A 113,206-nucleotide genomic window follows, 5' to 3' on the forward strand; every position below is an offset into this window, starting at 1 on the left:
GCCGTTCGAGCCGCAATCATCCAACCATGGTCGAACGGTCAGACCGAAGGTCAAATCACAAAGCTCAAACTGGTGAAGCGTCAGATGTACGGGCGTGCAAAACTCGATCTGCTTGAGGCACGCGTCATCGGCGCCGCGTAAACAACTGCACCAAAAGTGAGTCAGAGCCCAAGGTTGACCCCACCCGTGCCGCTCGATGTCCCTGACACTGTGATGGAAATCAGCCGTGGGCTGGGGTCACGGTTTGGCGCCGATAGGGGTCAAAGCTCGGAGTCGATCCACAGTTTCCGGGTCCGTCATTGATGAGAGGGGCAATTACGTCCTGATCACGGCCGAGTTTGCTGCCGCCTCCAGCCAATCCGAAAGCAGTTGAGTGCCGCCACGCGCCCAGGAAGTGCGGAGCCGCGCGCGGGTTCACGCAACGCAACCGCTCTACGGCGGCTCGAGAAGTCCTGAGCGCTCTTCACGTCCCAAGTCGAATCCCCCTTCTCCATCCCTCCCCCTATCTTGGAAAAGGCGATTGCAATCCCCGCGCGGGGATGCCTGCACTCAATTCAGACTTCAATCCATTCACCATCATTTGCCAATTCCACGTTGCTAAAAAGTTCAGGAAACCGAAGCCGTTCAAACGTATGGATGGGGATCAGGCGCTTCGCCGCCACGGCGGCGGCAAGGCGCTTCAGGTCGGATGGACCGGCGTGTCCCGAGGTATGGACCGTTTCCACCGCGACGCTGAAACGGCCATCGAGCTCCTGCAAGAGCATTTCGAGCGCACCGCGCGCACGGTCGACGAACTTCTTCGTCACAAATGGTGAGTGCCTCGACGACGAACGAAATTCCATAGCCGCGCCAAGCGGCAACTGCCCTAGGGAGTGAGCGATGAAATATCGTGCGTTTGGCCGTACCGGCCTCTATGTCTCCGAACTCTGCCTGGGTACGGCGACCTTTGGAGGCCAGGGCTGGTGGAAGGTCTGGGGCGAAGTCGATCAGCAAAGCGCAAACGTACTGGTCGAGCGCGCACTGTCCGCCGGCGTGAATTTCATCGACACTGCCGACGTCTATGCAGAAGGCCACTCAGAGCGCATTCTCGGGCAAGCGATCCGCGTCTCAAAGTGAACCGGGACGATGTCATCATCGCGACGAAAGTGCGTGGCCGCACGGGCCCCGGACCCAACCAGGTCGGCCTCACGCGTGGCCATATCATGCACGGGGTCGAAGCCAGCCTGAAACGGCTCGGCCTCGACTACATCGATCTCTACCAGGTGCATGGCGCCGATCTCGTGACACCTATCGAGGAAACGATGCGCGCGCTGGACAATCTCGTCTCGCGCGGACTCGTCCGCTACATCGGCGCTTCGAACATGTCGGCCTGGCAGATCATGAAGGCGCTCGGGATCTGCAACCAGCACAATTACGCCCGCTTCGAATCCGTTCAGAGTTACTACACGATCGCGGGACGCGATCTCGAGCGCGAAATCATCCCGATGGCGATGGATCAGCAGCTCGGCCTGATGATCTGGTCCCCGCTCGCCGGCGGCTTCCTCTCCGGTAAGTTCACGCGCGAAGGCGCGGCTGCGTCCAATAACGCAAGGCGCCTGTCGTTCGACTTTCCGCCGGTGAACAAGGAGCACGCCTACGACGTCATCGATGCGATCAAGCCGATCGCCTCCGCGCGTGGCGTTTCAGTCGCCCGGATTGCCCTCGCCTGGCTCTTGCACCAGAAGAGCGTGTCGACAGTGATCATCGGCGCAAAGTCGACCGAGCAACTCGACGACAATCTTGCTGCTGTCGATATTCAGCTCTCCGCAGATGAAACTGCCGTTCTGGACCAGGCGAGCGCCCTCTCGGCGGAATACCCACAATGGATGCTCGCGAGGCAACACGGCGATCGGCTGCCGCCCACGCTACGCTGACGTCATCTGTCGGCGATCTATGCAGCCGTGTGCGTTGAAGACAGCAGCCCATAACCCTCAGCACCTGACGCCTCCGCGCGCATTGCCGATTCAAATTCTGCCAATAAAGCGTTGTAAAGCAGCCCTCTCATCTCCGTCTGGCACTCCACCGATAAGCTTTCACTATTTTCCTTATCAGTCCGCAGACTGACTCCGCTTTGTTAGAAACCTTATCAGCGCAATAACAGGCCCGTTGCGACCATCTATTGGTCACCCACAATCTGACGTCACGGTAGTTTCTGCCTGACCTGGCTAGAAATCACTCCGCTGCTTCAGCGACATGGCTTTTGAGCTCCGCAAACTTCGCTGCCATCGTCGGATTGGAGCGAGTCAACTTCTTGATCGTCACGTCCTGCGCCTTGTCGTTCGCGAGGCGCAGGTTGCGGTCCGCGCCGATCAGCGCATCTTTGGTCTTCTGCAGATGATCAATGGACTTGTCGATCTCGGTGATTGCGGTCTGAAAATTCCTAGAAGCTAGATCGTAGTTCTTCGAGAACGCCGTCTTAAAGGTCTCCAGCTGGTTTTCAAACTGGGTGATGTCGATGTTCTGCGCCTTCACCAGCGCCAGCTCAGTCTTGTACTTCAGCGAGTTGATCGCGGCATTCCGCAAGAGCGTAATCATTGGCAGGAAGAACTGCGGCCGGATCACATACATTTTCGTATACCGGTGGAAGACGTCGACAATGCCGGCGTTGTAGAGTTCGTTGTCCGGCTCAAGCAAGGAGACCAGGATGGCATACTCGCAGCCCTTCTCCGTCCGGTCCCGGTCAAGCTCCTTGAGGAAGTCCTCGTTCTTGCTCTTCGTGGCGGTTTTGTCGCTTTCGTTCTTCATCTCGAACATGATCGAGATGATCTCGGTGCCGGCGTCGTCCGAGTCGCGGAAGATATAGTCGCCCTTGCTGCCGGTCCGCGCGTCATTGTCCTTCTCGAAGTACGCTCGCGGAAAGGCCATCGCGCGCACCCGGTTGAACTCGGTCTCACAGTGCTGTTCGAGGGTCTCGCCAACCATCTTCGTCGAGAGGCGGGCCTTCATGTCTTTCAGGCGCTCGATCGCGTCGTCGCGATCCTTGATCTGCGTTTCGTACTTGTCTTTCAGCGACTGCTCGGAGAGCTGCTTTTCAAGCTGGACCTGCTTCATGCCGTTCTTCAGCTCATCGCGCTCCTTTTCGATGGCACCGACCGCCTCGGTCACGGCGAGTTTCTTCTCAAGCTCAACAGCCTGCAACTTGGCCTTCAGCTCCTGAATTTCCTTTTCCTTGGCAGCAGAGGCCTTGTGCAGCTCGCCGGCCAACAGGGCATCGGCAAGCTCCGAGGCCGCTTTCTTGTCGCGCTCGGACTCGGCCAGCGCGTTTGCCAACCGGTCACGCTCTTTTTCTACTGTGCTGAGCGCCTCGCTGACGGCGAGTTTCCGGGCGACCTCGCTTCCCTCAAGCTTGGACTTCAACTCCAGGATCTCGGCATCCTTGGCGGCCGCAGTCTTCTGCAGATCGTTGCGGACCTGGGCCTTCGCCAATTCCACGGTGCTCTGCTTGTCACGCTCGGCCAACTCTAATCGTTTGTGGAGTTGTTGGGCGAAATCGGCGTCGCGGACCTGCTTCAAGATATCCGCGTAGCCGGACTCATCGACCTTGAAGGCCTTATCGCAATGGGGACAGATGATCTCGTGCATGGCTCCTGTCCGGATCGGGGCGGCTGCAGTTGTGTTCAATTACGGCGCGGAATCGCCCTGTCGCCATGAGAACAAAATTAGAACAAAGCATTTTGGAGGGTCAAGCCGGAAGCTGCGGTTTTGCGCAACTTGCTAGAGGAAATTCTCCACTTCTCGACGCTAATCAGCGGTTTCAGGACGGGGGTCTCGACGGCTAACGCCAACGTGCCTGCTGATCTTTGAAGCGCTGCGCCGACGTCCGGTCGTCATCTGCCTCTTCGGCCTCCTCAACCTCAAGCCAGAGCATCAACAGCGCGTAACCGTCTTGCTGAGGATACATTTGCTCAAAAAGCTCGGCGCGCTGGCCGGGCTTCAGATCTACCCATTGCTCCGGGCTGATCGCCGAAAGTTCACTTGCGACCCGTGGACGCTGATCCTTTGCACGGAAGATCGACGTTCTCGGGACCGGCTTGCCGTAGGGGACCGATATCCACGGGAAGGTAGGCCGCTTATGCGCGCGCTTAACGATGCCGTCCTCGATCACCACGACAGCGATTTCTTGGGGATGATACCTAGCGTAAGCACGCGCGGCGGCTTCTTTGCTCACATTGAAATGCTGCGCGATCATGGGCACGTGTTCGAGCGTTGGGTCTCCTTTGGGAATGAACTTCCGCAGTATGGGTGGCGGAATCAGGATGAGCCCGGAGAACTCGTTTGCTTCTGCTTCCATGCGCGCATAGCGGTTCGTCTGGTCCAGCGACCAATTGGTCATGTCGGCGCGTGAGCATAAGAATTTGCCGGTTTCGACAGGCTTGTGGGTCGCGATTAGGAAATGCCCCAGCTCATGGCCGATGGTGAACCTGCGGCGCCCCTCCGGGGCCGCTTGATTGACCAGGATGATGCCAGTCGAGCGATCTTCATCCGTCAAGAGCCCGCCTTCGAACCCGACCGTGGTCAACGGCGCGATCTTCTCGACGTCCAGTTGACGGGCCAGTTCCTCGATCGGCATCGGGATCGGAATGTCTTTTTCAACGGATAGAATCTTGGTGGCGAGGCCCATCGGCGAGCCCGTGTCAGCCAAATCTATCCGTGTGATCTTCATGACTATCCTTTCGGCTTCCTGGTTTTTAGGTGGTCCATCATCACCTGAATGGCCTGCCGGTCGGCGGGACTTAGCTCTTTCAGCTCCCGGTACATCGCGACGACCTGAGGATCGACATCCTTGGCGGCAGGGTTTTCGCCAATCATTTCCGCTACGCTGACGCCAAAGCATTTCGCCAACTTGGTGAGAAGTTCGATGGAAGGATTGCTGCTCTTTCCGGTCTCTAAATCCCAAATGTGAGCCTTGGAGGCTCCAACCTCGTCGGCGACGTCCTGGAGCGACTTTTTCTTTTTGACGCGCAGTTCTTTTATTTTTGAAGCCAGTGACATCCACATCCTCTGTCGAATCTCAACGGCGCGGACTTTTGGGGCCGCGCCGTTGATCTGACGATTTTGTACCACGGCCATTGACGACGGGCAAATCGTACAGATATAATTGTACAGAATCGTCGACATGGGTCGGGGATCGGAAAGGAGTGACTTATGTCGAAATCGTCCAAGGGCAGCGGTCCTTACCGTAGCGCAACCACCGGGCAGTACGTGACCCCCAAGTATGGTCGCAGCCACCCGAGCACAACGGTCCACGAGGCGGCCGGCAAGCACGGCTCCAGCGGGCCGCACTACCGCAGTGCGATCTCCGGCCGTTACGTCACCACCAAGCGCGGCCAGTCCCACGCCAACACCACTGTGAAGGACAAGTAACGATGAACTTTCTTCACAACGACCTGGGCTTTCTCAACAGCGGCGCAGTGGTCGAGGTCAGCCTCGATCACGCCGCCAACGTGCGGCTGATGGACGCTGGCAACTTCCAGAGCTGCCGCCAGGGCGGACAGCACCAGTTCTTCGGCGGTGAGGCGCGCCGGTCACCGATCAGGTTGCGGGTGCCGCAGTCGGGTCATTGGCATGTAGCCATCGACCTGGGCGGCCGTGCCGGCACGATCCGGGCCGGTGTCCGGGTCTTTTCTTAGAGGCATACCTTGATGAATGCGCTCGATCTCTACGGCTACACTAATCCTCAAGGTTGGCGCATGATGTCCGAACAGGACTACCTGAACGCCATTCTGCTGCGCGAGCAGGTAGCCACCGGTCTCGCCTCGCCCGCCTTCTTTGTGCCGGGCGCGATCAGGCCGGTGATCGAGCAATGGGCGGGCCGATTCCTCCAAGACGTCACGGCAAGCGGCTCCTACGCCAAGGGTACCGCCAACCACAGTGGCACCGATCTCGACCTGTTCATCGCGTTGTCCCCCGAGACCCCTGAAACCCTGTCCGATATTCACAAGACGCTGGTCGTTGCGCTCAAAGCGGCGGGTTACCAGCCGCGCCTCCAGAACGTCTCCATTGGGATCAAGGTTCACGGCTATTCGGTCGATCTGGTGCCGGGCAAGCGCCAGAACTGGCTGTTCAATGACTACAGCCTGTACAAGCGACGCGGCGACACTTGGACCAAGACCGACATCTCGCAGCACATCACGAAGGTGAAAAACTCCGGGCGGCAGGCCGAAATCCGGCTGATCAAGCTCTGGCGGACGCAGAAGGGCCTGGAGTTTCCGTCGTTCTGTCTTGAACTTGCGGTCATTAGGGCACTCGAAACTGCATGGCTGACGCCGCTCGGCGACAACATGCGCACCGTATTCGCCTATCTGCGCGACAATATCGCCACGGCAAGATTCGTCGATCCTGCCAACACCAACAACACTATCTCGGACGATCTCACTGCCGCCGAGAAGCAGGCGATCAAGAAGGCCGCCGCGGCTGCGCTCGCCGCGCCTTATTGGCGAGACATTGTCGTATGAGCGGCTGGTCGCTCGAGACCCTTCTGGCCGGGCTTCACGGCGAGATCTCGCTACGCCTTGAACGCAGCCGGGCGGCAATCGGCCATCCGGTGGCAAAGGGCGATGCCACTGAAGGCATTTGGATCGAGCTGCTCAAGAACTATCTGCCGGAACGGTATCGCGTCGACAGGGCGTTTGTGATCGACAGCACCGATACGACCAGCCAGCAGATCGACATTGTCGTCTATGATCGCCAATATACGCCGCTGATCTTCAAGCAGGACGGCACATTAGTGATCCCGGCTGAAAGCGTGTACGCCGTCTTTGAAGCCAAGCAATCCATCGATGCCGATCAGGTCGAGTATGCCGCCAAGAAGATCGCGAGCGTGCGCTCTCTGTATCGCACCAGCCTACCCATACCGTCTGCGGCCGGTGTGCAGCCTGCCAAGCCGCCCGGGCACATCATTGGCGGGCTTCTGACATTCGAAAGCGAGTGGAATCCGCCGATGGGCGCCCCGTTGCTGAAAGCGCTGGCGACAGCTGAGGCGACGGCATCGCTCGACCTTGGATGCGTGGCGGCCCACGGCATCTTCATGAGGCAGGACGACGGGAACGTCCTCGAAGCCGACAAGCGCGCCGCAACAGCCTTCCTGCTGGAATTGATCGCGAGACTGCAGACGTCCGCGACCGTCCCGATGATCGACGTGCGGGCATACGCGAGATTCCTGAAGGGCTAGCTCGTGGGAATTGGCGTGGGGTCTCGACGCCGATCGGCGTAGCACCCCGTTGACAACTTGACCTGAGCGGGGACATTGCATCGCGCCGATTCACAGTCCTATCGAAGGCGAAGGGAGCATTTTCCGATGGACGATCCACGCGATCATCACGTCGTTCCACAATTTTTCCTCCGCAACTTCGCCATTGACGAGGCTCACACCAAGGTAACCACCCTGGCTAAGGAGGGAGCCGTCGCCGTGTGGATGGAGCGTTCGATCAAGAGCATCGGGTACGAGCGTGACTTTTATGTACATATGCAGGGCAATCGCCCGATTTCGGTCGAGACGGATATCAACCGGACGGTCGAGACGCCGATCAGTCGGAGCGACACCTGGGCCAAGATTGTCGCTGGACGTTCCGCCGACCTCGACCAGACCGACCGGCCTATTCTCTATTCGCTCGTTCGGCATCTCGAGGCCCGCACACCCCACTATCTTCAAACAAGCGCAGAGCTCGCCGCGATGGCGGCCGATGCTTCTTCCGAGATGGAGTTCACCCAGGACGAGCGGGAGATGTACGCGACCCTGCGCGCCAACCCAGAAGTTGCGAAGCTCATGTTCAACGCGATGGCCCTGCGCTCGTTTGCAGACGATTATGACCGTTCGTTGATCCAGGTGGCACGGTCGCCGATCCCGCTCCGGACTTCGACCACGCCCGTACTGCCCGCACCTGCTCCTGCACATGCCGCGATGCATTTGCCCCTCCCGGGCATGGTGCCGTTCCAGCGCGTGCTGGCGGTCGACCCGCACACGCTGATCCAGGTTGTCGTCGGCGACTTCGACGGAGCCTTCGTGAACGGGGAGATGCCGATCGAGCTGGCGCACGGCTTCAACCGCAATGTCGCGGGCCAATTCGCGCATTTTCCAAAGGTCCGGCACATGATCTGCGGACGGGACCGGCTCGTCGAAGACATGACGTGGGCGCCGTTCGAACTCGCGGCAGACACTCCGGCTAAGATGATCTTTAAACGGCGATCCGCGCAGGCCACGGTTAGCGAAGGCCCCAAGGCTTGATTTCCACTCCCCGCGTCCGGCCAGCCCGAACCGAGCAAGGAATTGCGGCCTGAGCGATCGCCGTAGCAGCTGGGCGAAGGTGCTCGGGGCCAACCGTCGAGCTGTCCTGTGTCAGCCAGCATGACGGCGGTTCGCGCCCGTACTCAGTGCGAGGACGGCGTCGTTCACCTCATCCCTCAGCTTATCACCAACCTCTTGGCCGATCTATTGCTCACAAAGAGCGCGGTCCCCGGTACAAAAGTCACGATTCAATCATTGTGCTATCCAGCTGTTACTTCAGGGGCACTTAAGGATTTCCATGACGGACGGCCCGCCTTCACCGAAGATCATCCTGAGGCCGCAAAATGGCGCAGGCAGCGTCTGGCGTGGCTTGGCGAAGCAACCGCCGTTAACGACAACGTCGCGATCGCCAATATCGACGCCTATCCTTCCCGAACCTTCACTGACCATCATGTCCTGGCGGCCCTTCCCTCAAGCCGGGCGATGCTCGATTGGGCTCAGTCGACCCTTTTTCCTCAAGCGGAGCGCGACGAGAGGATGGTCGTCTGCATGAGGGCTGCGAAGGTCTGGGGCGTGAAGCCGGGCAACTGCATGGCAAGGCGTTATTCGCGCCGCAAACGACGCGCAGCGCGCCATATGAGGCAACGCAAGATGTGCGACGTCATTAAGCGAATGGCCCGGCGCTACGTCTAGGGCCGGCACCTTTGCAGCTGCGTGTCGGGTTGGCCCGGAACGTGCACCAGGAGGGTGCGTCGCAAGGCTCATTGCCGATGCTTTTCAGCGCGAGCCAACGGCCGGGCAACGCGCCGAGTATATTGGGGTTTCTTGCGCTTGCTATTTCCTAGTGTCATACGAAGAAAGAATTTTATAGGTCGAGTTCACCGGACCTACCAAATTGCGGCGCAGCCAGACCCCTTGTGTATGAACCCTATTGCGAGAGAATGAAGTAATGCAGGGCAACAGACCGAAGCTACCCCACGACGGAGAGTTTAGTTTCAAACAGGCATGGCAAGCTGTTCGCGAATGGCAACGTTCCGACACGGTGCCGTATATGAAACGGAAGGCGGTAAGATACTTTGCTCCCCGTCTAGCGTTGTGGACCAGCGTCCTCTCTGGCCGGACATTGGTATTGGGCTTCGATCACACATTCCAGCGTAAACTTCCAGAGAGGCGGCGCGATTGTCGTGTTAGCCGCCGCCGCGCTCTATGCTGTTCTTGAATGGCACGAACCGAGCACCGCCAATCTCAGCGGCGGTTCAGTCCTGCAATTCTGGTTTTACAACCCGGCCTTTCTGCTTCCGTTTTTGGGGGCCGGTGGAACTCTGGTTTGGGGCTATGGCGATCTGCTCCCGTTCTTTGGCTCGTCAACCTGCATCAGCTCGAATGGATAACTCCAACTGACTAACTTTTCTTAATTTCCTTATCAGTGGCCTGCCTCCATTTTGAGAAGTAATCTAGCGTTCTGCGACGACCTTCAGGCGTGAGATTGTACGACAGCGTTAGGTGTTGAGGACGCAACGGATGGCTCGACAGCCGCGATCTGCTCAAAGGTAAAATTTTCCTGACAGTGACTTGCAAATTGCGAAGGAGGATTGAATGACAACGGTACTGTCTTGGGTAACGTACCGAGCTGGAGATGCTCGTCGTCCGAACTCAATTTACATTGCTAGCGACAGCAGGATTACATGGCTTGGTCATAAGAGCCATTGGGACGGAGCTCGGAAAGTATTTGCGTGTCGAATAGAATCTCACATGTTTGGCTACTGCGGCGACGTTGTCTTCCCAAGCCTTGTGCTTGCACAGATTGTTTCGGCGATTGATAACGGCGTTCTGTTTCGAAGCACTGCGGATGCTCAAGAAAAGCAAGATGTCATTTGCGAGGCGTTAAAAACATCATTCACTCGAAGGAACGGAACTCCGGATCAAGACTTCTCAATCCTGCACTTAATGAGAGCCGGCGAAGAGGAATCAAGAGAATTTTACGGCTGGGAGATTTCTTATGCGGTCAAGGCTCGGAGGTGGCACAGCAAGTCGCTCGAAGTTCCAATGACTACCGGCGTAGTCTCGCTTATCGGAAGCGGAAAGCCTTTCGCACGGAAATACATTGATCGCTGGGTAAATTCCGACGTGGGGAATCGAGGCAGCGCCATCTTTTCGGGCTTCTGCGATTCGCTGTTCTCGAACGAAGATCAGTATTCTGGGGGGATGCCGCAAGTTGCTGCACTTAACAAGGGTAGTCATGCGCAGATTATTGGATTCATCGAGAAGGGGCGTCACTACTTGAACGGGCTACAAATTCTACCCGCTAGGTCCCTGCATCGGATAAAATGGACGGATCGCTATTTCCAAGATATCAATCCGACAACAATGCAACGGAAAACGGGGGCAAGACGGCGCATCCGACCAGTGGGATTATAGATTTTCCCCGCTTCCCCAAAACAAACACTGGCGACATTCAACGCTGCCGCTTTTACCAGCAGTGAGCGTGGATACTTTAGCTCTTCCTTGCTCTGACCTGCCACTGAGTATTTCCTCCAGAAGGAGTTAGAGTCCGCCCCGAAGAAGGACGGACAGATGAAGCGAGCAAGGTTCACGGAAGAGCAGATTATCGCGTTGCTGAAGGAGCATGAGGCCGGGGCGAAGACGGCCGACTTGGCTCGCAAGCACGGGATCTCAGAAGCGACGATCTACAATTGGAAGTCCAAATTCGGCGGCATGGACGTCTCTGAGGCGAAGCGATTGAAGGCCCTGGAGGAGGAGAACGCGAAGCTGAAGAAGCTTCTGGCCGAGCAGATGCTTGATGCGGCCGCGCTTCGCGAGCTCCTTTCAAAAAAATGGTAGGGCCCGCCGCCAAGCGCGCTGCTGTCGCGCATCTGCAGGCCGTCATGAGCCTGTCGGAACGGCGGGCCTGCTCGATCGTGGGCGCGGATCGGAAGATGATCCGCTATCGCTCCAGCCGTCCACCGGACGCGGCTCTACGCGGCCGGCTGCGTGACCTCGCCAACGAGCGGCGGCGTTTCGGCTACCGTCGGCTGTTCGTCCTGCTGCGGCGGGAGGGAGAGCCCTCGGGGATCAACCGGATCTACCGGCTTTATTGTGAGGAAGGGCTCATCGTCCGCAAGCGGCGGGCTCGTCGCAAGGCCGTGGGGACCCGTGCCCCGATCTTGGTGGAGGCCAAGCCCAATGCGCGTTGGTCACTGGACTTCGTGCACGACCAGTTCGCCAACGGCCGACGCTTCCGCATCCTCAACATCGTCGACGACGTGACCAAGGAATGCCTGGGCGCCATTCCGGATACGTCGATCTCGGGGCGGCGCGTGGCCCGCGAACTGACGGCGATCGTCGAGCGGCGTGGCAAGCCAGGAATGATCGTGTCCGACCATGGCACCGAGTTCACCTGCAACGTCATGCTCGCTTGGTGCAAGGACACAGCCATTGACTGGAACTTCATCGCCCCGGGAAAGCCGATGCAGAGCGGCTTTGTCGAGAGCTTCAACGGCCGGATGCGCGACGAACTGCTCAACGAGACCCTGTTCTTCGATCTCGACGATGCCCGCGCCAAGATCGCCAACTGGGTTGCCGACTACAATCTCCAGCGGCCTCACTCGTCGCTGAAATACCTGACTCCCGCGGCCTATGCCGCCCACCTCACCGCAACGGACGACCGGCTGCGCAACCCCGACCAGCTCCGCCGATCGTCCGTTGCTCCACCCGCGCCACTTGGCGTACAAAACCCCGAGGCTCTAACCACCGCTGGATGAAAGTTCAGTGGCAGCTCAGCTCATGTTGAGAGGAACATCTGCAATAGAAGCCTACCACATAGCGATCGCAGGTATTAGGCAGTATGCCAGCGTGCTTGTCTCCTGCTGGTTTCGCAGCGACCTTGAGCACGCTATGCTGCCAAACAGCCGCCGATATGCCGCTATTTGACTGGGAACACGCCTTCAACCGAACCTATAATCCAGACACGCGCAACTCTTTTCTACCCGTTGCCGACGGTCGCGAACCGAGGTGATTAGACGAGCCCGACACCTTAATGTTTTATCGTGCGAAAATCTTCTTCATACTTCCCGCAAGGAATTCTCGGTCACTCTGATGCCAGATACTAATGTGTCGGCCGGAAGACTGTGCCGCGCAAAGGAAGCGCTCGTTGTCAGAGATCTTTGATCCCGCAAGCATCGTGAAGTACATGCCCGGTATGATAAATCGATGACGGTGGATGCCCGTTTTTGTCCGCGAACTCTTTGGAAACAAGCATGCGTCGAGCGTCCCCGATAGTGCGGACACACCGATGTGCAAAACGACATTGCGTGGGAACATAGCCTCGTCCAACAGGTAACGGCGAAGTTCCTCGCGGTAGCCACCGAGCTGAATATTTATGCGTTCCGACGAGAGGCTCCATTCACACACCGCCGCACGCCAGAACACGCTCGCGCCGAAATATACGAGCTTGTCCATGTCAAGCTTGGGTATAGCTGAACCGGCGTAGATCTTGAGTGTGTCATTCGCAATGATCGGATTGGATTTGAAGAGTATCTGCTGGATGCGGAATTCGCCGACTGATCGCCAGCAGTGCGACATGACCCAAGCTTCGCCCCGCTTGCTAAACCGTTGCTCGCAATCAGAGCACAGTAGATGCTGTTGTGCCTGCTTCGATGTCTGAAGACTGCGCTCCGCGCCGTGAATGAATGGATTCGGATTCGAGAACCCATCGTTCCGCAGGAGTCTATACATAGATTTGGGAATCAGGTGGCTGCTCCGGAGTTCTCGCTCCTGCAGGCAGAGTCGGCATTGCCCCTGTGCAGCCATACACGCCCTTTCAAGCTCGTTTACGCACGGTCCTCGCTCACAGTCGAATAGTAGGACTTCGTCCTGGCGGCGATTGATTTGTCCTAGAGAGAACGGATGCGTCCGGAGTAGAAATCCAAGCGACTGCAGGAACCGACGTGATAGCGATGACTCGAAGATTCAGCTAAGTTCAGAGTGGGCATTAAGGTATCTTGCTAAGCTCGCCTAGTCCACCATTGGCAGCGTTCCAGAGCCCCCCTTGCAGGAATAGAATGTTGCTAACAAAAGGACTCATGGAATGTGTGTCCAAGGCCACGGCGTGAACCGCGAAGAGGCTTCGATGAACGGTATTCAGTTCTGCGAGTATCCTTACCCCTCGGGTGCCTGCATCTCCAATTTAGCGATTCCCGCGTTGCGCTTCCGTGTCCAAGCTGCCGCCATTGCCGACAACCCGATAGCACTGATAAGCAAACTCTCATTTCCTTGTCAGTCGGACGTGCAGCCAAGCCTGAACTGATAAGCTTTTATTCTGTTGCACTGAACGGCCGATCGCTTAGAATCTCGATAGTCGGTTTGATCGAGATGGCAGGCAAGCAAGCCAAGATTCTCTCTGCTCAAGCGGCGCGAGACTTGATGCTCTTCGCCGAAACGACGAGACACCCGGATAGAAATCGCGTGGTCGTACTGCTGTCATTGAAGGCAGGCTTGCGCGCGGCCGAAATCGCCAAACTCACCTGGGATATGATCGAGACTGCCGAAGGTCAGATCGGCACGGTGATCGAGCTGCGAGACGCCGCGGCAAAGAAGCGCCACGGCCGTCGTATCCCGCTTCAGTCGGATCTGCGCAATGCGCTAATCGCTTGGCGACTTAAGTCCCAAGGAGAAGGACCAGTTATCCGATCTGAACGCGGCGGCGCGATGACGCCATTAAGTGTCGTGGTCTGGTTCAATCGAGCTTTTCGTGCCACCGGCCTCGACGGATGCTCGTCGCACTCCGGGCGGCGAACCTTCATTACACGCGCCGCACGATTGGTTCACAAGGCTGGGGGCTCTCTCAGAGATGTTCAGCTTCTGGCTGGTCATGCATCGATCCAGACCACTCAGCGGTACATCGATGGGGACAGCGACGTCCAAAGGAGGCTGATATCGCTGATTTAGGAAATCCTCTGCAGACGTCCACCGGATCAGCGCGGCTGCCGGCAGGAGCTGTCCGGTACGCGACCGATCTCGTTACGGCCATCGTCCGGGATGGGGATCGGTCCGCGGGCCTCCGTCAGAGAGACGTCGCCAAGCCTGATCTTAGGCTCCGAGGCATCGTGCGCTCCGAGGACTCACCGGCCCTTTTTGATTGGACGGTCGAGACCTTTAACTTCCAAGGCATCTCCGACAAGGTCGCCGCGTCTTACCTCGAGACGCATGGCAGCGTAACCTGGCGCGAGCTCAAAGCTCAACTTGCGTCGGTTCCGGCTTGCCCCCTCTTGGACAGCTACTGGGCTTTCGAGGACTGCCGATACGACAAGACCCGGCGCACCTGCAGTCATCCTCGCCAGGTTCGCCGATGTCCCCTGCCCAAATATCCGCTCAGAAATGGCCGCCTCAACCAGACTGCTTTCAGCTTGTTCTTTTTTGTGAGAGACGTCGCCAAAGCTGATCTCTTCCACTGGATTGATGGTCAACTCTCAACTGCGGCGGCTGCCAACTTATCCGCCCAAGAGTCGGTAGTCGGCCCGATGCGCCACATTTTCGGCGTTTCGGACAAAGTCCTCACGATGACGCTTTCCTCCGTTCTCATGGCAGACCGGAAGCGGCGACCTGCCTGGTTCAAGGTCGGCAGCCGTATGATCGTGATCGACCGGCTCATCCATAACTTCCTTGCTCGCACTGGCATCTTGGCGAGATTTGGCGCCGATCATCCCTATGGCCCGCGCTGCTACGGCGAGAACGGCTGCGCCGATATCTTGCGATTTGTCTCGACAGAGATCGACGCGCGGCAGTTCGATTCTGGTTTTCCGGCCGATTTTCCGCGTTTTATTCAGCATGCTCTTTGGCGTTACTGCGCCGCCGGCGAGCTAGACGTCTGCAACGGCAACAATATTGATGATCGCAAGTCTTGCGAACAGAGTTCATGTATAATTTTCAATTCTTGCAGCAAAATAGCGCTGAAATCTAAGTAACGTCGGCTCTTCGACCGTCATATTTTGCCATATAAAGTATTGATTTAATTGACAAATTACGTCATTTCATCGAGTATACTTGGCGAGGCAAGTTGATTTGCCTCGTTTAGAAAGAGGAGCGGACAAATGCCAAGCTTTAGACTTTCCGGGCCACCCCGGGTTCAGAACAGATCAATCTTTTCAGCAAGGGGCCCGCATCGGGCCCCTTCTGCTTTTCAGGGAGGCCGCCATGGCTAAGCTCAAAACTTCGAAGGCCAAGACTTCTTCGATCCCAGCGGTAATCGTGTTCGGGCTCGATGCAACGGGCAAGCCAAAGGCAGGCCGATTTCCGGGGAAGGACGGGAGCGTGGCCAAGAAGGCCGCGAGAGCCCTCAAGCTGACGTTCTGCAACGTCAACCGACCCAAGCTCATCGAGATCGCCACGAGGATCCCAGTAGGCCGCCTTCACGCTCAGGGAAAGGCGTTCCTGCCGTCAATTCCTCGGAGCCTCTACGACGAGCTAGCGTCCGCAACGACACCGTCGATTGCCGCAGCGAAGGCGAGTCCACGCGTATCGATCCGGTCGGTCCCTAAAGGCCGTCCCAAGGTTTTCGTGGTCCTCGGGTTCGACGAAGATCGCAAGCCGCGCGGTGCGAGATTCCATGATCCAAATGAGGATCAGTTGATCAAGCGTGCGGCGGACCTGAAGCTATATGTGTTTGAGCTCAGATCGGCCGAGCTGATCAGCCTGGCAAAATCCCTACCGATTGGAAGCCAGGCGACGACCGGCGCCCTGGCGGTGCCAGAGATAAAACAAGATGTTTACAGCGAAGTCATTGTCGAGATCGCGGACGATGAGGACGCGGTGCCGCGCGGTGAGACCGACGGTCCGCTCCCTCGGCTGAAAGGAGCGCCCAACACTTGGGACGATATCCAGGTTGAGAACCATCATCGATGCGAGCGCTGATCCCAAGACCCCGTTGCGCAGCCGAAGCAGGTGGGGCCGGGCATTGGAGTGGGCGTTCGATCAAGAAGTCCAACCCGATGGGCTGATGTCATTTCTCAATGCCAACCACGGAATCGCCGGTTGCGCGCGGCTGGCGGCGTTGGCCGACCGTCGGGTTCGCGGCGAGTTCAAAGGGTGGCGCGACCGGTTCGGCAACACACCACGGAAGGCGGACTTTGCCTGGACGGTCCTCGCCCGAGTTCTGTCATTCGCCAAGGACCGTGGGATCATCGCGACCAACCCGTGCGAGCGCGGTGGCCGCCTTTATTCTGGCAGTCGCCGAGACAAGATTTGGTCGGAGGAGGATATCGCAGCTCTGCTGTCCATCGCGCCGAAGGAGATTCAGCTCGCCTTGATGCTGGCGATCTGGACCGGCCAGCGCCAGGGCGACCTTCTCCGCCTTCCCTGGTCGGCCTACGATGGCACCCACATCCGACTTAAGCAGTCGAAGACGGGCCGCCGGATCGTGATGCCTGCCGGCGCGCCGCTGAAGACGGTGCTGGACATAACCGAGCGCCGCGGCCCGGTGATCCTCACCAACTCCTTGGGTCGCCCGTGGACCTCTGATGGGTTTAGGTCGTCGTGGGGCAAGCTGTCGGACCGCGCCGGCATTGAGGACCTGACGTTCCACGATCTGAGAGGCACGGCCGTGGTGCGGCTTGCAATCGCCGGCGCAACGGTGCCGCAGATTGCGACCTTCACCGGTCATAGTCTGCGAGACGTCGAAGCTATTCTCGACGCGCATTACCTCGGCCGCGACATTCAGCTCGCCGAAGCGGCCGTGCTGAAGCTCGAAGGGAGAACAAAACTGTAAAATGACCTGTAAAACAGTTCCGGTCTGTGCGATCGACGTTCTACTAAGTGCTTGATTTATATGGTGGGCGCACCAGGGCTCGAACCTGGGACCCGCTGATTAAGAGTCAGCTGCTCTACCAACTGAGCTATGCGCCCGAAAGGCGGTCAATGCCTTGCGAGGCCGGTCGTTTAGCAAAGCGATCCGGGTCTGGCAAGCGATGTGACGCATGTTTTCCAAGGTTCTTCCACAGCCCCCTGAAATGCGAAAAGCCGCTGGATTCCAGCGGCTTCGCGGAGGTTGATCCCGGGGAAATCCGGGTGCGCTCAGAGCCGGCCTTCCCGGTCTCCGCCGCCGTCCCGATCGCCGCCGCGCATGTGGTCCATGCCGCGGTCCATCATGCGACCCATGCCGCGCTCCATGAAGTGGTGGGGCGGGCCGTCTTCACCGCCGCCGAACGGGCCGCGGTGGCGGGTCAGCAGGGCAAGGCGCCGCTTCTGGCCGTCATCGAGGGTCTTGTAAAGCGGATCGGCGGCATCGGCGATCTTCTTCAGGGCTGCCGAGCTCGCGCCCATGTCCTCGGCGCGCTGACGCAGGCGGGCGACCGGATCGTCCGGCTTGTCGGCGTCCCTGTTCGAGTCTCCTGGACCGGCGTTCATCCGCGCATTGGCGCGGTCGATGCGCAGCTTGGCGAAGTCGCGCACGGCGGCCTCAACCGGCGGCCACAGCTTCTCCTGATCGGCGTTGAGCTTCAGCCCGGCATGGACGGCAGCGATCCGCGCATCGACCAAGGCGGCGCGATCTTCCGGGTTCATTCGCATGTGGTGGAAGTGCTCCATCCACGGGCGATGAAATTGGGCATAGACCGCGCCGGAGCCGGCGATGCTGAGCACGGCGATGGCGGCGATGGTGAACTTCCTCATCCGAACCTCCTCTGGAAGGATACCCTGAAGATGAGCGTCGCGAAGCCAGTGTGCAACTTACAACTTGGACAGAGAGGCCACTCTTACGAAGATGTAACTCCTTGATCTGGATCAAAATCGCCAGCTGGAAATCATTTGTAACAAAGGGCTTCCGCGTCGCAGCACGGAAGCCCCTACATTCATCGAGCGCCTAGATTAATTGGTCGTGCTCTTGGCTTCCTTCTGGAATTCGTCGATCAGCGGCTGGCCGACGCGGCTTGCGGCGTCCTTGTAGACTGGCTCCATCGCCTTGCGCATCGCCTCGTCCTGCTCGGGCGTGAGCTTGATGATCTCGCTCTTGCCGCTCTTCTTGATCTCGGCCATCGCATCGTCATTTTCCTTCTGCGACTGTGCGTTGTTGAAGTCGGTGGCTTCCTTCATCGCCTTCGAGAGCTGGTCGCGGATGTCGGCCGGCAGATCGTCCCAGAACTTCTTGTTCACGATCACGACGTAGCCGATGTAGCCGTGATTGGTCTCGGTGATGTACTTCTGCACCTCGTGCATCTTCTGGGTATAGATGTTCGACCAGGTGTTCTCCTGGCCGTCGACCACGCCGGTCTGCAGCGCCTGGTAGACTTCCGAGAACGCCATCACCTGCGGCAGCGAGCCTAGCGCCTTGAACTGCGCCTGCAGCACGCGCGAGGACTGGATGCGGAACTTGACGCCCTGATAGTCCGCGGGCGTCAGCAGCTTCTTGTTGGCGCTCATCTCCTTGAAGCCGTTGTCCCAATAGGCAAGGCCGATGATGCCCTTCGGCTCGAGCAGCTTGAGCAGCCGCGCGCCGAGCGGACCTTCCGTCACCTTCCGCAGCGTCTTGAGATCAGGGAGGATATAGGGCAGATCGAACACCTCAAACTCGCGGATGCCAAGCGGGCCGAATTTGGAGTTTGACGGCGCCAGCATCTGCACGCTGCCGAGTTGCAGCGCCTCGAGCTCTTCCTTGTCCTTGTACAGCGTCGAGTTCGGATAGACCTCGACCTTCACCTTGCCGTTCGTGTACTTCTCGGCGAGCTCCTTGAACTTCTCCGACGCCTTGCCCTTCGGCGTGTCGGTCGCGACCACGTGGCTGAACTTGATGATGATCGGGTCGGCGCTGGCAGGCCCGGCAAGGCCGAGCGCCAGTGCAGCGATGAACGCCGCGATCGCGAAGGTGCGCATTTTCTCTCCCTGTTGTTTTTTGGGCTGCCCGGCATCAGGGCGGCCGATCTTGAGCCGGCAGCATCAATAGCGGCTGCGAGGCGGAGCCGCTATTGGCCGTTAGCAGGGCAGCTATTCATCGCCACAAGCACCGTCATTCCGGGGCGGTCCGCAGGACCGAACCCGGAATGACGAGCTACGTTCGTCAGCCCGCCGCAGCCGTTGTTACGTTGTCGCGCTGGCGCTTCATGACGATCTTGTTGAGCGCACCGAGATAGGCCTTGGCCGAGGCGACCAGCGTATCCGGATCCGCCGCGCGGGCCGTCATCGAACGTCCCTCTTGCGACAGTCGCACCGAGACTTCAGCTTGCGCGTCGGTGCCTTCGGTCACGGCGTGAACTTGATACAGCTCGAGCTTGGCCTCATGCGGCACCAGGCGCTTGATGCAGTTGAACACCGCGTCCACCGGACCGTTGCCCTCGGCCTCCTCGATCTTGATCTGGCCGTCGACGTCCAGCTTCATGGTCGCGCGCTGCGGGCCATGGGTGCCGGCGATCACGGTCAGCGAGGTCAGCTTGATGCGGTCGTGCGAGGCCGCCATCTCCTCATCGACCAGCGCCTCGATGTCCTCGTCGTAGATATCCTTCTTGCGGTCGGCGAGCGCCTTCATCCGCGTGAACGCGTCTTCCAGCTGGTTCGGGCCGAGCTTGTAGCCCATCTCTTCCAGCTTGTGCACGAAGGCATGACGACCCGAGTGCTTGCCCAGCACCAGCGAGGACTGCTTCAGGCCGACCATTTCGGGCCGCATGATCTCGTAGGTGGAAGCGTCCTTCAGTACGCCGTCCTGGTGGATCCCGCTCTCATGCGCGAAGGCGTTCCGGCCGACGATGGCCTTGTTGTACTGCACCGGGAACGAAGTTGCGGCCGACACCACCTTCGAGGCGCGGGTCAGCTGCGTGGTGTCGATCTTGTTCCAGTACGGGAATTTGTCGTTGCGCACGTTGATCGCCATCACGATCTCTTCGAGCGCGGCGTTGCCGGCGCGCTCGCCGATGCCGTTGATGGTGCACTCGACCTGGCGCGCGCCGCCGACGACCCCGGCCAGCGAGTTCGCCACGGCCATGCCGAGGTCGTTATGGCAATGCACCGAGAATACCGCCTTGTCGGAGTTCGGCACGCGCTCGATCAGCGTCTTCATGAAGTGGGTATATTCCTCCGGCACCGTGTAGCCGACGGTGTCGGGGATGTTCACCGTGGTGGCGCCGGCCTTGATCACGGCCTCGACGATGCGGCAGAGATAATCCATCTCGCTGCGTGTGCCGTCCTCGGCCGACCATTCGACGTCGTCGATCTGATTGCGCGCGCGCGCGACCATCGCGACCGATGTCTCGAGCACTTCTTCCGGCGTCTTGTTCAGCTTCACCCGCATGTGCAGCGGCGAGGTCGCGATCACGGTGTGGACGCGGCCGCGTTTTGCGAATTTCACCGCTTCGGCGCAGCGGTCGATATCGGCCGGATGGGCACGGGACAGACCGGCGATCACGGCGTTCTTGGAGCGGCGGGCGATCTCGCTTACCGCTTCGAAGTCACCCTGCGAGGTGATCGGGAAGCCGGCTTCGATGACGTCGACGCCCATATCGTCCAGCAACTCGGCGACCTCGAGTTTTTCCTCGAAGGTCATGGTGGCGCCGGGGCATTGCTCGCCGTCGCGCAGCGTGGTGTCGAAAATGATGACGCGGTCCTTGTCGGACTTGTTCACGGGGGCCATTGCAAAATTTCCTTTTGAGCTTTTGCGCCGTCAGTCTTAGGGGCGCTTGAGGTGTTCGGTGATCTCGACCAACCCCTGAGTGCCCAGGCGCGCAGCGCCCAGCCGGCCCTCAGGGGCAGCTAAGAAGAAGCCCGCCAAGAAGCAGGGTGGGCAGCGCGGCCGGGATCGTGGCGGCGGCCAGAGCCACCTCCCCAAAAATCCCATCGATTTGGCCGCGAATCAGCATTGCCAGACCCTTTTGAGCCCCAAATCCTCGGTCAAAACCGTTGACGGTTGGTTGCCGGAAGGCTCAGTGCGCCGTTTCTAGACGAGAAATGGCCGCAACTGCAACGCCAAAAGATGGTCAGGGGGGCTGACCTGGTTGCAGGGCACCGCGGTCCGTATCCCGGACGCGCTGCAGCGCGGAGCGTTGCTACGCGGGGCCGGGACCCAGGAGGCGACATCGTACAACGCGGATCAGGATAGGCGAAACATACGACAAATCCGAGTTTCGGAAAGGCAGAATATTTTGAACCACGCCTGTTGACCCAGCGCTTGGGTGTTTTGCCCGTCGAGCAACGCGAATTCTTGTAGCCGCCGATACGCGGCGCTCAACCTATCCCACCCGGCGCGCGCGGGCCCTGGTCTCCCAGCGATCCAGCATCAGACCAAGCTGACCAAGCTCGCCGGTGGCCGCGTGCACCATCTGATTGGCGGCCGTCACTTCGTTGGTGTTGGCGGGCGCATTGGCGTTCAGCCAATCCGGCTGCGCGTAATCGCTCCAACGGCGGGCGTCCGCACGGCGTTTGCGAGACTTCAGATCGCGCAGGAAATAGCCGGCAGCAAACGCGATCCCGAGCAGTACGATCAGTATGACGACACCCACAACCAACTCCGAGACTTGTCCCGGCGCGAGTTCTGCGCAGCAATATGGGCGAGGTCAAGGCTGACCGCTGTATCATTCTCAGGCGAACGAACAGTCGTTCATGCCGGTGGAACCGTCATGCGCACCCGCGGTGGAAAACGCACTCTACTGGCTGGTCGTGGCTGGACAAGCAGTGACATTCGCAGCTGTCGACGTGCCATCAGGATGAGTGCGCAGCCAATTGATCAGCTTGACGCCATCCGGGCTGCCCCAACCCGCAACTGGTGTCCAAGCTGGACCTGCCTTGAAGCCGGTGACACCAGACACGCCGTTGTCTCCCTCGGTGATCTCACGAAACAGCTTCGCCGGTCCGAACTCGCGATAGAACCGCGGGGTCACGTAGCCGAGGTTGTGGCCGTTGGCCTGATTGAGCAGCGCGATGAGGCCGCCCCAAAGTGGAACGACTGCTCCGGTGCCTCCCACGACCACCGCGTTGCCATGCACGAAGAGCGTATAGCCCACCGCAGGGTCAGCCGTGGCGACGACATCCGGCAGGCCGCGTCCTGTGCTCCCGTCTGCCCGAAGTGGCACCTTGACTCCATTTTGCCATTCTGGTCGTGCAAACTTCTCACTCACGCCGCCACCTGTCGCCGACTGACCGTCGCGCCAGATCTTCTCCGATTTGATTTTGCCATCCTCGATCTTGACGGTCGTGCCTCCGACCGACAGGACCCAAGGGCTCGACGCTGGATAACTGACGTGGCGGCGCCCGTCAGTCATACCGTCCGTAACACCGTTTTCGCCGGAAGGTGCGATCACCGTGATGCCTTGTTTGGCGGCTTGCTCCAATGCACCGTCAACAAGCTTGATGTCCTCATCCTTCCACCGGCTCTCGGTCAGCCCCCAGCCGATCAACAGCACCGAGACCTGATCGGCCGTGGCTTGCCGAACCGCTTGGGCGAAATCCGCCGCATTGAAACCCTCAGTCTTGGGTACCGGCGCAAAATAGACCTTTAAATGCGCGCGCGGCGCGGTACCGGCGGCGATCTCGATGTCCATCGCGGTTTGCATGTCAGTCCCGTCGTCGGTCATGGACGGATGATTGCCCCCGCCGTTGACGGGCACCGCGATGATCTCCGGCACCGGAAGCTTCAACCTCGAGAAATACTGCTCAAGGTCCTTCCTGTCGAACCCACCACCGAACTCGACAATTCCGATGGTTTGTCCCCTCCCGTCCACGCCCGGCGGGAAGTTGTAGAGTGACGCGACCAACGGCGGCGACAGCAGGTTCGCCGGGCCTGCCGGCGCGGTGCCCGATAACGACGGCAGCACGGGATTGTCGCTGTCGATTGCGTTGCGGATCCGGCAATCACCGTCCGCGAGCAGACCAGCATCGATGAAGAAGTGTATATTGCGCTTTGCAGCAGCCGCATCGTTCGTCGCCATCGCTTGCAGTACCAGATTGTACTGCGCCTTGGTCTGCTCCAACGCCTGATCGTCTTTCGCCTTGCTGTGCTCTGACAGGATGTTTCCAACCAAAGACCCGGCCGCCGCGAGGATCGCGAGCGTCAACGGGTCAGCCCTTCGCCACCATGGGGCATTCGCGGACTTGAGCGCCTTTTCCGCCTCGATCTGCCGTACGTGCAATTCGTCCGCCTTGATCTCGTCTTCGGTTTTCGACGGACCATTCTTCGGGGCAACACCAGCCATGTCGCTTTCCCCCTCGCTCCTGCTTCGAATGCTGGACCAAAATGCGGCGCGAGAAAAGTCGGCAACTTCACAATTGCGCGCTTTAGTTGTGTCTCAAATTGCATTCCCAGCCCTCGCAACCGGAAATGAATGGGACTAACCTTGCGCCTGCTCGGCCGGATCAACCGGCCAGCCAACATGACCCGGGAGGACGCGAATGACACGCCAACAGCAGCGTGAGCAGGATGTTGCGCTTTCACGACGAACGCTGGTTCAGGGACTTGCGCTTGGTGCCGCGGCCACGATGGCCGGAACGGGCACGGCGCTCGCCCAGACCGGCCCTGCCGCCCCGCCGACGACGATCACCACACCGCCGCGCGATTTCAGCCCGCGCGGCGCGCCGACCACCTATTTCTGGGACCCCGACATCATCGCGGTCGATCCGTCGTTCAACGATCTCGCGCAGCCCAACACAGCGATCAAGCGGCTCTATACCGGCGTGTTGTGGGCTGAAGGCCCGGCGTGGAGCGCGCAGGGCCGCTATCTGTTGTGGAGCGACATCCCCAACAACCGGCAGATGCGCTGGAGCGAGGACGACGGCCATGTCAGCGTTTTCCGCACGCCGTCGAACTATAGCAACGGCAACTCGTTCGACTTCCAGGGGCGCCAGCTCTCCTGCGAGCATCTGACGCGGCGGGTAACGCGCTACGAGAACGACGGCACCGCAACGTTCCTCTGCGACAACTACAATGGCAAGAAGCTGAACTCGCCGAACGATGTCGTCGCCCATCCCGACGGCAGCTACTGGTTCACCGATCCGCCCTATGGCGGTCAGCTCTACGAGGGCGAGCCCGACTCGGGCGGCAAGCTCAATCCCAGGATCGGCCAGCCGGCGGACTTCATACCGAAGAAGCGCGAGTTGCCGACCAACTGCTATCGCATCGATCCCAGTGGCCGCGTCGATCTCGTCGTCACCGAGGACCAGGTGCCCGATCCGAACGGCCTGTGCTTCTCGCCCGATTACAAGAAGCTCTATGTCGTCTCGACCGGCAAAGGCCCCGGCGACACCGGCGCCGGCGGCAAGGGCGAGGTCTTCGTGTTCGATGTCGGCAGCGACAACAAGCTATCGAACCAGCAGCGGTTCAGCGACTTCATGATCGACGGCGTGAAGTGCGGGCCGGACGGCGTGCGCTGCGACGTCAATGGCAACGTCTGGGCCTCCAGCAACGCCGGCCGCGCGGTTGGCTACAACGGCGTAACGGTGTGGTCGCCGGACGGCAAGCTGCTCGGCCGCATTCGCCTGCCCGAAGTCTGCGGTAACATCACCTTCGGCGGTCCCAAGCGCAACCGCCTCTTCATGGCCGCGAGCCAGTCGCTCTACGCGGTGTACACGGCGACGCAAGGTGCAGGGCCCGGCTGAGCGACGCAGGCCGTAAGCGACACGGCGCCGGGATCTCTCGCCGGCGCCGCGTCTCCTTGTCACTCAGCTGTTCGGTTGCAGGAACGTGCCGTACTGCTTTCCCTCCGCAACCGTGGCAGCAGCCTGGCCGACGACGCGCATCGCCGCCATCATGGGCCATGGCCCGAGACTCACCCGCTGGACGCCGAGGCGGGCGAGATCCGAAATTTCCGGAGTGCCTTGCGTCACCATGATATTGACCGGCAGCGGCGTGGCCTTAACGAGCTTCTCGATGAGGGCAAGGTCGGTCAGGCCGGGGACAAAGATGCCATCGGCCCCTGCTTCGGCATAGACCTTCGCGCGCCTTGCAGCTTCGTCGAGGCATTCATCCGGCGATCCGAATTTCAGCAAAAATGGATCCGTTCGCGCATTGACGAACAGCCGGACTCCAGACTTCCGCCCTGCGTCTCGCACCGCCCGGATCTTCGCCGCATGATAGTCCGGTCCGGCGAGCTGTCGTTTGCCCCCGAAGAGCCCGTCTTCGATGTTGATACCAACCGCGCCGGCCTTGAGAATCCTAGCCACTGAAGTCGCCGCAGCTTCCGGCGTTTCGCCATATCCTGCCTCCAGATCAATCGATACGGGAACCGACACCGCGGCAGTCATGCGCGATACCAAGCCCTCGACGAGATCAAGCGGCACGTTTTCTCCATCCGCGTAGCCGAGTGCGGCCGCAACCGCACCGCTGCTGGTGGCGATGGCCGGAGACGCCCTTGCGATCGCCTTCGCGGTCGCGACGTCCCAGGCATTGAACAGGATAAGCGGGTCTCCCCGCTTGTGAAGACCGTAAAACGTCTCGGCGTATTTCTGCTGCGTGCTGGCGTCCATGGTCCGTGCTCCCGATCAAAAGCCAGAAGGATGTCGTCGTTGAAAAGTCCTCATCGTGAGGCATTCACTCAATCGGGTGCATGCGCCTTGAACCAATCCATGATCAGGGTGGTGACTTCGTCCTCGCGCTCGAGGTGCGGGAAGTGGCCGACGTCAGGCAGGACAACGCGCTTGTGCGGCCCCTTGAACAGCGACTCTTCCTTGAGCGAATATTTTGCGGTCGGATCGTTGCTGCCGTAAATCGTCAGTGTTGGCGTATGCATGTCGTTGATCGGCAGCCGGCCGAGACGCCCGGCCTCGGTCAGCCCTCCATAATATTTGAGCGCGGCCGCCATCGTGCCGGGAGAGCCGAGCGTCTTCTTGATCGAACGAAGATGCGCTTCGTCCTTGAATGATGGTGACCACAGCTTCCAGAGATAATCGACGAAGGGAAGTCCCTCGATGTTAACCGCCGATTCCGCCCCTGGAGACTGGAAATAGTACACATGGAAGATGGAGCGAACGACGTCCGGATCCCTCCTGATGCTTGAGAACGTGATCGGGTGCGCCGTGTTCATGACCACGGCGGCCTTGATCGCCGCCGGCGCAGTGGCGAGCGCCTGAAACGTCGACGTACCGCCCCAGTCCATGCCAACGACGCACGCCCGGCCGTCGCCGCTCAGCGCTGCGATGAGCGCTTCGAGATCCTTGCCCAAGGCGACGGGATCGAAAACTCCGTCCGCGGGGATCTCGGTCGGCGCATAGCCACGCAAGAACGGCGAGACGGCACGATAGCCTGCGTCCGCGAAAACTTGCAGCTGCTTCCGATAAGACCAGGCGTTGTCGGGAAAGCCATGCATGAACATGACCAGAGGCCCGCTCCCCTGCTCGAGGTAAGCAAACCGCACACCGTTGGCTTGCACGTATTTCAAGGCAGGTTCGCTGCCCAAGGCGTTCGTCGCTACTGCGGCCGTGCTTTGCATAGTCATCGCCTTCTCCCTGTTTCTTCCTCGTCTTCACGCCCCAGCGAATCGCTCTGCACCGCCCGCTGCCGCACAGCCCTGCTCCACCAACTCAGAAGCGCGGGTGATCACATGCAGCGCCAATGACTGCAGGGATCATCATCCAGATAATATGTGCGTAGCGCACATATTTGGTCAAGTTGTTTTTTGTGCGCTCCGCACATATTCTCCCCCGCATGGACACAGGAATCGCGAATTTGCTGGGTGCACTGTCGCTCGCCGTCATGGATCGCATCGAGCAGCGCGCGCGCGACGTGGTGGGCCGGGGTGGCGAGACGCCAGCGGCGTTGATCGTCATCGGCTACGGCCGGGGCATGACGAACGACAAGCTCAGGCGGATCCTTGACTTGTCACATTCCGGTACGGTCCGGCTCGTCGACCGGCTGGTCACCGATGGGCTTGTCGAACGCCGGCCGGGCAAGGACGGTCGCGAAGTCGCCCTGCATTTGACGACGAAGGGCGCTGCAAGCAGGAAGGAGCTGTTGGCGTCAAGGATTTCAGCCGTTGCATCGCTTTTGGACGTGCTGTCGCCGGCTGAAACCAAACGCCTGGGAACGCTGATACATGACTTGCTGGCGAGGCAGGACACATCCGAGATGGATCGCTTTACGATCTGCCGGATGTGTGACGACCAGTGCTGCAGCAACTGTCCATTGCCCACAAGCAAAGGCAAAGGCGATCGCTAGCCGCGAGTCGAGTCTCGCGACGGCATACCATCTCTGGCGGTGGCGCGATCAGCGCCTACACCGCCTGTTTCTTTCGCCGAGCAGCAAGGCTCGGCACCGCTTGTCAATCGTCGCCACGCTTCGGAGGCGCGGGCACGGCGGTCCGATTGGCCGGCACGATCTGCGGTTGGAATGCGAACACTTCGCGGCTTCGGTCGTCCACGAATACCTTCAGCCAGTGCACGTCGTTGTTACCGTTCGCCTGATTGTCACCAAACGTCTCAACGCGGACGAAGTTTTCGAGCCGTCGCCCCTTGGCATCGAGAAATGGGCGATCGACCCGGAAATAGTGGGAGTCGCCATGAACGTAAGCGACGGGCCTGCCGAAGGCGACAACTTCATCGCGCAGCGCGACGAGAAAGGCCTGGAAACCGTCGGGATTGGCATCGGTTTCCGCGAGCGTCTTCGGGTCACGCAACGGAGCGCGGGTTCCGTCCGACTGGTCCCAACCCGGATCGGCCTGCGAGATGAACATGACAGCCGCGGCACGGTATGTTCTCGCAACATCGAAGGTCTGCTGCATCCAGAAAATGTTGGCGTTGTTGCGCGCGGCCCATTCGGCGTCGTCGGGTAGCGTATCGCAACGGTTGTTGCACGACCCCTGAATGTTGAGCGTCGCGTAAACCACACCCTTCATGATCCAGCGACGGTTTTCGACGCAACCGGTCAACTGGTTGTTGTGGTCGAGGCACAGCTTGTCGTGCTGGACCTGTTGCTTGATGGGCCGCTGGCCAAGTGAGAGATCGGTGCTGAAGAAGATCTTCCGCTCGTAGTCGAGCCTTTCGCGCGAGGAGAACGACCCATTCGATGCGCGATCGCAGTCGGTCCAGTCGTTGTCGCCGGTCGTGAACATCGCGGCTGAATTCAGCGCGTTGAAATAGCCGAGCGCTTGTTGGTACAGCGCATCGCTGCATGTGGTTGGCGTCACCGATCCAGGCGTCCCGTTGCCAGCCTTCAAGTCGCCGTCATGGACCGTGAAAGCCAGCCTCTGCGCGTTCATGTCGGCGATCAGGTTCGGCACGCCGACCTGCGCCTGGAGGTCGGAATACGGCAAATCGCCCCAGAGCCCGATGGCGTAAGCCCGGCTCTCGCCTCCCCTGTCGCGGTCATCATTGTCGGCGCGCGCGCTAACAATCGAACAAATCGCAAAGCAGGCTGCAAGCACAAGAAAGGCCGTCGCGCGCAGCTTGCCGCAGATGGCCCTCGACTTCCCCTCACCTCGCCTCGTCATCGTCACTCCCGAGAGTTGCTTTGGACAAAAGAGGGCTCACCGCAGAAGGCAGCGTTGAGTTGCCCCGCGCCGAGTCCGGTTTACGAAAATGAGAAGAAGCCCGCCCGTGGCTCCAAATTGCCTCGATGAACGTATCGAGGGGTTGTGACGCCCACGTGAAACATTTCCCGGCGAAGGCGGACCGGACTAGGATTCACGATGACGCGCCAGCGTGCCCCACTGGCGCCGCGGATCCGTTCGGCGATATCCTCGAATTGTCCAAAGACGAGCTGCGACGGCAGGTTGCGACGCCTGCCGCGCTCTCCGAGCAGATCCATTTTGCGCGGCCGACTCCGGCGGCGCGTGCCCCCGTTCAAGAGGCAGAAGGTTTCAATGCGTCCAATCGTGATCATTCCCACCCGGCTCGGTTCGACCAGGCTCCCGGGCAAGGCACTGACCGACATCAACGGCAAACCCATGATCGCCCACGTCTGGCGACGAGGTCTCGAGGCGGATATCGGCCCCGTTGTCGTTGCCTGTGGCGATCAAGCCATCGTCGATGTCATCGATGGCTTGGGTGGTCGTGCGGTCCTGACCGACCCAAATCTCCCGACAGGATCGGATCGTGCGCACGCGGCCCTTCAGCTGAGCGATGCGGGAGCGGCACACGATGTAGTCGTCGTGCTTCAGGGTGACCTGCCGACCATTGATCCCCTGACGATACGGGCGACCATGGAGCCGTTGTCGCGGCATGCCGATTGTTCGATCGCCACGCTCGCCACCGAGATCGAGGATCCTCTCGAACTCCAGGCACCGAGTGTAGTGAAGATCGCTCTTGCGATCCATCCCGGAGACACCATCGGCCGCGCGGTCTATTTCAGCCGGGCCGTGATTCCCGCAGGCGCAGGAACGCATTATCATCACGTCGGCATGTACACCTATCGGCGCGAGGCGTTGGCGAGATATGTCGGTCTGCCACGTGGCATTCTCGAGCAGCGTGAAAGTCTCGAGCAACTCAGGGCGATCGAGAACGGCATGCGGATGGACGCGAAGGTGATCAAGACGGAGCCGCTCGGCGTGGATACGCTGGCCGACCTCGAGCGTGCCCGAGAGATTTTGGCGACCAGGACGATCTAGCCGTGCGCAGGCAGCACGTGACTTCCGGGCAAAGCGCGTGATAATTGAGCCATGACAGACAAAATTCGCGTCGTTGTTCTCTATGGCGGCAGGTCCGGTGAACACGAGGTCTCGCTGAAATCGGCCGCCTCCGTGCTCCGGCATCTCGACCGTGCGCGCTTCGAGGTGATCCCTGTTTCCATCGACAAGACCGGCCGGTGGCAATGGAACGATCTTTCGGCGATCGACCCGGCGCAGGCCTCGCTGCCGATCCTGTCCGATGCGCCCGAGATGCGGCTCGCCAGAGGCACCGACGGACGCGGCGTTCTCATGCCTGTTGTCGAGGGCACAGGCGGCCCGATCGAGATCGACGTCGTGTTTCCGGTCATGCACGGCCCGCTGTGCGAGGACGGCACCGTGCAGGGCCTGCTGGAGTTGGCCGATATTGCCTATGTCGGATCGGGCGTTCTCGCCTCCGCCGTCAGCATGGACAAGGATGTCGCCAAGCGGCTGGCGCAATTCGCCGGCGTGCCGGTCGCGCCCTATCGCGTGCTCACCCGCAAGGCTTTCGTCGCCGATCGCGCTGCGTCTCTCGCCAGGGCGATCCAGGGCCTGACGCTCCCGGTGTTCGTCAAGCCGTGCAACATGGGCTCCAGCGTCGGCATCCACAAGGTCAAGACTGCCGATGCGCTCGGGCCCGCGCTCGATGACGCATTTCGCTACGATCTCAAGGTGCTGGTCGAACAGGGCATCGACGCCCGCGAGATCGAGGTCGCCGTGCTCGAGGGCGAGACGCCGTTTGCAAGCGTTGCCAGCGAGCTCAATCCCAACGCCCAGCACGAGTTCTATTCCTACGAAGCCAAATATCTCGATCCTGACGGCGCACGCGTCGATCTTCCGGCGAGGCTCGATGCAGCCCAGATGGCGCGCGTGCGTGCGCTGGCGGTGCAGGTGTTCGCGGCGCTCGAATGCAGCGACCTCGCGCGCGTCGATTTCTTCCTCGACCGGCAAACCGGCGAATTCTGCTTCAACGAGATCAACACCCTGCCCGGCTTCACCTCGATCAGCATGTATCCGAAAATGATGGAGGCCTCGGGCGTGCCGTATGGCGAGCTGCTGACACGCCTCGTCCATCTCGCGCTGGACCGCTATCAGCAGCGTCACGCGCTGGAACGCGGGTATTCGAGCTAGGTTGTCTTCGCAAACGTAGGCGCGGATCAGGGAACAAGCCATGCGCGTTGTGATCTGCGGCGGCGGCGTGATCGGGGCCTGTACTGCTTACTTCCTGAGCCGCCATGGCGTCGATGTCATCGTCGTCGAACGGACCGAGGTGGCGGCCGCCGCATCGGGAAAGGCCGGTGGCTTTCTGGCGCGCGACTGGTGCGCAGGCACGCCGCTCGACGCGCTGGCGCGACGCAGCTTTGTACTTCACGCGCAGTTGCCTGAGGAGATTGCCGGCGATTGGGGCCATCGCCCGATGACGGCCTATAGCGGCTTTGTTGCCGACGACAACGATCCGCGCCGAAATACGCCGTCCGCACTCGATTGGCTGAGCGATGGCGTCGTCATCGCGCAACGCATCGGGACGACCGAGACGACCGCGATCGTTCATCCGCAAAAGTTCACGTCGGCGATGATGAACGCGGCGATCGTGCAAGGTGCCGAGCTTCGCCGCACCCGCTTCACAGGCATCGTGCGCGATGGGGATGGGGCGCGCGCGAAGGGTGTCGAGGTTGACGATAGCATTATCGAGGCGGATGCCGTCGTGATCGCGATGGGACCATGGTCGCTGCTCGCCGCGAACTGGATGAGCTTGCCTGCTCTCTATGCTCAACGCAGCCCGAGCATCGTGTACGACACGGGCACGCATGTGTCGGCAGACGCCTTGTTTCTCGAGACGAAGATCTACGGCGAAACCACCTCTGTCGAGGTGTTCCCTCGACCGGATGGCAGCACCTATGTGACCGCTTGCCCCGACACAGGAGCCTTTCCCACTGACCCGATCGACGTGAGGCCGGAGCCCAACAGCATGAAATGGGTGGAAGAAATATCGGGCCGACTATCGCCGCTGTTCCGACCGGAGAAGATCATCGCGAAACAGGCGTGTTATCGTCCGGTGACGGAGGACGGCTTGCCGCTGATTGGCCGCGTACCGCAGGATGAACGGCTCTATGTTGCGACAGGACATAGTGTCTGGGGTATTCTCAACGCCCCAGCGACCGGCGAAGCGCTGGCGGAGTTGATCGTCGAAGGCGCAACGCGCAACGTCGACCTGGCGCCATTCGATCCGGCCCGCCTCAAGCCGCTCGATCTGCCGCGGCGGCGATTGCGCTGACACGCTTGCGCGCCGCGATACAGGCGCATGCCCGTCGGCGAAATCTGCATGCCTGCGTGCGGAATAACGCTCCGTCCTGCCCGATATTTACGCAGCTAGACTTTAGTCCCCATCGTACACTCCTGAATACAGTTTCACTTGCCGAGGATTCTCTCGCCGTTATAGTCCGGGCCCAATAGCTCAAAGAAGCTTGGTTCAAGGGAGAGAACAAAATGAATAAAGCACTCTCTGGTGCATTGCGAAGTGCGTTTGGTGCGGCCGCGGCGGGCGTGGTGTTAGCGGCCTCAGGTGCGGCCTTTGCAGCCGATCCGATCAAGATCGGCGTCATCGCGGAAGCGCAGGCGATTGCCGGCGCTTCGATCCCGCAGGCGGCGCAGCTCGCCGCCGACGAGATCAACGCCGCCGGCGGCGTCGACGGCCGCAAGATCGAAATCATCGGCTACGACAATCACTCCTCCTCGGCAGACTCAGTGCGTGCCTTCCAGCGCGCGGTGAACGAGGACAAGGTCAATATCGTCATCGCCAGCTACATCAGCGAAGTGGTGCTGGCGCTCGAGCCCTGGGCGTCGCGGCTGAAGACGCCGTTCGTGACGCCGGGAGCTGCCTCCAATGAGATCAGCAAAAGCGTCCACGCCGATTACGAGAAGAACAAGTACACTTTCCACGGCTATTTGACCTCCGCGGCATTGGCACTCTCGGTCTGCGACGGCGCCAAGGACCTGCTCGTCGACAAGATGCACATGAAGACCGCGGTCATCATGAGCGAGGATGCCGCCTGGACCAAGCCGCTCGATGTCGGCTACGAGGAATGCCTGCCCAAGATCGGGCTGAAGGTGCTCGACCATATCCGCTTCTCGCCTGACACCACCGACTTCACCCCGATCTTCAACAAGATCGAGGGCGCCAAGCCCGACGTGATCATCACCGGCATCTCCCATGTCGGCGTGCAGCCGACGGTGCAGTGGAAGAACCAGCAGGTGCCGATCCCGATGTTCGGCATCTCATCGCAGGCCACCAACGAGACCTTCGGCAAGGACACCAACCAGGCCGCCGAAGGCGTGCTCTATCAGGGCGTCTCCGGGCCCGGCGTCGCGGTGACGCCGAAGTCGGTGCCGTTCGCGGAAAACTTTAGGAAGAAGTTCGGCAACTACCCGTCCTATGCCGGCTACACCGCCTATGACGAGGTCTACTACATCGCCGACGCCGTGAAGCGCGCCGGCTCGACCGACGCCGACAAGCTGGTCGATGCGCTGGAGAAGACCGACTGGGAAGGCACGATCGGCCGCGTCCAGTTCTACGGCAAGGACGATCCGTTCACGCACTCGATCAAGTACGGCAAGGGCCTGATCACCGGGCTGATGTTGCAATGGCAGGACGGCAAGCAGAGCGCGGTCTGGCCCAAGGAAGTCGCCAAGATCGACATCAAGTTCCCGAGCTTCATCAAGCTCAGCAACTGATCGGAATTGCTCCCGGGACCATCTCCCGGGAGCTTCCACTTGCGGCGCTGCACCTTTCCTCAAAGCGGCAGCCTGACTGCCAGCTCATAGAGCGGATTGCCAATCATCAATGCGAGCTTTCCAGATTCTGATCGATGGCTTTGCCATCAGCGCTCTCTACGCTCTCGGCGCCACCGGCTTCACACTGATCTTCGGCGTCTCCGGCGTGCTCAACCTCTCCCACGGCGCCATCATGGTGGCCGCCGCCGTGGCGGCCTGGGCCGCCGCGAGCATTCTGGGTGTCGGCACTTATGCCGGCGCGCTGATCGGCGTCGGCGTCGCCCTCCTCACCGCCTTCCTCACTTACTTCGCCGTCGTGAAGCCGATCCAGGATTCCCGGCGCATCCCGAATGAGGAGAAGGAGATCTTCGTCCTCACGGGAACGCTGCTCTGGGGCATCATGATCCAGGAGCTGATCGCCTATTTCTTCACCAATAACGCCAAGACCGTGCTGCCGATCGTCGAAGGCGTGGTCGAGATCCTGGGCGTCCGCACGCCCAAGAACGAGATCTTCACGGCGATCGTGTGCTGCCTCGTCATCGGACTGCTGTGGCTCTTGGTGAACCGCACCCGCACCGGCAAGGCGGTGCTGGCGGCCTCGATGAACCCGCGCGGCGTGACGCTGCTCGGGCTCGAGCTCACCAACATCTACATCGTGGTCTGGGCGATCTACGGCATCCTGGCCGGCATCGCCGGCGTGCTGCTCGGCATGTTCCTCGGCGTCAGCTCCTACAGCGTTGGGCCGCTGACCGCGAGCGCGTTCTCGATCGTGGTGCTCGGTGGCCTCGGCAGCGTCTCCGGCTCGCTGATCGCAGCCTTCGTGGTCGGCTATTTGGAGACGCTGACGGCCTATCTGGTCTCGCCGGCCTACCGCACCATTCCGGCGCTCCTGCTGCTCGTGTTCGTGATGTACATCCGGCCCCAGGGCCTTCTGGGGAGGCGCTGAGATGGCCGGCTTCTTTACCTCGCGCCTGTTCTTCGTTTCGCTGGCGCTCGTGATCATCGCGGCGACGCTGCCGCTTTACGTCTCCGGCTATGTGCTCGGCCTTCTCACCGTCGCGTTCTATTTCGGTGTGTTCGCGATGGCCTGGGATCTGCTGTTCGGCTTCGCGGGCGAGGTCAATTTCGGCCCGACCTTCCTGATCGGCGTCGGCGCCTACACCGCCGGCATTTTGAATGCGCAGTTCGGCTGGTCGGTCTATCTCTGCATCGTGCTGGGCGCGCTCGCCTCCGTCGTCGCAGGGCTCGTGCTGGCGCTGCCCGCGCTGCGCGTGCGCGGGCCGTATTTCGGCCTGACCACGCTGGTCGCGGTGTTGATGCTGCAAAACTTCATCGTGGTGTTCGCGGACCTCACCGGCGGCGAGATCGGCCTCACCATCCCCGACGTCATCACAATCGATGCCGGCGCCAATTACTGGATCGCGCTCGGCTTCATGACGATCTCGGCGGCGATCCTCTACGGCCTGTCGCAATCGCCCGTGGGCCTCGTGTTGCAGGCCAGCGGCCAGGATCCGGTGCAAGCAGGCGCGCTCGGCTTCAACATCGTCAAGCACAAGCTTGCCGCCTTCATCGTCAGCGCGTTCTTCTCGGGGCTGTCAGGCGCGCTGCTGGTGTTCTATTTCGGCACCGCCTCGGTCGGCACCGTCGTCGATGTCGCGGTCGGCGTCAACGTGATCGTCTCAGCCGTGCTCGGCGGCCGCCGCACCGTGCTGGGCGCAGCGCTGGGCGCAATCTTCCTGATCGTCGCGGGCGAATTCCTGCGTCCGACCGGCGAGCTCGCGACCTTCATCGTCTCGGCGGTCGCCCTGCTCGTCGTCCTGTTCTTCCCCGGCGGCTTCTTAGGGGCGGCCCTCTCGCGCGAGGCTCGCTCGTAATGGATCAGAGGCTTTCCAACCGGCCCGTGCTCGAAGTCCGCGGCCTCACCAAACGCTTTGGCGGGTTGACCGCGGTGAAGAACCTCGGCTTCGAGGTCAACAGCGGCGAGATCTTTGGCCTGATCGGGCCGAACGGCTCGGGCAAATCCACCGCGATGAAGAGCGTGATGGGCATCGAGCGCCCGACCGCGGGCGACGTCGTGTTCGAAGGCGAGAATGTCGCGGGCCTGCCTGCGCACAAGATCGCGCGCAAAGGCTTCGGCATGGTGTTCCAGCACTCGCGGCCGCTGAACCGGCAGACGGTGCTGGAGAACATCATGGTGGCGCTGCTGCCGGACAGCCTGTTCATGCTGTTTCCGGACAAGGCGCTGGTCGAGCGCGCCAAATGGATCGCCGACCGCGTCGGCCTGGGCTCCGTGATGAACCGCCGCCCGCCGACGCTGCCCTTTGCCGATTTGCGTCGGCTCGAGCTCGCCAAGGCGATCGCGCGTGATCCCAAGGTCGTGCTGGTCGACGAACCTTTCGCGGGCCTGACCCGCGCCGAGGTCGACGTGTTCTCCGACCTGATCCGCAGCTTCCGCGACGAGGGTCGCGCGGTGATGTTGGTCGATCACAACGTCAAGAGCGTCGCGGCGCTGGTCGACCGAGTGCTGGCGATGTATCTCGGCGAGGAGATCGTCACCGGCAAGGCCGACGACGTCATGAAGAACGAGACCGTGCGGCGGGTCTATCTCGGCGGCGCCATCGAGACCCATGCGCGACCCGAAACCAGCTTCAAGGACAAGGTGCCGCTGCTCCAGGTCGAGAATGTCAGCGTGCATTACGGCAAGGCGCAGGCGCTGGAGAACGTCTCGATCCACATCCACGAAGGCGAATTCGTCTCCATCGTCGGCCTCAACGGCGCCGGCAAGACCACGCTGTTCAACACCATCTCCGGCTTCCTGCCCTACACCGGCGAGATCATTCGCAACGGCGAGAAGCTGCGCGGCACGAGCCCGGCGAAGATCGCCCGCAGCGGCCTCGTCCAGTGCCCGGAGTCGCGCGAGCTGTTCGGCGAGATGACCGTGCGAGAAAACCTCGATCTCGGCGGCCAGCATCTGACCGACGATAAGCGCGCCGCGCAGCTTGCGTGGCTGTTCGAGCTATTCCCGATCCTGAAGGAGCGCCAGGGCCAGATGGCACAGACGCTCTCGGGCGGCGAGCAGCAGATGCTGGCGATCGGTCGCGCGCTGATGATGCAGCCGCAAATCCTGATTCTGGACGAACCGACGCTGGGCTTGGCGCCCGTCATCCTCGAGCTGCTGTCCAAGGCACTGGAGAAGCTGCGGCAGACCACCTCGATCACCGTGCTGCTCGGCGAGCAGAACGTGACCTTCGCTCTGCCCCATGCCGACCGCGTCTATGTGCTGGAGCACGCCAGAATCGTCTGGGAGGGCGATCCCGGCCGCTTCGCCGCTGAGGCCGGCGCCGATTTTCTTTGAGTTCGCGTACCAACAAAAAACGAAAGGGAAACGACCATGCGATCATCGACGGTTTTGGCTTCCGCCCTCGTCAGCTCCGCGTTGGCGCTCTGCCTCGCAGCTCCCGCCTACGCGCAGTCGAACGACCCGATCAAGATCGGCGTCATCGCCGAGGTGCAGTCGATCGCAGGCGCCGCAACGCCCGGCGGCGCGCAGATCGCCGCCGACGAGATCAATGCCAAGGGCGGCATTCTCGGCCGCAAGATCGAGATCGTCACCTATGACAACAAGAGCTCCTCGGCCGATTCCGTGCGCGCATTCCAGCGCGCGGTGAGCGAGGACAAGGTCTCGGCCGTGATCGCGAGCTACATCTCCGAGGTCGTGCTGGCGCTGGAGCCCTGGGCCGCGCGGCTGAAGATGCCGCTGATCACGCCCGGCGCCGCCTCGAACGAGATCACCAAGGCGATCCACAACGACTACGAGAAGAACAAGTACACCTTCCACGGCTATCTGACCTCGGCCGCCCAGGCTCAACTCGTCTGCGACGCCGCCAAGGACCTGCTGGTCGACAAGATGCACATGAAGACCGTCGCGATCATGAGCGAGGACGCCGCCTGGACCAAGCCACTCGACGTCGGCTACGAAGCCTGCCTGCCCAAGGCAGGCCTCAAGGTCGTCGAGCATGTGCGCTTCTCGCCTGATACCACCGACTTCACGCCGATCTTCAACAACATCGAGGCCAAGAAGCCTGATGTCATCGTCACCGGCATCTCCCATGTCGGCGTGCAGCCGACGGTGCAGTGGAAGAACCAGCAGGTGCCGGTGCCGATGTTCGGCATCAGTGCGCAGGCGCTGAGTCCGACCTTCTGGAAGGACACCAACGGCGCCGCCGACGGCGTGCCATCGCTCGCTGTCGCGACGCCCGATGTCGCCGTGACCTCGAAGACAAAGCCGTTCGCGGCCGCGTTCAAGGCCAAGTTCGGCGCGCCGCCGGCCTATACCGGCTACACCGCCTATGACGAGGTCTATATGATCACCGATGCGATCAAGCGCGCGGGATCGACCGACCCGGACAAGATGGTTACTGAACTGGAGAAGACCGACTACGAAGGCACGATCGGCAAGATTCAGTTCTACGGCAAGGATGACGAGTTCACCCACGGCATCAAGTCGGGCGCCGGCTTCGTGACCGGCCTGGTCTTCCAGTGGCAGGATGAGAAGCAGGTCGTGGTCTGGCCGGAGAAGATCGCGGAAGGCAAGCTGAAGTTTCCGAACTTCGTGAAGCTGTCGCAGTAACAGGCCCAACGCCAGATCACATGCGCGATGCCCGGGCCTTCCCGGGCATTTCGTTTTTGCTCCTTGCAGCGAACCATCTTGCAAATTCGGCAAGGTCGATCAAAGTAACGACCGCACGCAGGCCCCCTCAAGAATCTGCGGCTCATCAAGGAGGACGCATGCTCCCCTATGTCACCCACGATCCTCGCTTCGATCGGCTGGTCATCGGCCATGTCAATCTCGAAAAGCTCACCAGCGGATGCCGCTGGGCCGAAGGCCCCGCCTATTTCCCGGCCGGGCGCTACCTCGTCTGGTCCGACATCCCGAACAACCGGATGATGCGCTTCGACGAAACCGATGGATCGGTGTCGGTATTCCGTTCGCCGAGCTTCAATTCCAACGGTAACACCACCGATCGCCAGGGGCGGCTGGTCAGTTGCGAGCATTTCATGCGGCGCGTCACCCGGACCGAGCATGACGGCTCGATCACCGTGCTCGCTGACAAGTTCGAGGGCCGCCGGCTGAATTCGCCCAATGACGTCGTGGTCAAGTCAGACCATTCGATCTGGTTCTCCGACCCGACCTACGGCATTGACAGCGACTATGAGGGACAGCAGAGCCCGTCCGAGATCGGCGCCTCCAACGTCTACCGGATCGACGGCAGCTCCGGTGCCATCACGCGCGTCGTATCCGACCGGGTGCAGCCGAACGGGCTGGCCTTCTCGCCGGACGAGACGCGGCTCTACGTCGCCGACACCGGCGCGACGCATGTGCGCGGACTGCCGCCGACGATCTGGTCCTATGAGGTCAAAGGACAGACTGTCGGCGACGCCTCACTGTTCGCGACATGTCCAGACGGGCTCTATGACGGTTTCCGCGTCGACATCCATGGCAACATCTGGACCTCGGCGGGCCGCAGCGTGTTCTGCTACGCACCTGACGGGGCTCATATCGGCACGGTCCCGATCGGCGAGATCGTCGCCAATGTCTGCTTCGGCGGCCCGCGCCGCAACCGGCTCTATATCTGCGGACAGACCTCGCTGTATTCGATCTATCTCAACACGCGGGCGGCTGTGTAGGGAGAGGAAGCTACACGGCTGCTCTCGCTGCATATTGCTCGCGTGGGCCTGCCTGATACGTGCCGGAATGCGATGCGCTCGATCGCTCCTCGATGTGGTCGGCAACAAACTCAGCGTCACGCCCGATGCCGACGAACCGGCCCGAGCCCCAGGTGTAGAGCCACGGCAGGCCGACCACATAGGCGCCGTCGACCGAGGTCACGCCCCGCTTGTGGGTTGGGTAGCCGGTGCCATCGAACATCGGCAGGTCGATCCAGGACCAGTCGGACCGAAAGCCGGTCGTCCAGATGATGCCAGTGACGCCGCTTGCCGCGAGATCGAGCTCTGTGGGCACCGCATCGGGGGACCACACGGGCTCGTAGTGGGGCGTCACGGGCGCCGCAATTCTATTTCTTGCAATGTGCTCGTCGATCATTCGGCAGATGCCGTTGTAGACCCGGTCGGCATTGTCGAGATTGACCTGGAGATCATCGCCAAGCTGCAGGCGCGTCCCACGACCGTCCTTGAGGCGACCGTAGAGCTTCATGCCCTCGAGTGCGAACTTGCGCAGGTCGATGTCGCGGCCGCCGTCCCGTCCGGTCAGGTAGTGGTTGGCGTTCTTGCGGACCCCCTCTTTCAGAGAATGCTTGTCCACGGGCAGGTCATACTGGCCGAGATCGTCGAGCCAGTCGACGGCGTCGCGGCCGCGATAGAAGCGCGGGCAACGTGGCGCGCTGCCGACGGCGAGATGTACCTTGCGGCCAGCCAGGTGCAGATCCTCCGCGATCTGGCAGCCCGATTGCCCGCTTCCCACCACCAGGATCTCGCCCGGCGGCAGCTGATCCGGATTGCGGTAGGCGGACGAGTGGATCTGCATGATCGACGGATCAAGCCGGTCGGCAAACGGCAGCACCTTGGGAACGTGGTATCCGCTGACGGCCAGCACGACGCTGTCAGCAGCGATCTCGCCTGCGTCGGTCTCGAGCATGAAGCCGCGACCGGATTGCCTGAGGCGTGTGACAGCGACGCCCTCGCGAACCGGCGCATCGATGTGCCTGGCGAAATCCTCGATGTAAGTGACGATCTCGTCGCGCAGCATGAAGCCGTGCGGATCACTACCGGCATAAGGAAATCCCGGCAGTTTGCATTGCCAGTTCGGCGTCACCAGGCAGAACGCGTCCCACCGCTGCGTCTTCCAGGAATGTGCGATGGTGTTTTTCTCCAGCACGACATGGGCGATGCCGCGCGCCTTGAGTTGTGCGCTCATCGCAAGGCCGGCCTGGCCGCCGCCGATCACGACGACCGGATAGTGAGTGTGAAGGTCGGGCATGATCAAGCTCCTGCTAGTCTTCAAACGAGACGATGGTGACGGAAGCGCCGGGCGTGGCCTCGAACTGTGCCGCCGTCGCCTCGATCCGGGTGAGTTGCCCGAGCGCACGCGAGCAGAGAAAGCCGTACTTCTCGCGGACGCGCTCAGCCGCGATCGTCAGCGCAATGCGGCTACGTTCGCGAAAATCGTCGAGCGCATAGGTCGTGCCGGCGACGAAGTGGTCCTTGATGACGAGTGAGGGCGAATAGCAGGCCTCGATCCGCTCATCGGGCCAGCGCACATGGAAGTGCATCTCAGGCATAATGCACCTCGCGCATCTCCTGATAGGTTGCCATGTGGGCCTTGGCGGTGCGGCCCCAGTCGTGATATCGGGCAACCTTCGCGCCATTCGCAATCAGGCGCGAGCGCAGGGGCTCGGCGAGTGCACTGAGGGTGGCATCCGCGATCGAGCCTGCGTGATGCGGATCGCACCAGGCAACGTCATCGGCGCCGAGATATTCGGTGAATGGCGCGAGATGCGAGACCACCGCCGGCAAGCCGCTGGCCATTGCCTCCAGCACAGCAAGGCCAAAGCCTTCGCGCAAGGACGGGAACATCAGCACATCGGCCAGACGAAACAGCGATGGCATCTCGGCATCCGGCAGCGGACCGGTCTCGATGACGGCATCCGCAGGCGGCCCGACGTCGCGCAGCCGCGAATTGAACTGTTGCCGATAGAGGCCATGGTCCAGCAGAGATGCACCCCCGGCGATGACGAGCTGCGCGGACCGATGCACGGCATGCACCTGCCGGAAGGCCTCGATAACGCCGAGCGTATTCTTGCGCTGCTCGACCCCGCCGATGGAGAGCAGGATCGGGCCAGCGCGAAGGCAGAGCCGGGCGCGCAATACCTGATCGCCAGGAGTCGCTGCGGGCGAATAGCGTACCGTGTCGACGCCATTGCCGACCAGCCCCGCCGAGCGGGACATCTCTGCCTTCAACCGCTCCTGCCAGAACCGGCTTACGACGAATAAGCCGTCGGCGTGGATGATCGAGTGGCGATCTAGCTCGCTGAGCCGCTCGTCGGTGAATGCATCGATGTGATGAACGGTGCGGACATAGCGCTGGATCAGGCCACGCTGTTTCAGCGTCGCGAGCGCATTGCCGGAAATGCCGTCCTGGGCGTGGAAGATGTCGAACTGGCGACGCGCAGAATCCTCAAAATACCTGACATAGTCCTTGATGCGCGTTTCGACCGTCGCGACGACGTCGCCCGAGGCGGGCGATGCAGGCACGGAACGCGTCGCGGCGATGCTGCGGCGGAAGAAGCCCTTGCCAGCGGGGTCAGGCGCATGCACGACCGGCATATGTCCGAGGTCCGCGAGCGCATCGGCAAGCGCGAGCGCATGCACCACGCCGCCCCGTGGATTGGTGGAGTGCGTGAGGATCGCAATGCGAAGCCGGGACGAACTGCCGCTCATGCCACGCTCCGCCGCTGATGGTTCTGATCTGGCGCACAGCCGATCAGGGGTTGCGCCGCGAAGTCCCAGACAGTTGCACGGGCAGAAGCAGCGCTGATATCGACGCGTGTTCCCGCACTGACGTCTCCGATCGCGGCGGCCGCGATGTCGCGTCGCTGGAAACGCGACAGGATCGCGTCGACGTCGCCGGGCTTGACCGACAGCAGATAGCCGAAGCTCGGGAACGTCAGCAGCCAGCGCTCGAGCGGCGCTCCGGCGGGAATCGGAACCGCCTCGACGTCCAGTGTGATGGCAACCTGCGAGCACTCCGCCAACATTGCCGCGGTCCCGACAATGCCGCCCTGACTGATGTCCTTGGCTGCCAGTGCGAGCCCTGCCTCAGCAATCGACGGCAGGATCTCCAGATCGCCGCGCAACCGCTCCGCGGGCGCGTCGGTCGCTGCCTCCCAATTCGCAAATGGATCGCGGTAGCGGCCACGAAGGTCGATCGCCGCGATGAGCTTGTCGCCAGGCCTGGCATCGAAGCTCGTGAGAAGCCGCTTGGCCCGACCGAGTATCGCGACGGCAAACTGGCTCTGGCTGCTGCGCACATTGGTGTGGCCGCCGATGACAGGCACACCGAATGTCTTTGCGGCGGCTTTCAATCCTTCGAGAATGGGCGCGGCCTCATCAGCGCCGTTGGACCAGATCGCATTGACGATGGCCGTCGGTCGTCCGCCCATCGCAGCGACGTCCGAGATGTTGACCATGGCGCCGCACCACCCCGCGAACCAGGGATCGGCCGCAACGAATTCGTTCATGAAGCCTTCGATGGCGAACAGGGTGTAGCCGTCGCCCTCGGGGATCGCTGCGCAATCGTCCCCCACCGCGATGGCGTCGCTGCCCGACAGATCGAGCGCGGCCGCAACAGCCGCGATATCGGCCTTGGCGGCGATGCCGCGGCTTTTGCGGAGCGTTTCGGCGAGGCCAGTGAGCGCGGCGTCCGTCAACATCATCAGGCTGCCAGCTTAGCCAATGAGAGGAAGCCGGTTTCAGGCGTGCGGAACGGCGGGTAATGGTCGAGATCGGCCTCCATGCGATGATGCGGCCGGCCATGGAGCTCGAATTCGCCGAGCGAGCGCCAATGCATGTGCTGGAACAGCAGCACGTTCTGACTTTGCACATTGGCAAGGAACCGCCGGCAGCCGCGCGCATGCGCGGAGGACACGGCAAGCCGGATCAAGCCGGCGCCGACTGCGCTGAGACGCCGATAGCTCTTCTCAACGGCAAGGCGGGAGCCCCACCACACATCCGCCTCGTGATCGTCGGCATGAATGCGCACCGTGCCGACGACCTCGTCCTCGGCGACGCCGAGCAGCGACACGGCCACGAGCGGGATGGCTGAAACGTCGACCGCGTCGCGGTCGTCGCCTGAAAACACGCCCTGCTCCTCGCAGAAGACCTTGCGGCGCAAGGCCGCAGCGGCAGCGCGCTCCCAGGCTTCGGTTGCAAACTTCACCTGGAATTCCGGCGCGACGAACGGCTTGAACGGCTCGAACATCATGCACTTGCTCCGCGCTCGTAGGTGGACAGGGCCGAGCAGGCGCCGCATTTGCCGCAACCTGCCTTGATATCGGTGGCGCGCAAGCCGCCGGCGCGCAGCATCTCGGTGAGCGGGCGCAGAATCTCATGCATGAACGCCGCAGACGGCGTCGCATGGCTCTCCAGCGGCGTGCCGGCGATCGGCACGAACGGCACGACGAAGGGATAGACGCCGAGATCGATCAGCCGGCGCGACAGCGCGAGGATTTCGGACGGCTCGTCACCGAGGCCAGCCAGGATATAAGTCGAGACCTGACCCCGGCCGAAGACCGGCACGGCCGCGGCAAACGCGTCCATGTATTGCTCGACCTGGACCTGCGCCTTGCCGGGCATGATCCTTTGCCGCACGGCTGGCCCGATCACCTCCAGATGCATCCCGAGCGCGTCGACGCCTGAGCTTTTCATGCGCTGAAACCAGGCAAAATCATCAGGCGGTTCGCATTGCGCCTGGATCGGCAGATCGACGGCGGCTTTGATGGCCTGCGCGCTCTCCGCAAGGATGCCGGCGCCGCGGTCCGACGTGTGCGGCGTGCCAGTCGTCATCACCATATGCCTGACACCGTCGAGCTCGACGGCGACCTTGGCGACTTCGGCAAGCTGTGCCGGCGTCTTGCGCTCGACCGTGCGACCCGCCGCGAGCGACTGGCCGATGGCGCAGAACTGGCAGGTTTTGGTGCGGCTCTGATAGCGGATGCAGGTCTGCAGCACCGTGGTGGCGAGAACGTCGCGCCCGTGCAGGGTCGCGATCTTCCAATAGGGAATGCCGTCCGCGGTGGTGCGGTCGTAGAACTTGGGTCGCAACGGAAACGAGACGTCGGCCAGCACCACGCCGTCGCGCGAGATGCGGCTGCGTCCTGCCTCGTCAGGGCGCTCGACGAGATAGGGGCTCTCGAAGGCCGGCGCGTTGTGCACCGGGATCATCACGGTGGCGCCATCGATCGTGAACGGCGTGTGATCCGACGGCCCGGCGCCGCCGCGGCGGCTCGTGCCCCCGGTCTTGGGATCAGCGAGCCGAACCCCGAAGGACTGCAACTCGTTGATCAGCTGCTCGGTCGGCATCGCCTGGGGTTGCGACATCTGCACTCTCATCTGATTGGTCTTTCGACATGGGCGTGAGGCGGTTTGGGTGAAAGCCGTGCATCGGACGCGCCGGTTGGTCGTTCAGCACGAGCGACAGCAACTCCGGCCGGGCGTAGTGGCCGACCGAGTCCATCATCCGCTTGCGCTTGGTGATCAAAGCGAGATCGAGATCGGCAACAAGGATGCCCTCACCGCTGGTCAGCGGTGGCGCCAGATGATTGCCTTCGGGAGAGACGATCGCGGTCATGCAGCCGCCGCGCAAACCTTTGCGCAGGCCTTCCTCCGGCGAGATTTTCGCGATCTGCTCCTCGGTCAGCCAGCCGGTGGCGTTGACGACGAAGCATCCGCTTTCAAGCGCATGATGCCGGATCGTCACCTCGATCTGGTCGGCGAACACCTGTCCGACCAGCGATCCCGGAAACTGGGCCGCGTGAATTTCTTCGTGCTGGGCCATCAGCGCGTAGCGGGCGAGCGGATTGTAATGCTCCCAGCAGGCGAGCGCGCCGACACGGCCGACCGCGGTCTCGACCACCTTCAGGCCGGCGCCATCGCCCTGCCCCCAGATCATGCGCTCGTGAAATGTCGGCGTGATCTTGCGGCGCTTCAGGAGAAGCGCGCCGTTAGCATCGAACACGAGCTGGGTATTGTAAAGCGAGCCGTGATCGCGCTCGTTGACGCCGAGCACCACGACCATGCCGTGGCGCTTGGCCGCTTGCGCGACCGCGTCCGTCACGGGACCAGGCACGACGACGGCATTGTCATAAAGCTGGATGTGCTCGGCACCGCTCAGAACCGGCGGACGGACAAAGGAGAAATACGGGTACCAGGGAACGAACGTCTCCGGAAAGACGGCGAACTGGACTCCCTTGCCCGCCGCCTCCGTGATGGCCGCCAGGATCCGGTCGACCGTTCCGGTCGGCGTGTCCAGATCTGGCGCGATCTGAACAGCGCCAGCCCTGATCGTGCGCTTCGCTGTCACTTGTGCTCTCCCTCGTCCGTCGCGCGAGCCAACCGAGGTCAGACTGTCCAGGTGTGGATCATGAACGCGTCGTCCCTGCGGTGAAGCAGGATGAGGTCGAGCACATCGAGCGGATTGATCGGCCGGATGCCCGGAATGAGCGACGGCTCGCCATGGCCGTAAAGCGCCTGCAGCGCGAACCGGCAGGCATAGACCTTGCCGCCTTCATCCATGAATTTCGCGAGCTGGTTGTTGAAGTTCTGCGCGCCGGGGAAGGCCTCGTCGCCGATCTTTGGAAAGCCGCGCTGAATGCCGAGCGTGACACCGGGACCGTAAAGCAGAACCGAGGTCTCGAAGCCCTTCCGCTTCAGGCGCAGCGCCTGGAGAATATTGACGAGGCCGATCGAGCCTTCGAACGCGACGGTATGGAAGGTGACCAGCGCCTTCTCACCCGGCTTCGCTTTGACGTCCTCGAAAACCTTCTCTTCGTAGTCGACAAGAAAGTCGCCCTTCTGACGCGCGGGCATGTTCACTGCTGGCATAGACACCTCCTGTTCACGTCCGGCCCTCCCGGATCGAGATCAGGTTTTGCAATCAATGTGCCAAGCAGCGTTCTGCACTACAAATCATCAAACCATTCAATTTCCGTTCATTTATACATTCAATGTTGAATGGAGACCTGACTGGATTTGGATGTGCTCGCGCCGTGCTCGAAAAATAGTGCCTGAAAAATACTAAGCAGCGCGCCTGATCGATGTGCAACGCGCTCAGCCGGAACCCTCTTCCAAAGCAGCAGAAATCACCGATACAATTGCGTCTGTGCTTGCAACAATATACAGTCAATTCTACTGACGTAATTGACCGGAACCGAACTATGGCCGACTGGCGACCCGATCTCTCGAGCAGCGACAAGCCGCGTTATCTCGCCATCGCAGACGCAATTGCCGACGACATCGCAGCCGGACGGCTTGTGATCGGCGACCGCCTGCCGCCACAGCGGAAGCTGGCCAAGCGCCTCGACGTCGATTTCACGACCGTCGCGCGCGGCTATGTCGAGGCGCAGAAGCGCGGACTGATTGAATCCAAGGTCGGACAGGGAACCTTCGTGCGCGACAAGCCGCGGCCGCGGCGTTCGGCAACGAGCTTTCCGCCTCGCCCCGTCGACCTCTCGATGAACCTGCCGCCCGAGCCCGACGACCCTGAATTGATCGAGCGCATGCAGGCCGGCGCCGAACATGTGCTGCGCGACATCGCATCGCTGCTGCGCTACCAGGGCTTTGGCGGCACGCAGGCCGACAAGGATGCCGCCTCGAGCTGGCTCGGCCGCCGCGCGCTGGTGCCGGCACAGAATCGCATTTTCGTCTCGCCGGGGGCCCATCCGGCGCTGCTCGGCATCCTCTCGATCCTTGCGAAAGCTGGCGACGTGGTGCTGTGCGAGGCCATCACCTATCCCGGGATCAGGTCGATCGCCGCGCAGCTTGGCATCAATCTCGTCGGCCTGCCGATGGATCAGGATGGCATCGAGCCGCAGGCGCTGACCGATGCCTGCAAGAAGCTGAAGCCCAAGGCGATCTACCTCAATCCGACGCTGCAGAATCCGACGACGCTGACGATCCCGGATTCGCGACGGCGCGAGATCGTCGCGATCGCGCGACGCTTCAAGCTGCCGATCATCGAGGACGACGCCTACGGCTTCATTCCCGAACATGGCCACGGCCACGCGCCCTTCGCGGCGATCGCGCCGGACCTGACCTGGCACGTCGCGGGACTGGCAAAGTGCATCGGAGCAGGCTTGCGCACCGCCTATGTCGTCGTGCCCGATACGCGCTCGGCCTGGCCGTTTGCCTCGGCGCTGCGGTCAGCGACCGTGATGGCATCTCCCCTCACCGTGGCGATCGCGACGCGCTGGATCGAAGACGGCACCGCGGACACGATGTTGCGGTTCATCCGCGCCGAGACGTCGGCACGGCAAAAGCTCGCCGCCGAAATCCTTCCCAAAGGGTCCTATCGCGGCGATCCCCTCAGCTTCAACCTGTGGGTCGAGCTGCCCACACCTTGGAGACGTTCGGCTTTCGTGGAGCACATGCGGCAGACCGGCATCGGCGTCGTCGCAAGCGACGCCTTTGTGGTAACTGACCCGCCCCCCGAAGCCGTCAGAGTATGCATCTGCGGTCCTTCAACGCGGGCGCAAATTAGATCCGCGCTCGAATACGCCGCTCACGCGCTGGTCGAAACGCCAGCCCTGGCGTCGCAGTTTCTCTAACGTCAGCTCGTGACGCGTTCGCCGCGGCCGTAGACCAGCAACATGAAGATGATGACGAGGCCGTAGATCACCTGGCGGCCAGCCTCGGGCATGTCCATGATCGACAGCACGCTGTTGAGCAGCACGATCAGCACGACGCCGATCAGCGTGCCGAGATAGCGGCCGCGGCCGCCGAGAATGTTGGTGCCGCCGATCACCACCGCTGCGATCGACGGCAGCAGATAGGCATCTCCCATGCCCTGATAGGCCTTGGTGGAGTAGCCGGCGAGCAGGACGCCGGCGAGCGCGGCCGCGAGGCCGCAGAGGACGAAGCAGATCACGGTGATGCGGCGGGTATCGACGCCGGCCAGATACGCGGCGGCCTCCTTGTTTCCGATGGCATAGACGTAGCGGCCGAGCGTCGTGCGCTGGAGAACGATCGCGATGAGCACCGACACGGCGATCCAGACGAACAAGGCATTGGGAATACCGAGCGTGCGGTCGCCGGCGAGCATCCGCATCAGGTCGGTGGCGCCCGTCTGCGGCGCATAGCCACCGGTATGAGCGACCATCAGGCCGCGCATCACCGCGTTGACGCCAAGCGTGAAGATCATCGAGGGGACGCGCAGGTAAGCAATCCCGATGCCGTTGATGAGACCGACAACTAGCCCGACGCCAAGCCCGACCGGAATGGCGAGCGGCCCGCCGATCGATGTCGCCATCATCGCCGCGGCGGCGAGCGTCCACGGCACCGACAGGTCGATCTGCGCGATCAGGATCACCATCATCATCCCGGCGGAGACGATGCCAAGGAAGGCGCCGATCTGGAGCTGCTGCAACAGATAGGTCGGTGACAGCAGCGGCGCGCTGCCGAACCGGGCAAAGGTGTAGACCGTGCCGGCGACGAGGATGACGAGGATGAACAACGCCGCGATCAGGATCGGACGGTCGTCGCGAGAGAGCCCGAGGGACGCAGTCGTCATCGAAACAGCTCCAGCGTATTCTTGACGCGCAGGACTCCGAGCGCACTGATGCTGACCGCCCCCAGCAGGATCAGCCCCTCGAACAGCGGCTGCAGCAGCGGCGCGATGTCGAAGATGCGGAAGAAGAACGAGATGACGCGCAGCACCATGGCGCCGAAGATCGAGCCGATCGCGCTGCCGGTGCCCCCCAACAGCGAGGTACCGCCGATGACGACGGAGGCGATGGAGTTGAGCGTGTAGGCTCCGGCCTGCGGGATGTCGGCATTGCCGGAGGAGGTCTGGATGGCGAGGAACAGGCCGCCACAGCCGGCAAAGAAGCCGGCGAGCGTGAAGGCCGCGATCTTGGCGCGCTCGATCGGAAGGCCGGACATGTAGGCGGCGCCTTCAGCGGAGCCGACAGCATAGACGGCGCGGCCAATCACGGAACGGCGGAACGGCACCCAGACCAGGAGCGCGATCAGGATCAGCAGCACGAACGGCACCGGGATCCAGGCCACCGGTGTAAACCAGCTCGCGGCGCCGTCGTCGAAAATATGGACGGTCGCGGCGAAATCGCCGAGCGAATTGGTCAGCGCCCAGTTGAGATCCTCATCGATCTTGCCGCCCGGCGTCGGCCGCAGAAACAGCGCGATGCCGATATAGACCGCGCCGGTCGCGAGCGTCGCGATGATCGGCTGGATGCGTCCGTAGACGACGACGCAGCCGTTGATGAAGCCGGCAAGTGCGCCGGTCGCAAGGCACAGCACGATGCCGAGCAGGATGCCGCTCACCCCGCCGGGGAAGGTGCCGAGGCCGAGCTGCAGGCCGAAGATGTCGAGATGCAGCGGCGTGCCGTCCGCCGCCCCCGTGAGCAGATAGCTTGCGAAACACCCCACCATGGTCATGACGGCGCCCACGGAAAGATCTAGTCCCGATGCCAGCACCGGCACTGTCTGGGCCATCGCCAGCATGGCGAGCGCAAAGATCTCGTCGCCGTTCTGCACCAGCACCGCCGACGAGAAGCCCTTGGGATGGGCAAGGTTGTAGAGCAGATAAAGGATGGCGAACAACAGGACGGCGGTGACGATGCCGATGTTCTGGCGGACCCTGATGGCGATATCGTCAAGCATGGGCGGCTCCGGCAGCATCAGGCGTCGCGGCGTCGATGTTCAGCGCGCTCGCGATGATGTTGGTCTCGGTGAGCTCGTCACCTTCGAGCTCGCGCACGATGCGCCCGTCATACATGATCGCCACCCGGTCGCAGCAGCCGATGAGCTCGTCGTAGTCGGTCGAGTAAAACAAGATCGCCGCGCCCTGATCGGCGAGCTCGCGCATCAGTCGGTAAAGCTCCTGCTTGGTCCCGACATCGATGCCGCGCGTGGGATCGTTGAGCAGGATGAGCTTGGGATCGGTCATCAGCCATTTGGCGAGAACGACCTTCTGCTGGTTGCCGCCTGACAGCGTGGAGACCGCGTCGCCAGGCGCGCCGATCTTGATCTGGAGCCGCGCGATGGCGCGCTTGATCACCTCATTCTCGCGCGCGCGATCGACCAGAGGGCCGGTCGAGATCGCATCGAGCGAGGCGATCACCAGATTGTCCGCGATCGACATCGGCAGCATCAGGCCTTCGGTCTTGCGATCCTCCGGCACCAGCGCAATGCCGACCGACTTCGCCGCCGCCGGAGACGCCGGGCGCACCTCGTGGCCCTCGACGGTCACCCGCCCGGTGACGCCGCGCAGCACGCCGAACAGCGCCAGCAGCAGGGATTTCTGGCCCTGGCCGTCGAGCCCGCCGAGGCCGACGATCTCGCCGGCGCCCACCCGGAGAGAGATGCGATCGAGGCGCCTGTCCCAGCTCAAATTCTCGATATCAAGCACCGGCTTCACCGCTTCACGCGCGGGCTTGGGCGGATATTGGGTCGCGATGTCGCGCCCGATCATGAGCTGAACGATATCGGCGGTCGAGCGCTTGCCCTTGTCGAAGGTCTCGATATGGCGGCCGTTTCGAAACACGGAGGCACGGTCGGCCAGCGCCTCGACCTCATGCATTCGGTGCGAGATGTAGAGAATGGCAACGCCTTCGGCCTTGAGGCGCGCCAGCATGGCATACACTTTCTCGACGTCGGCGCTGGTGAGCGCCGAGGTGGCTTCGTCGAGGATCAAGAGCTGCGGCTTCTTGCCGAGCGCCTTGGCGATCTCCACCACCTGACGACGCGACAGCGGCAGGTCGCGCACGCGCATCAGGGGATTGACGTCCTCGCAGCCGATCTCGGCCAGCAGCTGTTCGGCACGACGGCGCTGCGCTCGCGCGTCGATCAGGCCGAAGCGGCGCGGCGGCGCGGCGATCGAGATGTTGTCCGCGACCGAGAGGTCGGGCATCAGCGACAGCTCCTGGAAGATACAGACGACGCCGGCGGCATTGGCGGCGGAGGGCGTTGCAAAGCTGACGTCCTGTCCGGCAAGACGCATGCTGCCGGAATCGGGCTGCACCACACCCGAGATGATCTTGATCAGCGTCGACTTGCCGGCGCCGTTCTCGCCCAGCACCGCGTGGATCTTGCCGCGCTCGCAGGCGAAGTCGACGCCTTCGAGCGCACGCACGCCGGCGTAGCGCTTGGAAATTCCAGAGAGCGTGAGGAAGGCAGGTTGGGTCAGGACGGCATCGGACATGTCGGGGCTCACGCAGCGGCGGCCCGGCAAAGGCCGGGCCGCAACCGTAACGTCTCCAGTAGGCTCACTGGGTGTTCTTTTCGCTCTGCGACATGATCTCCGGAGCCGTGAAGTTGACGCCACAGGGCGTGAACTGGTTCGGCGCGAAGAAGTTGGCGTTGAGGTCCGGCCAGTAATTGGTGCCGGGCTTCAGGTCCTTGTAGGTCGCGACCGGGATCGGGATGGAGATCAGCTGCGGCATGACGTTACCTTGCAACGCGGAGATCGCCGCCTTGGTGGCGATCGCGACGAGCGCCGGAGACTGGCCATAGGACATGCCCTTGAGCCCGTCCTTGGCGTGATCGGCGATCTGCTTGCGGTACTCGTTCTCGCCCTCGCCCGACATCGGCACGAAGGGGTGCTTGGCGGCCATCAGCGCCTGCACGGTGCCGTCAGAGCCGCCTTGCGTGAACACGCCATCGAAATGGCCATGCACGGCCAGCGCGTCCGCCGTCACCTTCTGCGAAGTGCCGGTGTCCCAATTGCCGACCACTTCGGTGATCTTGAAGCTGTTGCCGGGCGCTTCCATGACCTCGCGGAAGCCGAGATGGCGATCACGGTCGACCGAGTTGCCCGGCAGGCCGCGGACCTCGAGAATGTCGCCACCCTTCTTGCCGCTCTCATCCATCAGCCACTTTGCCGACATGCGGCCCATTTCCTTCTGGTCCTCGTTGACCATCATCACCTTGTCGGTGTCGAGGACGTTGTCGAAGGGCACCACGACTACATTGTTCTTGTCGGCGAGGCGGATGATGCGGTCGAAGCCGTCAGGGGCGACGGCGATGGTGACGATGGCGTCAAAGCCCTGATTGATGAAGTCCTCCATCGCGCCGAGTTGCGCTGCAACATCGGTGCCGGTCGAGACGACCTTGAACTCCTTGATGTTCTCCTTGATGCCCGGCTGCGCGGCGAAGGCCTTTGCGGTCTTCACCATCTGGATGCGCCAGGTGTTGCCGACGAAGCCGTTGACGAGGGCGATCTTGTAGGGACCGGGCTTCTTATCCCACTGGAAGAACTTGGTTTGAGCAGACCAGGGCTTGAAGCATGCGGGATCGGCGCCCGGACCGGACACGACCTTGGGCCCTGCGAGGGCGCTGGCCGAAGACAGCAACAGGCCAACGCAAGCGAGCCCCGTAAAACGAAGCGTCCACACCATATCTCTTCTCCTGAGCTTTTGTTTCCACCCTTAACGCGGCGCAATGGCCAAGCCGGGAATTGGGCTTCCCGTGCAATTTACCGCGCTAGGATGCCACGCAACCTCCGATGCGCACAAGCCGAATGCCGGTCATGGGCCCTGCCCTGCTGCGAACGCGTGGAGCAATGCCATCACATCTGCGGGAGATGATGCCGCGTTGCGACGAAGCTGAAAATACCCGCATGACAAGCGGATGTTCAGCGCCACCCCGATGCAGCGCCGGCGAATGATTGCGAACCAAAGACGGCACTGCGCAAAAAGAATGAGACTCAGGGAAAAATGCAGACGCGATCGCGGTCGGCTGCATGCATCCGAATTGCCTAGTGCGGCGCATGTTGACTTTCGGAATCGCCCTCCAAATACTTGCCGGAAAACATAAGGCAAGTCGCAAACGACTGACCGGAGGGAGGGATAGGATGCCGACTTCACGCAGGCAGCTGCTGAAGGGTACGGCGGCTGCCGCCGCCACACTCAGCCTCGATTGGACCCGGGCCCAGGCGCAAGCCGAGAATTTGCGCATCGGCCTGATCTACGATCTCACCGGACCATTCGCCGCGGGCGGCTCGGTCGCCTCCTCGGTCGGCGCGCAGATCGCCATCGATCTCGTCAACGAGAAGGGCGGCATTGGCGGCAAGACCAAGATCGTGCCTGTCCCCGCCGACTCCCAGAGCAAGGCCGACGTTGCCATCAACGAGGCCGAGCGCCTGATCAGCCAGGAGAAGATCGACATCATCAACGGCGTCTATTCCAGCGCGCATGCCGTGCCGATGGCCGCGAAGGTCGAGCAGCAGAAGAAGATCCTCTGGATCACGACCGCGGTGTCGACCGCCGTGTTCAAGGACAAGAACCTGCAATATGTGTTTCGCGCGCAGATCCACTCCGACCAGTACGGTCAGGCCTTCGCCGGCTTCATGAGCGAGCACGCCAAGGCAAAGCTTGGAATGGATCCAAAGGACGTCAAGATCGCGCTGATCCACGAGGATGGGCCCTATGGCGTCGGGGTCGCGGCCGCGGACGAGGCCTATGCCAAGGAAGCCGGTCTCCAGATCGTGCTGAAGGAGGGTTATTCGGCATCGGCTCCCGATCTTTCGGTGCTCGTCACCAAAATCAAGCGCGCCAAGGCCGACGTGATCTCGCATGCCGGTTACAACCCCGACATCACCCTGCTTCTGCGGCAGGCGCGCGAGAGCGGGCTGCGCTTCAAGATGCTGTTTGGCAACGGCGCCGGTTACAGCCAGCTCGACAAGCTGCGGGCGACCTTCGGCACCGACATCGACAATTTCTGCAATATCGATCCAGTGCCTGCGCAGTTGCTCGATCCGTCGAAGCTCGCGCCGGGCTTGGGCGACCTGATCAAGACCATGGTCACGCGCTACCAGGCCAAGACCGGCGCGACAGACGTGCCGCCGCACTGCTCGATGGGCTTTAACCAGACCTGGGTGCTGCTCAACAACGTGCTGCCGGTGGCGAAAGAGAAATATGGCAGCTTCGAGCCGGAAGCGATCCGCAAGGCCGCGCTCGACGTCGACATCCCACCCGGCGGCACCATCCAGGGCTATGGCGTGAAGTTCTTCCCGCCGGGCACGCCGCTGTCCGGCCAGAACGAACGCTCGACGCCGGTGGTGATGCAGAATGCCGGTGAGCACATTTCCGTGGTGTGGCCGACCAACATCAGGACGCAGGATCCGGTGTTTCCATTGCCGAAGGGATCGACCTACGGGGCGTGAAACTGACGCATCACAGGGGTAAGTGAGCCGCGCCGACAACGCGCCGACAACCGCGTGCAAGCAGGAACACTTGCACCCACCGGTCATCCTGTTCGCGCTAGAGTTGGAATTTCGCCCCTCGAACAACTCGCGCTGGTTGTGAGACGAAGTCTTTTTGAAACAAAAGCCTTCTAGAGTGTGATCTGGGTTACTAGTGGCGCTCGATTTCGTACGTACAAACCGGTCAGCCGACGGCATTTTCAGCCTGGCTTGGCATCGCAGGGCAAACCGGCTCGCATTTTCGAAGCCGTCCAGCGGGATCACATATTTCAGAGCTTGAATTCCAACGATGGGGGTGACAGTGCCCGCCATATTCGAATTGCTCTACAAGGAATTTTGCCGTGCCCGCCTTGCCGAGATGCGCAGGCAGCTTCTGCTCGTCGGCAAACATCCAAAGCTCTTTCGTCCGGATGACGCTCCATCCGATCCGGATGGGATGGACGGGAAGCACGATGCCGAGTTGAAGCGCTCGAGGGAATAATCACCTCGCGACAACAGTCTTTCAGGAAGGCGGTCGATTTCAGGAGGCGACATTGAACACCCCCGAATTCTATGCTGCGTCGATCGCCTGCCTCTCGTGCCTGACCATCGTCGTGATGATGGCCGTCGGTGCCTGGTAGGCGAAGGCCGAGACATTGCCGGCGCGCTACAGCACCACCCGCCGCCCCTCCTCCGCCGCCCAATAGCCGGCGTAGTTCACTTTAATCGTCTCGTAGGCCAGCGCAAGGTCCGACAACGGCTGCCGTCCTGTTGCTGCGCATTCCATGAAATCCTGGATCTCCTGGAGATAACCGCGCGTCCATTCCTCCTCGAGGCAGACATATTGCCAGCCGGTTTTGCGGTCGACCTTCTCGTTGATGTAGACGGAGGCGAGCTTCTCCTCGGACGTCTGATAGCTCATCAGATGATTGTTCGGGGTGATGTTGGCAAACAGCGAGCCACCTGACGTATAGGTCTCGATCAAATTGCGCACGCCGCCCATGATCATGTCGCCGGAGAACACGGTGGCCTTGGTACCGTCGGAGAAGGTCGCGGTCAGCGTGCCCCAATCCTCGACGTCGACAGGGTTGGCCTTGATGTAGCTGCGCTCCTCCGGCTTGAGGATTTCAGTGACATTGCCGACATCGCCGGTGACGCTGGCGACCTTGATGATCTCGCCGCGCGCTTTCGCTTCGACCTGCTTGAGATGAAGCACGGCGGAGAGCGGATGGCAGCCCATCCGGATCAGCGAGCCGCCGCCGGTCATCGCCCATTGCGCGGCATGCGCGGCGTGCGAACCGGAATGGCTCTCCTCGCCCTTCATGAACAGGACCTTGTCCTTTGTCGCCTTGAGGATCTCCGCGGTTTTGGTCACCGCGGGCGCGTAGATCCAGTCCTCGGCATACATGAAGAGTTTTCCGGTGCGCTCGATCGCGGCACGGGTTGCGTCCATCTCCTCGAGCACGCGCTCATACATCAGCGCCTTCGGTACGCGCTTGCCGATCGGCCGCTCGTCGCCATCGCGGCCGAAATAGCCGGCAAAGGGCTTTTCGCAGATGACGTGCTTGCCGGCCTGCATGCTGGCGACGATCATCTCGGCATGGAGATTGGGCGGCGTGCAGATATCGACCACGTCAAGGTCGCGGTCCGCGATCATCTCCGCAAGGCTGCGATAGACACGCGGGATGTTATGGCGCGCGGCAAAGGCGACGACATGGTCGCCGCGCGCGGCGACCGCCGTCACCTCGACGTCGATGCCATAGACGCGCCGGAACGCATACATGTGCAGCTCCGACACGAAGCCGCAGCCGACGAGTCCGACCCTGATCCTGGCCATGGCGCCCCCTTGTTTTGGCGGGCACTATAGCGCGACGGCGGAGCTATTCCACCGAGACCCGCACCACGCCTGCGCTCATCATGCCGAGCGCACGGGCGGCGGGCACCGAGAGATCGACGATGCGGCCGCGAATGAAGGGGCCGCGATCATTGACGCGGCACTGAATGGTGCGTCCGCTGTAGGACACTTTCAGCACGCTGCCGAACGGGCGCGTCCGGTGCGCGCAGGTCAGCTCGCCGCTCCTCGCGGCTTTTCCATATCCATAATATGAGGCAAGTCCGCTTTCGGCGTGGGCGACGGAAAATGCAGAAAGCGAGAATGTGGTCAGACAAAACAATAGCGTCGGCTGCGCTCGCACGGCACCGCTCCCGGTTGGCCCTGCCCCGCGCTGCAACGTCGTCAAGTTCCAGATGGTTCCAGGAACTCCGCCGGGCCATGCCCGGCGGGTCCATCACACATTGTTACTGTTTGTGGAACACCAGCGTGCGCACCTCGATGCTCTCGCGCGGGGCCGCATCGGCAGGCGTGGTCGGGTCGACGAAAGCGGTGTGCGGCCCGAAGCGGGTGCGGCCGTCAGTTGCGGAATCATAGCATTTCAACAGCAGCGCCTCGTCGCTCGTCATCTCCGGAAAATAGAACCAGCGATGATCGGGATTGTATTTCACCGAATAGATCTCACCGCGGCGATCGGGATAGATCAGGTCCGAGGCGACGAGATCTTCCGGCGCGACCGTCGTGCCGTCGGCCATGGCGAGCGGTGAATCACGCAACGGACCGCGGATCGGGCGCCAGAGGTTGATCACCTGTACACGGCCTCTAAGCAATTCCTCCGCCTCGTCAGGCAGATGCTCGCGCACGCGATTGGCGCCGGAGATGATGGTCTGATCAACGTGGACGCGGATCGCCGGTTGGCGCGGCCCGCCGTCGCGAGTATCAGGCGCGCCCTCGACGCGCTTGCGGACGGTGTGATCGAAGATGACAACGCGGTCGGCCTTCAAGGTCGCGCGCAGGAAGGCTTCGACGGCCGGATAGTAGACGCTGCGGATTTCCTCGTCGTTGTAAAAGTCCCGCACACGGTGCGGATGGCGCACCAGCGCAAATCCTTCGCGGTCGAGTGAGAAATTCTGCGCGATCAGTCGCGCGTCGAAAATCGGGACATGATGCGGCTCCGGTAGCGAGGTGCTTTTTGGCTCGCCCGGCGGCGGATCGAAAGCATAGGTGCGCGGCTTGCCTGAAACAGGCGCAAGGTAGTTGAGCTCAGCGGTGACGAAGGGAAGCGATTCGATTTTTGTTTCTTGCAGGCCCATGGCCGGTCTCCCGATGTGGTCGTCGGGTTGATTTTTGACGACGCGGCGTGCGAGACAAGGGAGGCGGCGCAAATAGCAATGTGGGTGTCGTTGTCGGCATGAAATGCAGAAGGAAAGTGTCGGGGAAGCCGATCGAGTTGGAATAGCTCCGTGCACTTCACGGACGCTTGAGAGGCTTGTGAAGCCTCGTGCCCCGGACGCGCGCATCACCATAAGCGCGTTTACGCGCGTCTTCCCATCACCAAGGGCGCGCTTATGCGCGTCTTCGACGTTGCGCTGCTGAGCCGGGGCCTATCTGCGAGAGCGATGCGCGCAGCTGCAATCACGCGGACGAGCGATCGACGACCTCGTCCGCCTGCGCGGTCACCAATAGCGGCGGTAGTAGTGACGGTAGTACGGCCGGTAATAGCCGTAGCGATAGCCGTAATACGGACGATAGGGGCGATAATAACGAGGATAGGCCGGTCCGTAGCCGTAACCATAATAGGACGGCGCATAGCCGTAGCCCGGATAGCCGTAACCGTAATACGGCCCGCCGCCGTAATAGCCGTAGGGCGCGCCGGCGATGGCGCTGCCGATGATGGCGCCGGCCGCAAAGCCGCCGAGGCCCCAGCCCCAGCCGCCGCCACGCCAATGCACCTGCGTGACGTCATCACCGGCCGCGGCCTTCATGGTCGCCACATTGGTCGGCATCGGTGCCGCCGATACCTGCCCGATCTGGCCGGTCATGACGCCGACCGTCAACGAGCAGGCCATTGCCATTTTCCAGAGACTCATCGTCTTACTCCCTGTCCGACGTTTCGTTGAAAAGAGCATCGCAGGCCAGGATCTTTCATCCTTGCGCCAAGTCAAAGTGCTAAGTCAAAGTGCCAAGTCGAAGTGCCAAGTCAAAGCCTCGAACCTTGCGTGCAGCGCACAAGACGGCTGGGCATGCCTGATTTATGACCGCCGAGCGACGGCACCCGAGGCGCTCCCGCCGCGGCCAAAGCGTTAAGCTTCCCGTGCGTTCGCAACCAACAAGCACCTTCCCGATTACCTATTCGTACCGTTACTATCGGTTCCAATGATGCGCGGCCGGAAGGCACTTCGCGAAGGCCTTGGCTTACGCCAGAATTTGGCTTGCGCCAGACGAGTGGGAGGAAGACATGAGTGCTGCCGGAAATGAGCCGCTTGCCCGCCAGGCTTTGGCATTTGTCCTGGCCGGCGGCCGCGGCAGCCGGCTGCTGGAATTGACCGACCGGCGCGCCAAGCCCGCGGTCTATTTCGGCGGCAAATCCCGCATCATCGATTTCGCGCTGTCGAACGCGGTGAATTCCGGCATTCGCCGCATCGCGGTTGCCACGCAGTACAAGGCCCACAGCCTGATCCGGCATCTCCAGATGGGCTGGAACTTCTTCCGCCCCGAGCGTAACGAAAGCTTCGACATCCTGCCTGCGAGCCAGCGCGTCTCCGAGAGCATGTGGTATGTCGGCACGGCGGATGCGATCTACCAGAACATCGACATCATCGAGTCGCACAACGCCCGGTTCATCGTGGTGCTGGCCGGCGACCATATCTACAAGATGGACTACGAGGTGATGCTGCGCCAGCACGTCGACAGCGGCGCCGACGTCACCGTCGGCTGCCTCGAAATGCCGCGCGCGGAATCCTCGGGCTTCGGCATCATGCATGTCGACGAGAACGGCTGGATCCAGCAATTCCTCGAGAAGCCCAAGGATCCGCCGCCGATGCCGGGCAAGCCTGACGTCTCGCTCGCCAGCATGGGCATCTACGTGTTCGATACGAAATTCCTGTTCGACCAGCTCAAGCGCGACGCCGAGGACCCGAACTCCAGTCACGATTTCGGCAAGGACATCATCCCCTATATCGTCAAGAACGGCCGCGCCATCGCGCATCGGTTCTCGACCTCCTGCGTACGTTCGGGCAGCGACCCGCGCGCCTACTGGCGCGATGCCGGCACGGTGGACGCCTATTGGGCCGCCAATATCGACCTCACCGACGTGGTGCCGGAGCTCGATCTGTTCGATCGCGCCTGGCCGATCTGGTCCTATGCGGAGATTACGCCGCCCGCCAAGTTCGTCCATGACGAGGAGAGCCGGCGCGGCCAGGCGGTGAGCTCGCTGGTCTCGGGCGGCTGCATCATCTCCGGCGCCTCGCTGCGCCGCTCGCTGCTGTTCACCGGCGTGCGCATCAACTCCTATGCCAATGTCGAGAACGCCGTGATCATGCCTTACGTCAATGTCGGGCGCGGCGCGCGGCTGAAAAACGTCGTGATTGATCGTGGCGTCGAGATCCCCGAAGGCCTCGTCGTCGGCGAGGATCCGGAGCTCGACGCCAAACGCTTCCGCACCACCGAACAGGGCATCTCGCTGATCACTCAGCCGATGATCGACAGGCTCAATACATGACGCCTGTTCGCGTCCTCGCGGTCGCTTCTGAAGTCTATCCCATCGTCAAGACCGGCGGCCTCGCTGATGTCGCCGGCGCGCTGCCGCTTGCGCTGAAGGCGCATGGCGTCGAGATGCGCACCTTGATGCCGGGCTATCCCGACGTGATGCGGCGCCTTTCGGGCGCGGACGAAATCCAGCGTTGGTCGGATTATTTCGGCGGACCGGGGCGCCTGCTCGCCGGTTCGCATGAGGGGCTCGATCTGTTCGTGCTCGACGTGCCGCATCTCTATGCGCGGCCGGGCAATCCCTATGTCACCGCCGAGGGTGTCGACTGGCCGGACAACGGTGTGCGCTTCGCAGCACTGGCGCGGGTCGCGGCCGATATCGGCCGCGGTCTCGTCGCAAGCTTCGTGCCCGACGTGGTCCACGCCCATGACTGGCAGGCCGGACTGGCACCAGCCTATCTGCACTACGACGGCGGGCCGCGGCCCGGCACGGTGATGACGATTCACAACATGGCCTATCAGGGCAAGTTCGACCGCGCGCTGGCCGGCGCGATCGGCCTGCCCCACGACGCATCGTTCGACGTCCACGGCCTTGAATATTTCGGCGGCATCAGCTTCCTGAAAGCCGGGCTGCAACTGGCCGATCGCATCACCACGGTGTCGCCCACCTATGCTCATGAAATCCAGAGCGACGAAGGCGGCATGGGACTTGGCGGCCTGCTGCGCGAGCGCGCCAGCGTGCTGAGCGGCATCCTCAACGGCATCGACATCGCCGTGTGGAATCCGCAAACCGATACGCATATCGCCTATCGCTTCGGTGCGCAGGACCTCACGTTCCGGGCCGCGAACAAGGCGGTGCTGCAGCAGCAGTTCAATCTCGATTCCTCCGACGAGGCGCCGCTGCTCGGCGTCATCAGCCGGCTGTCCTGGCAGAAGGGGCTCGACCTGCTGCTCGAGGCGATCCCGACGATCCTGGATCAGGGCATGCAGCTTGCATTGCTCGGCAGCGGCGACCGCGATCTTCAGGAGCGCTATCAGGCCGCCGCGCGCGCCAATCCCGGCCGGATCGGCGTGATGATCGGCTATGACGAGATTCTCGCTCATCTGATCCAGGCCGGCTCCGACGCGCTGCTCGTGCCCTCGCGGTTCGAGCCGTGCGGCCTGACCCAGCTCTGCGCGCTGCGATATGGCGCGGTCCCGATCGTCTCCCGTGTCGGCGGTCTCGAGGACACCATCATCGACATCGGTGAAACAGGACGTGACGCCACCGGCTTCAAGTTTGGTCCGGTGACGGCTGGCGCCCTCACCGGCACGCTGCGGAAAGCCAACGCCGCCTTCCACGACAAGGCAACCTGGCGGCGGCTGCAATTGAGCGGCCTTGCCACCGACGTGTCCTGGCGCAACCGCGCGGGTGAGTATGCAGCGCTGTATCGCGGCCTGATGGCGTCACGCCGTACGTGAGGCTCTCTCTTCGCCTCTCCCCGCGTGCGGGGAGAGGCCGGAATTCGCGCGTAGCGCGGATTCCGGGTGAGGGGGAATCTCCGCGAGTCCGACTCTCACCTTCCTCGCGGAGACTCCCCCTCACCCCAACCCTCTCCCCGCAAGCGGGAGGAGGGAGCAGAGGTCATCACCCAAACACGTACGACGCCATCGCAACGCTCGCGACCTCGTCGACGAAAACGCGCTTGCCGACATCGCTGCCGGCAGCACCTGCCGCCACCATCAGCGGCAGAAGATGGTCCTCGCGCGGATGCGCCAGACGCGCGCTCGGCGCCTTCTCCCAATCGACCAGCATGGCGTTGCGGCGCGCCGCGTCCGGATTGCTGATCGCCTCGTTCAGATAGGCTTCGAAATCGTAGGAGACGGGTTTCGATTCCGCGCGCCCGAAACCGCGCATGTTGTGATAGGTGAGCCCGCTGCCGACGATCAGGATGCCCTCGTCACGCAGCGAGGCGATCGCTTCTCCGACCTTGATGTGCTCGGCTGCGTCATAGCTCGACTTGAGCGACAGCAGCACGATCGGCATGTCGGCATTCGGATACATCAGCCCGAGCGGCACGAAGGTGCCGTGATCAAAGCCCTGATTGGGATCTTCCCGGCAATCGAGGCCGGCGCGCGCAAGCAGCGCCTTCACGTCTGCTGCGAGCTTGGGCTGGCCAGGCGCCGGATATGTGATGTGATAGGTATGCTCGGGGAAACCGTAGTAATCGTACACCATCGGCGGGTGCGCCGAGGTCGACACGGTGAAGGCGTCGGCCTCCCAATGGCCAGTGATAACAAGCACCGCCTTCGGTCTTTCAGGAAGCAGCTGCGGCAGCCGGCCGAACTCCGCGGCCGTCTTGGCATATTGCACCCGCCGGTCCTCCATGAAGGGCCAGGGGCCGCCGCCATGCGACAGAAACAGGGTCGGAAATCGCGTCATGTTGTCAGGCTCGCCTCGAAGACATCTTGCGCGGATGAGACCTCCGCGCGCTTCGCGGCGAGCATAGGCAAACCGGCATGGTTAGCAAGTCGTTAACGATTTGCCGCTCACAATCCTGATGTGGCCGAAGGAATCGGCCAGAAGACAAGCGAGACGTTGAGATGAAGAAGTTTGCGCTGGGGGACGTCGTCAACAGTGACAAGGGCCGTCGCGGCGTGGTCCGTGCCGCCTACCGGTCCAAGGAAGGCCAGCAGTTCTATGCCGTCGAGAAGGACGGCACGATGGACTATCTCGAAGAAGACCGCCTGACGCCGGCGCCGCGCGTCGAGCTCGCGGCCTAAGTCCAACTCACTTCTTGCTCTCGCGCGCGAGCCGGTCCAAACGCTCCGACAACGGGTCATCGCCGCTCGCGATGCGATCGTTTGCGATCAGCAGCAGCTGGTCGCTGTCCGCGGCCGCATCCCAATGCGGTAGCTCGGGCCCGTTGGGGTCGCCGTTTTTCGCAAAATTGATCCAATAGGACCGCATCCGATTTGCGACCTCGCGATCCCGTCGCGAGAAGATGCCCGCGCCGGGCACGCCCTCGACGCCGAAGACGAACTGCAACTCGCGCCCGTGGCCCTCGTCGGGGTTGCCGCGCCGGGCTTCCGGCACGTAAGTGAAGCGATAGCGGAAGGTCGGCGCTCCGGTTGTGGCATGAAGCCGGGCGAGCATTCGCACCGGCTCGGAGAACACCTTGTCGGTGTAGAGGCTGGCGGCAATTTCAGAGGGCGTCCTGGCGTCAGGATAGAGCTTGCGCAACTCATCGAGGCTCTCGGTGGACGATGACAGCACCTCCGTGACTTCCAGTTCGCTGTCGAAGCGGGTCTCGTCGTCGTTCGAACCGATGATGAGGGGAATGCGGCTCTCGTGTCCTGACGCAAACCCCGCGCCGATGTCTTCGGTCGTGAGGTTTCCGTCCATCGCCGGCGCAAATCTGCGCGGCGATTTTTCCAGCAATTTTCTTTCAGCAGCAAGCAGCCGCGCCGGTTTGACGGCACGCAGATCCGTCGCCTGTCCGAGCGCGGCGACGAACTGCCGCCCCGCGGCCTCGGCCTCCTGCGACGAAGCCAGACGCGCACGGCCGGGTATCGATTGCAGGATTGCTTTCTGGAAGAGATCGCGTGATTGGGCGCACAGCATCAGCAGCGCGATCGATGTCGCGCCGGCGCCGTTGCCGAACAGTGTGATGTTGTTCGCATCGCCGCCGAAGGCCGCGATGTTGTCGTGCACCCAGCGTAGCGCCGTGATCTGATCCATCAGGCCGAAATTGCCGGAGCTGTTCTCCGACAATGCGGGATGCATGAACCAGCCGAGCGCGCCAAGCCGATAGTTCACCGTGACGACGATGAGGCCGGCCTGCGCGAATCTTGCACCGTCGAACATCGGATCATTGGCGGTGCCGCTGACAAAGCCGCCGCCATGGATGAACACCATCACCGGCAGCGGCCCGTCGACGCCGAAGGGCCTGAACACGTTGAGCGTGAGGCAATCCTCGCGCGCGGCCGGCAGCGACGGCTGCGGACAGGGCGAGCCATAATTGTAGGCCGTGCTCATCTCCGAGCTCTCGGGCAGGGCCTGCGGTGGACGCCAGCGCAGGCTGTCGACCGGCGGCGCCGCGTAGGCCAGCCCCTTGAAGGAGGCCACTTCGCCTTCGACCGCGCCGAGCATCTGACCTTCGCGCGTCAACGCAAATGGATACTGGCCGACCGGCTGGGCGACGGCGCGGCCGGCGCAGAGCAATGCAAGGGCTGCAATAAGCGCAAGCAGGGATCGCATCTTCAGGGGATCTCGATGCGCGGAAATGGTCCCTGGCAGGTTACGTCCGCAACGCGCGAAGAGGCAAGCGCCGAGGCGCGTCAGCTAACCGCCCTTGGCGATGATGTCCGCCAGCGCGCGTCGCGCGATGATGCCGAGCTCGCCGAGCGTGGAGTGGCCGGATTGCGCCGCCTCGATCAGGCGCTCGGCGATGAACCGGCGACTGTCGTGATCGCCGCCGTGCGGCAATTGCCGGCACGTCTCCTCCAGGACGACGTCCATGTTGGCTTTGGTTCGCTCACTCAGCTCTGTCATGGCGCCCTGGATACGCGTGGCTAGTAGCCGCAAGCATACACAGACGGATCATCCATGATTAGCCCGGGCAATCACGGCCATTGTGCATCGCGATGCGTGCATCGAAGCAACGTTCGCGCCGCCACGATGATGCCGCAAAGGGACTACCGAAGATTGCACTTGTTCTGATGACAAGCCGGGCCTGCGGGACTAGCCTGCCGGCAAAACAAAGACACGGGAGGAATAACCATGCCGGAAGCAATGGTCGCCGCACGTGAGTCCAAGGCGGGGAGCGGAACCGTCCAAAACGTCGATGTTGCCGTGGTCGGCGCCGGTTTTTCCGGCCTCTATCTTCTCCATCGCCTGCGCAAGGCCGGCCTCTCCGCCGTCGGTCTCGAAGAAGCCGGCGACGTCGGGGGCACCTGGTACTGGAACCGCTATCCCGGCGCCCGCTGCGATATCCAGACCATCGACTACAGCTACACGTTCGATCCGGAGCTCGACAAGGCGTGGACCTGGTCGGAGAAATACGCGACCCAGCCCGAGATCCTGCGCTATCTCGGCTTCGTCGCCGATCGCTACGATCTCAGGCGCGACATCCGCTTCAGGACCAAGGTCACCGAAGCCAAATGGGACGAGAAGGCCGAGCGCTGGCAACTCACCACGGACAACGGCGCTGCCGTCTCCTGCCGCTTCTACATCATGGCGACCGGCTGTCTCTCCGCGCCAAAACCGCCGGAGATCGACGGCGTCAAGGATTTCAAGGGCGAGGTCTATTTCACCGGACGCTGGCCACATGACGGCGTCAATCTCGCGGGAAAGCGCGTCGCCGTGATCGGCACCGGTTCGTCGGGCATCCAGTCGATCCCTCTGATCGCCGAACAGGCGGCCCACCTGACCGTGTTCCAGCGCACGCCGAATTTCGCGCTGCCCGCCCATAACGGCCCCTCGCCGGCCGATCGCAGGGACCTGTTCCAGAGCGACCGCGCGGCCTATCGCGAGCAGGCGCGCCAGTCGATGGCCGGCGTACCCTATCCGCAGCAGACCGTCGTCAGCTGGCAGCTCAGCGATGCCGAGCGTCGCGAGCGGTTCGAGCGCGCCTGGGCTGCCGGCGACCTCGTCCACATCCTGACGCAGCTTTGGGCCGACCAGGCGGTCGACGTCGACGGCAACAAGATCGTCCAGGACCTGATCCGCGAGAAGATCTCGGCAGCCGTGAAGGATCCGGTGACGGCGGCAGCGCTGATGCCGGACGATCATCCGTTCGGCGCCAAACGTCCCTGCCTCGAAACCAACTATTACGCGACCTACAACCGGCCGAACGTCACGCTGGTCAATCTGCGCCAGGAGCCGATCAAGGCGATCACCGCAGGCGGCATCACGACGGCCAAGCGCAATGTCGATGTCGACGTCATCGTGTTCGCCACCGGCTTCGATGCCATGACCGGCGCGATCCGCGCCGTGCATCCGATCACCGGGCGCGGCGGCAAGTCGCTCACCGATGTCTGGGCACAGGGGCCGCAGAGCTATCTGGGGCTCACGGTCGAAGGCTTCCCGAACTTCTTCATGATCACCGGGCCCGGCAGCCCGTCGGTGCTGTCGAACATGGCTGTTTCGATCGAGCAGCATGTCGATTGGGTCGTGGACCGCCTCAAAGCGTTGGGCGAAGCCGGCTTCACCACCATCGAGCCAACCGAGACGGCGCAAGCCGGCTGGAACAGGCACATGGCCGACTGCTCGATGCTGACGCTGCATCGGCTCGCCAACACCTGGTACACGGGCGCCAACGTGCCCGGCAAGGTTCAGGGCCTGATGCCCTATACCGGAGGTGTCGGTCCCTATCGCAGCCTTTGCGACGAGGTCACCAGCCGCGGCATGCTCGGCTTCAGGCTGACCGGACCCAATGTCGCCGCACAATGCAATGACGGCGAGGTGGTGCGGCTGCAGCCGGACGTGCGGCTGGTGCTGAACCTGCTGGCCTCGTTGAACCTGCCACCGATCGAGTCGATGGGGGCGGCAGGCGCGCGCGCCTTCGTCAATGAGTTCAACAAGGGCCGGCCTGCGGGACGGCTGATCGGCGAGATCGTCGACGGCACGCTCCCCGGCGCCGACGGCCCGCTGCCCTACCGCGTCTACAAGCCGGCCACGCCGGGGCCGCATCAGGTCGTGGTGTATTTCCACGGCGGCGGCTGGGTGCTCGGCGACGAGCAGTCGGACGAGCCGTTCTGCCGCGACATGGTGCGACGGACCGGCATGATGTTCGTCAGCGTCGGCTATCGCCACGCGCCGGAGCATCGTTTCCCGGCGGCCATCGAGGACGGCTACGCGGCGACGCGCTGGATCTCGGAGCATCTGGCCGAACTCGGCGGCATCCCGGGCCCGGTGCTGGTCGCCGGCTGGAGCGCCGGCGGCAACATCGCGGCCGTCACCTGCCAGCTCGCACGCGATCGCGGCGGGCCCGAGATATCAGGCCAGCTGCTGGTATGTCCGGTGACGGACAGCAGCTTCGACCGGCCCTCCTACAACGACAATGCGACCGGCTACTTCCTGACGCGCTCGCTGATGTACTGGTTCTGGGACCTGTACTGCTCACCGGCCGACCGCACCGATCCGCGCGTCTCGCCGCTGCGCGGCAAGGTCTCGGGCCTGCCGCCGGCCTTTGTGGTGACGGCCGAGTTCGATCCGCTCCGCGACGAGGGCATCGCCTACGCCGAGGCGATGGCGGCTGCCGGCGTCCAGGTCGAGCAGCTGAAGGCGCACGGCCATTTCCACTCGTCCTTTGTGATGGTGGACGTGGTGATCACAGGCGTCCAGGGCCGGGTGCAGATGGCGCAAGCCCTGCGGCGCTTTGCAGGGCTGCCCCCCGAGGTCAGCCGCGACGAGAGAGCCCACGGCCATGCGAGCCCAGGGGATAAGATCGCAGCCGCCGCGAGCTGAGCCGCCATCGGCCGGGAACCTTTTCCCGGCCGCCGCGTTCTCGGTGCGTGGCATTGAGATGCAGTGATGGGTATGGGCCCTGGCACGCAAGGTAAGCGTGTCAGGGTTCTTTTTGCGTGAGGCGGGGGACAATGGGGGACGCATCAAAGGTTGATTTCAGCGCGCTCGCCGTGCTGCAGAAATGGCCTTCCCTGGGAAATCAGCGCCGGCTGGACCGCGAGCCCTATCAGGTCAGCGAGGGTACGCTCGATGCCTGCATCTCGGCATTCATGGCAAAGCCCGCGCCCACAAGGCATCTCTATGAGATCCGCACGGCCGCGCAGCCGCCGTTGGTCACGGACATCCTCTCGCCCGAGCATGTCATCGAGCTGTCGCGCTTGAGAGAATTTCTCTGACCTGTAGGCGAGCACCTACACGCCAGCGACATTAGTCTAATCCGCATCCCGAAATCTCGGCAGGAACCTTCCTCCGGTTTTTCCCGTTAACGGAGATCGGAAAGCCGAGATGTGAGCAATCCAGATGCTTGACGCTGGCGTACCATCCCCGGTCGTGCCCTATGGCGCCGACCAGACTCTGTTCGTGGTGATCGATCGCCTCGACGAGGCCACTGAAATTCGCGTCGAGCGAAGCGATCTCGATGCAGCAATCAACGATCTCGTCGCCGGCTGCTTCAACGATCCCATCAAGGTGATCTCGTTCAACACGCTCGAGCACTGGATGAAAGACATCTCGACCGATGTTGCCGATGAAATCCAGGCGCGCTGCGACATCGACGGCGTGACGCTTCCTGATTATCTCAGCGATTTCGTCGAGAGCCACAGCTGAGCGCGCTGTCGTCGCGACAAGCTTGCAGGCAACAAAAAGCGCCGCTTCCGCGGCGCTTTTCGCATCTTATCACGCTCTCAATGATGCCAGAAGATCGCCAGCAGCAGGATGACCGGCAGCGGCACGCCAAGCAACCAAAGCAAAGCACCTCGTCCAAAGCCCATGACTTCCTCCTCCATATTCATGACTGACATGACGCCGGAGAGAAGAAGAAGTTCCGCAGATGGCAGAGAGGGCAAATGCGTTCAGAGCATGGATCTAATGGGGTTAGACTACCCGCGCCGGCGGCCGGCGATAACCTCGATCTCGCGGCGGCGCTCGCCGGCGAAAGTCAGGAGCTTTTCGATCGTGGGCGTATCCGTGATCCGTTTGGCCAGCCGCTCGGCGCGCGCCGCCTGATCTTCGAGATACTGGATCGTGTTCAAGCGCCGTCCCCCCAAAGCCCCGAATTGCCGGACGCCTATGGTGCGGGAGAGCCGCTAATAGTCGGTTAAGCGCGGCAAAAGGCGATTTATTGTTTGAGCATGATCTCCGCGCAAACGCGTTCCGCGTTTGTCGCGAGGGAAAACCGATACACACTTTTCCGGATCACGCTCTATTGCACGACGTCGAGCCTGACATTGGCGAGGCCCTTGTCGACCATGCCGAGCGCCTCGGCCGCGGACGGCGAGATGTCGACGACGCGGCCGCGCACAAAGGGCCCGCGATCGTTGACCCTGACCGTCACGAAGCGACCGGAGGAGACATCGGTGACGCGCAGCTTGGTCCCGAACGGCAGCGTGGGATGGGCCGCAGTCAGCTCGTTCTTGTCAAACCTCTCGCCGCTCGCGGTCTCCGTGTCCGAGTAGAAGCTCGCCACGCCCTGCGAGGCCGACGACTTGGCGCTTGCTGTGTCGACCGACCGATGCGGCCTGTAGATCGGACGCGGATGCAGCGCCGCCACGCGGTGCGGCCGCTCGATCGCAGCCTGCTTTGTGGTCGGAGCGAGATCGGCCCTCTGGCGGCCGACCGGTGATTGCGCGCAGGCGGCGAGCGATGCGGCCCCCATGATGACCAGCAGCAACCGTGACGAGGTTGCCGGCGAGGTCAGGGTCGTTTCGGCACGTGCAATGCGAGACATGATGCGCCCTCCGAACACCCCTGAGTTTCGGTGGGCAATGAGGGCAGAACCTTGGCTGAACAAAAGCGGCCTTGCGGCCGCCATCGTTTCGCGCCGGCTGTGATGAATCCACCACAGTCACCTGTCCTGAATCGACACAAAATGGCGAGAAATCAGCCCGATACGACGCGCCAGATGACCGGGCGCGTCTCCGGCCGCGCCTCGCCGGTCTCGACCTCACCCCTCATGAGCCGCGCGAGCTCGCGTCGATAGAGCAGCCGCCAGCCGGTTTTCAGGCTGGCAAGAAAGTCGAGCTCCCGTTGCGTCAGCATGCACATCATGAACCCGATCCGCCTGCGGGCCGTCCCTGAGGTCCCTAGCCGGCGCCCGCATCGAACATCCGCGGCAGACTGCCAAGCGTAATGTTACACAGCGTAACGGTTGCGGCAGACGGGCGCAAGCCGGGATCGGCCGCCTGCGCCCCTGATCACGACAACGCGAACGCAGCTAGAAATTGGGCCCGAGCGCGATCTTGGTGATCGTCCCATTCCTGACGCCGATGCGCCATTCCGCCGAGCCGTTGGCGAACTGGGCGAGATAGATGTCGCTGTCGAGCGCGGTGACGCCGCGGAACGAGACGGCGCGCAGCGCACCGAGCCGAGCCAGGATCGCCTGGTCGAACGGAAGCTGCGCACGCGTGATGTTGGCGACCTCGCTCGTCATATGATCGTAGTCGGGCTGCCCCTGGCCGATGCCTTCGATATAGTGCCGCAGCATCACCTCACCATTGGCGATCGGAACGGCGCGCCGCGCGGCGCGTCCCTGCCGCGCGAGAAGGTTCGAGGCCTCGACATTGTGGAAGCGCGTCTGCCGGCCCGGCACCAGGATCTCCATGCACTTGCCCGACTTGTCGGCAATGACCCACGGATTGTTCACGCTGGTCAGCGTCGCCCAGGTCATATCCGACCTGACGACGCTCTGCGCCCTGCGCTCACCATTCGCATCGAGATTGAAGACCTGAATGTCGTCCGCGGTCTCGTTGTAGAGCATGATCCTGATCGGCGACGTGCCGGCGCGGCCGCGCACGTTCGCCTCCTCCGAACAGGGGACGATGCCGCCGAGCTCGTCGTTGCCGTCGGGCCGGAAGATCACGTCGCCGGCCTTGCCGTCGGGCTCGATCAGCAGGCGGAATTCCGCGGTGCCATTCTCGAACTTGGCGCCATAGATGTCGTAGCCACCGGGCCCGACGCCGCGGAAGAAGATCGACTCGACCGCGCCGAGCGCTGCAAAGGTCGCGCGCAATTCGTCGAGGCGACGGTGGATATTGGCCGCCAGCGGCGCGCTCATGCGATCATAGCTCGGCGTGCCGCGGCGCAGATCCTCGATTCCTTTCAGGATCATCTCCTTGCTGCCGGCCGCCGGGACCTGCTCCCTGAACCTGTCAGGCACTTCCGCCAGGCGCCGGGCGAAGTCGGCCTCGATCGCCTGGGCCTGCGCCGCGTCGATCCGCGGCGCGAGGCGAGCGCCGGACGCGGCGTTCTGGACCAGCACGCGCGAGACCGAGGCTGCATCGTCGCGCAGGAAGATCAGGAGATGATCGCCATGGACGGAGAACGCGTCAGTGCCCTCGGCCAGCACCGCCGATCGGCCCTGCCCGGTCTCCTGCACCTGCAGACCATCGCCGTCGCGCCTGATGGTGAGCACGCGGCTCGGCGCAATCTTGTACCAGCCGACATATTGATCAAGCGACACCGGATCTGTCGTCGATGCCGGCATCTCGGCGACGTTGATAGCGCGCACGTCGCGGCCGTTCATATGCAGCGTCAGCTCGGACGAGCGGCGCTCCATATCAACAGCGAACGTGATCTCGCCAAATGAGGCCGCGTAGGACGCGGTGCCGTCGCCTGCAACGGTCAAGCGCAGCTTGCGCTGGCCGGTGAGCTGACCGTAGAGGTCGTCGCCCTCGCGGAAGATCGCGAACACCGAAGCCGGGCCCATGGCGTAGAAATTGACCAACGGATGGTAATGCTCGGCCGGCACCTGACCGATATCAGAACCTGATGGCACAGGATCCGGCGTGCGGTAGGCGATCATGCCGGCCGACACGATCACGACAGGCACGATCGCCGCCGCGATCCACAGCCGCTTGCGCCAGCCGACCGCCACGGGCATGGCGGCAGCGGCGATGATGCGTTCGACCCGTGCGCGCACGGTCGAGACCTGCGCCATCGCAAGCTCCATCGGCCGCGGCTTCACCGACGTCGCGACATCGAGCAGGATTTCCGCATAGGACAGCCGGTCGTCGATCATCTCGATCGCGCGGGCATCGCTGATGATCTCCGCAAGCTCGGCCAGACGCGCCAGCTGCCACCACGAGAACGGGCTGAACCAGAACACCACGCGATTGAGCGAGGCGAGCAGCAGGACGTAGAAATCCCTGTTGGCGACATGCGCGCCCTCATGCGCGAGCACCGCGAGGCGCTTCTTGGCGTCCCAGCCGAAAAACTGCGGCGGCACCAGGATGGTCGAGCCGAAAGTGACGGGGCCGCCGACGTCGCGACTGACGCGCACGTCCGCTCCGATCAGGCCTTTCACCGGCTTTGCCGCGCGCGCAAGACGCCATGTCAGGCAAAGGCCGATCGCCAGCCGCATCAGCAACAGGCCTGCGACGCAGGCATAAACGGTGGTGGCAATTGTCCACCAGTCGATCGGGATGCCATGCTTTGCCATCGGCGCGATGGCCGCACCTGATGCGGTCGGCAAGGACGGCTGCGGCCGGTCCAGCATCGCGATATCGGCCGGCCAGACGTCATCGGGCACTGGCACGGACAGGGGCAGCCGGTCGATGGTGAGCGTCGGCCAGTGCATCACGAACGGCATCGCCAGCGATGCCAGCAGCACGACCACCCACACCGTCATATGAACGTGCGGATTGCGCACACGAAAAAGGATGAGACCGATCCAGACGACGCCTCCCAGCGCGAAGGAGCGTAACGCCGCCTCAGCCAGAGCCGCGATCATTCTTTTTTCACTCCCCTCGCCTTCTTCGCCTTGGCCACCTGGTCGGCCAGCGCGCGCAATTGCTGCTGGTCGAGCATCGCATTGTCCACCATGCCGACGAGGACCTCCTCCATCGAGCCGTTGCAGAACCAGTCGACGATGCGCTGCACCGCCTTGGCCGCGACCCGGGCGCGCGCCTCGGTGGCGTGGTAGACGTAAGTGCGTCCGTCAACCGTGTGGCGAGCATAGCCTTTTTCTTCGAGGCGGCGCAGCACCGTTCGCACCGTCGATTCCTTCAGACGCCGCGATAGACGCTCGCGCACGATTTCGGCCGTGACCGGCCCATGGGCCCATACTATCTGCATGACCTCGTGCTCGAGATCGCCCAGGTCGGGCAAACGATCGTCCATGGTGGCTTACCTATTGAGATTCTTGTAACGCTACGAAGCGTCGCACATAAGGCCACGGCAGACAATTGCGATTGCGGTGATGCCGACCGGGCCGGGGAAAGGCTCTTGATGAGGCAGGCAGGGTGCCTCGCCCCTCACCCGGATCGCCCTGGACGGTGCTTCGCATCGCCGAGGCGATCCGACCTCTCCCCGCAAAGAGCGGGGAGAGGTTAGGCACATCAACTCGGCGCGCGCGGTAAGGAGCGCACGCGCTTCTCTCACCCCCTCGCCCCGTTCTCACGGGGAGAGGGTGGGATGAGGGGCTGCCTCCGCGGATTCGACCGCATTGTGAGCGTCAGTATTTCGGCTCGTACATCTGCGACTGGACCAGGCCCTTCACGTCATTGGGCGCAGGCCCATCGGCGAGCCCTCGCTGAAAAGCGACATCAGCCACGGCCGCCGCAATGCGGGCCGAGACCTCGCGGATGCGCGGCAAAGCCGGATACAGGCTGCCCTGATCGAGATCCTCCTTGCCGACGCAATTGGCGAGCGTATGAGCGGCCGCCATGAACATCTCGTCGGTCACGAGCCGCGAGCGGCTGGCGATGACGCCGAGGCCGACGCCGGGGAAGATGTAGGAGTTGTTGCCCTGGCGCGGCACGAAGGTGCGGCCATTGAGCGTCACCGGGTCGTAGGGACTGCCACAGGCGAACAGCGCGCGGCCCTCGGTGTAGCGATAGGCATCCTCCGCCGAGCATTCCGCCTTCGAGGTCGGGTTGGACAGCGCGAACACGATCGGCTGTTCGTTGAGCTCGGCCATCGTCTTGAGCACCTCGGGCGTGAAGGCGCCGCCGACCGCGGCAACGCCGATGATCGCCGTCGGCTTGAGCGTCTTGATTGCGGTGAGGAAGTCGGCGATTGGCGCCTGGTCGGTGTGGGCATAGCGGAGCTTGTGGCCGTGCAGGCCGTCGCGGCCGCTGACGACGAGGCCACGGGAATCCACCAGCCAGTTGCGACGGAGCGCCTGGGCCTCCGTTGCGCCCTCCGCCACCATGGCGGAGACGACGAGATCGGCGATGCCGGTCGCCGCCTCGCCAGCGCCGAGGAACAGGATGCGCTGGTCCCGGAGCTTGCCGCCGCTGATACGCAGCGCCGAGAACAGGCCGGCGAGCGCGACGGCCGCGGTGCCCTGGATGTCGTCGTTGAAGACGCAGGCTTCGTCCCGGTATTTGTGCAGCAACTTGAACGCGGAATGATTGGCGAAATCCTCGAACTGGATCAGCACGCCGGGGAAGGTCTTTCGCGCGGCGGTCATGAACTCGTCGACGAAGCTGTCATAGGCTTCGCCCGTCAGCCGCCGTTCGCGCAGACCGAGATAGTAGGGATCGCTCAGCAGCTCCGCGTTGTTGGTGCCGACGTCGAGCACGATGGGCAGGCACTGCTCGGGATGCACGCCGGCGCAGGCCGAATAGAGCGACAGCTTGCCGACGGGAATCCCCATGCCATTGGCACCGAGATCGCCAAGTCCCAAAATGCGTTCGCCATCGGTGACGACGATCAACTTGGCCTGATAGGGCCAGTTCTTCAGGATCTCGGCGATCTGGCCGCGATCGTGCGAGGAGATGAACATGCCGCGCGGCCGCTGGAAGATCAGGCCATATTTCTGGCAGGCGAGCCCGACCGTCGGCGTGTAGATGATCGGCTGGATCTCGTCGATATTGTCGACGACGACGCGGAAGAACAGCGCCTCGTTGCGGTCATGCAGCGCGTTCAACGCGACGTATTTTTCCAGATCCGTCGGCAGCGAACGCAGATTGATCAGCACGCGCTCGACCTGCGCTTCGATCGTCAGCACGCAGGGCGGCAACAGGCCGCGCAGGCCGCGCGCGGCGCGCTCGGCTTCCGTGAAGGCCGTGCCCTTGTTGAGCAGGGGGTCGCGCAGCAGCGTCATGCCTTGCGCGGAATCGGATGATGTCGAATGGGCGCTGACCCGAGCAGGTCTATTCACGAATTCCCCCAGGGAGTTTCTTATTGAAGGGCGAGCATTGTCGGCCAGCGGTCCATCGAGATCAAGGACGTTGCCCCCTGGGCCACGATTGTGATCTCGCACCGCAGCGAGGTTTTCGCGAACGATCCGCAGGTTGCTCTCTCCCCTCGTCATTCCGGGGCGCGACGAAGTCGCGAGCCCGGAATCCATTCATCCACTAACTCTGCCGCCCGATGGCTTCCGGGTTCGCGCTGACGCGCGCCCCGGAATGACGAGAAATCCTCAAGATGAGGACGAAATGTGCCGCAACAGCTCTACTCCGGCCTGATATCCGCAGCTTTCACGACAGGCCACCATTTCTCGATCTCGGCCTTCTGGAAGGCGCCGAGAGCTGCGGGCGATTGCTGGTCCACCGGCGGAATCTCCTGCCCAAGTTCGGCAAAGCGCTGCCTGACGGCGGGATCGGCAAGAGCTGCGACAATGGCTGTGTTGAGCTTTGTGATAGTCTCCTTCGGCGTATTCTTCGGTGCCCAGATGCCGTGCCAGTAGGAGATGTAGAGACCGGGTAGCCCGGCCTCGTCGACGGTCGGAATGTCGGGCGCGGATGCAAGCCGCGTCGGCGAGGTCACGGCGAAAGCTTTGATCGCGCCACTCTTGACATGCGGCAGCGAATTGGTGGCCTGGTCGAACATGATGTCGATCTGTCCAGCGACGAGGTCGATCATCGCCGGCCCCGCGCCACGATAGGGCACGAACTGGAAGTCGGTGCCGGTCCTTTCCTTGAAGAAAACGCCGGCGACATGCGCGCCGGTGCCGGCGCCAGCCGTGCCCGCGGTGGCCTTGCCGGGATTGGCCTTTAGCCAGGCGATCATCTCTTTCAGGCTGTTTGCCTCGAGCGACTTCCGGCCGACAATCAGCTGCGTGCCCATCGCGACCAGCGCGACGGGCTCGAAATCGGCGAGCAAATCGTAGGGCAGCTTGAAGATCGCGCCGTTGAGCACATGCGTGCCCCAATGGCCGATGGTGTGGTGGTGCCGTCGGGCGCGGCCCGCGCGACGCGGGCGCCGGCGATACTGCCGGAGGCGCCGGCGACGTTCTCAACCACGATCGTCGCATGCAGATCGGCCGCGATCCGTTCCGACAGGATCCGCGCCAGCGTATCGGTCGGCCCGCCCGCCGCGAACGGGACCACGAGGGTGATGGGCCGAGAGGGGAACGATTGCGCACCGGCCGGTGCGGTCCACGCCGCGCATCCGATCACCGCGCACACGACGATTACATGACCGCGCAATCCGGCCCACAGCCCCCGCATCACTCTCTCCCACCGTTCTTGACGTCCGCATGTCGTCAGCGGACTGGAGGGCGAGTGAACGCCGCCGGTTGAGCGGAGGCAAGGCGGAAATTTACCGCGTACCTATCCGGCTGCCCGTCTTGGCGTCAGGTTGGCGGCGAGATCGACCGGCGGTGCGACATGCATCAAGATGGTCTGGGTCGCTGATGCGACCTCGATGCCGTTCTGCTGGAAGCGCTGCTTCATGCGACGGTTGAATTCGCGCTGGACCGGCCAGCGGCCAGCCTCGGTGCAGCGGATCTGGCCGACGATCGAGACCATGGCACCATCGACCTTGTCGATGCCCCAGAGCTCGAGGTCGCCGCGGATCAGCGGGCGGAAGTCGGGCTCGCGGCGCATCTCCTCGACGATCTCCTTGAGGATCTGGCCGGCGCGATCGGTGTCCTCCTTGTAGGCGACGTTGACGCTGACGGAGGCATTGCCGGCACCACGGCTGGCATTGGTGATGGTCGTCACCGCGCTGAACGGCACGATGTGCACGGCGCCGTCACCCGCACGTAGGCGAATGGTGCGGATCGAGACGTTCTCGACCACGCCAGTAAGCCCCGACACGCTGACGGTGTCGCCGACCTGCACCGTGTTCTCCAGCAGCAGGAACAGGCCGGTGATGAGATCCTGCACCAGCTTCTGCGAGCCGAAGCCGATGGCGATGCCGACGATGCCGGCGCCGGCGAGCAGCGGCGCGACATTGACACCGATCTCGCTGAGTGCCGTGAGGCCGACCACGGTGGCGATGAGGCACAAGAGCGCTGTCCGCAGCATCGGCTGAAAGGTGCGCAGGCGCGCGGCGCGGGCATAATGTCCGTCGCGCGACAGTGTGTTGATCTGGCGATCCAGCAGCGCATTGCTGGCCTCCCAGATCGCCGCAGCGATGACGACGGCGACGCCGATCGTCGCAACGGCAGAGAGCAGCCGGCTGCCGATCTGGCCGCCATAGAACCAGACGATGGCATCGACGCCCCAGACCTCGAGAACCGCAACGAAGCCGACGAAGGCGATCGCGCCGGAGACGATCTTGCGCAGCAGCGGCAGATAGCGATTGGCGCGGATCTCCAGCCCCGGAAAGCGCTGGAGGATGTCTGGCCGGATGCGAAAGCCACGATCGATCAAGCTCAGCGTCACCATGATGGCGACCCGCGTGATCAGCACGACCGCGATGGTGCCGACGAAATATTGCAGTAGCAGCGAATAGCCGTTGTGGATGTTGAGCGCCCAGACCGCCCACAGGGCCAGATCGAGCGCGATCGCCAGATAATGCCAGCCGCCGGCGATGCGGTTGCGCAGACGCGCCGCAATCCCCTGCCGATCCGCCGGCGCGCGGATGGCGTCGGCGACCTGGCGGCGGCATTGCAGGATGATGACGACGACGAACAGATGCACGACCAGCATGACCATGCGAATGAGCGCGGCGTAGCCGGCACGATGAAGGCCGAGCAACAGCGCCACATTGGCGAACGCAATGCCGGTCACCGCGACACCGACAATGCGGCGCGCCCAGATCTCGATATAGGCCGCGGTCTCGGCCCGCGCCGGAAACAGGCCGAAGGGCCCGGCCAGGGCGCGGATGACGCAGATCAGCCCGCGCGAGAACGCGTAGGCGTTGACGACCGCAAGGATCACGAGACGGACGGTAGCGGGCTCGCCGATCTCCGTTCCGAGCAATGCGGTCGAGATGCCAAGGAAAGCAACGACCGGTAGCAGTTCGAATAGCAATCGTCCCAGCACCAAGGGCAGCCGCAGCATCAGCTGCCAGACACGCGCAAGGCTGTGCCGTCGCTTGTGCAAATCTGGCTCGGGCGTGACATCGGCGACCGATGACGGTGGATCGGCGATGGGCAGCGCCTGCACCGGCAGGCGTGCAGTCTGAGGCACGCGCCCTTCGAGGAAAGCGACCGGTCGCCGGATCAGGCGGACGCCAACCCATTCGGCCGTGAACGCGCAGCCGAACACCAGCGCCAGCTTCCAGCCGATCTCGATCAGGAGATTGTAGGCATCAGGGTCGTCAGCGGTCCGGACAATCCAGTAGTAGAACGCCCAGAAATGCGTGAGCGTGCGCGCCATATCGACGACATCGCGCGAGATCTCTCCGATCTGTTCGGACACCGTGAGCAGAAGCTGGGCGCCGAGGCCATCGGCCGCGAGCGGGATCGGCAACTTCTGCTCGGGCGCGCGCGGTGCGGCCTGCTGCGGGCCAGACGCATTGGCGATCGCCCGCAACGTATCGATCATTTGCGCGCGCTTCTTGTCGTCCTGGAGCGTGTCCAGCGCCCGCCTCGCCTCGTCAGGCGACAGTGCGACCGCGCTCCTGGGGGCAGGCGCAGGCGTATCAGCGCGGGCTCCGGAGAACGACGAGATGGCGAGGAAGAGCGCTGCGAGAAGCGCCGAGGCAAGCTTGTGCGACACGCGGATTCCCCAAAATAAATGAAGCGCGCCGGCGGAATCGGGACCGCGCGAAGCACTGCGTCATGTCGGATCGGCGCTATTCGCCCCGATCGTGTGTCGGAAATTTGCCGATCAGGCGGCCATCTCTTGGCATTTCCCGCAACGCAAACGGTGGAACCGCGTCATGGTCAATGTTGCAAAGGCGTGCAAAATTGCTGATCGGAATTCGGGGCATCAAATGGCAGATTTCGATCGGCGCGAGCTCATGCTTGCGGGAGCTGCGCTCCTGCTCGGCACGCCGTCAGCGATCGCACAGAGCGGACCCAGCTTCATCTATCGCGGCATCACACGCTGCACGACAAACAGCCGATCTACTATCAATGGATCGGTGATCTCTTCGGCCTGCAGAAGAAGGCGTAGCCACCGAGGCGGTTTACAAAACGCACAGCGCCGGGCAGGTAGGGGCTCTGCCTTGCTGATGCAGCCCACTAAACCTTGACCCGGCGTGCCGTTCGCGGTTTCTGCCGCTATGCGATAGTCCGAACGAGCTCCATCGCACTTAACGCGGCTGGATTTGCGGAGGTGGAGTCATAGACCTCCCCTTGCTCATGAGGTGGACGTTACGCGTCGCGCTGATCGCGACCACAGGCATGCTCCTCCCGTGACATAAAACTGTCAAGCGGGATCGATGTCCCCAAGGATCACATTTGCACAGCTGTTCCGCGACAGACTGTCCGGGTGAGAGCGCGGAATAAATCCCTCTCCGCAGCGTTTGTGTGAGAGACAATTCTCCCTCTTCCCCGCCATCCTTTTTTCAGAAAGCCAGAGATGAAAGCATTATCTTGCATCGCCGTTCTCGCGGCCCTCGTCACCGGTTCAGCTTTTGCGCAAGCGCCACAGACCTCGACCAAGAAGGTCGACGGCACCGACAACGTCTACATCTTCCGCTATGGCGGCCATCAGTCGATGTTCGTGGTGACGCCGAAAGGTGTGATCGCGACCGATCCGATCTCCTATTTGCGTCCGGCAAAGCCCTATATCGACGCGATCAAGGCGGTCACCGACAAGCCGATCAAGTACGTCATCTACAGCCACCATCATTACGATCACATCGCCGGCGGCCAGCCGTTCAAGGACCTCGGCGCCACCTTCATCGCGCATCGCCGCACCAAGGAGCGGCTGCTCGAATTGAAGAAGCAGAATTCGCTGCTGGCCGATATCGTCATGCCGGACCAGATCGTCGACGACCAGAAGATCATCACGCTCGGCGGCACCACGCTGGAGCTCGACTATGTCGGCCGCAACCATTCCGACAATTCGCTCGTGATGCGGCTGCCGAAGGAGAAGATCGTCTTCGTCGTCGACTTCGCGCCGATCGAGAGCGTCCAGTTCCGCAACATTCCTGATAACGCCTCGCCGCTCGAATATATCGCTTCGCTGAAGAAGCTGGCCTCGCTCGACTGGGAGCGCATGATCCCCGGCCATCCCTATGCCGGCGGCCGGCTGGGCACCAAGAAAGATGTCGAGGACGACATTGCCTACATGGAAGACCTCTCGACCGAGGTGAAGAAGGCGGCTGATGCCGGCAAGTGCTTCGACACCGCGATGAAGGAAGTGAAGCTGCCGAAGTACGAGAAGTGGGCGAATTACGAGGCGAGCCTGCCAGCCAATATCGAGCGCTTCTGCTACTGGTGGGGCCGGGGATACTAGCGGCGTGCACAGAAGTCGCAGGGTGGGCACAGGCGCGTCAGTGCCTTGCCCACCCTGCGAGACCTGCCGCGATGATGGCATCATGCACGTGTTTTGCCCGACGGGTCAATCGATTTTTCTATAAATCCGAATATCGGGTGCATTCGCCGGCAGGCCACTGATTCCATGCCCCCGGCTACTGTGCATGGGGTTGTTTTCGCAACCTTTGTCGATGGCCGGCCGAGCGGCCTAGAGAAACATGTCTGTCAGGTCGACCGTCGAGGCCCTTCCGATCCGGTCAAAGTTTTTCGTCAGCCAGCTTCGCGCGGCCTCGCGGCCCTCATCGCGCAGGCGACACAAGAGGCTCCATTCGGGATGGAACTGCGTCGCCGTTCCGAGTTGCGACATCAGCTGGTCGTTTCCGATCCAGTGCATGAACATGCGGCTATGCGTATCGCGATCGAGCTCGCCGTTGTCGATAAGCCGGGTCGCGAAGGCAATCGCGCGCATCTCGCGCATCAGTGACGAATTGAAGCTGATCTCATTGATGCGATGGAGGACGTCGGCGGCGCTTGCCGGAAGCTCGTCACGCCGGATCGCGGTCACCTGCACGATGATGACGTCGTGACTGCCCTTGCGATAGATCAGCGGAAAGATCGCGGGATTCCCGAGATAGCCGCCATCCCAATAGTGCTCGCCGTCGATCTCGACCGCCTGGAAATATGGCGGCAGGCAGGCCGACGCGAGCACCGCCTCAGCGCTGAGCAGCGGCGTCTGGAATACCTTGATCTTGCCGGTTCGCACATTGGTGGCGTTGAGAAAGAGCTGCGGTGCGTCCGGCGACGAATTGAGCCGCTCGAAATCGATCACGCGTTGCAGCAAGGACCGGAGCGGATTCAAGTGGAATGGGTTGAGCAGGTTCGGCGGCACCGTATGCGTCAGCGTGTGGATGAAGGCATGGACGGGGTGATATTCCGGCGGCAGCTTGAGGGCCTGGATCAACTGGTTGACTGGTGAGAACAGGTCATAGACCTGGTCCATCCGCGAGACCTCGTTCCAGAACGCATGCAGGTTCTGCCGCGCAGCCTCGGCTCCGCCGATAGCCATGCCCGAGGCAAGCGCCACGGCGTTCATCGCGCCCGCGCTTGTGGCGCTGATCGCCTCGATTGCGAGCCTCCCGTCCTCGAGCACCTGGTCGAGCACGCCCCAGACGAAGGCGCCGTGCGCGCCGCCGCCCTGCAGCGCGAAGTTGACGTTCTTCTGGTTCCTGGTCTCGGGAGCGGTCATTTTTCGCGCTTCCGTCCGCCCTTCCCCTCGCTCTCCAGCGCTTTTCGAACATCGGCAAACTCACGCAGCGAGGCCTTGTCGGCACGGGGGAAGCGCAGGTCCAGCTTTTCCAGCTCCGCGACGATGACGGAGCCGATCACGACGCGCGCGAACCATTTGTGGTCGGCCGGCACGACATACCAAGGCGCATGCGGCGTCGCGGTGTGGCGCACGATGTCCTGATAGACCGCCTGGTAGCGCGGCCACAGAGCACGCTCCTCGATATCGCCCATCGAGAATTTCCACTGCTTGCCCGGCTCTTCCAGCCGGTCGAGAAAGCGCTTGCGCTGCTCCTCCTTGGAAACGTTGAGGAAGAATTTCAGCACCACGGTGCCGTTGCGCATCAGGTAGCGCTCCCAGGCGGCAATGTCCTCGAACCGCTCCTTCCAGATGTTCTTGGTCACGAGCTTTTGCGGCAGCTTCTCCTTGACGAGCAGCTCCGGATGCACGCGCGTCACCAGGCATTCCTCGTAATGGGAGCGGTTGAAGATGCCGATATGGCCGCGCTCCGGAAGCGCGACCACGTGGCGCCAGAGGAAATCGTGATCGAGTTCCTTGCTGCTCGGTGCCTTGAAGGCGGAGACCTCGCAGCCCTGCGGATTGATGCCCTCGAAGATCGCCTTGATCGCGCTGTCCTTGCCGCCGGCGTCCATGGCTTGGAATACGATCAGGACCGACCAACGATCCTGCGCGTAGAGCTTTTCCTGGAATTCGACGAGACGCTTCTTGTTGGCGTCGAGAATCTCCTGCGCCGCCTCCTTGTCCAGATCGCCCCTCGCGTCGGTCTTGTAGTCTTTCAGGTGAAACTTACCGGACCCGTCATGGCGGAATGGCGTGATGTAGCGGTCAAGTTCCTGGGCGAGCGATTTGGACGGCTTTTTGCTCATGAGCGCGGGGCACCTTGCGTTGCGGCTTCAATCGATCGAGCAGGCTACCAAGGATGCCCTTCGGAAGGAATATGATGAAAAGCACCAACAGCACGCCGTAGACGAGATTGTCCCAGCCGACCGCCCTGGTGCCGAAGCCGATACGCAAGGTTTCCGCGAGCAGGATGGTGATGACGGCACCGACGGTCGGACCCAGCGAGACGAACAGACCGCCGACAATGGCCGCGAACACCATCTGCAGCGACACCGCGATGCCGGAGACGGTGTCGGGCGTGATGAACATCTGGTACTGGCAATAGATCGCGCCGGCCAGCGCCGTCATCAGGGCGCTGATCAGCGTGATCTTCAGCTTCTCCGCGGTGACATTGACGCCGGCGGCGGCAGCGGCGTCCTCGTCCTCCGATATCGCCTCCAGCGCGTAGCGGCTCATGCTGCGATCGATCAGATGCCAGACGACGATGCCGCCGAGCCAGACCGCAAGCGCGATCAGGTACCAAGTGGTCTTGTCGTCGAATTGCAGCGCCAGCAGCTTGTTGCCGGACGCGCGGTTCGGCGTGTAGCCGAGCGAGCCGCCGGTATAATCGCGCGTTGCCGTGATGACCTGAAGCACGATGCCTGACAGCGCCAGCGTCACCAGCACGAAATAGTGTCCGGTGATGCGGAAGCGGAAGCAGGGATAGCCGACGATCAGCGCCAGCGCGCCGGCCGCGACCATGCCGATGGGAATGCCGATCCATGGCGACAGGCCGAGATGGTTCCACAAGAGCGCGGTGACATAGGCGCCGATGCCCATGAAACCGCCGTGCCCAAGCGAGACTAGGCCGAACCGCCCCATCATCGACCACGATGTGTAGGCGAACGACCAGATCAGGATCAGCACCAGAATGTGCAGATGATAGGGATCGCGATATACGAAGGGCAGCGCGACCAGCGCCGCCAGCCCGATCCCCCACGCTGCAAATCGCCCCTGCCCCGTCATCGGCGCCTCGCGAGCAGGCCCGCGGGCCGGATGAACATCATGACGATGAAGAAGGCAAAGGCGAGCACGTAGCCCCATTCGAGATCGGAGAACAAGCCACCAAGCGAGATAATCTCGGCGAACACGAACGCGGCGATGAAGCCGCCGATGAAATTGCCGAGGCCGCCGAGCACGCAGATCAGGAAAGTGATCGGGCCGAAGGAGAGGCCAACGAAGGGATGCACGTCATATTGCAGCACGAGCAGGCAGGCGGCGAGCCCGGCCAGCCCGCCCCCGATCGCGGAGGTTATGAGATAGATGCGTTTGGTATCGACGCCCATCAGCGCCATGATCTGCCGGTCCTGCGAGATGGCGCGGATCGCCGTACCGGTGAAAGTGCGGGTCATGAACAGATAGACCGCGACCATGCCGACCAGCGCCGCCAGGAACGAGAGGAGGCGTGCATAGCTGAAATTCATGTCGCCGAACGCGAGCACCGGCAGCCGGATGCCGAGGTTGCGGAAGTCGATGCCGAAAGCGACGGTGGCAAAGCTCTGCAGCACGAACAGCACACCACCGGTGGCGAGCAATTGGTTGATCGGCGGCGCGGTGAGCAGCGGCGCGATCACCAGATAATGCAGGAGAGCGCCGAGGATCGCGACGAGCAGGATAGTGAACGGCGCTGCGATGAAATAGCTGATGCCGTAATACTGGACCATGAAATACATGGCGTACATGCCGATCATCACCAGCTCGGCGTAACAGATCCAGGTCACGTCGATGACGCCGAAGATCAGGTTCAGCCCGAGCGCAAGCAGCGCCAGCACGCCGCCGAGCAGGATGCCGTTGATCACGGCTTCCAGCAGATAGATGTCGAAGATATCCAGAAACGCCTGCATATGCCGCTCACACCCCGAGATAAGCTTCCTTGACCGTGTCGCTCGCCAGCATCTCCGCCGAGCTACCGGACGCCCTGATCGTGCCGGCCTCGATCAGATAGGCACGGTCGACCACCTTCAGCACCTGCTGCACGTTCTGCTCGACGATCAGCACCGTCAGCCCGCTGGCGCGGATCCGCTTGACGAGCTCGAACACCTGCTGCACCACGACCGGCGCCAGCCCGGCCGATGGCTCATCGAGCAGCAGAAGCTTTGGCTTCGACATCAGTGCGCGGCCGATGGCGCACATCTGCTGCTCGCCGCCGGACATGGTGCCGGCCATCTGGTGGCGGCGCTCCTTCAGCCGCGGAAACAGATCGAACACGACCTCGAGCCGCTCGGCATAATGGCCGCGCGCCTCCTTCATGAAGGCGCCCATCTTGAGATTGTCGTCGACCGAGAGCTGCGGAAACAGCCGCCGGTTCTCCGGCACATGCGCGATCCCGAGGCTGACAATCTTGTGCGGCGGCGTCGCGAGGACGTCGACACCCTCCATCGCGATCGATCCGCGCGAGGGGCGGATCAGGCCGGAGATGACGCGCATCAAGGTGGTCTTGCCGGCGCCGTTCGGGCCGATCACGCCCACTGCCTCGCCAGCCTTGACCTCGAGATGGACGTCGAACAGCGCCTGGAAGGTGCCATAGCCGGCGCTGACGCTACGGAGCTCCAGCATCATTGACCTCCCGCGCGACGGCGCGCTTCGGCGGCCGCGGCCTGGGTGGTCTCGGCATCGGTGCCGAGATAGACCTCGATGACGCGCGGATCGCCGGCAACCGCGCTGGGCAGCCCCTCCGAGATCTTCTCGCCGTGGTCGAGCACCATGACGCGGTCGACGACGCGCATCAAAACGCCCATGATGTGCTCGACCCAGATGATGGTGATGCCGAGCTCATCGCGGATGTTGCGCAGCATGTCCGCCGCCTGGTCCATCTCGGCCTCGTCGAGGCCGCCGAGGCTTTCGTCTGCGAGCAGCAGCTTGGGCGCGGTGGCGAGCGCCTTCGCAAGTTCGAGCTTCTTCAAACCGGCCGCGCCGAGGCCGTCGACGCTGGCATGACGATCGGCCGGCAAGCCCACCATCCTAAGCGAGCGCTCGGCCGCTTCCTCGGCCTTGACGCGGCTATGGCGACCCTGGCCATAGAAGCCGGCAAGGGCGACGTTCTCGAAAATGGAGAGGCGGCGAAACGGCCGCGGGATCTGGAAGGTGCGACCGACGCCGCTGTTGATGATCCGGTGCGGCGCGAGGCCCGCGATCTCCGAACCATCGAACAGGATCGATCCGGCGCTCGGCGAAAGCGTGCCTGAGAGCATGTTGAAGATCGTGCTCTTGCCCGAGCCGTTGGGGCCGATCAGGCCGAGGATCTCGCCCTGCTCGACCCTGAACGACACGTTATTGACGGCGGTGAAGCCACCGAACCGCTTCACGAGCCCGCTGACCTCCAGCACCGTCCCGCTCTCCTTGTCAAAAGTATTGCGCTACTGGTTGCTGTAGGTGGTGCCCTTCGGCAGCGGCAGCACGGCTTCGCGCTGTGCCTGGCTCTTCGGCCAGACCACCGAGGACTTATCGTCGATATACTGGATCACGACCGGGAATGACCGTTCGTTCTGCCCCGCCATTGGCGTGCCCTCGCCAAAGAACTTGACGCCGAAGCCGAGCATGGTGCCGCCCTCTGGGATGTCGGTGTCGAGCGCAGCCTTGCGCAACGCCTCCGGATCAATCCCGCCATACTTCTTGATGGCGCGCGGCAGCACATCATCCATGAAGACGTAGGTGTTGGACGCACCGATGCCGACATGGGCGGAGCGGATGGCGACGCCGGGCCTGATCTTGTCGAACTCCTCGCCGATCATCTTGATGACGGGCGCAAGCTTCGGATCCATGGTCTTCTGGTTGGCGAGCCAGATCGAGATCGGATCGGTGTCGAAGAGATAGTTGGCGTCGGCGCCAAGGCCCTCTTTCAGCTTCTCATAGACCCCGTAGCCCGCGCCATGGCCGACGAGAGCCGCGAATTTCAGCCCCTGTTCGCGCGCCTGCCGCAGCAACAGGGTGATGTCGGGGTTGTAGCCGGTGTGGAAAACGACATCGGGCTTGGCGCGCTTCAATTTGGTCACCAGTGCCGACAGATCAGGCGCGGTGGCGGAATAGCCTTCCTTCAGCACGACGTTGAAGCCCGCTTTCTTCGCGCCGGCCTCATTGCCCTCGGCAACGTCGACGCCATAGGCGCCGTCCTCGTGGACGATGGCGACACGCAGGTCGCTCGGCTCCTTGCCGAACTTCGCCTTGGCGTTCTGCGCGATGAAATCCATCGTCATCGTGCCGAATTGATCACCGCTCGCCTGCGGGCGGAAGACGTATTTGTAGTTCTTGTCGGCAACCACGGCGGATGAGATGCAGGTCGTGATCCACATGAACTTCTTGAGCTGCTCGACGCGGGCGGCAACCGGCACGCATTGCGCCGAGGAGAAGAAGCCGAGCACCATGTCGACCTTCTCCTGCTCGAGCAGGCGGACGGATTCGTTGATGGCGACGTCTGGCTTGCTCTGCGCGTCGGCGTAAACAGCCTCAACCTTGTAGCCCTCGACGCCGGTCTTGGTGAAATGGTCGAGGATGATCTTGGTGCCGAGATATTCGAGCTCGGAGCCGCCACCCGCAAGCGGGCCGGTCAGGTCGAAAATCACGCCGATCTTGATTTTCTTGTCTTGAGCCTGGGCCGAAACGGTCAAGCCCATCGCTGCAATCGCGATCAACAGCCCACGTACCAAGCGGGCAGCCATGCGCAGGCGCATCTAAACCTCCCTGGACGATTGTGCATTGCAGTTTCTTGTTTTGCTTTTCGCCCATCACATGGGCTGCGTCGCGCGATGTCAAGCCTTGCGCTTCAGCGCGAGGCGAACTGCTGCGCGATAAAGGCCGTGACAAACCGCGGCATGGTGGGGGTGAGATCATCGATCCCGCGCACGAGATGAATGGCCGAAAGCTCCGGCTCAGCCTGGCGAGCCAGATTGGCTTCGATCCGCGCACGAGCCGCCTCCCCCGGCATGTCCAGGTTGAGGATCTGGATCATTGCAAGCGCGGTGCCGGTAACGACACAGTGCCAGTCGGCCTCGGCCGAGTAATCGGCAGGCGAGAGACCGGTCTCTTCCTGGAGTTCGCGGACGACGCTGCCGGGAATGTCGAGGGTGCCGTCCCTGACATCGTCGAGGTCGGGGGTACCCGACGCGAAATAGATGCGTCCGGCATTGGCCGTGTGATGTGCCATCTCGCCCATCACAAAGGCGCCATCGGAGGTGCGCAGCGCCCCCATGCCGAAGCCGTTGAACACGGCAGGGTCGGGAAAGCCCCAGTCGCGCCAGGCCAGGAAGCTCGCGAAATCCGTCTCGAAATAGGTCGCCGAGAGATGACCGTCCGTGAATAAGGCATCGCGCCCGAGCAAAACCCGGCCGTTCCAGAGCTTCGGCCGCGCGCGCTGCTGCTCGGCGAAGTGCGCGGTGATCTCATCCCGCCGTTCCTCGGCAAACGGCCAGACGACGGGGTGCACGGCAAGATCAAGCGTCGTGACGCGATGAATGGAGGGTGACGTCATGACGCCTGATTACCAAGCTTTCGCGTCAGTTATTTGGCGCTGCCCGTGGTCTTCTTCGCCTGTTCGACAAATTTGTTCGTAAATGTCTTGCTGACGTCGATCTTGGCGTTCGCGACCTCGGGCGAGCCGACGCTGAACACCGCGAGCACGGCGTCTGCGCCCTTCGGGTCCATCTTGCCGGTCTCGGAGAACATCGGGATCGTGTTCTTCAGCGCGGCGAGATAGAGGTCCTTGTTCTTGCCAACCATCTCCTCCGGCATCTTCGCCATGATTTCCTCGGGCGAGTGCGAATGGATCCAGGCGAGCGTCGACAGCATCGCGTTGGTGAGCGCCTGCACCTCCTTCTCGTGGCCAGCGACCCAAGCCGCCGTCGAGTACAAGGCGCCACCCGGATATTCGCCGCCGAAGGTCTCGAGCGTGTCCTTTTGCGTCCGGGTGTCGCTGAGGATACGCAGGTCCGGATGGCTGCCCTTGAGCACGGTGACCGAGGGATCGAGCATGACTGCGGCGTCGATCTGCCCCTGCTCCATGGCAGCCACCGCGGTGGCGCCGAGGCCGACGCCGATCACGGCGGTGCCGGCGGGATCGATCCCATTCTTCTTCAGAAGATATTTCAGGAAGAAATCGGTGGAGGAGCCGGGCGCACTGACCCCGACCTTCTTGCCGGCAAGATCCTTGATCGACTTGATGTCCGCCGTGTGCGAGGGCGCAACGACCAGCACGAGGCCCGGATAGCGGTCATAGACCACGAACGCCTGCAGCTCCTGCTTCTTGGCCGCCAGGTTGACGCAATGGTCGAAATAACCCGAAACGACGTCCGCGCTGCCGCCGAGCACGGCCTTGAGCGCGTCCGAGCCGCCCTTGAGGTCCACGAGGTCGACATTGAGGCCGGCCTTCTCGTACTCGCCAAGCTGCTTGGCCAGCACCGTCGGCAGATAGCACAGGCAGGCGCCGCCGCCGACCGCAACCGTGATTTTGGTTTGCGCTGCGGCAAGCGAGGTGGTGAGCGTCAGCGCAAGCAGCGCGCCCGCGAGCCTCGCAATCGTGTTCTTCATTGGTTTCCTCCGTTCGGCTGGCGGCACCATAGAGCAGCAGGGCTGGCTTGAGAAGGACGCCCAACTGCACTGGCCATCAGCCTTTTGGCGCAATAGCATGCGCCCACAACAACAATCTCTGATGGGAGGATCATCCATGAATCGCCTTGTTGCCGGGCTGTCGATCACCGCCGCCTTCGTCGCCGGATGCAGCGCGACCTATTTGCTTGGGCCCGCGCTGGCCGCCGAAAACATCACAGCGCAGATCATCCACACCGGCGAGATGGAAGGAGATGCACTGGGCCCCGCCAACCAGGTCGGATACCGCTCCAAGACGTTCATGACCGCGGATGGCTCGACCGTGTCGATCCAGGTCGGCAATGTGCCGAAGCACCTGCATCCCAACACCAATGAGATCCAGTACATTCTTGATGGCACCGGGACGATCTGGCTCGGCGACAAGGAAGTGACGGTGAAGCCGGGCGACCTCGTCATCATCCCCAAGGGCACGCCGCATGGCGGCACCAAGCCAATCAGCGGCCAGGTCAAGGCGATCGCGATCAAGACGCCGCCGCAGGCGCCTGACGACGTCAAGCTGCTGGATTGAGGTTGCGCGATCCGGGCTCGCGCCAGCGCGCGGGCCCCTTTTTACGAAAGCTAGATCGGGCCTGCCTGCTTCCGGATTTCGTTCGCGATCGGCTTGAGGATCTCCCCCGAAAGCTGGCCGACGAGCGTATAGCCCATGCCACGGTCCGCCCACGCGAAGCCCGCGACGTCGCCGGCCACGTGCGGAAGCATCGGCGTGTCCCGACCACCGCTGCTCATTGGACGTGTCAGCACGACGAGACGGTCGCCCCGATCGTCGTCATACATGAACATCGCGGCCGGGCCGTGCGACGTTGCAACCAGGCGTCCGCCCATCAGCCGATAGCCTGACACCGAGAGGTCCGGCACCTTGATCGGCTGCTGCAGCCGGTTGGAGACCCACCGCGTGAGCTCAGCACTGTCGGAGGCCCGTATCTCGACCGGCCGGACACGGTCCGGTGCATAGACGTTGTAGGAGTAAGCGGCCTCCTGAGCCAACGACGACAGCCCATTCGATCCCTCCTGGAGCAGGCTACGCATGGACCAGCCGCCGACAGCGCCGATACCGAGGAGCAAGACCGCCGCAATCGCACCCCACCCCCGCACAGGACGCCGCGCCCGATTCTCGATGATGCGCGACAAATTCAGCTCCGCCGGCAAAGGCTCGTCGGCAATTGAGGCGAGCGCGCCCCGCAACTGTTCGCGCTGGGTAGTGAAGGCCGCGACGCGCCCGGCGACATCAGGATGATCGTCGAGATAGGATGCGACCTCCGCGCGACGCTCGGGCTCGAGCGCCTGGTCCACATAGGCGTGAAGATCATCCTCAGTGATCGGCCGCTGGCTCATTTCACGCTCCGCAATGCCACGACATTTCCTGGCGCCACGCCATCCATCTCCTGCTGCAGCCTCTCCCGCGCGCGCGACAGTCGCGACATCACGGTGCCGATGGGAACGTTGAGGACCGCTGCGGCATCCGCGTAGGAGAGATCCTCGACCGCAACGAGCAGCAAGGCGGCCCGCTGCTCTTCCGGCAGCCTCGCAAGCTTGCCCAGAACATCCTGATAGATAAGCCTTTGCTCCTGCCCGGCCGCGCTGACGAGTTCCTGCTCGCCTGCTTCGTCGATCGGCATATGTCTGCCCCGCGCTATCGCCTGGCGGAATTGCGTGACCGCCAGATTGTGGAGGATGGTGAACAGCCAGGCGCGCACGCTGCCGTCACGCCGTTGATGCCATCGGCTGACGGCGCGCTCCAGGCAATCCTGGACCAGATCATCGGCCGCCGCGCGGTCGCGCATCAGCGCGCGCGCATAGCGGCGGAGCGCGGGGATCAGCGGTTCGACCTGAACCAGCATGTCCTTCATGATGCGCTCCGCCTGCTCTCCATCGCCGTTCGGCTGGACGTCATTGCGCCTCGATCTGGACGGCATCGCCGGGCATCGCCGCGTCGGCGGAGGCAATCACGAGATAGCGCCTCGCGGGGGCAGCAGAACGGTCGACAATCTGCCGGATCGGGCCGGCCGCATTGACGATAGCCGATCCGGCCGGGTTGGTCATGAATGCCGCCAGAGGCTGCAATTTACCACTTCCGTCGCCGTGGTCCGCCAGCGCAAGCACATATTTCTGCTTGGGCTGAAGTCCTGTCACCGAGGCTTGCAACACCTGAATCAACCCCTGATCGAACAGCGACACGCTGGTCGCCGTCTTGCCATCCTTGGTGCCATCCTTCGGCATGAGCGCAAGATGAGCAACCTGGCCGGCAACGCCGAGTGCCTGTAAGTTCTCGCGGTCATCCGGATTAGGTGCGGCGTTTGGGACATAGGCGATTGCTTGCGGCGCCTGGCCGATGGGGACGTTGGCAACGACCTTGTTGGTCGTACTATCGATGACTGCAAGCGCGTCGGCGTTCTCCAATCCCACATAGACGCGAGTGCCGTCGCCGGACGGCCAGACGCCGTGCGGGAGATTGCCGACGGGAATCGTCGCGACCTGCGAGAAATCGTCGGTGCGGAACACTTTCACCTCGTTCAAACCGCCGATTGTGACGTAGGCGAACGTGCCCTGGGCGGTGTGCGCGAAGTTGACGTGATTGGTGATCGGCCCGGTGTCGATCGTCTTGATCGGGTTGAACGGCGGCTTGGCGTTGAAAACCTGGGTCCGGCCGACATCCTTCAGCGTGAACCAGACCTGGCTGCCATCCGGCGTCGCCGCGATGTTCGGGCAGAACGGGCTCTCCTGCTTCACCGTGGCGATGATCTTGTGCTCGGCGACCGATACGACATCGGTCTCGGGATTGAAGGACGAGCAGATGTAACCGTACTTGCCGTCGGGTGAGAAGATCTGCATGCCCGGCCCGTTCGGGGTCGTGATGCGGGTTTTCTCTTCAAAGCTCCCGGGGTCGATGACGGAGATGTAGTTCTCACCGCGCACGGTGACCCAGACCTCCTTGCCATCGGGCGTAAAGAATGCCTCGTGCGGCGATCGTCCGACGTAGGTGATGTGCTTCACCGAGTTGGTCGCGGTGTCGATGAACGTCACCGAGTTCGAGCCGATCGAAACCACGGCGAGTGTCTTGTGATCGGGCGAGAAGCCCATGCCGTGCACAAGCACCTGGCCCTTGTAGAGCGGGCTGAAATTGCCGGGCTGTGGGTCGCCCAGACGGATCACACCAAGCAGCTTGTTGTCGGCGGGGTCGGTGACGGAGACCGTATTCGAGAACTGTTCTGCCGCGTAGACGCGGTCGTGGTGGCTAATCGGGATATCGGGAGCCGACAATCCGCCCGGCGCCTGTCCCGCCCGTGCGAGCGAACCCGTCGCGAGCATGGTGGCCGCCAGAAGAACGCTCTTCCCGATCGTGTTTCTTAAACTCGTCATGCGTGGCTCCTATTTCTTCATTCCGGCAGACATATCCATCTGCATGCTGGGATGGTGATGGACGTCGGCGACTGGAACGGATTGCGACTGAGTCGGCGCAGGCGTCGTGTCCGTCGCGGGCTCACCGATCGCGAGCTTCATGGCCGCGATCTCCTGCATCTGGTCGACGATGATTTCCTGAGCGATGCGCCGCAACTGCTCGTTCTTGCCGTAACGCAGCTCGATCACCGCCATGTCGATCGCGCCCTGATGATGCGGATTCATCATCGCGACGAAGTCGCGATCGATGTCGCCGGTCGGCTTGGCGGCCATGTCGTTCATCATCTTGGTCATGGCGGCGTCGTTCTCCTGCAGGAACGCACTTTCCTCTGCGCTCAGGGCAGCCTGTGGAGCGGCCGGGTGCGCTTCATGGGCGAACACCAGCGGAGGCACCGCGAAAGCGACAAGGATACGCGCGGCAAACAGCGTCGTGCCAAGACCGGGCCTTGGCCATCGGCATCTGCTTGCGAGCGCCGCAGCGACGCGGTGAAACGGGGACGGGTGCATCCAAAACTCCCATGCAGGCGGTTGCATGGGGCTATGACGCGTGGCCGTGCGTTCTATTCCGACCGGCCAATCACATAAATGTCAGCAGTCAGGCGAGGCGGCTAGCCACGCCCGTCCACGGTCGGCCGCCAGACCAGCAGCCGCCGCTCCACCAAAGTCACCCCGAAATCGATCAGGATGACGAAGGCTGACAGCACGAACATGCCGGCGAAGACGCCGGCGACGTCGAACACGCCCTCTGCTTGTTGAATGAGATAGCCGAGGCCGGCCGCTGATCCCAAATATTCGCCGACGACGGCGCCGACCACGGCGAAACCCACCGACGTGTGCAGCGAGGAGAACATCCACGACAGCGCCGACGGCCAATAGACATGCCGCATCAACTGCCCCTCGCTCATGCCGAGCATGCGGCCGTTGTCGAGCACGGTGCGGCTGACTTCCTTCACGCCCTGATAGACATTGAAGAACACGATGAAGAACACCAGCGTCACGCCGAGGGCAACCTTGGACCAGATGCCGAGGCCCAGCCACAGCGCGAAAATCGGCGCCAGCACCACGCGCGGCAGCGCATTGACCATCTTCACGTAAGGGTCGAACACGGCGGCAACCAGCGGCTGCCGCGCGAACCAGAAGCCAATGAGGACGCCGCCGAGCGAGCCGATCACGAAGGCCAGGATCGACTCCACGAGCGTGATCCAGAGATGCTTCCAGATCACGCCGGAGACAAACCATTTGACGATCTGCTCGAGCACGTCGACCGGATTGGAGAAGAAAAAGGGCGGCAGCAGGATCTTGCCAAACACCGGCACCGTCGACAGCAACTGCCACAGCACGATGCAGACGATCGCGACCAGGACTTGCAGCGCAAGCAGCGAGACGCGCGACATCAGACTGCCTCCGCCGCATGGGTGGATTGGGCGTAGCCCTTCATCACCTCGTCCTTGAGCACGCTCCAGATCTCGCGATGCAGTGCATGGAACTCCTTGTCCAGCCGCACCTCGAAAATGTCGCGCGGGCGCGGAAGCGTGACGCGCCAATCGCCGATGATGCGCGAGGACGGCCCCGCGGACATGATCACGACTCGGTCGGCAAGCGCGATCGCCTCCTCGAGGTCATGGGTCACGAACAGCACCGCCTTGCGGTCGGTGTTCCAGAGATCGAGGAGCAGATTGCCCATCACCTGGCGGGTCTGCGCGTCGAGAGGCCCGAACGGCTCGTCCATCAGGAGGATCTTGGGATCGCGGATCAGGACCTGCGCCAGCGCCACGCGCTTGCGCTGGCCGCCAGAGAGCATGTGGGGGTAGCGGCCCGCAAAGGCGCCGAGGCCCACGGACGTCAGCCATTTCTGGGCCTGGAGCAGCGCCTCGGCACGCGGCGTGCCCCTGATCTCGAGGCCGATGGCAACGTTGTCGAGCGCGGTCTTCCAGGGGAATAGCGCGTCGGCCTGGAACAGATAGCCGGCCTCCCGGTTCAGCCCCGCGAGCGGCCGATCAAAAATCCTGACGCTGCCGGCGGCCGGCTTGAGCAGGCCGGCGGCGACGTTGAGCAGCGTGGATTTTCCGCAGCCGGTCGGCCCGACAATGGCGACGAACTCGCCCTGCGCGACCGTCAGATGGGCCTTCTCCACCGCTGTATAGACCCGCCCGTCCCCCAGCCGGAACGCGACCTTGGCATCTTCCAGCGCCACTGCCGTGGGCGTCGTCATGTGTTCCCTCCAAACTTGGCTTGATGCCTTAGCCGCTCGCGCGACCAAGTTCAATCAAGCGGCCAAGCGTGCTACGCATGGGGCTGGCCCTGCTCTCACCCTCCCTGGAGGGGGAGGGTAAGAGAACAGCGAGCCCACCAGCGATGCCTTCCAAGCCGGCGATCAGCTACCGAAACGTCAGCAAGAGCTTCGGTCCCCTCAGGGCCGTCGAGGATGTGTCGCTCGACATCGCCGAGGGCGAGTTTCTGGCCGTCGTGGGCGGCTCGGGCTCGGGCAAGACGACGCTGCTGCGGCTCGCCAACCGGCTGATCGAGGCCGATGACGGGACCATCACGATCGAGGGCGGGAACGTGCAAGACATCGATCCGGTCGCGCTGCGGCGCCGGATCGGCTACGTCTTCCAGAGCGGCGGCCTGTTTCCGCATTTGAGCGTCGCCGACAATATCGGGATCACGCCAAAACTGCTCGGCGCGCCGGCAACCGATATTGCCGCGCGCGTCGACGAATTGATCGAGCTGATGCAGCTCGACCGTGCCTCCCATCGCGACCGGCTGCCGGAAGCGCTCTCGGGCGGCCAGCGCCAGCGCGTTGGCGTGGCGCGGGCACTGGCAGCCAAGCCGCGCATCATGCTGATGGACGAGCCGTTCGGCGCGCTCGATCCCCTCACTCGCGACGCCCTCGGCGAGGATTTTCGCGAGCTGCACCGCAAGCTCGGCCTGACCACCGTGATGATCACGCACGACATGACGGAGGCGATCTTGCTCGCCGACCGAATCGCGGTGATGCGCGGCGGAAGGCTGCTCGCGCAGGGTACGCCGGCAGAGCTGTCAGCGAGCACCGACGCCTATGTGCTGGAATTGCTGCGCACGCCGCGGCGCCAGGTTGAACGGCTGAACGCGCTGCTGCCACAGGGCGGTGCGGCATGAGCCTCTTCAATGATCCGCGCTGGGGCGAGGCGCTGTCGCATTTGCCCGACTATCTCGGCAATCATGTGCGGGTGAGCCTCGCCGCGCTCGCGCTCGGCCTCGTTGTCAGCCTGCCGCTCGCGATCCTGACACGCAATCGTCCGGCGCCGCGCGCCATCCTGCTCGCCGTCGCGAGTATCGTGCAGACCGTGCCAGGGCTCGCACTGCTCGCCCTGTTCTATCCGCTGCTGCTGCTCGCCGCCTCCGTGACACTGAAATGGTTCGGCGTTTCGTTCTCCGCGTTCGGCTTCCTGCCGGCGATGCTGGCGTTGGCGCTCTATTCGATGCTGCCGGTGCTGCGCAACGGGATCACCGGGCTGAACGGGATCGATCCCGCATTGATCGAAGCCGCCAAGGGCGTCGGCATGACGGCGCGACAATCGCTCGTCATGGTCGAGCTGCCGCTGGCGTTGCCGGTGATGATGGCCGGCATCCGCACCGCCGCGGTGTGGGTAATCGGCACCGCGACACTGTCGACGCCGATCGGACAAACCAGCCTCGGCAATTACATCTTTGCCGGGCTCCAGACCCAAAACTGGGTGTTCGTTCTGTTCGGTTGTTTCGCTTCAGCGCTGCTGGCGCTCGCGGTCGATCAGCTGCTGGGCCTGATCGAGAGTGGCCTGCGTCAGCGCGGCCGCCTGCGTACGGCGCTCGGCGCGACCGGGATCGCTGCGCTGGTTGCGGCAACGCTGGTGCCGACAATGGGGCGTTCGTCGTCCGGCTACGTTGTCGGCGCGAAGACCTTTGCCGAGCAATATGTGCTCTCGGCCCTGCTTCGAGATCGCCTCCAGGCGGCCGGTCTCACCGCTACAGCACGGTCCGGTCTCGGCTCGAGCGTGGTCTTCGGGGCGTTGAAGGCCGGGGATATCGATCTCTATGTCGATTATTCCGGCACGCTCTGGGCCAATCAGTTGCACCGCACCGACATCAAGCCGCGCGCAGAGCTGGTGGCGGAGTTGAAGACGGCCCTCGCCAAGGACAACATCACCCTGCTCGGCGAGCTCGGTTTCGAGAATGCCTATGCGCTGGTGATGCCGAAGAAGCGGGCCGACGCGCTTGGCATCCACACCATCGCCGATCTGGCCGCGCATACGTCGACAATGTCGATCGCCGGCGACTACGAGTTCTTCTCACGACCGGAATGGGCGGCGCTGCAGAAGGCCTATGGTCTTCAGTTCAGCGCGCAGCGCCAGATGCAGCCGGACTTCATGTATGCGGCCGTGGCCAGCGGTGAGGTCGACGTGATCGCAGGCTACACCAGCGACGGCCTGATCGCGAAATACGATCTGGTGGCGCTCGACGATCCCAAGCAGGCGATTCCGCCCTATGATGCGATCCTGCTGCTCGCACCGAAGCGCGCCGGCGACGAGCGGCTCAAGGCGGCACTGAGCCCACTGCTCGGCAAGATCGACATCTCCACCATGCGCGAAGCAAACCTGCGCACCAGCGGCAACGATGCGAATTCCTCGCCGGATGCCGTGGCGAAGTGGCTGTGGGAGAAGGTCGGCGGGCGCTAGGATATTCCTAAGCGCAACGCCCGGCACGCTCCCACACCGCCGCTTGCTATATGACCGGCTTCTCGATTGCACCGCCGGCGTCGACCCAATCCTTGAAGGCGCCGACATTGTAGACGTGGGCGTAGCCCATGTCCTTGAGCATCTTGCCGGCCAAGGCGGAACGACCGCCTGAGGCACAATAAAGAATCACGGTCTTCTCCTTGGCAAAAGCCTTGTCGTGATACGGCGATTCCGGATCAGCGCGAAACTCCAGCATGCCGCGCGAGACGTTCACCGCGCCGTGAATCTTGCCGCTCTTTTCAACCTCCGGCGCATCGCGCACGTCGAGCACGAGCGTGTTGCCCTTGCCGATCATCTCCTTCGCCTGGGCCGGCGTGATCTTGGTCACGACGGCGTTGGCAGCCTCCAACATCTGTTTGACGGAAATTGCCAATGACTCCTCCTCTCGTTTGCGGTTCTATCGAGCGCCTCCATTAGCCGGCCTCGCCTCTCGTCGCGTCCCTCGTTCGGAGGACGGCGCGAGCAATGTACCATGGATGCGGCAAACTGGCTCTGCGACAGGATGGGGGACGGTAGGCAGAGTTGAGGGGGCAGCCGCAGGGGACTTTCGGCCACCCCCTCCTGCCCTCTCCTGGAGGACGAGAGGGCAAAGCGCAATCAGCTCACGCCCTCACCTCCTGCCGCTGAAACAGCACATAGCTGAATGCGAACAGGACGATGGTGCCGGCGACGAGACCGACGGTCTGCGGCCAGGCGAGCATGACGCTTTCGCCGAACGGCAGCGGCGCGCCCATAACGGCACCACGGAGCTGATCGAGGAACACCGGTCCGAGTGAGCGGGTCGTCGGCGACAGCACCGCCAGCATCGCTTCTTCAAACAGATCGTTCGGCGATAGCCGCAACAGCTCCTGCGCCCACACTGCAGTCGCCGGATCGTTCAGGCCGAGCAGCGCATAGCGCGGGTCAGGGGGCGCGACCACCTGTGCCAGGGCTGGGGCCAGCATCGGCCAGAGTATTGTCAGGAATAGCCAGACGCCCAGCGAGACCAGGGCCGCGGTAGCAGCCGAGCGGAACACCGTGGACAGCAGCATCGCCAGCGATAGCCAGACACCCGCATAGAAGATCGCCACAACCAGGAACACCAGCGATCGCGCGACCTCCTCGCCGCCGGGCGGCACGCCGAGGAAGATCAGGCCGAGGCCGATCACCAGCAGCCACAGGGCGGCAAGGCTGATACCGATGGTGGCGAGCGCCGCAAGGAACTTCCCCATCAGCAAGGCATCGCGATAAATCGGCTGCGCCAGGATGCGCGACAAGGTTCGCCTGTTGTGCTCGCCATTGACCGCGTCGAAGCCGAGTCCAATCGCCATCAGGGGAATGAGGAAGCCGAGGATGGCGACAAAGGACGGCAACGGCGCCTGGTCGATCGTGAAGAGTCGCAGCAGCAGGAACGGATCCTCGGCGGTATTTTGCCTGAGGCTGTTGATGGCTTCGTACAGGGCGGCAAGTGCCGTGAAGACGATCAGGAGCTGCAGCATCAACATCCGGACGCTGGAGATATGGTCGGCCAGCTCCTTGACGAAGACGGTCGACATTCCCTGGAACGGTGATCCCTCACGCCGCATGACGAACGCCTCCCGCGGGCTGGTCCTGGAAATAGCGTGCATAGATCGCCTCGAGGCTCGGCTCGTCGACGGACAGTCTGCGCAGGGCGCCGTCAACCGCGACCACGGCGCGCGCGGCATCCGCTCGCACGTCACGCTCCGCAGTCATCCGGAAGCGATCGGCGGAGAGCGTCTCGACGTGGGTGACGCCGGGAATCATGGCGAGCCGCCTGGCGATACCCAGCCCTTCAGCCTCGACCTCCACGACAAAGCCAGCGCCCAGCACCTTGATCGCAAGCTCCGGCACCGCCCCCACCAGCACGATATGACCGGCCTTGAACAAGGCGACGCGATCGCAGATGCGCTGCACCTGGTCGAGCATATGGGACGACAGCAGCACTGTGATGCCTTCGGCCTTGAGCTCTCCGATCAGCCCCAGAAACTCCTGGGTCGCTTGCGGATCGAGGCCCGATGTCGGCTCGTCCAGGATCGCGATCTCGGCGCGCTTCATGATGATCTCGGCAAGGCCCAGCCGCTGTCGCATGCCGCGCGAGAAGGTGGCGACCCGCTTCGAGGCGACGTCGATCAGCCCGACACGCCGCAGCGCCTGCTCGATCCTGCCCGCACGCTCCGCGCGAGCGAGCCCCATCAGCTTGCCGGTGTAGGCGAGATTCTCCGCCGCCGTGAGCTGGTCATAGAAGCCCACGGCATCCGGCAGATAGCCGACGCGGCGCTTGACCTTGAGCGGCTCGCGGGCCGGATTGAATCCGAGCATGCTGATCTCACCCGACGATATCTCGGTGAGACCGAGCATCATCAGAATAGTCGTGGTCTTGCCGGCACCGTTCGGGCCGAGCAGGCCGAACACCTCGCCCCTGACAATGTCGAGGTCGATGCCGTCGACCACCGCCGTGTCGCCGTAGCGCCTTGTGAGGCCGCGTGCGTGGATGACAGGAGGAGGCATGGTTTGCGTCTGCTGCTCGTTCATCGCCGCCCGAACCTCGCAACGGCCCCAAGCATCAACAGCAACGCGACGCCGATGACGCCGGCGCCGGCCATACCCCATACGGTCGAGGTGCCGACTGTGATGCGGAATTGGCTCGAAGCGGCTTCACCCTTCGAGGTGGCGCGGATATTGGCCTGATAATCGCCGGCCAGCGACTTGTCGCTCGGTGTGAGCAGCGCCTGGACTTCGCTGTCCTTGCCTGGCACGAGACGATCGATCGTCGCGGGCTCGAATGTCACCTTCCATCCGTTCGGCGCCGTGGCGGCCAGCGTGATATTCTCGGCCGGCGCCGTCCCACTGTTGCTCACGACGATCGGAATCGAGCTCTGCTTGCCCGCGACGGCGCGCGCGCTCAACAGGCCATCGCGGCCGGAGATCTGGAGCTGCGGCTCGCCGACCACGTCGAGCGCAAGCTCGGTCGTGGCTGAGGCGTCGCCCGCCTTAACCGTCACCTTCACTGGAAAATGGCCGGCAGCGGTCGAGCTGGGTGGCCGCACCTTCAGCTTGATGTCCTTGGATTGACCGGCATCGATCGGGATCGAGGACAGCTCCTGCGTGCCATAGGCTTCGGTGAATGAGGTTTCGAAATTGGCGGGCGCATCGGCAGCGAAGCTAGCGACGACGTTGCGGCCCGAGTCGTTCTTGATCGAGAGCGTATAGTCGAAATTCGATTTCGGACTGCCCCGCAGCGACGGCAGGCTGGACTTCAAGGTCAGCTTGGCGGGCAGCTCCTTGGCGAGCGACACGGCGATGGGAAGTTCGGCGTTGGTGCCCTGCCCCTCGGCCCTGACCGTGAGCGTATGTGCGGTGAGATCGCTGGTGGCCGGGATGTCGAGCCGAAGCTGGAGCGCGACACTGCCATCGGGCGCCGGCATCGCCGCACCGACCGGCTGGCCGCCGCCCAACAATGTCGCGGTCCAGCCGCTCGGTGCGCCGGTGACCGAAAGCTGATAGCGCTCCGGCGCGAGGCCGTAGTCCTGCAGCCGCAGCGACACATTGGTCGTGGTCCCCGGCCGCACCGTGACCGCCGGATAGTCGGTCATGAGGTAGAGGCCCTTGATGTCGTGCACCGGCTCGGCCGCATAAGCGGACGAACCGAGCAACATGAGGGCAAATGCAAGACGCGCAGCATCAAGCGCTCGCATGGACGATACTCCTGCAAGGAAAGTTGAATCGGATCGGGCACCGCGACCCCGGAACGACTGAGTTGCGGCGTGACGGATGATGGAAACAATCGTGACGAAGTTTTGGAAACGAAGCGGCCCGCCAATTACAAGTCGGTGATTTCGGCCATGTTCGGCTCAGACTTTAGTTTGAACTGCGTGCGCGCTCGAAAGATTACAACATCGTAATACGATGCTTTCACGCGAACGCCGTCGCCAGAAAGGCCGCGATGACGCCACCGATCAGCAGATACTTCACGACATAGTACACACGCCTGTTCCAGGCCTTCATCCGCTTGCCGAGCAGCCGCACCTGATAGGCATAGGCGAAGACGCGGTTGATCCAGCCGACGCGCTCGCCCTCCACATTCTGCGTCGCGCTTTCACTGATGATGTGCCTGGAGACCCAGCGGTTGACGGAGATCATGGCGCGCGTCTTGAGTGGCCGCTCGACGTCGCAGAACAGGATCAGGCGATCATCGCCGGTCGTGTTCTCGGCATAGTGCAGATAGGTCTCGTCAAAGAGCAAATCTTCGCCGTCGTGCCAGACATAAGGCTCGCCGTCGATGAAGATGCGGCACTCGCCCGGCGACGTCGGCACTTGGAGGCCGAGGTGATAGCGTAGCGACCCGGCATAGGGATCGCGATGCTGCACCAGCCGACCGCCAGGCGGAAGGTTCGCAAACATCGCGCCCTTGATGATCGGAATGGCGTCGAGCAGCGCCACCGTCTTCGGACAATTGACGACGGCCGACGGCAGCGGCTCTTCGTACCACTTCAGGTAAAAACGCTTCCAGCCTGTACGGAAGAAGGAATTAAAGCCCCAATCATTGTACCTGTCGGCTGCCTTGATGGCGCCCTGCGCAAAAAGTTGCTGCGCCTCCTCACGGATTATCTGCCAGTTCTGGCGCAAGATGAGGAGTTCCGGAACCATTCCGACATCGAGGATCGGTCGGTTCGGCACCGCAGAAAACATGTACATCAGGACATTGTACGGCGCCATCAGGGTCGAGTGATCTGACAGCTGACGCCAAAATCCCAGCCGCACGCGTCCGCGGAAATGGACCGCGAACGTCGAGCCGATGAAGGCCCATAGCACAAGAAATTGCGGCGACAGCAGACGCATGACCATCGCAAAATCCGCAAGATATTGAATGCCGGAATGTTAGCAGTCGGCCGAGCCCGGCTCAAGCGGGACGTCCGGCCTCAAAGCCCATGGATCATCCCGGCGTTGATCAGCAGCCGGTTCAGCCGCCGCGCCTCGGCGCCGTCCTTGCAGCCGTAAAAGATCCCATTGCAGCGGAGCATGATCTGTTTCTGCTCCGCGAAGGACGGGTCGAGCGGAATACCGGCGGCTTCCTGGATGACCAGCGGCAGATAGGGGCCGTCGATCGTGTCCATCACGGCCTCGCTCTTGACCGGCTCGAAATTGACCGCGTCGATTGCGTAATAGGTCGCATAGAGACGCGGATCGTAGGCGTCGAGCTTCTTGCCGATCGCGCCTTCGTCGAGCCCCGGCTCGAGCAGGTTGGGCGCAAATTCAGGTTGGTGATCGCCATAGCGCACGATCAGGAAGGGCTCGCCAGGAAAATTCTTCTGCAAGCCCGCGAGGAAGGCCTTGTATTGCTCGGCGCTCATCGCCTGCCGGCGCAGGTATTCATCGATGGACGCCACGTTGCCCGGTGCACGCCAGTTCGGCAGCAGGTCGGGGCGGAAGCGCGTCTCCCAGGGGAAGTGATTGGCGCCGAGATAGATGAAGATGAATAGCGGCTTGTTCGGCGTGCGCTCGCCCATCAGCCGCAGCGCCTTGTCGTAGAAGAAGCTGTCCGGCTCGACGTCTTTCGCGCCGAGATCATGAGAGTCGAGGAAGCGCTCGACGCCGGTCGTCAGTTGGAAGCTGCGCGCGCCCATGAAGCCGCCATAGGCCGGATAGAGCGACATCGTCTCGTAGCCGCAACGGCGCAAGCCGAGCGGGAGGCCGCGTTCGACGCGCCCTGACGCAATGCGCGTCACGAAATAGGCGAAGCGGCCAAACGAGCGCGAAGACAGACCCGCCAGCACATTGTATTCGGTGAACCAGCTTGGCCCGCCATTGCTTTCAGCCAGGAAGGTGCGCTCCTTGCCGTCCCAGGATTTGAAGTGGCTGCCATAGCCCGGCGGCACCTTGATGCCCTGCGCGGCGCGGATGTCGAAGCTCGATTCATCATGGATCATGATGATGTTCGGCCGGCGGCCGGCCGGGTGGCAGGCGTCGACCAGCGGCATATTGAGCCGTTCATTGGTCGCGGCGGCCGACTCCATGAAGCCGTACTCCACGAAATCCGAGACCGCAGTAACGCCGGAGCGGAAGAATTTCGAGAGATAGCCGTCGTCGTAATAGCCGCGCCAGGCTTCGTCAGGATGATAGGCGGAATAGAAGACCAGGGCGGCGAGACAGGCGAGCTTGCAGGCGAGCGCCGGAAGGCGGCGGATGCGGAACGGATCGAGCCACCACAACGCGTACATCAGGGGCAGCGTAACAAGGCCAGCCCCGATCACCGACCAGCGCAAATTCGGGAAGATCGTGAACAGGAACGCGACCGTGTCGCGATCGATCATCATCAGGTCGATGAAGTTGACGGTCATCTGCACGACGTCGTGCTTGAGCCGGGACAACAGCACCAACACCACGACCATCGTGAGCGACAATGCGCCTGACAGCGCCGGCCGGCGGAGCAGCGCGATCCAGAAAAAATTGAGAATGCCCCAAGCGAGCAGGAAGGACAGACGCGAGCCGAAATCGGTCTCGGTCTCATACATCAGCGCAAGCGCAGCGACATGCGGCGCGGCCACCGCAAGCAGCCGCCAGATGCCGAGCGCGGCGACGCTCGCCAGGACGGCGGGGGTGGCAGAAGGACCAGGATTGGACGCGGACGCCATCGACGACACGCTGAACTTGGGTCCGGCGTGGTGATGCCAAGCCTGTTGGCCGGCCTCGAGACCGCCAGGGCACCCGGCGCAGCCGGCTGCACCGTGTCACAAAACTGTAACGGAACGGTCACGGACAGGCAACGCGCGCGACGATCCGACCTTCGCTTAATGTTAGCGGGTGGCGAAGGGCCGCACCTGCACGACCTAGCCCTTGGCGATCCCTGCGATGAACAGATCGATCACCCCCTCTGCCATCCGCTCGATCTCGCCTTCCTCCACACCCCAGCGCGGGAAATGGCCGTCGAGGTTCATCCGGGCAAAGCCGTAGATCAGAGCGCGGCCGGCGATCAGGATGCGTTTCAGATCCGGGGAACGTAGCAGACCCTGCGAGGCTGCCTCCGCCAACATCCGCTCGGACAGTGCGACGAGCTCGGCATTGTCGCGGATCAATTCGGCCGAGCTGCCATACGCGAAATAGCGTCCCGTGGAGATGATCTCGAAATGCGCAGGGTTGTGCATCGCCCAGCGCACATAGGCGATGCCGAAGGCGCGGAAGCGCGCCAGCGGGTCAATGGAGCTCGCTTCCGCCAGCGCGGCCTCGATCTCGACGCGAAAGCGCCGCTGCGCCTCCTCAGCCACCGCGGCCATCAAGGCGTCGCGGTTGGGAAAGTGCCGGAATGGCGCTCCGGGCGACACGGCGGCACGGCGCGCGGCCTCGCGTACGGAGACTTCGGCACCCTCGGCAGCCAGTTGCAACGCAGCATCGATCAACACACGGCGGAGGTCACCGTGGTGATAGGGCCGGGTTTCGGGTGTCTGGCGACGGGCGCGGGGCTTGGAAATCCGGGGCTTGGAGGTCTGACGGGCGGGCATACAGCTTCCTAGCATCACCCGAACGTGAATGTAAGCAGCGATTACACCGTTGACGATCGCGTCACCCCGAAATGTAATCGATGATTACATAATGGAGGACCACCACGATGTCGCAACGTCACAACTGGTTCGAGGGCTGGCGGCTGCTCGCCGTGCTCACGCTAAGCCTGCTCGCCTTGAGCCTCTGGATCGCCTCAATGCGACAGTTCGAGGTCGAGGGCGTCCGCATGGTGATCCGCTTCACGGCGCGCAGCTCGCTGCTGCTGTTCTGCCTGGCTTTCAGTGCTGCGGCGCTGGCCCGGCTCTGGCCCAACGCCTGGACGCGCTGGCAACGCCGCAACCGCCGATATCTCGGCTTGAGCTTTGCGGTCTCCCACGCCATCCATGCGGTAGCGATCATCGTCTTCGCCAGGATGGATCCGGCAGGCTTCGCGGAAGCCACCTCGCCGGCCTCCTACATCTTCGGCGGCGTCGGCTATGCCATAATCATTGCCATGAGCGCGACCTCGTTCGATCGTACGGCCGCACTGATCGGACCGCGCGCCTGGCGCACGCTGCACCTCGTCGGCGGCTACTATCTCTTGTTCCAGTTCGTGGTGTCGTTCGGCAAGCGCGTACCGGCCATGCCGGCCTACCTGGCGTTCCTCATTCCGCTGCTCGCAGTGATGGCGTTGCGGATGATCGCAATGGCGCGCCACCCGCGCGGGCAAACCATCGCTGCGAGCTGAGAGCACGGCTTGCAAGAAGCCGTATCGGGTGTCCGTTCTTAAGATGAAGCAGCGTGCGAGCGTCGCAAATTGCTGCTGATGATGACTTGAGAGCACAGATGAAGAGCCGAGTCCTAGACTCTGAGGACACAGCGCTTTTGGTGATTACGAGTTCTGAAAAAATCTTGGAGAAACGACGCAAACACAAGAATGTGGTTTAACCGTCAGTTCTTGACTCTCTGGAAGCACTTCAACTCGCGAAGAATTTGAATGAAGCAGCAATGCTTCGCGCGAGATGAAATGAGCGAGACCGCTGTTTGCGATCTCGCTCAGATATAACCGCGAAGGTTTAAGATTTGGTTTGACGAGTGAAGCTTGTGCTTTCGCTCTTGTCCCGGACAAGCGCAGAGCCCGAGCCAGAAGCGGCAATGGGCCTCGGATCAGCAGCGCACCGCTTGAGCGCTGCGCTGCATCCGGGGCACGCAGGCCTTAGTTCTTCGACTTGTCGACCAGCGCGCCCTTCTTGATCCAGGGCATCATGTCGCGCAGCTTGGCGCCGACTTCCTCGATCGGGTGCGCGGCAAGCTTGGCGCGGGTGGCCTTGAACGAGGTCTGGTTGACCTTGTTCTCGAGCATCCAGTCGCGGGCGAACTTACCGCCCTGGATGTCGGCGAGAACGCGCTTCATCTCGGCCTTGGTCTCAGCGGTCACGATGCGCGGACCGGTGACGTACTCGCCATACTCGGCGGTGTTGGAGATCGAGTAGTTCATGTTGGCGATGCCGCCTTCATAGATCAGGTCGACGATCAGCTTTACTTCGTGCAGGCACTCGAAATAGGCCATCTCCGGGGCGTAGCCGGCTTCGACCAGGGTCTCGTAGCCGCCCTTGATCAGCTCGACCAGGCCGCCGCAGAGCACGACCTGCTCGCCGAACAGGTCGGTCTCGCACTCTTCCTTGAAGGTGGTCTCGATGATGCCGGCGCGGCCGCCGCCGACAGCGGAGGCGTAGGACAGGCCGAGGTCATGGGCATTGCCCGAGACGTCCTTGGCGATCGCAATCAGGCAGGGCACGCCGCCGCCGCGCTGATATTCCGAGCGCACCGTGTGGCCGGGGCCCTTCGGCGCGATCATCAGCACGTCGAGGTCGGCGCGCGGGTCGAGCAGGTTGAAGTGGACGTTGAGGCCGTGCGCGAACACCAGGGCCGCGCCCTTCTTCATGTTGTCTTGCAGGTGCTCGCGATAGATGTCGCCCTGGAGCTCGTCCGGGGTCAGCATCATGACGAGGTCGGCCCATTTGGCGGCTTCGGCGACTTCCATCACCTTGAAGCCGGCGGCTTCCGCCTTCTTGACCGAGCTCGAGTCCTTGCGAAGCGCAATGGCGACGTCCTTGACGCCGGAGTCCTTCAGATTGAGCGCATGGGCGTGGCCCTGGCTGCCATAGCCGACGATGGCGACCTTCTTCCCCTTGATCAGGTTCAGGTCGGCGTCGCGATCGTAATAAACACGCATAGTCGTTTCCTCGTTGAGGGCCGGAAATCGGCCGATGGTCGGTGTCCGAAGGGTGGAATTTGCGGATTTCGGGGGCTGTCTAGAGCATTTCGGCCCCTGAGGGAAACCCGTTTCTGCATGGAAGTCCGCGACATCATGCATCCATGAAAACGGGGTAGAGGGAGGCGAGCAGCAGGAGCGCCATCAGGATATTGAAGGCCCGGACCAGCCGCTCCGAGGTCAGCACCGGCCGTAATGCAGTGCCGAAGAACGCCCAGACCACGGTGGAGACGGTGCCGACCAGGAGACTGATCAGGGTCTGGATCGCGATATTGACCGGAAACCGGGCAATGGCCGCATAGGCGGTGATGGTGCCGATCACGATCACCCAGCCCTTGGCATTGATCCATTGGAACATCGCCGCGCCCCAGAAGGTCATTGGGCCGCGGACGTCTGCCTCGCCCGGCTTGGCCGGGCCGGAGAACGCGATCGCGGCCGCGAGGTAAATCAGGTAAGCGGCGCCGGCATATTTCAGGATGGTCTGGAGGATCGGATAGGCCAGGAACACAGTGCCGAGGCCGAGACCCACCGCAGCGACCATGAAGGCAAAGCCGAGGACGATGCCGACGATATGCGGAATGGTGCGGCGGAAGCCATACGTCAGGCCTGAGGATAACAGCATGATGTTGTTCGGCCCCGGCGTGAAATACATCACCACCATGAAGGCGAGAAAGGCATAGAACAGCGAGTTGGCCATCATCACCTCACGCGGTCTTCGAAAGCGGCTGCAGCCGCCTGACCAGCACCATCACCGCAATGCCAGCGATCACGGTCAGCATCCCGGCGAGGCGCAGCGGCCCAAACCGCTCGCCGAACACAATGCTCGACGCCGCCGAGCCAACAAACGGCACCAGCAGCGCAAACGGGACCACTTGCGCGGCGGGATAGTCCCGCAGCAACCGGCCCCACAGCCAATAGGCGATGCTGGTGGAAACGGCGCCGATCACCAGTAGGCAGATCAGGCCCGTCAGCGACATGTGGATCAGCGAGTGGAAGGTCGGGACCGGCCCGTTGACGACGAGCGCGAGCGCGAGCAGCGGCACGGCGGCCGTGAGGCACAGCCACGCGAACAGGTCGAACATCGGTGCCCCGCGGGCGCCGCGCAGCAGGAGGTTACCGATCGCAAAGCAGATCGGCGAGATCATCAGCACCGCAAAAGCGCCGATGCTAAAATCATAGCCGACAGTGCCGCAGATCATCAGCAGACCGGCTGCGGCAATGGCTATGCCGAGCGCCTGCATCGCGGTCGGCCGTTCACCGAAGGCGACCGCAGCAAAACCGATCGTGAACAGCGCCTGGCTCTGCACAACGACGGAGGTCAGCCCCACCGGCACGCCATGGGCGATGCCGTAAGCCTGGCTCAGGAACTGCCCCAGAAACAGCGTAAAACTGATCGCGATCAGCAACGACCAGGCGACCTTCGGCTTCGGAATGAACAGACACGGCAGCGCGGCAATGGAAAAGCGCATCGCCGTCATCAGCTCTGGTGAAAACTCGTCGAGCGCAATCCGGCTCGCCACGAAGGCAAGCCCCCAGATGATCGCCACCATGAGGGCGATGAGAATGTCGGCCGGCTTCATTGTTGTTTCCGGTTCTGCCCTGTCGTGCAGCCCTGCTTGTTCTTCTCGTCTAGCCTTGCTCGCCGGCTTTCGGTTTACGTAAGAGATAAGTACCGTGCATCGGCGCGTGATAGTCGGCCGAGACCAGCATGAAGCCGACATCGGTCAGCATCCGCTCCATCACCCAGCCGAAGGTGGAATATTCGTCGCGCATATGCGTCACCACGCTCTCCCTGGAGAAATCGTGGTTCTTGATCTGGTAGTCGGCCCACTGCTCGACATCGCGCTCGACCGCATCCGGCATCGAGACATAGACGATATCGCGCAGATAAAAGCTCGCACCGGGCCTGAGCGCGCGAAAGATCCGCGACATCGCCACGACCTTCCAGAAATCGGGCAGATGATGCAGCGTGAATTCGCTCACGATCAGATCGTAGGATTCCGGTCGGTAGGCGAAGCTGAGCAAGCCGGCGGACTGCGTGCGCACGGGCGCCTTGCGGTCGCGCGCATAGATCTCGGCAAGCGCCAACATCGCCGGCGAGATGTCGATGGCGTCGACCTCGGCGCCCATCAGCGCCGCTTCGGTGGCGAGAACGCCGTTGCCGCAGCCGATGTCGGCGATACGCCAGCCGCGCTGGACTCCCAGCATCTTCAGTGCGGCGCGCGCCCGCAGATCGGCATCGTCGTGGGCGTCGTAGATCGACGCCACCGCGGGCTCGATGCCCATCCGGTTCCGCTCGTTATAGTACCAGTCGCGCGCCAGCATGGTTCACATCCCCTCAGGCCCGCGACCGATCGCGGCAACACCGGTGCGCGACACCTCGACAAGGCCGAGCGGGCGCATCAGGTCGATAAACTGGTTGATCTTGTCGGTATTGCCCGTGATCTCGAACACAAAGCTCTCGGTGGTGGCGTCGATCACGCGGGCACGGAACGCATCTGCCAGCCTGAGCGACTCGACGCGATGCTCGCCTTGCCCGCGCACCTTCACCATCGCCAGCTCGCGCTCGATCGAGCGGCGGGTCTGGGTCATGTCGACGACCTGGTAGACCGGGATCATGCGGTCGAGCTGATGCTTGATCTGCGCGATCACCATGGGCGTGCCCGTGGTGACGATGGTGATGCGCGAGAGGTGCTTCTGGGCCTCGGTCTCCGAGACCGTGAGGCTCTCGATGTTATAGCCGCGGCCCGAGAACAGGCCGATGACGCGCGCGAGCACGCCCGGCTCGTTCTGGACGAGCACCGCGAGCGTGTGCGTCTCGTTGGGATCGTGGCGCTCTTCGATGAAGTAGGCGGATGCGGGCTGGTTCATTGTCGTCCCCTCTTGTCTCGTCCTCACGCCTTGCCCAACGCTTTGCTTGGCGCGTCCGTCCCGACCCAACGGCGGAACAGATCGAAATCGATATTGCCGCCGGACAGCACGAGACCGACGCGCTTGCCCTTCAGCTTGTTCTTGTCCTGCATCGCCGCGGCTAGCGCGGCCGCGCCCGCGCCTTCGGCGAGATTGTGCGTGTCAGTCCAGTAGGCTCGGATCGCGGCAGCGACCTCTTCGTCGGTCACCTGGACGATCCGCGAGGCGCCCTTGCGGATCAGCGCGAACGCATCCGCATCCGGAATACGGGTCGCCATGCCGTCGGCGCGCGTGTTGGCAGTCTCGGTGGTCACGATCTTGCCAGCGGCAAACGAGAGCGCATAGGACGGCGCTTCCGTCGACTGCACGCCGACGATCTCCGTCTTCAGGCCAAGAAGGTCGCGCGCCATGATGCAGCCGCAGATGCCGGAGCCCTGCCCGATCGGCACGTAGAGAATGTCCAGATCCGGCGCGGAGCGGAACAGTTCGAGCGCGTAGGTCGCGACACCCAGCACCAGATCACGATGGAACGACGGCACCATGTGAAGTCCGGCGAACTGCGCGCGGCGTTCGGCTTCCTCACGCGCAGCCTGAAAGTCCTCGCCATGCTCGACGAGTTCAGCGCCAAAGGCCTTCATCGCCCGGTTCTTCTCGACCGAATTGCCGCGCGGTACATAGATCACGGCCGGCACGCCATGACGGCCCGCGGCAAAGGCCAGGCTCTGGCCATGATTGCCGCGCGTCGCCGAGATGATGCCCGGCGTGTTCGGTCGCTCGCGCTTCAGACGATCGAGATAGACCAGCCCACCCCGCACCTTGAAGGCGCCGATCGGCGTATGGTTCTCGTGCTTCACGACGACCTCTGTGCCGAGGCGCCCAGCGAGCAGCGGCCAGGCATACGCCGGCGTCGCCGGCACCGCCTGCCCCACGACCGCATGTGCGCGCTCGAGCTCCGTCAGGTCGAACATGACGTCACACCAGCGCCTTGCCGCCGGCAAACGCCTTGGCCGTGGCTTCGTCGTTGGCCTGCTCGGGCAGCAGCATCTCGTTGTGCGCCTTGCCGGAGGGGATCATCGGGAAGCAGTTTTCCAGCGCGGCGACACGGCAGTCGAACAGCACCGGGCGCTTGACCGAGATCATCTCCTTGATGGCGCCATCGAGATCAGCAGGCTTGTGCACCTGGAGACCGACGGCACCATAGGCTTCGGCGAGCTTGACGAAATCAGGCAGCGCCTCCGAATAGGAGTGCGACAGCCGGTTGCCGTGGAGCAACTGCTGCCACTGCCGCACCATGCCCATGTACTGGTTGTTCAGGATGAAGATCTTGATTGGCAACTCGTACTGAACCGCCGTCGACATCTCCTGCATCGTCATCTGCACCGAGGCATCGCCCGCGATGTCGATGACGAGGCTATCCGGGTGCGCGACCTGCACGCCAACCGCGGCCGGCAGGCCGTAGCCCATCGTGCCGAGACCGCCCGACGTCATCCAGCGATGCGGCTCCTCGAAGCCGAAGAACTGCGCCGCCCACATCTGGTGCTGACCGACCTCGGTCGTGATGTAGGTGTCCTTGCCGCGCGTGGCCTCGAACAGGCTCTGGATCGCGTGCTGCGGCAGGATGATGTCGTTGCTCTTCTTGTAATAGAGCGAGTTGCGCGCGCGCCATTGCGCGATCTGCTGCCACCAGCTCTTGATGTCGGGCTTCTTCGCCTCGGCCTTGAACACCTGGAGGATGTCGCCGAGGACGTTGCCGCAGTCGCCGATGATCGGCACGTCGACGCGGATGTTCTTGTTGATCGAGGACGGGTCGATGTCGATGTGGATCTTCTTCGAGTTCGGCGAGAACGCATCCACACGGCCAGTGATGCGGTCGTCGAAGCGCGCGCCGACGCACAACATGACGTCGCAATCATGCATCGTCATGTTGGCCTCGTAGGTGCCGTGCATGCCCAGCATGCCGAGCCAGTTCTTGCCCGACGCCGGATAGGCGCCGAGGCCCATCAGCGTCGAGGTGATCGGAAAACCCGTGACCTCGACCAGTTCGCGCAGCAGCTTCGTCGCCTCGGGGCCGGAATTGATCACGCCGCCGCCGCTGTAGATCACTGGGCGCTTGGCACCCGCGAGCAGCGACACTGCCTTGCGGATCTGCGTCGCATCGCCCTTCACGCGCGGCGCGTAGGAGCGGTGCACGTCGGATTTGCGCGGCGGATGATAGGTGCCGGTCGCGAACTGCACGTCCTTGGGAACGTCGACCAACACCGGGCCCGGACGACCCGTGGTCGCGACGTAGAAGGCTTCGTGCAGCACCTTGGCGAGATCGTTGACGTCGCGCACCAGCCAATTGTGCTTGGTGCAGGGGCGCGTGATGCCGACGGTGTCGCACTCCTGGAACGCGTCGTTGCCGATCAGGTGCGTCGGCACCTGTCCGGAGATGCAGACCAGCGGGATCGAATCCATCAGCGCATCGGTCAGCGGCGTCACCATGTTGGTGGCGCCGGGTCCCGACGTCACCAGCGCAACGCCAGGCTTGCCGGTTGAGCGCGCGTAGCCCTCGGCGGCATGGCCGGCGCCCTGCTCGTGGCGGACCAGGATGTGCTGGACCTCGCTCTGCTGGAAGATCTCGTCATAGATCGGAAGCACCGCGCCGCCCGGATAGCCGAAAATGTCGGTCACGCCATGATCGATGAGCGCGCGGACGATCATCGCTGCGCCGGTCATCTGGTTCGGATCGTGGCTCTTGTCGCTCATTGGCTTGCTCCGGATGCGCTGTTGTCAGCGGCTTCGTTCGTGTCGGGTTCGGGAAATAAAAAAGGCCCCGAAGAGGGACCCTGCACACCGCCTGTCATGTGGATGGCAGCTAGCCATCCCCGGCGGTGTGCCTGGGTACGACGGCGATAAGGAGCTTGGTAATAATGTTACGCATGGCAGGCGCTCGGCTTCCCAAAGGTTGCGCGAAACATAACGACCAAAGCCTCGATGTCAAGGCAAAGCGGCCACTTCCGCGCGATTTAGGCAGTGTAACCGCGTTCCCGGGGTTCGGCGAGAAGTAAATTCGGGAACCCGCGCACAAAAGCACGTCAATCGGGTTCCCGGGCCCCATGGGTGGCGGCCGTCAGCCAGCCCCTCGCCTCCGTCGGCTTCACCCACTCGAATTCAGGCAATTGGTGCCTGAACCAGGTGAATTGCCGCTTGGCGTAGTGGCGGGTATCGGCCCGGCCGATCGTGGCGGCCTCCTCCAGACTGAGCTCGCCGCGCAAATGCCGGATCAGCGCCGGCACGCCGTGGGCCTTCATCGCCGGCAGCAGCGGATCGAGGCTACGGGCGGCGAGCTGCTCGACCTCTTCGAGGGCGCCGGCGCG

The 113,206-nt window shown here is 62.7% G+C and carries 107 protein-coding genes, 1 tRNA gene and 2 pseudogenes (1 of these 110 cut by a window edge); 38 read left to right on the forward strand and 72 right to left on the reverse strand.

Features of this window, described 5'->3' with window-relative positions; genetic code table 11:
* Positions 1–554: 554 nt before the first annotated feature.
* Positions 555–806, reverse strand: coding sequence for an MBL fold metallo-hydrolase RNA specificity domain-containing protein (locus XI06_RS29315; protein WP_237871126.1), 252 nt, complete (start codon positions 804–806; stop codon positions 555–557).
* A 73-nt stretch (positions 807–879) separates the two neighbouring features.
* On the opposite strand from XI06_RS29315, the pseudogene XI06_RS29320 reads away from it, so the two are divergent.
* Positions 880–1,913, forward strand: a pseudogene (locus tag XI06_RS29320) (aldo/keto reductase).
* A 298-nt stretch (positions 1,914–2,211) separates the two neighbouring features.
* Here the strand turns inward: XI06_RS29320 and XI06_RS29325 are convergent.
* The 3 genes from XI06_RS29325 to XI06_RS29335 all read right to left on the reverse strand — a co-directional run bounded on the left by XI06_RS29325 (position 2,212) and on the right by XI06_RS29335 (position 5,157).
* A complete protein-coding gene (locus XI06_RS29325) occupies positions 2,212–3,621 on the reverse strand; it encodes a DUF2130 domain-containing protein (RefSeq protein ID WP_237871128.1) in 1,410 nt (469 codons plus the stop codon).
* Between the two features lie 193 nt (positions 3,622–3,814).
* Entirely contained in the window at positions 3,815–4,702 is an 888-nt protein-coding gene (locus XI06_RS29330) for an ImmA/IrrE family metallo-endopeptidase (protein WP_237871130.1), read from the reverse strand.
* 2 nt (positions 4,703–4,704) lie between these two features.
* Positions 4,705–5,157, reverse strand: a complete 453-nt coding sequence (locus XI06_RS29335) for a helix-turn-helix domain-containing protein (RefSeq protein ID WP_237871132.1) — start codon at positions 5,155–5,157, stop codon at positions 4,705–4,707.
* Between the two features lie 27 nt (positions 5,158–5,184).
* Between XI06_RS29335 and XI06_RS29340 the strand changes: the two genes are divergently transcribed.
* The 8 genes from XI06_RS29340 (at position 5,185) to XI06_RS29375 (ending at position 12,024) form a co-directional block, all read left to right on the forward strand.
* A complete protein-coding gene (locus XI06_RS29340) occupies positions 5,185–5,403 on the forward strand; it encodes a hypothetical protein (RefSeq protein ID WP_237871133.1) in 219 nt (72 codons plus the stop codon).
* Positions 5,404–5,405: 2 nt separating this feature from the next.
* The gene (locus XI06_RS29345) at positions 5,406–5,669 is read left to right on the forward strand and encodes a DUF1883 domain-containing protein (protein WP_271607069.1); all 264 of its coding nucleotides are present in this window, start codon (positions 5,406–5,408) and stop codon (positions 5,667–5,669) included.
* Positions 5,670–5,681: 12 nt separating this feature from the next.
* Positions 5,682–6,494, forward strand: a complete 813-nt coding sequence (locus XI06_RS29350; protein WP_237871137.1) for a nucleotidyltransferase domain-containing protein — start codon at positions 5,682–5,684, stop codon at positions 6,492–6,494.
* Positions 6,491–7,210, forward strand: coding sequence for a DUF6602 domain-containing protein (locus tag XI06_RS29355; protein WP_237871140.1), 720 nt, complete (start codon positions 6,491–6,493; stop codon positions 7,208–7,210). The genes XI06_RS29350 and XI06_RS29355 overlap by 4 nt, the downstream gene beginning before the upstream one ends.
* Positions 7,211–7,336: 126 nt before the next feature.
* Positions 7,337–8,263: a DUF4238 domain-containing protein gene (locus XI06_RS29360; protein ID WP_237871142.1), complete on the forward strand. Its 927-nt coding sequence runs from the start codon at positions 7,337–7,339 to the stop codon at positions 8,261–8,263.
* A gap of 108 nt (positions 8,264–8,371) precedes the next feature.
* Positions 8,372–8,956, forward strand: a complete 585-nt coding sequence (locus XI06_RS29365; RefSeq protein WP_237871144.1) for a hypothetical protein — start codon at positions 8,372–8,374, stop codon at positions 8,954–8,956.
* Between the two features lie 903 nt (positions 8,957–9,859).
* Positions 9,860–10,681: a hypothetical protein gene (locus XI06_RS29370; protein WP_271607070.1), complete on the forward strand. Its 822-nt coding sequence runs from the start codon at positions 9,860–9,862 to the stop codon at positions 10,679–10,681.
* 156 nt (positions 10,682–10,837) lie between these two features.
* Positions 10,838–12,024, forward strand: a protein-coding gene (locus XI06_RS29375; protein ID WP_237871147.1) for an IS3 family transposase whose coding sequence is annotated in 2 segments (ribosomal slippage) — positions 10,838–11,090 and positions 11,090–12,024 — 1,188 coding nt in all. Because the reading frame shifts where the segments join, the coding sequence is not laid out codon by codon here.
* Positions 12,025–12,304: 280 nt separating this feature from the next.
* Here the strand turns inward: XI06_RS29375 and XI06_RS29380 are convergent.
* The gene (locus XI06_RS29380) at positions 12,305–12,844 is read right to left on the reverse strand and encodes a hypothetical protein (protein ID WP_237871149.1); all 540 of its coding nucleotides are present in this window, start codon (positions 12,842–12,844) and stop codon (positions 12,305–12,307) included.
* A gap of 547 nt (positions 12,845–13,391) precedes the next feature.
* Between XI06_RS29380 and XI06_RS29385 the strand changes: the two genes are divergently transcribed.
* From XI06_RS29385 to XI06_RS29405, 5 genes are all read left to right on the forward strand, one after another.
* Complete coding sequence (locus XI06_RS29385) at positions 13,392–13,568, forward strand: hypothetical protein (RefSeq protein ID WP_237871151.1); 177 nt, start codon at positions 13,392–13,394, stop codon at positions 13,566–13,568.
* Positions 13,569–13,633: 65 nt separating this feature from the next.
* Positions 13,634–14,209 (forward strand): tyrosine-type recombinase/integrase, encoded by a 576-nt coding sequence (locus tag XI06_RS29390; protein ID WP_237892166.1) that lies wholly within the window; start codon positions 13,634–13,636, stop codon positions 14,207–14,209.
* 158 nt (positions 14,210–14,367) lie between these two features.
* Entirely contained in the window at positions 14,368–15,225 is an 858-nt protein-coding gene (locus tag XI06_RS29395; protein WP_237871153.1) for a hypothetical protein, read from the forward strand.
* Positions 15,226–15,454: 229 nt separating this feature from the next.
* Complete coding sequence (locus XI06_RS29400) at positions 15,455–16,171, forward strand: hypothetical protein (RefSeq protein WP_271607071.1); 717 nt, start codon at positions 15,455–15,457, stop codon at positions 16,169–16,171.
* Between the two features lie 85 nt (positions 16,172–16,256).
* On the forward strand, positions 16,257–17,024 hold the full coding sequence (locus XI06_RS29405) for a tyrosine-type recombinase/integrase (RefSeq protein ID WP_271607072.1): 768 nt from the start codon (positions 16,257–16,259) through the stop codon (positions 17,022–17,024).
* A 61-nt stretch (positions 17,025–17,085) separates the two neighbouring features.
* On the opposite strand, the gene XI06_RS29410 is transcribed toward XI06_RS29405, so the two are convergent.
* The 6 genes from XI06_RS29410 to XI06_RS29435 all read right to left on the reverse strand — a co-directional run bounded on the left by XI06_RS29410 (position 17,086) and on the right by XI06_RS29435 (position 23,424).
* A tRNA-Lys gene (locus tag XI06_RS29410) sits at positions 17,086–17,161 on the reverse strand.
* 168 nt (positions 17,162–17,329) lie between these two features.
* Positions 17,330–17,926 (reverse strand): Spy/CpxP family protein refolding chaperone, encoded by a 597-nt coding sequence (locus XI06_RS29415; RefSeq protein ID WP_237866891.1) that lies wholly within the window; start codon positions 17,924–17,926, stop codon positions 17,330–17,332.
* Positions 17,927–18,121: 195 nt separating this feature from the next.
* Positions 18,122–19,123, reverse strand: a complete 1,002-nt coding sequence (locus XI06_RS29420; protein ID WP_237866893.1) for a TRAP transporter substrate-binding protein — start codon at positions 19,121–19,123, stop codon at positions 18,122–18,124.
* A 184-nt stretch (positions 19,124–19,307) separates the two neighbouring features.
* Positions 19,308–20,870, reverse strand: a complete 1,563-nt coding sequence (locus tag XI06_RS29425; RefSeq protein WP_237866894.1) for a 2-isopropylmalate synthase — start codon at positions 20,868–20,870, stop codon at positions 19,308–19,310.
* Positions 20,871–21,465: 595 nt separating this feature from the next.
* The gene (locus XI06_RS29430) at positions 21,466–21,741 is read right to left on the reverse strand and encodes a hypothetical protein (RefSeq protein WP_237871165.1); all 276 of its coding nucleotides are present in this window, start codon (positions 21,739–21,741) and stop codon (positions 21,466–21,468) included.
* Positions 21,742–21,879: 138 nt separating this feature from the next.
* Complete coding sequence (locus XI06_RS29435) at positions 21,880–23,424, reverse strand: S53 family peptidase (protein WP_271607073.1); 1,545 nt, start codon at positions 23,422–23,424, stop codon at positions 21,880–21,882.
* Positions 23,425–23,620: 196 nt separating this feature from the next.
* Between XI06_RS29435 and XI06_RS29440 the strand changes: the two genes are divergently transcribed.
* Positions 23,621–24,823 (forward strand): SMP-30/gluconolactonase/LRE family protein, encoded by a 1,203-nt coding sequence (locus tag XI06_RS29440; RefSeq protein WP_271607074.1) that lies wholly within the window; start codon positions 23,621–23,623, stop codon positions 24,821–24,823.
* 63 nt (positions 24,824–24,886) lie between these two features.
* Here the strand turns inward: XI06_RS29440 and XI06_RS29445 are convergent, their stop codons facing one another.
* Positions 24,887–25,690, reverse strand: coding sequence for an isocitrate lyase/PEP mutase family protein (locus tag XI06_RS29445; RefSeq protein WP_237866898.1), 804 nt, complete (start codon positions 25,688–25,690; stop codon positions 24,887–24,889).
* Positions 25,691–25,758: 68 nt separating this feature from the next.
* A complete protein-coding gene (locus tag XI06_RS29450) occupies positions 25,759–26,658 on the reverse strand; it encodes an alpha/beta fold hydrolase (protein WP_237866899.1) in 900 nt (299 codons plus the stop codon).
* Between the two features lie 230 nt (positions 26,659–26,888).
* On the opposite strand from XI06_RS29450, the gene XI06_RS29455 reads away from it, so the two are divergent.
* Positions 26,889–27,377 carry a MarR family winged helix-turn-helix transcriptional regulator gene (locus XI06_RS29455; RefSeq protein WP_237866901.1) on the forward strand — a complete coding sequence of 163 codons (489 nt, stop codon included), beginning with the start codon at positions 26,889–26,891 and terminating at the stop codon, positions 27,375–27,377.
* A 103-nt stretch (positions 27,378–27,480) separates the two neighbouring features.
* On the opposite strand, the gene XI06_RS29460 is transcribed toward XI06_RS29455, so the two are convergent.
* Positions 27,481–28,647 (reverse strand): hypothetical protein, encoded by a 1,167-nt coding sequence (locus XI06_RS29460; protein WP_271607075.1) that lies wholly within the window; start codon positions 28,645–28,647, stop codon positions 27,481–27,483.
* Between the two features lie 372 nt (positions 28,648–29,019).
* Between XI06_RS29460 and XI06_RS29465 the strand changes: the two genes are divergently transcribed.
* From XI06_RS29465 to XI06_RS29505, 9 genes are all read left to right on the forward strand, one after another.
* Positions 29,020–29,763, forward strand: coding sequence for a 3-deoxy-manno-octulosonate cytidylyltransferase (locus tag XI06_RS29465; protein WP_271607076.1), 744 nt, complete (start codon positions 29,020–29,022; stop codon positions 29,761–29,763).
* A gap of 51 nt (positions 29,764–29,814) precedes the next feature.
* On the forward strand, positions 29,815–30,933 hold the full coding sequence (locus XI06_RS29470) for a D-alanine--D-alanine ligase family protein (RefSeq protein WP_271607077.1): 1,119 nt from the start codon (positions 29,815–29,817) through the stop codon (positions 30,931–30,933).
* Between the two features lie 40 nt (positions 30,934–30,973).
* Positions 30,974–32,077 carry an NAD(P)/FAD-dependent oxidoreductase gene (locus XI06_RS29475; RefSeq protein ID WP_271607078.1) on the forward strand — a complete coding sequence of 368 codons (1,104 nt, stop codon included), beginning with the start codon at positions 30,974–30,976 and terminating at the stop codon, positions 32,075–32,077.
* A gap of 212 nt (positions 32,078–32,289) precedes the next feature.
* Positions 32,290–33,534: an ABC transporter substrate-binding protein gene (locus XI06_RS29480; protein ID WP_237866911.1), complete on the forward strand. Its 1,245-nt coding sequence runs from the start codon at positions 32,290–32,292 to the stop codon at positions 33,532–33,534.
* Between the two features lie 109 nt (positions 33,535–33,643).
* The gene (locus tag XI06_RS29485; protein WP_237866913.1) at positions 33,644–34,519 is read left to right on the forward strand and encodes a branched-chain amino acid ABC transporter permease; all 876 of its coding nucleotides are present in this window, start codon (positions 33,644–33,646) and stop codon (positions 34,517–34,519) included.
* Between the two features lies 1 nt (position 34,520).
* Positions 34,521–35,447, forward strand: coding sequence for a branched-chain amino acid ABC transporter permease (locus tag XI06_RS29490; protein WP_237871178.1), 927 nt, complete (start codon positions 34,521–34,523; stop codon positions 35,445–35,447).
* Positions 35,447–36,928, forward strand: a complete 1,482-nt coding sequence (locus XI06_RS29495; RefSeq protein ID WP_237890688.1) for an ATP-binding cassette domain-containing protein — start codon at positions 35,447–35,449, stop codon at positions 36,926–36,928. Before XI06_RS29490 ends, XI06_RS29495 begins: the two co-directional genes overlap by 1 nt.
* Before the next feature lie 36 nt (positions 36,929–36,964).
* Positions 36,965–38,203 (forward strand): ABC transporter substrate-binding protein, encoded by a 1,239-nt coding sequence (locus XI06_RS29500; RefSeq protein WP_237866919.1) that lies wholly within the window; start codon positions 36,965–36,967, stop codon positions 38,201–38,203.
* Between the two features lie 158 nt (positions 38,204–38,361).
* Positions 38,362–39,261 (forward strand): SMP-30/gluconolactonase/LRE family protein, encoded by a 900-nt coding sequence (locus XI06_RS29505; RefSeq protein ID WP_271607079.1) that lies wholly within the window; start codon positions 38,362–38,364, stop codon positions 39,259–39,261.
* 10 nt (positions 39,262–39,271) lie between these two features.
* Here XI06_RS29505 and XI06_RS29510 read toward each other — a convergent pair whose 3' ends face one another.
* Genes XI06_RS29510 through XI06_RS29545 form a run of 8 tightly spaced genes read right to left on the reverse strand, consistent with a single transcriptional unit; the run spans position 39,272 to position 46,191 of the window.
* Positions 39,272–40,570 (reverse strand): MSMEG_0569 family flavin-dependent oxidoreductase, encoded by a 1,299-nt coding sequence (locus tag XI06_RS29510; protein ID WP_271607080.1) that lies wholly within the window; start codon positions 40,568–40,570, stop codon positions 39,272–39,274.
* A 13-nt stretch (positions 40,571–40,583) separates the two neighbouring features.
* The gene (locus tag XI06_RS29515; RefSeq protein ID WP_237866924.1) at positions 40,584–40,871 is read right to left on the reverse strand and encodes an MSMEG_0570 family nitrogen starvation response protein; all 288 of its coding nucleotides are present in this window, start codon (positions 40,869–40,871) and stop codon (positions 40,584–40,586) included.
* The gene (locus XI06_RS29520) at positions 40,864–42,030 is read right to left on the reverse strand and encodes an MSMEG_0565 family glycosyltransferase (RefSeq protein ID WP_271607081.1); all 1,167 of its coding nucleotides are present in this window, start codon (positions 42,028–42,030) and stop codon (positions 40,864–40,866) included. Before XI06_RS29520 ends, XI06_RS29515 begins: the two co-directional genes overlap by 8 nt.
* Positions 42,027–43,022 (reverse strand): sll0787 family AIR synthase-like protein, encoded by a 996-nt coding sequence (locus tag XI06_RS29525; protein WP_271607135.1) that lies wholly within the window; start codon positions 43,020–43,022, stop codon positions 42,027–42,029. The genes XI06_RS29520 and XI06_RS29525 overlap by 4 nt, the downstream gene beginning before the upstream one ends.
* 2 nt (positions 43,023–43,024) lie before the next feature.
* Positions 43,025–43,573 carry an MSMEG_0567/Sll0786 family nitrogen starvation N-acetyltransferase gene (locus XI06_RS29530; protein WP_271607082.1) on the reverse strand — a complete coding sequence of 183 codons (549 nt, stop codon included), beginning with the start codon at positions 43,571–43,573 and terminating at the stop codon, positions 43,025–43,027.
* A complete protein-coding gene (locus XI06_RS29535) occupies positions 43,570–44,688 on the reverse strand; it encodes an MSMEG_0568 family radical SAM protein (protein WP_271607083.1) in 1,119 nt (372 codons plus the stop codon). The genes XI06_RS29530 and XI06_RS29535 overlap by 4 nt, the downstream gene beginning before the upstream one ends.
* Positions 44,615–45,670 (reverse strand): Nit6803 family nitrilase, encoded by a 1,056-nt coding sequence (locus XI06_RS29540; protein WP_237866929.1) that lies wholly within the window; start codon positions 45,668–45,670, stop codon positions 44,615–44,617. The genes XI06_RS29535 and XI06_RS29540 overlap by 74 nt, the downstream gene beginning before the upstream one ends.
* Positions 45,671–45,708: 38 nt before the next feature.
* Entirely contained in the window at positions 45,709–46,191 is a 483-nt protein-coding gene (locus tag XI06_RS29545) for an MSMEG_0572/Sll0783 family nitrogen starvation response protein (protein ID WP_027526573.1), read from the reverse strand.
* A gap of 332 nt (positions 46,192–46,523) precedes the next feature.
* Here XI06_RS29545 and XI06_RS29550 point away from each other — a divergent pair, with 332 nt between their 5' ends.
* Complete coding sequence (locus tag XI06_RS29550; RefSeq protein ID WP_271607084.1) at positions 46,524–47,912, forward strand: aminotransferase-like domain-containing protein; 1,389 nt, start codon at positions 46,524–46,526, stop codon at positions 47,910–47,912.
* 2 nt (positions 47,913–47,914) lie between these two features.
* Here XI06_RS29550 and XI06_RS29555 read toward each other — a convergent pair whose 3' ends face one another.
* From XI06_RS29555 to XI06_RS29570, 4 genes are all read right to left on the reverse strand, one after another.
* A complete protein-coding gene (locus XI06_RS29555) occupies positions 47,915–48,874 on the reverse strand; it encodes an ABC transporter permease (protein ID WP_237866931.1) in 960 nt (319 codons plus the stop codon).
* Positions 48,871–49,983 carry an ABC transporter permease gene (locus XI06_RS29560; protein WP_237866933.1) on the reverse strand — a complete coding sequence of 371 codons (1,113 nt, stop codon included), beginning with the start codon at positions 49,981–49,983 and terminating at the stop codon, positions 48,871–48,873. The genes XI06_RS29555 and XI06_RS29560 overlap by 4 nt, the downstream gene beginning before the upstream one ends.
* A complete protein-coding gene (locus tag XI06_RS29565) occupies positions 49,976–51,523 on the reverse strand; it encodes a sugar ABC transporter ATP-binding protein (RefSeq protein WP_271607085.1) in 1,548 nt (515 codons plus the stop codon). Before XI06_RS29565 ends, XI06_RS29560 begins: the two co-directional genes overlap by 8 nt.
* A gap of 64 nt (positions 51,524–51,587) precedes the next feature.
* A complete protein-coding gene (locus XI06_RS29570) occupies positions 51,588–52,718 on the reverse strand; it encodes a sugar ABC transporter substrate-binding protein (protein ID WP_237866935.1) in 1,131 nt (376 codons plus the stop codon).
* Positions 52,719–53,173: 455 nt separating this feature from the next.
* Between XI06_RS29570 and XI06_RS29575 the strand changes: the two genes are divergently transcribed.
* On the forward strand, positions 53,174–54,484 hold the full coding sequence (locus XI06_RS29575) for an ABC transporter substrate-binding protein (RefSeq protein ID WP_237866936.1): 1,311 nt from the start codon (positions 53,174–53,176) through the stop codon (positions 54,482–54,484).
* A gap of 223 nt (positions 54,485–54,707) precedes the next feature.
* On the opposite strand, the gene XI06_RS29580 is transcribed toward XI06_RS29575, so the two are convergent.
* The 5 genes from XI06_RS29580 to XI06_RS29600 all read right to left on the reverse strand — a co-directional run bounded on the left by XI06_RS29580 (position 54,708) and on the right by XI06_RS29600 (position 58,423).
* Positions 54,708–54,914, reverse strand: coding sequence for a hypothetical protein (locus tag XI06_RS29580; RefSeq protein WP_271607086.1), 207 nt, complete (start codon positions 54,912–54,914; stop codon positions 54,708–54,710).
* 255 nt (positions 54,915–55,169) lie between these two features.
* Positions 55,170–56,339 carry a Gfo/Idh/MocA family protein gene (locus XI06_RS29585; protein WP_271607087.1) on the reverse strand — a complete coding sequence of 390 codons (1,170 nt, stop codon included), beginning with the start codon at positions 56,337–56,339 and terminating at the stop codon, positions 55,170–55,172.
* A gap of 43 nt (positions 56,340–56,382) precedes the next feature.
* The gene (locus XI06_RS29590) at positions 56,383–56,697 is read right to left on the reverse strand and encodes a septal ring lytic transglycosylase RlpA family protein (protein WP_237866939.1); all 315 of its coding nucleotides are present in this window, start codon (positions 56,695–56,697) and stop codon (positions 56,383–56,385) included.
* A gap of 103 nt (positions 56,698–56,800) precedes the next feature.
* Positions 56,801–57,646: a CmcJ/NvfI family oxidoreductase gene (locus XI06_RS29595; protein WP_271607088.1), complete on the reverse strand. Its 846-nt coding sequence runs from the start codon at positions 57,644–57,646 to the stop codon at positions 56,801–56,803.
* 363 nt (positions 57,647–58,009) lie between these two features.
* Positions 58,010–58,423: a hypothetical protein gene (locus XI06_RS29600; RefSeq protein ID WP_237866943.1), complete on the reverse strand. Its 414-nt coding sequence runs from the start codon at positions 58,421–58,423 to the stop codon at positions 58,010–58,012.
* A 368-nt stretch (positions 58,424–58,791) separates the two neighbouring features.
* On the opposite strand from XI06_RS29600, the gene glgC reads away from it, so the two are divergent.
* Entirely contained in the window at positions 58,792–60,054 is a 1,263-nt protein-coding gene (glgC, locus tag XI06_RS29605; protein ID WP_237866944.1) for a glucose-1-phosphate adenylyltransferase, read from the forward strand.
* The gene (gene glgA, locus XI06_RS29610) at positions 60,051–61,502 is read left to right on the forward strand and encodes a glycogen synthase GlgA (RefSeq protein WP_237866945.1); all 1,452 of its coding nucleotides are present in this window, start codon (positions 60,051–60,053) and stop codon (positions 61,500–61,502) included. The genes glgC and glgA overlap by 4 nt, the downstream gene beginning before the upstream one ends.
* Before the next feature lie 166 nt (positions 61,503–61,668).
* Here the strand turns inward: glgA and XI06_RS29615 are convergent, their stop codons facing one another.
* Positions 61,669–62,463, reverse strand: coding sequence for a DODA-type extradiol aromatic ring-opening family dioxygenase (locus XI06_RS29615; RefSeq protein ID WP_237871210.1), 795 nt, complete (start codon positions 62,461–62,463; stop codon positions 61,669–61,671).
* 161 nt (positions 62,464–62,624) lie between these two features.
* Here XI06_RS29615 and XI06_RS29620 point away from each other — a divergent pair, with 161 nt between their 5' ends.
* Positions 62,625–62,804, forward strand: a complete 180-nt coding sequence (locus XI06_RS29620) for a hypothetical protein (protein WP_128950411.1) — start codon at positions 62,625–62,627, stop codon at positions 62,802–62,804.
* 7 nt (positions 62,805–62,811) lie between these two features.
* On the opposite strand, the gene XI06_RS29625 is transcribed toward XI06_RS29620, so the two are convergent.
* Positions 62,812–64,281 (reverse strand): carboxylesterase/lipase family protein, encoded by a 1,470-nt coding sequence (locus XI06_RS29625; protein WP_271607089.1) that lies wholly within the window; start codon positions 64,279–64,281, stop codon positions 62,812–62,814.
* Positions 64,282–64,365: 84 nt separating this feature from the next.
* Positions 64,366–64,575, reverse strand: coding sequence for a hypothetical protein (locus XI06_RS29630; RefSeq protein ID WP_237866065.1), 210 nt, complete (start codon positions 64,573–64,575; stop codon positions 64,366–64,368).
* A gap of 228 nt (positions 64,576–64,803) precedes the next feature.
* Between XI06_RS29630 and XI06_RS29635 the strand changes: the two genes are divergently transcribed.
* The 3 genes from XI06_RS29635 (at position 64,804) to XI06_RS29645 (ending at position 68,316) form a co-directional block, all read left to right on the forward strand.
* Positions 64,804–67,491, forward strand: coding sequence for a flavin-containing monooxygenase (locus XI06_RS29635; RefSeq protein ID WP_237866066.1), 2,688 nt, complete (start codon positions 64,804–64,806; stop codon positions 67,489–67,491).
* 131 nt (positions 67,492–67,622) lie between these two features.
* Entirely contained in the window at positions 67,623–67,886 is a 264-nt protein-coding gene (locus tag XI06_RS29640; protein ID WP_237871218.1) for a hypothetical protein, read from the forward strand.
* Positions 67,887–68,010: 124 nt separating this feature from the next.
* The gene (locus XI06_RS29645) at positions 68,011–68,316 is read left to right on the forward strand and encodes a hypothetical protein (RefSeq protein ID WP_237866068.1); all 306 of its coding nucleotides are present in this window, start codon (positions 68,011–68,013) and stop codon (positions 68,314–68,316) included.
* A 272-nt stretch (positions 68,317–68,588) separates the two neighbouring features.
* Here the strand turns inward: XI06_RS29645 and XI06_RS29650 are convergent, their stop codons facing one another.
* From XI06_RS29650 to XI06_RS29685, 8 genes and pseudogenes are all read right to left on the reverse strand, one after another.
* Positions 68,589–68,741 (reverse strand): hypothetical protein, encoded by a 153-nt coding sequence (locus XI06_RS29650; RefSeq protein WP_212298790.1) that lies wholly within the window; start codon positions 68,739–68,741, stop codon positions 68,589–68,591.
* A 170-nt stretch (positions 68,742–68,911) separates the two neighbouring features.
* The gene (locus XI06_RS29655) at positions 68,912–69,436 is read right to left on the reverse strand and encodes a septal ring lytic transglycosylase RlpA family protein (protein ID WP_237866069.1); all 525 of its coding nucleotides are present in this window, start codon (positions 69,434–69,436) and stop codon (positions 68,912–68,914) included.
* A gap of 152 nt (positions 69,437–69,588) precedes the next feature.
* Positions 69,589–69,756, reverse strand: a complete 168-nt coding sequence (locus XI06_RS29660) for a hypothetical protein (protein ID WP_237890670.1) — start codon at positions 69,754–69,756, stop codon at positions 69,589–69,591.
* A 166-nt stretch (positions 69,757–69,922) separates the two neighbouring features.
* A complete protein-coding gene (locus XI06_RS29665; protein ID WP_237866071.1) occupies positions 69,923–72,436 on the reverse strand; it encodes a M56 family metallopeptidase in 2,514 nt (837 codons plus the stop codon).
* The gene (locus tag XI06_RS29670) at positions 72,433–72,825 is read right to left on the reverse strand and encodes a BlaI/MecI/CopY family transcriptional regulator (RefSeq protein WP_237866072.1); all 393 of its coding nucleotides are present in this window, start codon (positions 72,823–72,825) and stop codon (positions 72,433–72,435) included. The genes XI06_RS29665 and XI06_RS29670 overlap by 4 nt, the downstream gene beginning before the upstream one ends.
* Before the next feature lie 334 nt (positions 72,826–73,159).
* Positions 73,160–74,812, reverse strand: a complete 1,653-nt coding sequence (locus XI06_RS29675) for an NAD-dependent malic enzyme (protein ID WP_271607090.1) — start codon at positions 74,810–74,812, stop codon at positions 73,160–73,162.
* A 293-nt stretch (positions 74,813–75,105) separates the two neighbouring features.
* A pseudogene (locus XI06_RS29680) lies at positions 75,106–76,103 on the reverse strand (tripartite tricarboxylate transporter substrate-binding protein).
* A gap of 102 nt (positions 76,104–76,205) precedes the next feature.
* Positions 76,206–78,545, reverse strand: coding sequence for a mechanosensitive ion channel domain-containing protein (locus tag XI06_RS29685; protein ID WP_271607091.1), 2,340 nt, complete (start codon positions 78,543–78,545; stop codon positions 76,206–76,208).
* A gap of 807 nt (positions 78,546–79,352) precedes the next feature.
* On the opposite strand from XI06_RS29685, the gene XI06_RS29690 reads away from it, so the two are divergent.
* Positions 79,353–80,234 carry an MBL fold metallo-hydrolase gene (locus XI06_RS29690; protein ID WP_237866075.1) on the forward strand — a complete coding sequence of 294 codons (882 nt, stop codon included), beginning with the start codon at positions 79,353–79,355 and terminating at the stop codon, positions 80,232–80,234.
* Positions 80,235–80,462: 228 nt separating this feature from the next.
* Here XI06_RS29690 and XI06_RS29695 read toward each other — a convergent pair whose 3' ends face one another.
* The 9 genes from XI06_RS29695 to XI06_RS29735 form a co-directional block, all read right to left on the reverse strand.
* A complete protein-coding gene (locus tag XI06_RS29695) occupies positions 80,463–81,500 on the reverse strand; it encodes a patatin-like phospholipase family protein (protein ID WP_237866076.1) in 1,038 nt (345 codons plus the stop codon).
* Positions 81,497–82,426: a polyphosphate kinase 2 family protein gene (locus XI06_RS29700; protein ID WP_237866077.1), complete on the reverse strand. Its 930-nt coding sequence runs from the start codon at positions 82,424–82,426 to the stop codon at positions 81,497–81,499. Before XI06_RS29700 ends, XI06_RS29695 begins: the two co-directional genes overlap by 4 nt.
* Positions 82,386–83,405 (reverse strand): branched-chain amino acid ABC transporter permease, encoded by a 1,020-nt coding sequence (locus XI06_RS29705; RefSeq protein ID WP_237866078.1) that lies wholly within the window; start codon positions 83,403–83,405, stop codon positions 82,386–82,388. The genes XI06_RS29700 and XI06_RS29705 overlap by 41 nt, the downstream gene beginning before the upstream one ends.
* Positions 83,402–84,283: a branched-chain amino acid ABC transporter permease gene (locus XI06_RS29710; RefSeq protein WP_237866079.1), complete on the reverse strand. Its 882-nt coding sequence runs from the start codon at positions 84,281–84,283 to the stop codon at positions 83,402–83,404. The genes XI06_RS29705 and XI06_RS29710 overlap by 4 nt, the downstream gene beginning before the upstream one ends.
* Before the next feature lie 7 nt (positions 84,284–84,290).
* Entirely contained in the window at positions 84,291–84,995 is a 705-nt protein-coding gene (locus tag XI06_RS29715) for an ABC transporter ATP-binding protein (protein ID WP_237866080.1), read from the reverse strand.
* Positions 84,995–85,765 (reverse strand): ABC transporter ATP-binding protein, encoded by a 771-nt coding sequence (locus tag XI06_RS29720; protein ID WP_237866081.1) that lies wholly within the window; start codon positions 85,763–85,765, stop codon positions 84,995–84,997. The genes XI06_RS29715 and XI06_RS29720 overlap by 1 nt, the downstream gene beginning before the upstream one ends.
* Positions 85,766–85,795: 30 nt before the next feature.
* Positions 85,796–87,106, reverse strand: a complete 1,311-nt coding sequence (locus XI06_RS29725; RefSeq protein ID WP_271607092.1) for an ABC transporter substrate-binding protein — start codon at positions 87,104–87,106, stop codon at positions 85,796–85,798.
* Between the two features lie 92 nt (positions 87,107–87,198).
* On the reverse strand, positions 87,199–87,903 hold the full coding sequence (locus XI06_RS29730; protein ID WP_237866083.1) for an NUDIX hydrolase: 705 nt from the start codon (positions 87,901–87,903) through the stop codon (positions 87,199–87,201).
* 29 nt (positions 87,904–87,932) lie between these two features.
* The gene (locus tag XI06_RS29735) at positions 87,933–88,958 is read right to left on the reverse strand and encodes an ABC transporter substrate-binding protein (RefSeq protein ID WP_237866084.1); all 1,026 of its coding nucleotides are present in this window, start codon (positions 88,956–88,958) and stop codon (positions 87,933–87,935) included.
* A 136-nt stretch (positions 88,959–89,094) separates the two neighbouring features.
* Between XI06_RS29735 and XI06_RS29740 the strand changes: the two genes are divergently transcribed.
* Positions 89,095–89,544 (forward strand): cupin domain-containing protein, encoded by a 450-nt coding sequence (locus XI06_RS29740; protein ID WP_237866085.1) that lies wholly within the window; start codon positions 89,095–89,097, stop codon positions 89,542–89,544.
* Positions 89,545–89,594: 50 nt separating this feature from the next.
* On the opposite strand, the gene XI06_RS29745 is transcribed toward XI06_RS29740, so the two are convergent.
* The 6 genes from XI06_RS29745 to XI06_RS29770 form a co-directional block, all read right to left on the reverse strand.
* Positions 89,595–90,368, reverse strand: a complete 774-nt coding sequence (locus XI06_RS29745) for an anti-sigma factor family protein (RefSeq protein ID WP_237866086.1) — start codon at positions 90,366–90,368, stop codon at positions 89,595–89,597.
* Positions 90,365–90,883: a sigma-70 family RNA polymerase sigma factor gene (locus XI06_RS29750; RefSeq protein ID WP_237866185.1), complete on the reverse strand. Its 519-nt coding sequence runs from the start codon at positions 90,881–90,883 to the stop codon at positions 90,365–90,367. Before XI06_RS29750 ends, XI06_RS29745 begins: the two co-directional genes overlap by 4 nt.
* Positions 90,884–90,923: 40 nt before the next feature.
* On the reverse strand, positions 90,924–92,393 hold the full coding sequence (locus XI06_RS29755) for a YncE family protein (protein WP_271607093.1): 1,470 nt from the start codon (positions 92,391–92,393) through the stop codon (positions 90,924–90,926).
* Positions 92,394–92,402: 9 nt separating this feature from the next.
* Positions 92,403–92,939, reverse strand: a complete 537-nt coding sequence (locus XI06_RS29760; RefSeq protein WP_237866088.1) for a DUF305 domain-containing protein — start codon at positions 92,937–92,939, stop codon at positions 92,403–92,405.
* Positions 92,940–93,040: 101 nt separating this feature from the next.
* Entirely contained in the window at positions 93,041–93,826 is a 786-nt protein-coding gene (locus tag XI06_RS29765) for an ABC transporter permease (protein ID WP_271607094.1), read from the reverse strand.
* Positions 93,826–94,644, reverse strand: a complete 819-nt coding sequence (locus tag XI06_RS29770; protein ID WP_237866090.1) for an ABC transporter ATP-binding protein — start codon at positions 94,642–94,644, stop codon at positions 93,826–93,828. Before XI06_RS29770 ends, XI06_RS29765 begins: the two co-directional genes overlap by 1 nt.
* Positions 94,645–94,787: 143 nt before the next feature.
* On the opposite strand from XI06_RS29770, the gene XI06_RS29775 reads away from it, so the two are divergent.
* Both XI06_RS29775 and XI06_RS29780 read left to right on the forward strand, forming a co-directional pair.
* Positions 94,788–95,570 (forward strand): ATP-binding cassette domain-containing protein, encoded by a 783-nt coding sequence (locus XI06_RS29775; protein ID WP_237866091.1) that lies wholly within the window; start codon positions 94,788–94,790, stop codon positions 95,568–95,570.
* On the forward strand, positions 95,567–97,126 hold the full coding sequence (locus XI06_RS29780; RefSeq protein WP_237871236.1) for an ABC transporter permease/substrate-binding protein: 1,560 nt from the start codon (positions 95,567–95,569) through the stop codon (positions 97,124–97,126). The genes XI06_RS29775 and XI06_RS29780 overlap by 4 nt, the downstream gene beginning before the upstream one ends.
* Before the next feature lie 46 nt (positions 97,127–97,172).
* Here the strand turns inward: XI06_RS29780 and XI06_RS29785 are convergent, their stop codons facing one another.
* The 7 genes from XI06_RS29785 to XI06_RS29815 form a co-directional block, all read right to left on the reverse strand.
* On the reverse strand, positions 97,173–97,559 hold the full coding sequence (locus tag XI06_RS29785) for a rhodanese-like domain-containing protein (protein ID WP_237866093.1): 387 nt from the start codon (positions 97,557–97,559) through the stop codon (positions 97,173–97,175).
* 229 nt (positions 97,560–97,788) lie between these two features.
* Positions 97,789–98,751: an ABC transporter permease gene (locus tag XI06_RS29790; protein WP_271607095.1), complete on the reverse strand. Its 963-nt coding sequence runs from the start codon at positions 98,749–98,751 to the stop codon at positions 97,789–97,791.
* A complete protein-coding gene (locus tag XI06_RS29795; RefSeq protein ID WP_271607096.1) occupies positions 98,741–99,694 on the reverse strand; it encodes an ABC transporter ATP-binding protein in 954 nt (317 codons plus the stop codon). Before XI06_RS29795 ends, XI06_RS29790 begins: the two co-directional genes overlap by 11 nt.
* 20 nt (positions 99,695–99,714) lie before the next feature.
* On the reverse strand, positions 99,715–100,881 hold the full coding sequence (locus XI06_RS29800; RefSeq protein ID WP_271607097.1) for a COG1470 family protein: 1,167 nt from the start codon (positions 100,879–100,881) through the stop codon (positions 99,715–99,717).
* Positions 100,882–101,098: 217 nt separating this feature from the next.
* The gene (locus tag XI06_RS29805) at positions 101,099–102,031 is read right to left on the reverse strand and encodes an aspartyl/asparaginyl beta-hydroxylase domain-containing protein (RefSeq protein WP_271607098.1); all 933 of its coding nucleotides are present in this window, start codon (positions 102,029–102,031) and stop codon (positions 101,099–101,101) included.
* A 74-nt stretch (positions 102,032–102,105) separates the two neighbouring features.
* The gene (locus XI06_RS29810; protein ID WP_271607099.1) at positions 102,106–103,818 is read right to left on the reverse strand and encodes a sulfatase-like hydrolase/transferase; all 1,713 of its coding nucleotides are present in this window, start codon (positions 103,816–103,818) and stop codon (positions 102,106–102,108) included.
* Between the two features lie 195 nt (positions 103,819–104,013).
* Positions 104,014–104,682, reverse strand: coding sequence for a TetR/AcrR family transcriptional regulator (locus XI06_RS29815; RefSeq protein WP_237866099.1), 669 nt, complete (start codon positions 104,680–104,682; stop codon positions 104,014–104,016).
* Positions 104,683–104,789: 107 nt separating this feature from the next.
* Here XI06_RS29815 and XI06_RS29820 point away from each other — a divergent pair, with 107 nt between their 5' ends.
* A complete protein-coding gene (locus XI06_RS29820) occupies positions 104,790–105,410 on the forward strand; it encodes a hypothetical protein (RefSeq protein WP_271607100.1) in 621 nt (206 codons plus the stop codon).
* Positions 105,411–105,878: 468 nt separating this feature from the next.
* Here the strand turns inward: XI06_RS29820 and ilvC are convergent, their stop codons facing one another.
* From ilvC to miaA, 8 genes are all read right to left on the reverse strand, one after another.
* Complete coding sequence (gene ilvC / locus XI06_RS29825; protein WP_237866101.1) at positions 105,879–106,898, reverse strand: ketol-acid reductoisomerase; 1,020 nt, start codon at positions 106,896–106,898, stop codon at positions 105,879–105,881.
* Between the two features lie 133 nt (positions 106,899–107,031).
* On the reverse strand, positions 107,032–107,634 hold the full coding sequence (locus tag XI06_RS29830; RefSeq protein WP_237866102.1) for a LysE family translocator: 603 nt from the start codon (positions 107,632–107,634) through the stop codon (positions 107,032–107,034).
* A gap of 7 nt (positions 107,635–107,641) precedes the next feature.
* Positions 107,642–108,517 carry an EamA family transporter gene (locus tag XI06_RS29835; RefSeq protein ID WP_237866103.1) on the reverse strand — a complete coding sequence of 292 codons (876 nt, stop codon included), beginning with the start codon at positions 108,515–108,517 and terminating at the stop codon, positions 107,642–107,644.
* A gap of 49 nt (positions 108,518–108,566) precedes the next feature.
* The gene (locus tag XI06_RS29840; protein WP_237866104.1) at positions 108,567–109,262 is read right to left on the reverse strand and encodes a class I SAM-dependent methyltransferase; all 696 of its coding nucleotides are present in this window, start codon (positions 109,260–109,262) and stop codon (positions 108,567–108,569) included.
* Between the two features lie 3 nt (positions 109,263–109,265).
* Entirely contained in the window at positions 109,266–109,808 is a 543-nt protein-coding gene (gene ilvN / locus XI06_RS29845; RefSeq protein WP_092228367.1) for an acetolactate synthase small subunit, read from the reverse strand.
* Positions 109,809–109,831: 23 nt separating this feature from the next.
* Positions 109,832–110,815, reverse strand: coding sequence for a threonine dehydratase (locus tag XI06_RS29850; RefSeq protein WP_237866105.1), 984 nt, complete (start codon positions 110,813–110,815; stop codon positions 109,832–109,834).
* A 4-nt stretch (positions 110,816–110,819) separates the two neighbouring features.
* Positions 110,820–112,595 carry an acetolactate synthase 3 large subunit gene (locus tag XI06_RS29855; RefSeq protein ID WP_237871256.1) on the reverse strand — a complete coding sequence of 592 codons (1,776 nt, stop codon included), beginning with the start codon at positions 112,593–112,595 and terminating at the stop codon, positions 110,820–110,822.
* A 329-nt stretch (positions 112,596–112,924) separates the two neighbouring features.
* Positions 112,925–113,206 carry the 3' end of a tRNA (adenosine(37)-N6)-dimethylallyltransferase MiaA gene (gene miaA, locus XI06_RS29860; RefSeq protein ID WP_271607101.1) on the reverse strand. The gene runs 675 nt beyond the window's last position, so the window shows 282 of its 957 coding nt (coding positions 676–957); its start codon lies beyond the right edge, outside the window — the gene reads right to left on this strand; it ends in the stop codon at positions 112,925–112,927.

The organism is Bradyrhizobium sp. CCBAU 11434, from assembly GCF_028128895.1.
In the GTDB taxonomy this organism is placed as follows: Bacteria; Pseudomonadota; Alphaproteobacteria; order Rhizobiales; family Xanthobacteraceae; genus Bradyrhizobium; species Bradyrhizobium zhengyangense.

What these genes read in the sequence shown, in the direction of transcription:
- XI06_RS29550 (WP_271607084.1), top strand. Translation starts at nt 46,524, where the DNA reads ATGGCCGACTGGCGACCCGATCTCTCGAGCAGCGACAAGCCGCGTTAT.
- XI06_RS29580 (WP_271607086.1), bottom strand. Translation starts at nt 54,914, where the DNA reads ATGTTTGCCGACGAGCAGAAGCTGCCTGCGCATCTCGGCAAGGCGGGC.
- XI06_RS29670 (WP_237866072.1), bottom strand. Translation starts at nt 72,825, where the DNA reads ATGGACGATCGTTTGCCCGACCTGGGCGATCTCGAGCACGAGGTCATG.
- XI06_RS29770 (WP_237866090.1), bottom strand. Translation starts at nt 94,644, where the DNA reads ATGACGACGCCCACGGCAGTGGCGCTGGAAGATGCCAAGGTCGCGTTC.
- XI06_RS29630 (WP_237866065.1), bottom strand. Translation starts at nt 64,575, where the DNA reads ATGACAGAGCTGAGTGAGCGAACCAAAGCCAACATGGACGTCGTCCTG.
- XI06_RS29625 (WP_271607089.1), bottom strand. Translation starts at nt 64,281, where the DNA reads ATGCGATCCCTGCTTGCGCTTATTGCAGCCCTTGCATTGCTCTGCGCC.
- XI06_RS29660 (WP_237890670.1), bottom strand. Translation starts at nt 69,756, where the DNA reads ATGATGTGCATGCTGACGCAACGGGAGCTCGACTTTCTTGCCAGCCTG.
- XI06_RS29850 (WP_237866105.1), bottom strand. Translation starts at nt 110,815, where the DNA reads ATGTTCGACCTGACGGAGCTCGAGCGCGCACATGCGGTCGTGGGGCAG.
- XI06_RS29560 (WP_237866933.1), bottom strand. Translation starts at nt 49,983, where the DNA reads ATGCTTGACGATATCGCCATCAGGGTCCGCCAGAACATCGGCATCGTC.
- ilvN (WP_092228367.1), bottom strand. Translation starts at nt 109,808, where the DNA reads ATGAACCAGCCCGCATCCGCCTACTTCATCGAAGAGCGCCACGATCCC.
- XI06_RS29460 (WP_271607075.1), bottom strand. Translation starts at nt 28,647, where the DNA reads ATGACGAGGCGAGGTGAGGGGAAGTCGAGGGCCATCTGCGGCAAGCTG.
- XI06_RS29665 (WP_237866071.1), bottom strand. Translation starts at nt 72,436, where the DNA reads ATGATCGCGGCTCTGGCTGAGGCGGCGTTACGCTCCTTCGCGCTGGGA.
- XI06_RS29400 (WP_271607071.1), top strand. Translation starts at nt 15,455, where the DNA reads ATGGCTAAGCTCAAAACTTCGAAGGCCAAGACTTCTTCGATCCCAGCG.
- XI06_RS29380 (WP_237871149.1), bottom strand. Translation starts at nt 12,844, where the DNA reads ATGTCGCACTGCTGGCGATCAGTCGGCGAATTCCGCATCCAGCAGATA.
- XI06_RS29535 (WP_271607083.1), bottom strand. Translation starts at nt 44,688, where the DNA reads ATGTCGCAACCCCAGGCGATGCCGACCGAGCAGCTGATCAACGAGTTG.
- XI06_RS29405 (WP_271607072.1), top strand. Translation starts at nt 16,257, where the DNA reads ATGTCATTTCTCAATGCCAACCACGGAATCGCCGGTTGCGCGCGGCTG.
- XI06_RS29385 (WP_237871151.1), top strand. Translation starts at nt 13,392, where the DNA reads ATGAACGGTATTCAGTTCTGCGAGTATCCTTACCCCTCGGGTGCCTGC.
- XI06_RS29585 (WP_271607087.1), bottom strand. Translation starts at nt 56,339, where the DNA reads ATGGCCAGGATCAGGGTCGGACTCGTCGGCTGCGGCTTCGTGTCGGAG.
- XI06_RS29800 (WP_271607097.1), bottom strand. Translation starts at nt 100,881, where the DNA reads ATGCGAGCGCTTGATGCTGCGCGTCTTGCATTTGCCCTCATGTTGCTC.
- XI06_RS29485 (WP_237866913.1), top strand. Translation starts at nt 33,644, where the DNA reads ATGCGAGCTTTCCAGATTCTGATCGATGGCTTTGCCATCAGCGCTCTC.
- XI06_RS29655 (WP_237866069.1), bottom strand. Translation starts at nt 69,436, where the DNA reads ATGTCTCGCATTGCACGTGCCGAAACGACCCTGACCTCGCCGGCAACC.
- XI06_RS29700 (WP_237866077.1), bottom strand. Translation starts at nt 82,426, where the DNA reads ATGAGCAAAAAGCCGTCCAAATCGCTCGCCCAGGAACTTGACCGCTAC.
- XI06_RS29510 (WP_271607080.1), bottom strand. Translation starts at nt 40,570, where the DNA reads ATGCCCGACCTTCACACTCACTATCCGGTCGTCGTGATCGGCGGCGGC.
- XI06_RS29425 (WP_237866894.1), bottom strand. Translation starts at nt 20,870, where the DNA reads ATGGCCCCCGTGAACAAGTCCGACAAGGACCGCGTCATCATTTTCGAC.
- XI06_RS29830 (WP_237866102.1), bottom strand. Translation starts at nt 107,634, where the DNA reads ATGGCCAACTCGCTGTTCTATGCCTTTCTCGCCTTCATGGTGGTGATG.
- XI06_RS29495 (WP_237890688.1), top strand. Translation starts at nt 35,447, where the DNA reads ATGGATCAGAGGCTTTCCAACCGGCCCGTGCTCGAAGTCCGCGGCCTC.
- XI06_RS29325 (WP_237871128.1), bottom strand. Translation starts at nt 3,621, where the DNA reads ATGCACGAGATCATCTGTCCCCATTGCGATAAGGCCTTCAAGGTCGAT.
- XI06_RS29570 (WP_237866935.1), bottom strand. Translation starts at nt 52,718, where the DNA reads ATGGTGTGGACGCTTCGTTTTACGGGGCTCGCTTGCGTTGGCCTGTTG.
- XI06_RS29775 (WP_237866091.1), top strand. Translation starts at nt 94,788, where the DNA reads ATGCCTTCCAAGCCGGCGATCAGCTACCGAAACGTCAGCAAGAGCTTC.
- XI06_RS29530 (WP_271607082.1), bottom strand. Translation starts at nt 43,573, where the DNA reads ATGATGTTCGAGCCGTTCAAGCCGTTCGTCGCGCCGGAATTCCAGGTG.
- glgA (WP_237866945.1), top strand. Translation starts at nt 60,051, where the DNA reads ATGACGCCTGTTCGCGTCCTCGCGGTCGCTTCTGAAGTCTATCCCATC.
- XI06_RS29835 (WP_237866103.1), bottom strand. Translation starts at nt 108,517, where the DNA reads ATGAAGCCGGCCGACATTCTCATCGCCCTCATGGTGGCGATCATCTGG.
- XI06_RS29340 (WP_237871133.1), top strand. Translation starts at nt 5,185, where the DNA reads ATGTCGAAATCGTCCAAGGGCAGCGGTCCTTACCGTAGCGCAACCACC.
- XI06_RS29635 (WP_237866066.1), top strand. Translation starts at nt 64,804, where the DNA reads ATGCCGGAAGCAATGGTCGCCGCACGTGAGTCCAAGGCGGGGAGCGGA.
- XI06_RS29360 (WP_237871142.1), top strand. Translation starts at nt 7,337, where the DNA reads ATGGACGATCCACGCGATCATCACGTCGTTCCACAATTTTTCCTCCGC.
- XI06_RS29645 (WP_237866068.1), top strand. Translation starts at nt 68,011, where the DNA reads ATGCTTGACGCTGGCGTACCATCCCCGGTCGTGCCCTATGGCGCCGAC.
- XI06_RS29730 (WP_237866083.1), bottom strand. Translation starts at nt 87,903, where the DNA reads ATGACGTCACCCTCCATTCATCGCGTCACGACGCTTGATCTTGCCGTG.
- XI06_RS29755 (WP_271607093.1), bottom strand. Translation starts at nt 92,393, where the DNA reads ATGACGAGTTTAAGAAACACGATCGGGAAGAGCGTTCTTCTGGCGGCC.
- glgC (WP_237866944.1), top strand. Translation starts at nt 58,792, where the DNA reads ATGAGTGCTGCCGGAAATGAGCCGCTTGCCCGCCAGGCTTTGGCATTT.
- XI06_RS29600 (WP_237866943.1), bottom strand. Translation starts at nt 58,423, where the DNA reads ATGAGTCTCTGGAAAATGGCAATGGCCTGCTCGTTGACGGTCGGCGTC.
- XI06_RS29345 (WP_271607069.1), top strand. Translation starts at nt 5,406, where the DNA reads ATGAACTTTCTTCACAACGACCTGGGCTTTCTCAACAGCGGCGCAGTG.
- XI06_RS29370 (WP_271607070.1), top strand. Translation starts at nt 9,860, where the DNA reads ATGACAACGGTACTGTCTTGGGTAACGTACCGAGCTGGAGATGCTCGT.
- XI06_RS29840 (WP_237866104.1), bottom strand. Translation starts at nt 109,262, where the DNA reads ATGCTGGCGCGCGACTGGTACTATAACGAGCGGAACCGGATGGGCATC.
- XI06_RS29795 (WP_271607096.1), bottom strand. Translation starts at nt 99,694, where the DNA reads ATGCCTCCTCCTGTCATCCACGCACGCGGCCTCACAAGGCGCTACGGC.
- XI06_RS29815 (WP_237866099.1), bottom strand. Translation starts at nt 104,682, where the DNA reads ATGCCCGCCCGTCAGACCTCCAAGCCCCGGATTTCCAAGCCCCGCGCC.
- XI06_RS29415 (WP_237866891.1), bottom strand. Translation starts at nt 17,926, where the DNA reads ATGAGGAAGTTCACCATCGCCGCCATCGCCGTGCTCAGCATCGCCGGC.
- XI06_RS29710 (WP_237866079.1), bottom strand. Translation starts at nt 84,283, where the DNA reads ATGCAGGCGTTTCTGGATATCTTCGACATCTATCTGCTGGAAGCCGTG.
- XI06_RS29705 (WP_237866078.1), bottom strand. Translation starts at nt 83,405, where the DNA reads ATGACGGGGCAGGGGCGATTTGCAGCGTGGGGGATCGGGCTGGCGGCG.
- XI06_RS29475 (WP_271607078.1), top strand. Translation starts at nt 30,974, where the DNA reads ATGCGCGTTGTGATCTGCGGCGGCGGCGTGATCGGGGCCTGTACTGCT.
- XI06_RS29335 (WP_237871132.1), bottom strand. Translation starts at nt 5,157, where the DNA reads ATGTCGACGATTCTGTACAATTATATCTGTACGATTTGCCCGTCGTCA.
- XI06_RS29805 (WP_271607098.1), bottom strand. Translation starts at nt 102,031, where the DNA reads ATGGTCATGCGTCTGCTGTCGCCGCAATTTCTTGTGCTATGGGCCTTC.
- XI06_RS29500 (WP_237866919.1), top strand. Translation starts at nt 36,965, where the DNA reads ATGCGATCATCGACGGTTTTGGCTTCCGCCCTCGTCAGCTCCGCGTTG.
- XI06_RS29390 (WP_237892166.1), top strand. Translation starts at nt 13,634, where the DNA reads ATGGCAGGCAAGCAAGCCAAGATTCTCTCTGCTCAAGCGGCGCGAGAC.
- XI06_RS29515 (WP_237866924.1), bottom strand. Translation starts at nt 40,871, where the DNA reads ATGCCTGAGATGCACTTCCATGTGCGCTGGCCCGATGAGCGGATCGAG.
- XI06_RS29735 (WP_237866084.1), bottom strand. Translation starts at nt 88,958, where the DNA reads ATGAAGAACACGATTGCGAGGCTCGCGGGCGCGCTGCTTGCGCTGACG.
- XI06_RS29465 (WP_271607076.1), top strand. Translation starts at nt 29,020, where the DNA reads ATGCGTCCAATCGTGATCATTCCCACCCGGCTCGGTTCGACCAGGCTC.
- XI06_RS29725 (WP_271607092.1), bottom strand. Translation starts at nt 87,106, where the DNA reads ATGCGCCTGCGCATGGCTGCCCGCTTGGTACGTGGGCTGTTGATCGCG.
- XI06_RS29350 (WP_237871137.1), top strand. Translation starts at nt 5,682, where the DNA reads ATGAATGCGCTCGATCTCTACGGCTACACTAATCCTCAAGGTTGGCGC.
- XI06_RS29420 (WP_237866893.1), bottom strand. Translation starts at nt 19,123, where the DNA reads ATGCGCACCTTCGCGATCGCGGCGTTCATCGCTGCACTGGCGCTCGGC.
- XI06_RS29765 (WP_271607094.1), bottom strand. Translation starts at nt 93,826, where the DNA reads ATGTCGCGCGTCTCGCTGCTTGCGCTGCAAGTCCTGGTCGCGATCGTC.
- XI06_RS29330 (WP_237871130.1), bottom strand. Translation starts at nt 4,702, where the DNA reads ATGAAGATCACACGGATAGATTTGGCTGACACGGGCTCGCCGATGGGC.
- XI06_RS29355 (WP_237871140.1), top strand. Translation starts at nt 6,491, where the DNA reads ATGAGCGGCTGGTCGCTCGAGACCCTTCTGGCCGGGCTTCACGGCGAG.
- XI06_RS29440 (WP_271607074.1), top strand. Translation starts at nt 23,621, where the DNA reads ATGACACGCCAACAGCAGCGTGAGCAGGATGTTGCGCTTTCACGACGA.
- XI06_RS29820 (WP_271607100.1), top strand. Translation starts at nt 104,790, where the DNA reads ATGTCGCAACGTCACAACTGGTTCGAGGGCTGGCGGCTGCTCGCCGTG.
- XI06_RS29760 (WP_237866088.1), bottom strand. Translation starts at nt 92,939, where the DNA reads ATGCACCCGTCCCCGTTTCACCGCGTCGCTGCGGCGCTCGCAAGCAGA.
- XI06_RS29555 (WP_237866931.1), bottom strand. Translation starts at nt 48,874, where the DNA reads ATGACGACTGCGTCCCTCGGGCTCTCTCGCGACGACCGTCCGATCCTG.
- XI06_RS29640 (WP_237871218.1), top strand. Translation starts at nt 67,623, where the DNA reads ATGGGGGACGCATCAAAGGTTGATTTCAGCGCGCTCGCCGTGCTGCAG.
- XI06_RS29470 (WP_271607077.1), top strand. Translation starts at nt 29,815, where the DNA reads ATGACAGACAAAATTCGCGTCGTTGTTCTCTATGGCGGCAGGTCCGGT.
- XI06_RS29450 (WP_237866899.1), bottom strand. Translation starts at nt 26,658, where the DNA reads ATGACTATGCAAAGCACGGCCGCAGTAGCGACGAACGCCTTGGGCAGC.
- XI06_RS29435 (WP_271607073.1), bottom strand. Translation starts at nt 23,424, where the DNA reads ATGGCTGGTGTTGCCCCGAAGAATGGTCCGTCGAAAACCGAAGACGAG.
- XI06_RS29780 (WP_237871236.1), top strand. Translation starts at nt 95,567, where the DNA reads ATGAGCCTCTTCAATGATCCGCGCTGGGGCGAGGCGCTGTCGCATTTG.
- XI06_RS29565 (WP_271607085.1), bottom strand. Translation starts at nt 51,523, where the DNA reads ATGTCCGATGCCGTCCTGACCCAACCTGCCTTCCTCACGCTCTCTGGA.
- ilvC (WP_237866101.1), bottom strand. Translation starts at nt 106,898, where the DNA reads ATGCGTGTTTATTACGATCGCGACGCCGACCTGAACCTGATCAAGGGG.
- XI06_RS29750 (WP_237866185.1), bottom strand. Translation starts at nt 90,883, where the DNA reads ATGAAGGACATGCTGGTTCAGGTCGAACCGCTGATCCCCGCGCTCCGC.
- XI06_RS29575 (WP_237866936.1), top strand. Translation starts at nt 53,174, where the DNA reads ATGCCGACTTCACGCAGGCAGCTGCTGAAGGGTACGGCGGCTGCCGCC.
- XI06_RS29715 (WP_237866080.1), bottom strand. Translation starts at nt 84,995, where the DNA reads ATGCTGGAGCTCCGTAGCGTCAGCGCCGGCTATGGCACCTTCCAGGCG.
- XI06_RS29690 (WP_237866075.1), top strand. Translation starts at nt 79,353, where the DNA reads ATGAAAGCATTATCTTGCATCGCCGTTCTCGCGGCCCTCGTCACCGGT.
- XI06_RS29810 (WP_271607099.1), bottom strand. Translation starts at nt 103,818, where the DNA reads ATGGCGTCCGCGTCCAATCCTGGTCCTTCTGCCACCCCCGCCGTCCTG.
- XI06_RS29615 (WP_237871210.1), bottom strand. Translation starts at nt 62,463, where the DNA reads ATGACGCGATTTCCGACCCTGTTTCTGTCGCATGGCGGCGGCCCCTGG.
- XI06_RS29740 (WP_237866085.1), top strand. Translation starts at nt 89,095, where the DNA reads ATGAATCGCCTTGTTGCCGGGCTGTCGATCACCGCCGCCTTCGTCGCC.
- XI06_RS29620 (WP_128950411.1), top strand. Translation starts at nt 62,625, where the DNA reads ATGAAGAAGTTTGCGCTGGGGGACGTCGTCAACAGTGACAAGGGCCGT.
- XI06_RS29595 (WP_271607088.1), bottom strand. Translation starts at nt 57,646, where the DNA reads ATGGGCCTGCAAGAAACAAAAATCGAATCGCTTCCCTTCGTCACCGCT.
- XI06_RS29480 (WP_237866911.1), top strand. Translation starts at nt 32,290, where the DNA reads ATGAATAAAGCACTCTCTGGTGCATTGCGAAGTGCGTTTGGTGCGGCC.
- XI06_RS29745 (WP_237866086.1), bottom strand. Translation starts at nt 90,368, where the DNA reads ATGAGCCAGCGGCCGATCACTGAGGATGATCTTCACGCCTATGTGGAC.
- XI06_RS29545 (WP_027526573.1), bottom strand. Translation starts at nt 46,191, where the DNA reads ATGCCAGCAGTGAACATGCCCGCGCGTCAGAAGGGCGACTTTCTTGTC.
- XI06_RS29790 (WP_271607095.1), bottom strand. Translation starts at nt 98,751, where the DNA reads ATGCGGCGTGAGGGATCACCGTTCCAGGGAATGTCGACCGTCTTCGTC.
- XI06_RS29525 (WP_271607135.1), bottom strand. Translation starts at nt 43,022, where the DNA reads ATGTTGACGGACGCCGCGCTCACTGGCCTCGCCGAAACGCTCCGCAAA.
- XI06_RS29445 (WP_237866898.1), bottom strand. Translation starts at nt 25,690, where the DNA reads ATGGACGCCAGCACGCAGCAGAAATACGCCGAGACGTTTTACGGTCTT.
- XI06_RS29855 (WP_237871256.1), bottom strand. Translation starts at nt 112,595, where the DNA reads ATGAGCGACAAGAGCCACGATCCGAACCAGATGACCGGCGCAGCGATG.
- XI06_RS29490 (WP_237871178.1), top strand. Translation starts at nt 34,521, where the DNA reads ATGGCCGGCTTCTTTACCTCGCGCCTGTTCTTCGTTTCGCTGGCGCTC.
- XI06_RS29695 (WP_237866076.1), bottom strand. Translation starts at nt 81,500, where the DNA reads ATGACCGCTCCCGAGACCAGGAACCAGAAGAACGTCAACTTCGCGCTG.
- XI06_RS29520 (WP_271607081.1), bottom strand. Translation starts at nt 42,030, where the DNA reads ATGAGCGGCAGTTCGTCCCGGCTTCGCATTGCGATCCTCACGCACTCC.
- XI06_RS29505 (WP_271607079.1), top strand. Translation starts at nt 38,362, where the DNA reads ATGCTCCCCTATGTCACCCACGATCCTCGCTTCGATCGGCTGGTCATC.